At 62.8% G+C, this 115,343-nt stretch carries 66 protein-coding genes (1 of these 66 only partly in view); 47 read left to right on the forward strand and 19 right to left on the reverse strand.

Going from position 1 to position 115,343, the window contains the following annotated elements; translation table 11 throughout:
* Both J3U87_RS07240 and J3U87_RS07245 read right to left on the reverse strand, forming a co-directional pair.
* Positions 1-5,410, reverse strand: partial view of a type I polyketide synthase gene (locus tag J3U87_RS07240; RefSeq protein WP_237382367.1) — the 5' portion only. The gene continues 4,472 nt to the left of window position 1, outside the view; the window shows 5,410 of its 9,882 coding nt (coding positions 1-5,410); its start codon is at positions 5,408-5,410; its stop codon lies off the left edge, out of view.
* 366 nt (positions 5,411-5,776) lie between these two features.
* Complete coding sequence (locus tag J3U87_RS07245) at positions 5,777-6,637, reverse strand: helix-turn-helix transcriptional regulator (protein ID WP_237382368.1); 861 nt, start codon at positions 6,635-6,637, stop codon at positions 5,777-5,779.
* Between the two features lie 201 nt (positions 6,638-6,838).
* Between J3U87_RS07245 and J3U87_RS07250 the strand changes: the two genes are divergently transcribed.
* The gene (locus J3U87_RS07250; RefSeq protein ID WP_237382369.1) at positions 6,839-7,825 is read left to right on the forward strand and encodes an aldo/keto reductase; all 987 of its coding nucleotides are present in this window, start codon (positions 6,839-6,841) and stop codon (positions 7,823-7,825) included.
* Positions 7,826-8,581: 756 nt separating this feature from the next.
* On the opposite strand, the gene ttcA is transcribed toward J3U87_RS07250, so the two are convergent.
* The gene (gene ttcA, locus J3U87_RS07255; RefSeq protein WP_237382370.1) at positions 8,582-9,418 is read right to left on the reverse strand and encodes a tRNA 2-thiocytidine(32) synthetase TtcA; all 837 of its coding nucleotides are present in this window, start codon (positions 9,416-9,418) and stop codon (positions 8,582-8,584) included.
* A 537-nt stretch (positions 9,419-9,955) separates the two neighbouring features.
* Between ttcA and J3U87_RS07260 the strand changes: the two genes are divergently transcribed.
* The 9 genes from J3U87_RS07260 to J3U87_RS07300 all read left to right on the forward strand — a co-directional run bounded on the left by J3U87_RS07260 (position 9,956) and on the right by J3U87_RS07300 (position 41,297).
* Positions 9,956-11,059: a hypothetical protein gene (locus J3U87_RS07260; RefSeq protein ID WP_237382371.1), complete on the forward strand. Its 1,104-nt coding sequence runs from the start codon at positions 9,956-9,958 to the stop codon at positions 11,057-11,059.
* 41 nt (positions 11,060-11,100) lie between these two features.
* Positions 11,101-11,856, forward strand: a complete 756-nt coding sequence (locus tag J3U87_RS07265) for a hypothetical protein (protein ID WP_237382372.1) — start codon at positions 11,101-11,103, stop codon at positions 11,854-11,856.
* A 1,454-nt stretch (positions 11,857-13,310) separates the two neighbouring features.
* On the forward strand, positions 13,311-17,294 hold the full coding sequence (locus tag J3U87_RS07270) for a non-ribosomal peptide synthetase (RefSeq protein WP_237382373.1): 3,984 nt from the start codon (positions 13,311-13,313) through the stop codon (positions 17,292-17,294).
* A gap of 111 nt (positions 17,295-17,405) precedes the next feature.
* Entirely contained in the window at positions 17,406-36,389 is an 18,984-nt protein-coding gene (locus tag J3U87_RS07275; RefSeq protein WP_237382374.1) for a non-ribosomal peptide synthase/polyketide synthase, read from the forward strand.
* Between the two features lie 1,731 nt (positions 36,390-38,120).
* Positions 38,121-38,816, forward strand: coding sequence for a hypothetical protein (locus J3U87_RS07280; RefSeq protein ID WP_237382375.1), 696 nt, complete (start codon positions 38,121-38,123; stop codon positions 38,814-38,816).
* The gene (locus J3U87_RS07285; RefSeq protein ID WP_237382376.1) at positions 38,813-39,094 is read left to right on the forward strand and encodes a hypothetical protein; all 282 of its coding nucleotides are present in this window, start codon (positions 38,813-38,815) and stop codon (positions 39,092-39,094) included. The genes J3U87_RS07280 and J3U87_RS07285 overlap by 4 nt, the downstream gene beginning before the upstream one ends.
* Before the next feature lie 192 nt (positions 39,095-39,286).
* The gene (locus J3U87_RS07290; protein WP_237382377.1) at positions 39,287-40,342 is read left to right on the forward strand and encodes a 6-bladed beta-propeller; all 1,056 of its coding nucleotides are present in this window, start codon (positions 39,287-39,289) and stop codon (positions 40,340-40,342) included.
* Positions 40,343-40,503: 161 nt separating this feature from the next.
* Complete coding sequence (locus tag J3U87_RS07295; protein ID WP_237382378.1) at positions 40,504-40,794, forward strand: type II toxin-antitoxin system TacA family antitoxin; 291 nt, start codon at positions 40,504-40,506, stop codon at positions 40,792-40,794.
* Positions 40,791-41,297, forward strand: coding sequence for a GNAT family N-acetyltransferase (locus J3U87_RS07300; protein ID WP_237382379.1), 507 nt, complete (start codon positions 40,791-40,793; stop codon positions 41,295-41,297). Before J3U87_RS07295 ends, J3U87_RS07300 begins: the two co-directional genes overlap by 4 nt.
* Positions 41,298-41,911: 614 nt before the next feature.
* Here the strand turns inward: J3U87_RS07300 and J3U87_RS07305 are convergent.
* The 3 genes from J3U87_RS07305 to moeB form a co-directional block, all read right to left on the reverse strand.
* Positions 41,912-43,090 (reverse strand): MupA/Atu3671 family FMN-dependent luciferase-like monooxygenase, encoded by a 1,179-nt coding sequence (locus tag J3U87_RS07305; RefSeq protein ID WP_237382380.1) that lies wholly within the window; start codon positions 43,088-43,090, stop codon positions 41,912-41,914.
* 30 nt (positions 43,091-43,120) lie between these two features.
* Positions 43,121-47,662: a type I polyketide synthase gene (locus J3U87_RS07310; RefSeq protein ID WP_237382381.1), complete on the reverse strand. Its 4,542-nt coding sequence runs from the start codon at positions 47,660-47,662 to the stop codon at positions 43,121-43,123.
* A gap of 167 nt (positions 47,663-47,829) precedes the next feature.
* Positions 47,830-49,002, reverse strand: coding sequence for a molybdopterin-synthase adenylyltransferase MoeB (gene moeB, locus J3U87_RS07315; RefSeq protein ID WP_420038289.1), 1,173 nt, complete (start codon positions 49,000-49,002; stop codon positions 47,830-47,832).
* An 83-nt stretch (positions 49,003-49,085) separates the two neighbouring features.
* Between moeB and J3U87_RS07320 the strand changes: the two genes are divergently transcribed.
* Together J3U87_RS07320 and J3U87_RS07325 are read left to right on the forward strand one after the other, a co-directional pair.
* On the forward strand, positions 49,086-49,358 hold the full coding sequence (locus J3U87_RS07320) for a MoaD/ThiS family protein (protein ID WP_237382383.1): 273 nt from the start codon (positions 49,086-49,088) through the stop codon (positions 49,356-49,358).
* A gap of 21 nt (positions 49,359-49,379) precedes the next feature.
* On the forward strand, positions 49,380-50,471 hold the full coding sequence (locus tag J3U87_RS07325; RefSeq protein WP_237382384.1) for a WD40/YVTN/BNR-like repeat-containing protein: 1,092 nt from the start codon (positions 49,380-49,382) through the stop codon (positions 50,469-50,471).
* A 75-nt stretch (positions 50,472-50,546) separates the two neighbouring features.
* On the opposite strand, the gene J3U87_RS07330 is transcribed toward J3U87_RS07325, so the two are convergent.
* From J3U87_RS07330 to J3U87_RS07345, 4 genes are all read right to left on the reverse strand, one after another.
* Positions 50,547-50,954, reverse strand: a complete 408-nt coding sequence (locus J3U87_RS07330) for a hypothetical protein (protein ID WP_237382385.1) — start codon at positions 50,952-50,954, stop codon at positions 50,547-50,549.
* A gap of 341 nt (positions 50,955-51,295) precedes the next feature.
* Positions 51,296-52,648 carry a cbb3-type cytochrome c oxidase subunit I gene (locus J3U87_RS07335; RefSeq protein ID WP_237382386.1) on the reverse strand — a complete coding sequence of 451 codons (1,353 nt, stop codon included), beginning with the start codon at positions 52,646-52,648 and terminating at the stop codon, positions 51,296-51,298.
* Positions 52,618-52,962: a c-type cytochrome gene (locus tag J3U87_RS07340; protein ID WP_237382387.1), complete on the reverse strand. Its 345-nt coding sequence runs from the start codon at positions 52,960-52,962 to the stop codon at positions 52,618-52,620. Before J3U87_RS07340 ends, J3U87_RS07335 begins: the two co-directional genes overlap by 31 nt.
* A 249-nt stretch (positions 52,963-53,211) precedes the next feature.
* Positions 53,212-53,850, reverse strand: a complete 639-nt coding sequence (locus tag J3U87_RS07345; RefSeq protein ID WP_237382388.1) for a J domain-containing protein — start codon at positions 53,848-53,850, stop codon at positions 53,212-53,214.
* A gap of 177 nt (positions 53,851-54,027) precedes the next feature.
* On the opposite strand from J3U87_RS07345, the gene J3U87_RS07350 reads away from it, so the two are divergent.
* The 10 genes from J3U87_RS07350 (at position 54,028) to J3U87_RS07395 (ending at position 67,965) form a co-directional block, all read left to right on the forward strand.
* Positions 54,028-56,067, forward strand: coding sequence for a (Fe-S)-binding protein (locus J3U87_RS07350; protein WP_237382389.1), 2,040 nt, complete (start codon positions 54,028-54,030; stop codon positions 56,065-56,067).
* 918 nt (positions 56,068-56,985) lie between these two features.
* Positions 56,986-57,318, forward strand: coding sequence for a DsrE family protein (locus tag J3U87_RS07355; RefSeq protein ID WP_237382390.1), 333 nt, complete (start codon positions 56,986-56,988; stop codon positions 57,316-57,318).
* A gap of 55 nt (positions 57,319-57,373) precedes the next feature.
* Positions 57,374-57,781, forward strand: coding sequence for a DsrE/DsrF/TusD sulfur relay family protein (locus tag J3U87_RS07360; RefSeq protein WP_237382391.1), 408 nt, complete (start codon positions 57,374-57,376; stop codon positions 57,779-57,781).
* A gap of 15 nt (positions 57,782-57,796) precedes the next feature.
* The gene (locus J3U87_RS07365; protein WP_237382392.1) at positions 57,797-58,177 is read left to right on the forward strand and encodes a DsrE family protein; all 381 of its coding nucleotides are present in this window, start codon (positions 57,797-57,799) and stop codon (positions 58,175-58,177) included.
* Between the two features lie 893 nt (positions 58,178-59,070).
* Complete coding sequence (gene idi, locus J3U87_RS07370) at positions 59,071-59,652, forward strand: isopentenyl-diphosphate Delta-isomerase (RefSeq protein ID WP_237382393.1); 582 nt, start codon at positions 59,071-59,073, stop codon at positions 59,650-59,652.
* A gap of 4 nt (positions 59,653-59,656) precedes the next feature.
* Positions 59,657-60,145, forward strand: a complete 489-nt coding sequence (locus tag J3U87_RS07375; RefSeq protein WP_237382394.1) for a YchJ family protein — start codon at positions 59,657-59,659, stop codon at positions 60,143-60,145.
* A gap of 1,322 nt (positions 60,146-61,467) precedes the next feature.
* Complete coding sequence (locus J3U87_RS07380) at positions 61,468-62,106, forward strand: TetR/AcrR family transcriptional regulator (RefSeq protein WP_237382395.1); 639 nt, start codon at positions 61,468-61,470, stop codon at positions 62,104-62,106.
* Positions 62,107-62,338: 232 nt separating this feature from the next.
* Positions 62,339-63,451: an efflux RND transporter periplasmic adaptor subunit gene (locus J3U87_RS07385; protein ID WP_237382396.1), complete on the forward strand. Its 1,113-nt coding sequence runs from the start codon at positions 62,339-62,341 to the stop codon at positions 63,449-63,451.
* 9 nt (positions 63,452-63,460) lie between these two features.
* A complete protein-coding gene (locus J3U87_RS07390; protein WP_237382397.1) occupies positions 63,461-66,577 on the forward strand; it encodes an efflux RND transporter permease subunit in 3,117 nt (1,038 codons plus the stop codon).
* The gene (locus J3U87_RS07395) at positions 66,574-67,965 is read left to right on the forward strand and encodes an efflux transporter outer membrane subunit (protein WP_237382398.1); all 1,392 of its coding nucleotides are present in this window, start codon (positions 66,574-66,576) and stop codon (positions 67,963-67,965) included. The genes J3U87_RS07390 and J3U87_RS07395 overlap by 4 nt, the downstream gene beginning before the upstream one ends.
* 118 nt (positions 67,966-68,083) lie before the next feature.
* Here the strand turns inward: J3U87_RS07395 and J3U87_RS34970 are convergent, their stop codons facing one another.
* Positions 68,084-68,215, reverse strand: a complete 132-nt coding sequence (locus tag J3U87_RS34970) for an SRPBCC family protein (RefSeq protein WP_272932470.1) — start codon at positions 68,213-68,215, stop codon at positions 68,084-68,086.
* A 296-nt stretch (positions 68,216-68,511) separates the two neighbouring features.
* Here J3U87_RS34970 and J3U87_RS07400 point away from each other — a divergent pair, with 296 nt between their 5' ends.
* Positions 68,512-70,545 carry a S8 family serine peptidase gene (locus J3U87_RS07400; RefSeq protein ID WP_237382399.1) on the forward strand — a complete coding sequence of 678 codons (2,034 nt, stop codon included), beginning with the start codon at positions 68,512-68,514 and terminating at the stop codon, positions 70,543-70,545.
* A gap of 1,173 nt (positions 70,546-71,718) precedes the next feature.
* On the opposite strand, the gene J3U87_RS07405 is transcribed toward J3U87_RS07400, so the two are convergent.
* Complete coding sequence (locus tag J3U87_RS07405) at positions 71,719-72,327, reverse strand: hypothetical protein (protein WP_237382400.1); 609 nt, start codon at positions 72,325-72,327, stop codon at positions 71,719-71,721.
* Complete coding sequence (locus J3U87_RS07410; protein WP_237382401.1) at positions 72,324-73,364, reverse strand: threonine aldolase family protein; 1,041 nt, start codon at positions 73,362-73,364, stop codon at positions 72,324-72,326. Before J3U87_RS07410 ends, J3U87_RS07405 begins: the two co-directional genes overlap by 4 nt.
* A gap of 498 nt (positions 73,365-73,862) precedes the next feature.
* Between J3U87_RS07410 and J3U87_RS07415 the strand changes: the two genes are divergently transcribed.
* Positions 73,863-75,071 (forward strand): 6-bladed beta-propeller, encoded by a 1,209-nt coding sequence (locus tag J3U87_RS07415; RefSeq protein ID WP_237382402.1) that lies wholly within the window; start codon positions 73,863-73,865, stop codon positions 75,069-75,071.
* Positions 75,072-76,364: 1,293 nt separating this feature from the next.
* On the opposite strand, the gene J3U87_RS07420 is transcribed toward J3U87_RS07415, so the two are convergent.
* A complete protein-coding gene (locus J3U87_RS07420) occupies positions 76,365-77,201 on the reverse strand; it encodes a PoNe immunity protein domain-containing protein (protein ID WP_237382403.1) in 837 nt (278 codons plus the stop codon).
* A 572-nt stretch (positions 77,202-77,773) separates the two neighbouring features.
* Here J3U87_RS07420 and J3U87_RS07425 point away from each other — a divergent pair.
* The 8 genes from J3U87_RS07425 to J3U87_RS07455 all read left to right on the forward strand — a co-directional run bounded on the left by J3U87_RS07425 (position 77,774) and on the right by J3U87_RS07455 (position 86,940).
* Entirely contained in the window at positions 77,774-80,125 is a 2,352-nt protein-coding gene (locus J3U87_RS07425) for a type VI secretion system Vgr family protein (protein ID WP_237382404.1), read from the forward strand.
* Positions 80,122-80,607: a PAAR domain-containing protein gene (locus J3U87_RS07430; protein ID WP_272932508.1), complete on the forward strand. Its 486-nt coding sequence runs from the start codon at positions 80,122-80,124 to the stop codon at positions 80,605-80,607. The genes J3U87_RS07425 and J3U87_RS07430 overlap by 4 nt, the downstream gene beginning before the upstream one ends.
* Before the next feature lie 214 nt (positions 80,608-80,821).
* Positions 80,822-81,733 carry a DUF4123 domain-containing protein gene (locus tag J3U87_RS07435; RefSeq protein WP_237382406.1) on the forward strand — a complete coding sequence of 304 codons (912 nt, stop codon included), beginning with the start codon at positions 80,822-80,824 and terminating at the stop codon, positions 81,731-81,733.
* A 427-nt stretch (positions 81,734-82,160) separates the two neighbouring features.
* Positions 82,161-83,090: a hypothetical protein gene (locus J3U87_RS07440; RefSeq protein WP_237382407.1), complete on the forward strand. Its 930-nt coding sequence runs from the start codon at positions 82,161-82,163 to the stop codon at positions 83,088-83,090.
* A gap of 63 nt (positions 83,091-83,153) precedes the next feature.
* Positions 83,154-83,642, forward strand: a complete 489-nt coding sequence (locus J3U87_RS07445) for a hypothetical protein (protein WP_237382408.1) — start codon at positions 83,154-83,156, stop codon at positions 83,640-83,642.
* Between the two features lie 28 nt (positions 83,643-83,670).
* Positions 83,671-84,435, forward strand: a complete 765-nt coding sequence (locus J3U87_RS07450; RefSeq protein ID WP_237382409.1) for a cell division cycle protein 123 family protein — start codon at positions 83,671-83,673, stop codon at positions 84,433-84,435.
* Positions 84,436-84,640: 205 nt separating this feature from the next.
* Positions 84,641-84,769, forward strand: coding sequence for a hypothetical protein (locus J3U87_RS34975; protein ID WP_272932471.1), 129 nt, complete (start codon positions 84,641-84,643; stop codon positions 84,767-84,769).
* Between the two features lie 620 nt (positions 84,770-85,389).
* Positions 85,390-86,940: an SLC13 family permease gene (locus tag J3U87_RS07455; protein ID WP_237382410.1), complete on the forward strand. Its 1,551-nt coding sequence runs from the start codon at positions 85,390-85,392 to the stop codon at positions 86,938-86,940.
* Between the two features lie 291 nt (positions 86,941-87,231).
* Here the strand turns inward: J3U87_RS07455 and J3U87_RS07460 are convergent, their stop codons facing one another.
* Positions 87,232-87,792: a GNAT family N-acetyltransferase gene (locus tag J3U87_RS07460; protein ID WP_237382411.1), complete on the reverse strand. Its 561-nt coding sequence runs from the start codon at positions 87,790-87,792 to the stop codon at positions 87,232-87,234.
* A 602-nt stretch (positions 87,793-88,394) separates the two neighbouring features.
* Here J3U87_RS07460 and J3U87_RS07465 point away from each other — a divergent pair.
* From J3U87_RS07465 to J3U87_RS07485, 5 genes are all read left to right on the forward strand, one after another.
* Positions 88,395-90,449, forward strand: coding sequence for a M1 family metallopeptidase (locus J3U87_RS07465; protein WP_237382412.1), 2,055 nt, complete (start codon positions 88,395-88,397; stop codon positions 90,447-90,449).
* A 27-nt stretch (positions 90,450-90,476) separates the two neighbouring features.
* A complete protein-coding gene (locus J3U87_RS07470) occupies positions 90,477-91,382 on the forward strand; it encodes a hypothetical protein (protein WP_237382413.1) in 906 nt (301 codons plus the stop codon).
* 425 nt (positions 91,383-91,807) lie between these two features.
* Complete coding sequence (locus J3U87_RS07475) at positions 91,808-93,367, forward strand: serine/threonine-protein kinase (protein WP_237382414.1); 1,560 nt, start codon at positions 91,808-91,810, stop codon at positions 93,365-93,367.
* A 9-nt stretch (positions 93,368-93,376) separates the two neighbouring features.
* Positions 93,377-94,147, forward strand: coding sequence for a DUF8082 domain-containing protein (locus tag J3U87_RS07480; protein WP_237382415.1), 771 nt, complete (start codon positions 93,377-93,379; stop codon positions 94,145-94,147).
* Between the two features lie 43 nt (positions 94,148-94,190).
* Positions 94,191-94,970 carry a HAMP domain-containing protein gene (locus J3U87_RS07485; protein WP_237382416.1) on the forward strand — a complete coding sequence of 260 codons (780 nt, stop codon included), beginning with the start codon at positions 94,191-94,193 and terminating at the stop codon, positions 94,968-94,970.
* A 417-nt stretch (positions 94,971-95,387) separates the two neighbouring features.
* On the opposite strand, the gene J3U87_RS07490 is transcribed toward J3U87_RS07485, so the two are convergent.
* Positions 95,388-97,988 (reverse strand): response regulator, encoded by a 2,601-nt coding sequence (locus tag J3U87_RS07490; RefSeq protein ID WP_237382417.1) that lies wholly within the window; start codon positions 97,986-97,988, stop codon positions 95,388-95,390.
* A gap of 1,006 nt (positions 97,989-98,994) precedes the next feature.
* On the opposite strand from J3U87_RS07490, the gene ilvD reads away from it, so the two are divergent.
* The 8 genes from ilvD to J3U87_RS07530 all read left to right on the forward strand — a co-directional run bounded on the left by ilvD (position 98,995) and on the right by J3U87_RS07530 (position 109,178).
* Positions 98,995-100,713 carry a dihydroxy-acid dehydratase gene (ilvD, locus tag J3U87_RS07495; RefSeq protein WP_237382418.1) on the forward strand — a complete coding sequence of 573 codons (1,719 nt, stop codon included), beginning with the start codon at positions 98,995-98,997 and terminating at the stop codon, positions 100,711-100,713.
* Positions 100,714-100,862: 149 nt separating this feature from the next.
* Positions 100,863-101,873 carry a ketol-acid reductoisomerase gene (gene ilvC / locus J3U87_RS07500; protein ID WP_237382419.1) on the forward strand — a complete coding sequence of 337 codons (1,011 nt, stop codon included), beginning with the start codon at positions 100,863-100,865 and terminating at the stop codon, positions 101,871-101,873.
* Positions 101,870-103,522 (forward strand): acetolactate synthase 2 catalytic subunit, encoded by a 1,653-nt coding sequence (gene ilvG / locus J3U87_RS07505; RefSeq protein WP_237382420.1) that lies wholly within the window; start codon positions 101,870-101,872, stop codon positions 103,520-103,522. The genes ilvC and ilvG overlap by 4 nt, the downstream gene beginning before the upstream one ends.
* Positions 103,519-103,809, forward strand: a complete 291-nt coding sequence (gene ilvM, locus J3U87_RS07510; RefSeq protein ID WP_237382421.1) for an acetolactate synthase 2 small subunit — start codon at positions 103,519-103,521, stop codon at positions 103,807-103,809. Before ilvG ends, ilvM begins: the two co-directional genes overlap by 4 nt.
* A 681-nt stretch (positions 103,810-104,490) precedes the next feature.
* Positions 104,491-106,071 (forward strand): threonine ammonia-lyase, biosynthetic, encoded by a 1,581-nt coding sequence (ilvA, locus tag J3U87_RS07515; RefSeq protein ID WP_237382422.1) that lies wholly within the window; start codon positions 104,491-104,493, stop codon positions 106,069-106,071.
* Positions 106,072-107,372: 1,301 nt separating this feature from the next.
* Positions 107,373-107,765, forward strand: a complete 393-nt coding sequence (locus J3U87_RS07520; protein ID WP_237382423.1) for a hypothetical protein — start codon at positions 107,373-107,375, stop codon at positions 107,763-107,765.
* 76 nt (positions 107,766-107,841) lie between these two features.
* Positions 107,842-108,219 carry a hypothetical protein gene (locus tag J3U87_RS07525; protein ID WP_237382424.1) on the forward strand — a complete coding sequence of 126 codons (378 nt, stop codon included), beginning with the start codon at positions 107,842-107,844 and terminating at the stop codon, positions 108,217-108,219.
* A 326-nt stretch (positions 108,220-108,545) separates the two neighbouring features.
* Positions 108,546-109,178, forward strand: coding sequence for a TorF family putative porin (locus tag J3U87_RS07530; RefSeq protein ID WP_237382425.1), 633 nt, complete (start codon positions 108,546-108,548; stop codon positions 109,176-109,178).
* 432 nt (positions 109,179-109,610) lie between these two features.
* On the opposite strand, the gene J3U87_RS07535 is transcribed toward J3U87_RS07530, so the two are convergent.
* Together J3U87_RS07535 and J3U87_RS07540 are read right to left on the reverse strand one after the other, a co-directional pair.
* Entirely contained in the window at positions 109,611-110,318 is a 708-nt protein-coding gene (locus J3U87_RS07535; protein WP_237382426.1) for an NAD(P)H-dependent oxidoreductase, read from the reverse strand.
* A 605-nt stretch (positions 110,319-110,923) separates the two neighbouring features.
* On the reverse strand, positions 110,924-111,382 hold the full coding sequence (locus J3U87_RS07540) for a DedA family protein (protein WP_237382427.1): 459 nt from the start codon (positions 111,380-111,382) through the stop codon (positions 110,924-110,926).
* Positions 111,383-111,578: 196 nt separating this feature from the next.
* Here J3U87_RS07540 and J3U87_RS07545 point away from each other — a divergent pair, with 196 nt between their 5' ends.
* Both J3U87_RS07545 and J3U87_RS07550 read left to right on the forward strand, forming a co-directional pair.
* Complete coding sequence (locus tag J3U87_RS07545; RefSeq protein ID WP_237382428.1) at positions 111,579-111,995, forward strand: ester cyclase; 417 nt, start codon at positions 111,579-111,581, stop codon at positions 111,993-111,995.
* A 320-nt stretch (positions 111,996-112,315) separates the two neighbouring features.
* Complete coding sequence (locus tag J3U87_RS07550) at positions 112,316-113,527, forward strand: EAL and HDOD domain-containing protein (protein WP_237382429.1); 1,212 nt, start codon at positions 112,316-112,318, stop codon at positions 113,525-113,527.
* Between the two features lie 137 nt (positions 113,528-113,664).
* On the opposite strand, the gene J3U87_RS07555 is transcribed toward J3U87_RS07550, so the two are convergent.
* A complete protein-coding gene (locus J3U87_RS07555; RefSeq protein WP_237382430.1) occupies positions 113,665-114,729 on the reverse strand; it encodes a DUF3103 family protein in 1,065 nt (354 codons plus the stop codon).
* Positions 114,730-115,343: the final 614 nt, after the last annotated feature.

Genomic DNA, 115,343 nt, shown 5'->3' on the forward strand with positions numbered 1-115,343 from the left:
CGGTGGCGGTGCGGAACCCGCGTGTCACGCCGTCGATTTCGATGGGATCGCCCATGACGGTGCCGGTCCCGTGCATTTCCACGTAGCCGACGGTGGCCGGATCCACGTCGGCCACGGCCAGCGCCTCGGCCACGGCGGAGGCTTGCCCGTCGGCCGCCGGCGCCATGTACCCCACTTTGGTGCCGCCGTCGTTGTTGGTCGCCGAGCCCTTGACCACGGCATAGACCCGATCGCCGTCGGCCAGCGCGGCGGCCAGCGGTTTCAGCAGCACCATCCCCGCACCACTGCCGAAAACGGTCCCTTCGGCGCGGGCGTCGAAGGCGCGGCAGAGCCCGTCGGGCGAGGTGATCATGCCCTCCTGGTGCAGGTGTCCGGCACATTCCGGACTGGTGACCGACACCCCGCCGGCGAGCGCCATCTCGCATTCGCCGGCGATCAGGCTCTGGCAGGCCATGTGCACCGCGACCAGCGAGGTGGAACAGGCGGTCTGTACGTTCACGCTGGGTCCGCGCAGGTTGAGTTTGTAGCTGATGCGGGTGGTGAGGTAGTCCTTGTCGTTGGCGACCATGAGCTGGAAACCGCCGTAGGAGTCCAGCGTGGCGACGTCCAGGCTGTCGCGCGGGTCGAGTCGATGGCGGTTGGGCCAGACGTTGTTCAGGAGATAGGTGTTCATGCCGGCACCGGCGTAGAGACCGATCTTGCCGCCGTGCACGCGGGGACGGTGGCCGGCGTGTTCCAGGCAGCTCCAAGCACACTGGAGCAGCACGCGCTGTTGGGGATCGAGCAGTTCGGCCTCGCGCCGGCTGAATCCGAACAGGTCGGCATCGAACTCGGCGGCGCCTGCCATGATGGGCGCGGCCCGGACATAGGCCGGATCCTGCCAGGAGACCGGGTCGATGCCCGACTCGGCCAGCCCGCTTTCGCTCAGTTGGGTGACGGAACAGACGCCGTCGTGCAGGTTCCGCCAGAAATCCTCGACGGATTCGGCACCCGGGAAACGGCAGGCCAACCCGATGACCGCGATGTCGGTGCTGCGGGCCTCGCGCCGGCGTTTGCCGGCCTGGACGAGGGCCTCCGCGATGGCCGGCTCGTGGGCGCCGCCGGTTTCGTCACCGAGGAACCGGGCCAGGTCGGCGATGGTCGGGTGTTGGAACATGTCCACGACCGAGAGGTTCCGGCCGAACGCCTCCTGGAGTCGGGTCTGCACCTGGGTCAGCAACAACGAGTGGCCACCCAGTTCGAAGAAGTTGTCGTGGGCGCCGATGCCGGTCAGCCCCAGCACCTGCTCCCAGATGGCGGCGATGCGGGAAGCCACCTCGCCGCGCCCCCGCTCGGAGGCGGTCGCGGCACCGCCGCCGGAGAGCAGCGCGCGATCGATGCGGCCGTGCTCTTCCATGGGCATGGCGATCAGCGGTTCCGGCCGGCAATGGTGCGCGCGGCCGAACAGGTCTCGTTGGCTCAGCCGCGCCACGGCCGACGCGGCTCCCGTCGCTCGCTCGGGATCGAAGGATAGGTAGGCGGTCGGCTGGGGAGCGCCGGGGTCGGCTTCTGCCAGCAGCGGGGCGAGGGCCGCGGCCGAAGGATCCAGGCCCAACAGGAGCCGGTCCTCGTCGCGGCAAAGGGCGCGCAGCAGGCCGGCCATGCCCCAGCGCGGTGCCAGACGCAGCAGGCCGCGGGCCCGAGCGGCACTCTCGTTGCCACCGACGTCGTCGAAGTCCCAAGCGGCCAGGCTCAGCACCTGGCGGCGCGGCCCTTTCCGGGGATCGCGCTCCCTCGCGAAGGCGTCCATGAACCGAGCGGCCGCGGCAAAGGCGGCGGTGTTCGGCGCCCCGAGAAAACCGAGCACGGACCCCAAGCCGACGAAACAGGCGTCGGGTCGGTCGGCGACGAGGTCGTAGACGACCCGGGTGCCGGTGGTTTTGGCGGCCAGCGCGGCCTTGAAGGATTCGGGTTCCTCGTCGCCGACGGACCGCTCGCGAAACACACCGGCCAGGTGGACCACGCCGTCGAGCGCACCGCCCCAATGGGCTTCGCATTCGTCGATCGCACGTCGCAGGCCCGGCCCGTCACATACGTCGACCTGCCGGTAGCAGGCATCGAGATCGGCTCGGCGAAGCCGGTTCAGACGCTGCAATTTGGTGCGAACTTCTTCCTCCCTGGGCGGGTCCGCGCCATCCAGCCGGGTTCGTCCGATCAACAACATGCGCGCATCCATGACCCTCCCGAGCCAGGAGGCGAACAGGGCACCGATCCGTCCCAAGCCACCGGTGATCAGGTAGCGACCCCCGCGTTTGAACGGCAATCGGGCCTGGTCGAGCGCACCGGTCGAGACCGCATCCACGGGCGCGAGACACGGGATCGACAGGACGCCTTGACGCAACGCCCACTCCCGCTCGGGCCCTTCGTCGGCGAACAAGCCGGCGGTAATGCCGGAATCGGGTCGGTCGACGTCCAGCAGGCACAGGTCCAACGGCACCGGTTCGTGGACCAAGGCCGCGGTCAACCCGGCGATCATGGCGCGTTCCGGCACGGGGCGGTCACCGTCGGTGGCCGTCAAGGCCGCGCGGGTGCCCACCATCAGCCGCAGCCGTCGATCGTCATCGAAACGCTCGGCCATCGCCTGGCTCAGCCACAACAGGGCGCCGCCGAGATCGCGGGCCGAAGATCCCGTTCCTTCGGCGACCTCGTCCGCCTGCCACAGGAACATCGTGCCGCGAAGGGCCGCCTCGGCCACCGTACCTTCATTTAATAGATGTATGAAGTCCTCCGGTCGATCGGGTCGCACGCGGTAGTGTCGCTCGTCGATCCGGGCGAAGCCGTCGCCCGGACTCACCAGGATGGATCCGGCCGCGGTCGGCCCACACCAGGCTTCCGCCGTGGCGCGATCCGGGGCGAACATCAAGCGATCGGAAAAATCCACCCGCGGCGGTTCGGCAAAGGGTCGGCGCGGGCGCCACACCCGCGTAAGGGTGTGCTTCGGAACCGCGGTCCCTCCTGGCGGCAATTGCGCCTGGGCCAGGATCTGCTGGTCGAACCCTCCCTCGAGCAGGACCTGCTTCAATTGACTTCGCTGGATCTTGCCGATCCCGGTCTTGGGAATCCGATTTTGGGCCACGGGAATCAGGAAATCGGCCTGAACCCCGACCTTGCGCGCCAGATGACCGCGAATCTTGCGGATCAGGCCGCGAACCGGGCCGTTCGGCGCGAGCTCGCCGCGCTGCGGGTCGCGACAGTAGGGCGTGTTGAAAAAGATCGCCAGGCGATCGGTGCCGGCACCCGGCTCGCGCACGCCGCAGGCGGCGGTGAACGAGACCGCCACGCCGGGCACTTCTTCCACGGCCGCTTCGATCTCGTGGCAGTAGAAATTGGCGCCGTTGATGATGATTTCGTCCTTTTCGCGACCTGTTATGACCAGTCGGCCCTCGTCCAGGTACCCCAGGTCACCGGTGTTGAACCAGCCGTCCTGCATGCAGGCGGCGTTGCGCTCGGGATTGCGATGGTATCCGGCGAACACGCTGGGCCCGCGCAGGTGGACCTGACCGATGGTGCGCTCGGTCGACAGGCGACCGGTGCCGTCGACGACGCGGATCTCGGCCCCCGGGATGGGCCGGCCGAGGGGGACGAAGGTCAGGTCGCGTTCGAGTTCGGCGACGGTGAGCCCCGCCGACCAGGTGATGCCCGAACAGGTTTCCGACATTCCGAATGCCGGTCGCAGGGCATCCTGCGGCAAGCCGTGCGGCTGCAACAGCTCCAGGAAACGGCGTGCGGTGGAAGCCACCACCAGCTCGCCCGCATTCACCAAAAAGCCCATGCTGCTCAGGTCGAGGTCCATGGCCGCCACCGCCTCGGCCTGATCGGCGATCAGCGAGAACGCGAAATTCGGGGCCCAGGTGATCGAGACCCGCAGCTCGGAGATGAGCTCCAACCAGCGCAGCGGCTGTTTGAGGATCAGGTCGGACGGGATGTGGATTTGGCGGCATCCCAGGTGAACGGGCATGATGCTCAAAAATACGGTGGCGCCCACGTGATCGAGCGGCATCCAGTTCAAGGTGACGTCGTCGTGGTCGAAGTCGTTCATCTGGGCGGTGCCGGCCGACATGGCCAGCAAGTTGGCGTGGGTCAACGGCACGCCCTTGGGCACGCCCGTACTGCCGGAAGTGAGCAGCAACAAGGCGGTTCGATCGGGCTCGGCGGGGAAGGGTTCGGTCGGCGGCTCGCCGGCGGCGTCCCCATCGACCCATTCCTCCAGGCGGAAGAGCCGCATCTCGGAGAAGTCGGCGGTGCCCGCTTCCCGTGGGGCGACACGCCGTATCTGGTCCTCGATGGCATCGGCCACCGTCCCCTGGCTGAGTACCGGCGGGCGATCGAGCCAGTTCCAGGCGTGATGCAGACGCGCCAACACCGGATTCGCCTGGGCGTAACTGGGCGCCACGGGAAGAGGTACCGGAACGAAGCCGCCCCAAACGCAGCCCCAGAACGCGGTGATGAAGGCACGTGGGTGATCGAACTGAAACAGGACGTGGGTGCCGGGTTCGAGGCCTCTGGCGGCGAGGCCCGTAGCCACCCGCCTGGCCTTTTGGTGTAAATCGGCGTAGGACAGCTCGCTTCGGCCGTCCTGTTCGGAAATGGCGATCAAGCCCGACTGGGGCGATCGCGCCACGGTGCGCGTCAAGGCCTCGATCAAGGTGTGCGGATCGTCGGGCTGTCGGCGCAGCGGATCGCCGATCGAATGGGCCGGCACACCTTCGCCCGAATCTGCATTCGCATCGCGCACGGGACCGCCGTCCTGTTCACCCGACAGCGACATCAAGGGGGTACGCCAGGCCTCCGGAAGAACCTCGCGCCAACGCAAGACTTCCGGCTCGGCCGGCGGGGCCTGTGGCAGCACGGCGACCCGGGCCACGCCGGGCACCTCGTGAAGGCGGGTCTCCCACTGGCCACAGAGCGTTTCGTCCACGTGGATCAACCCGCGCAACCGTTCCCGATCGGGCAGGCCGTCCTCGCCGTAGGGCAGGGCCCGCACCGGCAGGAACCCGATTCGGGTGCCGTCGCCGAAGTCCACGCCCGACTCCGCCAGCCACAACCGCACGCGCTCCGGGGCCAGGGGCCGCTCGGGCACGTAGCAGATCAGCGCACCGCTCCGACCGCCTTCGGACCCTGTCAACTCCAGCGCCACGGCATCGCGAACGGTCGGATGCCGGCGCAGGCGCGCACAGAGATCGGACGGCGAGCAGGTCGCCGGGGAAGCATTGTCACATGTCGTCTTGTCAGCGTCGGGTACCGGAGAATCAGGGCTGGAGAAGGGCGAGAACGAATGAAGAGATGGAGATCCGAAGGGCGATGCCTGGCTCGTCTGTTGTTGATTTCCTGCAGTGGCGAGTTCGGCGGGGTTGTCTCGGCGTTTCATCATGCCATGTTCCTTGTCCGAGCAAATACTCGATGGAAGCCGATTCAATCCATGAGATGGATCGGGAAACCATGGCCAATCCGCGTTTTAATTTCGCGAAAATCCTCCAAGGTGGAAGATGAATATCCAACCGACCTACTCACGCCAGGGATAGGAAGGGGTGAAGAGATGAAGCGTTGAGCAGCGAGGCGCAAACACAGGGGTCTCGATCGCACTCATGAAACGGCCGTTGTGAAGAAGGGTACAGGAGGGAACGCTAGCACAACCAGAAGGCCCCCAACAAGTAGAAAGGAGTCCACACGAAAGAAAAGTAAAACGCGAAATTTAGTAATTCATCCACATTCAAGAAAAAGAGAAGAAACAGGTGTATCAAACAGAGGTGCTTACATTCTCAACCGCCAAAATATGCGCCAGTTTTTCTTTTGTTCCGGTTCCTTCGATGGGGACAAACATGGCCATACTGCATTGGGAGAAGCGCTGATCGCTTAGGTCGAGCACGCTGTATTCGAACTCGAGGCGGCCCACCTCGGGATGGTCGTAACGCTTGATGCCGTCCTGGTAGGGCTGCAGGTGATGGCTGCCCCACCAGAGCGCGAATTCCGGGCTTTCCGCGATCAACACGTCGATCAGCTCGCGGAACCAGGGACAGTCGATGGCATCGCCGTAGTCCATGCGCAGCACCCCGACGAAGCCCTTGGCGTGACGTTCCCAATCCACCAAGCGGTTGCGGTACTCGGAGGCCACGTAGAGCCGATAGAGCATGTTGCGCTCGTAGCCGCGCGCCTGGGAAAGGTCGCCGTGAATCACGGTGGCGGCGCGGTTCCAGCCGAGAATGTCGGAGCGCCGGCCGCTGATCCAGGCGGGATAGGGATAGGCGTCGAGCAGGCGCTGGAGCTGGGGGCTGAGGTATTGGGTCTTGCCGTTGAAGAGGAAGGGACCGGCCTGGTACCCGCCCAGGTTGAGCAGGTGCGCCAACTCGCCGGGTTCGAGCCGCAGCGCCTGGCCGATGTGGATCAGGGTCTCTTCGGAGGCGCGCACGTGACGAGCCTGCTCCAGGTGGGTGTACCACTCGGTGCTGACCCCGGCCAGCATGGCCACTTCTTCGCGCTTGAGGCCGGGCGCCCGCCGGCGGGCGCCGCGCGGCAGGTTCACATCCTCGGGTTGCAGTGAATCGCGGCGAGCGCGCAGGAACGCCGCGATTTCGCGGCACCGTTCTTCGCTGAACGTCATGGGATTCCTCCTCGGGAGCCGGCTGGGCCCTGTCGTGCGGTACGCGGTCGAGGTGGTGCCGGCAGTGCGCGAACCCGAGCGGCCACGGCCACGAAGGCACCAACCTGGTAGTTCTTATACCAGGATAAGCCCTGCCTTATACACCCTTTCGCGTTTGCCTATCATAGCGCCAATCCGAATTCACCTCATAGGAGTGATCACATGGCATCATCGAAAGAAGCGCAAATCGTCGAGGTCCCCCGGCTGGGTCTCGGTCACAGCGATCTGGAGATTTCCCGCATCGGGCTGGGCTGCATGGGCATGTCCGAATTCTACGGTACCGCCGACGAAACCGAGTCCATCAAGACCCTGCACGGGGCGCTCGACCTGGGCATCAATTTCTTCGACACGGCCGACATGTACGGCCCCCACAAGAACGAGGAACTGCTGGGCAAGGCGTTCGGCGATCGCTGGGATCGCCTGGTGTTGGCCACCAAGTTCGCCATCCTGCGCGACGACCAGGGCGGATTCGCGGGCCTCGACGGCCGTCCCGAGTACGTGCGTTCGGCCTGCGACGCGAGCCTGAAGCGACTCGGCGTCGACACCATCGACCTCTACTACATGCACCGCCGCGATCCGAACGTGCCGATCGAGGACACGGTCGGCGCGATGAAGGGCCTGGTGACGGCCGGCAAGGTCCGCTACCTGGGCCTGTCGGAAGTGACGGCGGAAGAGTTGCGCACGGCCCACGCGATTCACCCGATCAGCGCCCTGCAGAGCGAGTACTCCCTGTGGAGCCGCGAGCCGGAGGCGGAGATCTTCGAGGTGTGCGGTGAGCTGGGCATCACCTTCGTGTCCTACAGCCCGCTGGGTCGCGGATTCCTGACCGGCAAGATTCCCAGCCGGGACAGCCTGTCACCGGGTGATTGGCGCCTCCAGAACCCGCGCTTCACCGACGAGGCGATCGCCAAGAACAGGGTCTTCGTGTCCCTGTTGGAGGAAATCGCCGCGCAGAAGGGCGCCACGGCGGCGCAGGTCGCCCTGAACTGGGTGCTCGGCCAGAACGAGGAGTTGGTCACGATTCCCGGCACGACCAAGGTCTCGCGCCTGAAGGAGAACCTCGCCGCCACGCAGTTCCAGCTCAGCGACGATGAGGAAGCGCGCATTCGCGCGGCCCTGCCGGAGGAAACGGCCGGCGCGCGTTATTGAGGCGAAGGGCCCGGTCGCCACGGCCGGGCCTTTTTGATGCCCTCGCGGAGCCGCAAGGTCGGGATGGGGGTTGTCCACGATCGGATGCCTGGATGCTCTCCGTTCGCGGCCAACCGGATGTTTGGATGCTCCTCGTTCGCGGCCAATCCTGGAGGGATGGCCATGGGCGCGACATACCCATCCTTGGCTGGCCGATGATTCAAAATATACCCAATGCCTGGATGCTCTCCGTTCGCGGCCAATCCTGGAGGGATGGCCAACACCATGCTTGGACCATCATTGATAAAAACGCGTGCCGCAGGCACGCCACCAGCGGGCGTCCTGAAGGGACGACACAATACAGCGAAGGGTTAAGGAGCCGGAGGCGACGCAACCCTGGTTCTCCGGAGTTCCCGCATCGAGCCCTGGAGGGGCGGGTCCACGAAGAATCCCGGCGAACAGACGTGAACACCGCGAGGTCCTTCGTAGTCCCGCCCCGTTGGGGCTGGATTTCGGGAACCCCAGGCAACCAGGGTTGCGTCGTCGTTCCGACTCCTTAACCCTTCGCTGTTCTGTGTCATCCCTCCGGGATGCCTGCTGGTGGCGTGCCTTCGGCCCGCGTTTTAAATCAGTTTTGGTCCAAACATCCGGCTGGCCATCCCTCCAGGATTGGCCACGAACAACGAAAATCCGAGCATCGCCCGGAACGCCGGATCGCCTTCGCTGTTCTGTATGATCCTTTCCGGGACGCTCGAACGCCCTCCGCGTCGCCCCGCCTCAGACCTCCATCGCCTCCAGGAAGGGCAACGGCATCGCTTTCTCTGGATCGGCTTTCAGGTTGGCGAAATCGAACAGGTTCACGTCGGCGAGGTGGCTCGGCTTGATGTTCTGGAGGCTCGCGAAAATGACGTCCAGCCGGCCGGGCTCCTCGGCCTCCCAACCTTGGAGCATGCGCTTGACCACCTTGCGCTTCAGCGTCTCCTGCGAGCCGCACAGGTCGCAGGGAATGATGGGAAACCCGCGGTGCGCCGCCCAGGCCGTCAGGTCCTCTTCCTTGACGTAGGCCAGCGGGCGGATCAGCACGTGGCCGCCGTTGTCGCTGAGCAGTTTGGGCGGCATCGCCTTGATCTTGCCGTTGTAGAACATGTTGAGGAACAGGGTCTCCATCAGGTCGTCGCGATGGTGGCCCAGGGCGATTTTGGTGACGCCCTCCTCGGCCGCCACGCGGTACAGAATCCCGCGACGCAGACGGGAACACAGCGAGCAGGTGGTCTTCCCCTCCGGGATCACGCGCTTGACGATGCTGTAGGTATCCTCCGTCACGATCCGAAACGGCACGCCCAGTTCCGTCAAGTAATTGGGCAGGATGTCCTTGGGAAAGCCCGGCTGGCCCTGATCGAGATTGACGGCGACCAGCTCGAACCGAATCGGCGCCTTGCGCTGCAGTTTCATCAGGATGTCCAGCATGCCGTAGGAATCCTTGCCACCGGAGAGGCACACCATCACGCGATCGCCATCTTCGATCATATTGAAGTCCTGAATGGCTTTGCCGGTCAGGCGCATCAGGCGTTTTTCCAGTTTTTTGGGATCCAGTTCGGGGAGCGGAGCGGTCATGAGGCCTACCTTCGGAAATCGGGAACTCGGCTGGGCGACACCCGGGTCGCGAGCTCGGCCGCAGCGGTCGAGCGCGGCGCGTGGGAGCCCTCGCGGGGCCAACCTGCCAGCAGTATTACCCAAAGTGTGCGATTCGGGTGGATGCAATCGTTCAAGATGCGGTAACGAGACGCGTCGGGTAACGCGCGGATCCGGCCTTCCGGGGCTTACTGGAAGGTAGGTCGCGCATTTTCACGATGCGTTGCAGCACAGCAGATTGCGAGGGCGCCACCAAGAAGCGCCCGATTTGGGTATTATCTTCGCCCTCGCGAGGAAAGGCAATGGCGAGCCGCATTCCGCGCCGCGGCGGTCGCGGGCGGACGCAACCACGCGATTTCGCAAAAATCCCATGGTGCCGAGCCCAAACCGCGCGGACAAGCATTGGGATCACAATGCAAGCTTTTGAAAATCCGCGCCTTTCCTTTTTGGGAGGGAGGATATATGATAACGGCATCTTCCAAATCCCACCCTAAATGAAAGGCGACGAGTGAGGTACGCATGGCCGATGAACAACTCACTGGACTTATCCAACAAGCGCAACAGAGCATTCAAGAGAAGCTGAATCAAGTCAGTCTGGAACTGACCAAGGAACTCGAAAATTTTCACGACGTGCCCGCCGCTTCGGGAGGCGGGCTCGACGGTGCCACCCTACTCGGCTGCGTCAATGAATTTTCGGAAGCCTACACCCAGGTCGATCTCCTGAACGCCTTGGTGGATTCGGCCGGGAAGTTCCTGCCGCGAGTCATCCTGCTGATTCGCAAAGGCACCAACGTCCACGGCTGGGCCGGTCGCGGTTTCGACGGCGATTTCATGGCGAACCGGCTGAAACGGGTCAAGTGGCAGATCGACGTCTATCCCGAACTGATGCGCGTCATTCATCAAGCCAAACCTCTGGTCTCCAACTTCAGCGATTTGAGCGACCTTTCCGAGGAAATCAGCTCGTTCGACGGGTTCACGCCGCTGAAGTCGTGTTTCTTCCCCCTGCGCGTCAAGGACAAGGTCGCCGCGGTCCTGTACGGCGACTCCGGTTCCAGTTCCGCGCTCGACGGTCAGGACATCGTCGAAGTACTCACCTACCTCGGCGGCCTCGAGCTGACGATGGTCACCTCCAAGCTGAAGGTACCTCGTCCCGGCGGTGCCCCCAAGGCCAAAGCGGCACCCGCCCCGCAAGCGGCGCCCAAACCCGCGCCGCCCAAGCCCGCACCGGCACCGGCCGTCGCCGCGCCTCCCAAGCCGGCGCCCCCGCCGAAACCCGTCGCCGCCCCCGCACCGCCCAAGCCGGCACCCGCGCCCGCCCCGCAACCCGTCATGGCGGCTGCGCCCGCCGCACCGGCCGAAGATCCCAACATCAAGAAAGCCAAACGCGTGGCTCGCGTGCTGGTGTCGGATCTCAAGCTCTACAACGAAGAGGCCGTCAGTGCCGCGCAGCGTTCCGGTGATTTGTACAACCGCCTGAGAGACGACATCGATCGCAGCTTCAAGCATTATCAGGAGCGCGTATCCAGCCTGCTGACTCCGGGTTCGCCGAACTTCTTCAAGGAAGAACTGGTGCGTCAGTTGGGCAATGGCGATGCAGGGAAACTGGGTCCCCTACCCTTTTGAGGTGGACGGTCATCGACGTCCGGGTCGGTGACCGCTGATCGATGCCGACAGCTTGGCTCAACGGTTTGCGTTGCTGGGGGCTGTGGCCCGCGATCGTGATGGCGTTGTGCCGCATCGAAGCGGCACTCGCCGCGAACGCGATGCCCGAGGTGCGCCCGACCGCGATGGCCTTCTTCGGAACCCTGACGGTCTACGGCGCCGATCGCTGGTTGGAACGGCGTCGGTTGCCGAATACGGCCGAACGGCACTTCTCCCCGCTCTGGATGAACGGCCTGTTCATCGTCGCCATCTTCGTATTCGGGTTGAGCCAGTTGGGTTACGTCCGCGGCGGCGACTGGCTCTGGCTGCTGGTCCTGGGCATCGGCGGCGCCCTGTACCTGGCCGTCACCGTGCGTTTGTTGCCCAATGCACCCTTCGTCAAGGAGATGCTGGGCGCCTTTTGTTTCACTTACCTGATCTGGGGCAACCAGCCGGCGGCCGAGACGGTACTGGTGGTGGCCTTCTACGCCACGGGCCTCGCCAATTTCTTGCTGGCGGGTTACCAGGACCGGGTCCGCGACGCGACAAACCGAATGAACGGCACGGCGATCCGGTGGCCGCGGGCGACGGTCCCCATCGCGCGGGGCTTGGCCCTGTCCGCGGCGATCGCGGCCCTCTGGTGGACGCGCGGCCTCAGTACCCTGGGCTGGATGGCCCTGGCCCACGCGGCCTGGCCGGTCGACGGCAAGCACTCGATCGACGGCGCCTTCTTTCCCCTGCTGGCCACCCCGCTCCACCTGTTCCTGCGGCTCGGGTGACGGGCGCCGAACGAGCTCGTCGAAGCGATTCGTGCCGGAAGTTCCCGCACCGAGAGAGCGGCGTCGTCGCGGTAGGTTGGGCTGCCAGCCCGACACTTCGAAGTGATTTGGGCGAGAGGTCCCCGCATCGAGAGAGGGGCGTCAGGCCTGTAGGTGGAGCAGCCTGCTCCACCAGTCGAAGCAACCCAAGCAGCTACAACCCGTTACGCCTAAGTGCGAAGCAAGAGGTTTCCCTCGACACGAACCACCGAAGCCGCATCGTCCATACTCCCAGCATCGAGAGAGCGGCGTCATCGCGGTAGGTTGGGCTGCCAGCCCGACACTTCGAAGTGATTTGGGCGAGAAGTCCCCGCATCGAGAAAGCGGCGTCAGGCCTGTGGGTGGAGCAGCCTGCTCCACCAGTCGAAGCAACCCAAGCAGCTACAACCCGTTACGCCTAAGTGCGAAGCAAGAGGTTCCCCTCGACGCGAACCACCGAAGCCGCACTGTCCATAGTCCCAGCATCGCGAAAAAGGCGTCGTCGCGGTAGGTTGGGCACGGCCGGTATGGCCGCCGGGCCGACACTTCGAAGTGATTTGGGCGAGAAGTCCCCGCATCGAGAGAGGGGCGTCAGGCCTGTAGGTGGAGCAGCCTGCTCCACCAGTCGAAGCAACCCAAGCAGCTACAACCCGTTACGCCTAAGTGCGAAGCAAGTCGTTCCCCGCGACGCGAACCACCGAAGCCGCACCGTCCATACTCCCAGCATCGCGAAAGAGGCGTCGTCGCGGCAGATTGGCCACGGCAGATTGGGCACGCCCGGTTGGCCACGGCAGGTTGGCCACGTCCCGAAGGGCTGCCAGCCCGACACTTCGAAGCAGCCCACGCTCCGCAAGATCGATTGGCAAAAGAGCGAAGCAGATAAGGCGGGCCTCTGAATCTCTCGATGATTGATTTCTATCCATGCCAGGTCGCTTCGATTGGTTGAGCAGGCTGCTCAACCTACAGGCTTCACACATCTTACGCACATGCGGGCTCTACGATACAGCTCGCCCACATTGAATCTTTCTCGAAATCGGGCTGGATATACCCGCTGGTCTGTGGCTCTTAAATGAAGCTAAATTCGTAAAACATGAAGGTAAAGCTAAAGAAATGAGATGACGAATATTCGGAAATTTCGCCAAGAAATGTCGGCCCGGCGGGCTTACCGCCCCTGACCAACCAACAGCCATTTCGCCACTCTCGGCTTGCGGGCTCTTCGAGGTTTCGCCCTTCGAGGAGGTTTTGCCGGGCTTGTGGTGGGGCCTCCGCTTTTTGACGATCCGATCATTGCCGACTTCGATCGCGCCGAGTAGTCAGCCCGGCCTGATCCGCGACTCGGTGGTGAAAAAACCGAAGCGGGGTTATAATCCCTACCTACTCCTCCCCTCTCGTGGAAATTTATGAAAAGCTGAAAATGCTTTCACAAGGAACTCCTCGTGAAAACACTGGCAGAACGTGTTGCCGCGCTCACCCCGCAACAACGCCAACTGTTGCTGCGGGCCCGCGAAAAGCGGCTCGAGGCACAGGCCGACGACACCATTCCCCCGCGAACCGGTCCCGGTCCCTGGCCGGCCTGCGCCGATCAGGCCGCACTTTGGTTTTTCCAACAGATCGACGCCCATGCGGTGCCCTACAACATCGGCAACGGCCAGCGCCTGTTCGGCCCCCTGGACCACGCCGTGCTCGAAACCGCCTATCGGCAACTGGTTCGGCGCCAGGAAATGCTGCGCGCCCGCTATCCGATCGTCGACGGCGTGCCCCACGTGGACATCGCCGACGATCCGGACCCCACCATCGAATGGGTCGATGTCCGCCACGTGCCGCCGGAACATCGGGAACGGGCCGCCGAAAAAGAAGCGGCCCGCCTCATCAACCGCCCCTTCGACCTGGAGCAAGGCCCCATCGTTCGCTTCGTCATCATTCGGGTCGCCGAGGAAGGGCATCTCTTCGTGCCGGTCATGCACCACTCGATCACCGATGCGATTTCCTACAACATCTTTTTTCGCGAGCTGATCGCCATCTACTGGGGGCTGAAACGCAACAAGCCCGTCTCCCTCCCGCCGCTCACCCGCCAATACGTCGACTACGGATTGTGGCGGAATCGCTGGCTGGAAAGCGACGTGTTCCGGGAGCAACTGGAATGGTGGCACCGGACCCTGGCAGGGGCCCCCACGGTCGCCGATGTGCCGGGCGACTATCCCCGCCCCGAGGTGTTCAGCTACCGCGGCAACCGCGTCTTCTTCACGCTCGGCAGGGACACGACCCAGGCGCTGCGCGCCCTCAACCGGCGCGCGGGCACGACCTCGCTGATGACCCTGCTGGCGGCATCCTATGCCCTGTTCTACCGGTACGCGGGCTTGGCGGACCTGCTGATCGCGGTGCCCGCCTCCCATCGCGAACACCGCGAAATGACGCACGTCATCGGTTATTTTCTCAACTACGTGCCGTTCCGCGGCAGGGTCACGCCAGGCATGAGCTTCACCCAATTGCTGGCCGAGACGCGAACCACCGTGCTCGGCGGCCTGAAACACAAGCGAGTGCCCTTCTCGTCCATCGTGGAGCGGGTCAAGCCCGACCGTGATCCCAGCCGCATGCCCCTGGCCCAATTGGGGTTCGTGTATGTGAGCGCCGCCGGGCTCAACACGGAAGCCGCCAAACTGCACGACGAGGCGCCGCCGTTTCGCATCGAGGGCTATTACGCCGATCGCGAGATCTCCCCGATGGACCTCCAACTGATTTTCATGGAGGGCACCGACGAAGTCACCTGCTTTCTCGAATACGCCTCGGACATCTACAAACCAGAAACCATGGAATACCTCACCGACACCTTTCGGTATCTTTGCCAGGCATGTTTGTCGGAGCCGGATCGGCCGATCGACGGGTTCCCCCTGATGGGTCCGATCGCCGCGCAGTTGATCCCCAAGAGCTGGAACCCGATGGGCCACCCCACGCGCGAAGTCTCCCGTGCCGACGTGTCGACCAGCGAGACGCTCCACGGCCGTTTCGAAGCGCAATCCGCTCGGTCGGCGGATACGGTGGCCGTCTCTTGCGAGGGGCGCGCTTGGAGCTACGACGAGCTGGATCGCCACGCCTCGGCCATCGCCGGTCGGTTGTTGCATCGGGGCATCACCGCCGAAACCGGCGTCGCGGTGTGTATCGATCCCAGTCCCGAAGGGATCGCCGCGCTGCTGGGCGTGTTGAAGGCCGGCGCGACCTACGTGCCGATCGCCGCCGATTTCCCGCAGCCGCGTCGCCAGGCCGTGCTCGCCGAATCGCGCGCGGCGATGGTGTTGGTCACGGCCGGATCGCGCGACCTGGGGTGGGACGGGCTTCCCATCCTGATCGTCGACGAAATCCCCGAGGACGATACCCCGCAGGCCTTGCCGACCGTGGATCCCCGCCAGGCGGCCTACATCCTTCATACTTCGGGATCGACCGGCAAGCCCAAAGCCGTGATGGGCACCCACTTGAGCCTGCTTCACCGGTTGTCCTGGATCACGGCCCAACTTCCACCGGAGATCGGCGAGCCCCATGTGCTCCACGCCCCGATGACGGTCAACGAGTCGCTGACCGAAATCTTCCAGGCACTACACCACGGCGGAACCCTGATCGTCGCCCCCGAAGAGATCCGCAAGGACCCCGTACAACTGATCTCCCTGCTCGCGGCCCATCGCGTTCGACGCACCCAAATGGTGCCGCCCCTCCTGCGCCTGCTGCTCGCGCGACCGGAACTGGACCGAGAACTGGCCGCGCTTCGACTGCTGATTCTCCAGGGGGAGCCGTTACCCGCGGATCTGGCACATACCTGCCGACGACTGCTGCCGAACTGCACCCCGATCAACAACTACGGCCTGACCGAGGCCACCGGGTCCGCCGGCTTTCCGATCACCGAAACCGCGGCCTGGATCGACACCGTGCCGGTTGGCTTCAGCCAGGGCGGCGTGGCCCTCCACCTGCTGGACGGCCACCTGAACCCACTTCCGCCCGGTGCCGTCGGCGAGCTGTACCTGTCCGGTCCGGCTCTGGCGCGCGGCTATGCCGGTCGTCCCGGTGCCACGGCCGAACGCTTCATTCCCGACCCGAACGGCAACGGCACCCGCCTGTTCCGCACGGGCGACCGCGCCCGGTTCGATCCGGCCCACGGCTTCACCATCCTCGGCCGGGTGGACCGCCAGATCAAGATTCGCGGCAACCGCGTCGAACCGGAGGAGGTCGAAGCAACGCTCCGGCTCCTGCCAGCCGTCGAAGACGCCGCGGTACTCGCCAAACGCGGCGAATTGATCGGTTTCGTGCAATCGGCGGCCGCCATCTCGACCGAATCCTTGCGAGCCCACCTGCTGGGCTACCTTCCCGATTTCATGGTTCCCACGGCATTCGTGTGCCTGACGGCCCTGCCGCAAACCGCCGGCGGCAAGATCGATCGGCGGCAATTGTCCGAAACCGCCGTAGCCACCCAGCCCATCTCCAAGACGCCGGTCGCCCCGCGCGGCGAAACGGAGAAACTGCTGGTCCAAACCTGGGCGCAGGTGCTGGGACATCCGACTGTCGGCATCGACGACGATTTCTTCGAGCTGGGAGGTCACAGTCTGAAAGCGGCCGAAATCGTCGCGCGCCTGCATCGCGATTCGGGTCGCGAGGTGCCGCTCGCGTTGCTCTTCCAAACGCGCACCATCCGCCGCCTGGCCGAGACGTTGGATCGCCTCGGCGATTGGCACCTGCTCCGCACCGGATCCGGCCCGGCCCTGCTCCACCACACCGGCCGCAGCAAAGTCTTCGCGTTTCCGCCGATGCTCGGCTTCGCCATGGTCTACCGCCCGCTGGCCGAACGTCTACCCGACCTGTCCCTGTATGGCTTCGACTTCACAAACGTGCCCGATCCGGCCGAGCGCTACGCGGACCACATCGAGGCGATCCAGCCCACCGGCCCGCTGAAACTCATGGGTTACTCGGCCGGCGGCAACCTGGCCTTCGAAACGGCGGGCGTGCTGGAAGCCCGGGGCCGCACCCTCGAATGCCTGGTGTTGATCGACAGCCTCTACCGCAAGGGGCCGGCGCCCAACGAGCACGACATCCTGGAACGGCGAGCGGCCTTCTTGGTGGATCTGGAGCGCCAACTGCGGTCCGATCCGGTGATGGGGCCCTACGCCGAGGAGCCATATCTCCAGGGATTGATCCGCAAGACACCCGGAGCCTTCTACCTGCATCACCATCGCGGTCGAGACCAGGGCCAGGTGGCGGCACCCATCGACTACATTCGCTCGGGCGAACCCGATCCCGGACGCGACCCCGCCCGCGCCGCCTGGGCCGCGGCGACGACCGGGACCTTCCGCGAGCACCGCGGTGACGGGGCCCACGACGGCATGCTGCAAGGCGAGGCGTTGACGGCCACGTCCGCCCTCCTCGCGGCGATCATGGGGTGAAGCGGGCACCACCGAGCCCCCGCGACGCCCGTACCTCGGCTCCCCGACATGGGAAACGACACCAGACCTTCACCGCGACGCCCACGACCCCACCCGACGAGGTACCCCCAAGTGTCACCTTTCTTCGAACTCTCCGGAAACCAGCGAGATCTGTGGTTGGACCAGCAGTTCTACGGCAGCACCGTTCCCTACCACATCGCGGGGTACATCGCGTTCCGCGGCCCGCTCGACATCGCGAAGTTGCGCCGCGCCTTGGCAATCACCGTCGCCCAGGTGGATGCCTTGCAGTTGGTGTTCGCGTTCGACGGGCAGCATCCCCGCCAACGACCGATCGCGGGGGTCGAACCAGCGCTGGATCTGCACGACTTCAGTGCCCAGGACGACCCCGCCCAGCGGGCCCACGACACAATGATGGAGGACCAGGCACGTCCCTTCGAGCCGGACCACCCACCCGTGCGTTTCTCCCTCTACCGGCTGGAGCCGGAGATACATTATTGGTACTTCGTGTTCCACCACCTGATCGCCGACGGCTGGGGCTGGTACCGGGTCATGGCCCAGTTGATCGCCAACTACAACCGGTGCTGCGCCGGAGAAGCACCGGTGGCGGCACCCCCCGCATTTCTGGCGAGCTTGGCCGTCGAGGCCAAGTACCGGCGCTCCACCCGCTACGAAAGAGACCGAGCATTCTGGCGCAAGACCTTGATGGCGCTGCCCGAGCCGGTGGACCTGCCCGAAGTGCGCGATTTGCAGGCGGCCCGGCACCACCGCGACCTGGACCGGGCGCATTGGGATCGACTGGCCGTCATGGCCCGCGCACAGGGGGCCACGCCCTTCCAGGCCCTGGTCGCCATCTACGGCGTGTATCTCGCGCGGGCCTTCCGGTGCCGCGCCCTGACCCTCGGCTTGCCCGTGCTCAACCGGACCTCCGCGATCGCCAAACGCACCCCGGGCCTCTTCACCAGCGAAAAACCCCTGGCCCTGCGCCTTCCAGCCGGGACCACCTTCGCCGAACTGCTGGGCTGCATCGCCGCCGACCTGCGCCGCAGCTACCGCCACCAGGCCTTCCCCCTGGGCGCGTTGTCGGGCGCGGACGCCCCCAGTCGGAACCTGTTCCAATTCAGTCTCTCCTACCAGCGCCATCGCTACGACGAACACCCGGTCCAGGCCAGTCACGCGGTGCACCAGCTCCCGCCCGTGGCACAGCGCGAACCGCTCACCCTGCACGTGCGGGATTTCGACGAGACCGGCTCGCTCCGCCTGGAATTCGACTACCAGCGGGAGGCCTTTCCGGCGGGGTTCATCGCGGACCTCGGCGAGGGCATGCTGCATCTCCTCGATCGCTTTCTCGAGGACCCCGGCCAGGCGGTCGATGCCCCCGCCCTGCTTCCGCTGGACGAACTCGCCGCTCGCGAACGGGCGTGGAACCGCGACATCCGGCTTGCCGACCCGCTGCACCCGGTCACCCATTTCCGCCAGGTGGCCCGTACCCAACCCGACAAGCCCGTCCTGTGGCAAGAGGGTCGAACCCGGAGCTACCGAGCGCTGGATCGGGACAGCGACGCCATCGCCCGCCGCCTGATCGACCACCTCGCGGCTGGGCCGGAGGTCCCGATCGGGTTGCTGTGCCTGCGTGGCTACCCCCAGATCGCCGGAATCATGGGCATCTTCAAAGCCGGCGCGGTGTTGCTTCCCTTGGACCCCGATCACCCACCCGAACGGCGCCGTCGCTTGCTGGCCGCGGCCGGTTGCCGACTGTTGCTCGTGGACGATGCCCATGGCGAGGAACGATTGCCCGGGGTCCATTCGGTCCCGGTGGATTCGCTGTGGGCGCCACTCGCCGCACTGGTCCAGCCGCCGCCAACAGTAGATCTCGTCCATACCGCCTACCTGCTGTTCACCAGCGGTTCCACGGGCGAACCCAAGTGTTGTCGCATTTCGCTGGCCAACCTGGGGAACTACCTGCGATGGGGCCTGCGACTGGTTCGCGAACACGGTGGCGCCTTCAACGACATCCTCCACGGTTCCCTGACGTTCGATGCCCGCCTCGGTTCGGTGATCCTTTCCTTGATGGGCGGCGGTACCCTGACCGCACCACCGGCGGAGCTCGACAACATCGCCGCGCTGCGTTGGGTCTGCGAACACCCCAACCCGGCGGATGTGCTCGATCTGACCCCGTCGCACCTGGAGGTCCTGGCCGGCCTCGACCTGACCAACCCGCGCATCACCCGCATCTTCAGCACCGGTGAAGCGCTGACCCCGGCGATCCTCGAAGATGCGCTGGCCCGGTTTCCCGGCGTGCGACTCATCAACCAATACGGCCCCACCGAAGCCACCATCGGTTGCTCCGCCGAGGCGTTCGGGTCGGGCGAAACCATCCACCTGGGCCAGCCCGTCGACGGTACCCGCCTCTACGTGTTGGACCCCTTGTTGCGACCCGTGCCCAAGGGCGTCGCGGGTGAACTGGTGATCGGCGGCGCCGGCGTGTGCCGGGGTTACGACCATCGCCCCAAGCGAACCGCGACATCGTTCGTACCGGATCCCTTCGAGGCGGATCCCTTGGGCGCCCGCATGTACCGCAGCGGCGACCTTGTGCGCCGTTTCCCCGACGGAACCCTGGAGTTTCTGGGTCGCATCGACCACCAACTGAAAATCAACGGGCAGCGCATCGAGCCCGAAGAGATCGAAGACGTGCTCCGCCGCCATCCGGATCTGGACACCGCGGCGGTGCTCCCCGTCCAGCGCGGTCGGGAGAAACGCCTGTGTGCGTTTTATGTCTCGGACCGACCCGTGACGGCGGAGCGTCTTCGCGCCCACGTCCGCCGCCTGCTGCCGCCCGTCATGACCCCGGCGCACTATGTGCCCCTGCCCGCCCTGCCGCTCACGACTTCCGGCAAGACCAACCGCATCCAGCTCGCCTCGATGTTGGCGGACCTGGATCTGGATCCCGCAGCCACCTCGAACGAAGCCCCGACGCCGCCGCGCACCGCCCTCGAGTCCCATCTGCTCCGGCTTTGTCGCGGGGTTTTGGGCGTGAACCGGATCGGCATGGACGACAACTTCGTCGACTTGGGCGGCCAAAGCCTGACCGCGGTTCGCCTGGCCGCTCGGGTCCGGATCGAGCTGGGCCGCGACCTCCGGGTTCGCGACATTTTGCTGAGCCCCGATCTGGCGGCCCTCGCCCAGATCCTGGCGCAGAAGGACCGGGCACGGGCGAGACCCGAAGCCCCGGTTGCCCAAGGCCACCGCTTTCCGCTGACCACCGGTCAAAACCACCTGTGGTTTCACCAGAAGCTGCATCCCGATTCGTGCACCTACCACATGCCGGGAACCCTCGACTTGCGCGGCCCCTTGGATCTCGCGGCGCTGAGCCAGGCCATCGAGCGTCTCCAGGACCGGCACGAGGCCCTGCGGATTCGCATCGAGGAACGGGAGGGCCGGGCCTTTCAGCACATCACGGACCGGGTGACACCCGTGACGCTTCACGACCTGACTCGGGCGACCGACCCCGAGGCCGAAGCCCACACGCGGGCCGAGCGCGCCGCCATGGCACCCTTCGATCTCGAGACCGAGGCGCCCTTCCGCGCCGATCTGTTCCACCTCGCCGAAAATCACCATCTGCTGTTGGTAGTCTTCCACCACATCGTCTGCGACGGCCGCTCGATCGAGATCTTCTTCCGCGAACTCTCCCACCTCTACGCGGCGGCCCGTCGCGGCCAGGAGGAGACCCTCGCGCCCGCGCCCCGTTGGCGCGAGCAACCGATCCACGATCCCCACGGCGAGACGGTCGCCCGCATCGATATCGGCATCGACTACTGGCGCAGGCGGCTCGCCGACCTGTCCCGCCCGCCCCTGCCCGCCGATCGCCCTGCTTCGCCGAATCCCGATTTTCGTGGCGACCACGTCCATTTCCGATTGGAAGCCACCACCGTCGAGGCCCTCGGCCTGCTGGCCTACGAAGCGCGCGGCGGCCCCTTCGCCGCCATCGCCACCCTGATGAAGATGCTACTCTTCCGCGCTACTCGACACCGCGAGGTGACCATCGGCACGCCCTACATCGGACGCGATCACGCGTTCGCCGCCGACGCGATCGGCTTTTTCGTGACGACGCTCGTCCTGCGAAGTACCGTTCGGGACGACGTCAGTTTCCGGGAGATGCTGGCCGCCGAAGCCAATGCCATCGCGGAAGCCCTGGAACACCCGCCTCCCCCACTGGAGCGATTGGCCGAGGAACTCGGCGCCCTTCCCGAACCCGGGCGCACGCCGTTCTTCGATGTGCTGGTCGCCTTCGAGCCCAATCCCCAGCACGACCTGCACCTGCCCGATCTCGATTGCCGGCTGCAACCCGTCCTGGCCCCGGTCGCAAAGCTGGACCTGAGTTTCGTGGCGACCCCCGATCCCCAGACGGGCGAGTTGGTATTCACCCTGACCTACCGCGTCGGGCGCTTCGACAGCGACCGAATTGAACGCATGGCGCGCGACGTTCAAAACCTGGCTCGGGCCGCCGTCACCCATCCCGACGCTCCGCTCCGCGAACTGAACCTGTCGGCCCCCGAATCGGGAATCTCCTCGGCCGGGAAGGAGCCCGATGCACGAAACGACGAATGCCGCGACAGCCCGGAGCGCAACCCCGCGCCTGCCCAGGCATTCGCGAACGGTGGCCCCAGTCATGGCGACGGCCGAACCGTGGTCGATCTCTTGGAGGCGACGGCGGTCGCGCATCCCGATGCGGTGGCGGTGATCGATGGCGAGGCCCATCTCGACTACCGGAGCTTGGACCGGCTGGCCAACGGACTCGCCCAAGCCCTGGTCGAGCGACTCGGCGTGCTCCCCGAAGACCGCATCGGCCTGATGTGCGAACGAAACCAAGCGCAGGCCATCGGTTCGCTGGGCATTCTCAAGGCAGGCGCCGCCTACGTGCCGCTCGATCCCGACTACCCCACCGAACGGCTCTCGTTCATGGCACGCGATGCCGGCCTGCGCGCGATCGTCGCCGGCGCCAACCTTTTCGACCGAGCGAGCGACCTGGTGGACCGCCCGATCATCCGACTCGAATCGATCTCGGCATGCGCGACCCTCCCGGTCATCCCACGCGATCCGAACATGGCCGCCTTCCTGATCTACACGTCCGGCACCACCGGTCGGCCCAAGGCCGCCATCCAAACCCACCGCGGCTTCGCCAACGTCCTGTTGGCACGCGTGCACCATCTTCGGCTCGACCGCCACAGCGTCTACCCCCAATTTTTTTCGATCTCGTTCGATGCCGCCCAGCTCACCCTGTTCTCGCCGCTTCTGGCCGGCGGCGCCAGTCTCTGCGTCCCCGCGGCCGACCGCGAGGATCCGCATCGCTTCGCCGCACTTCTCCAACGCCACGGCGCCACCCACCTGTTCGTGCCGCCCGCGTACCTCACGCTGCTGAAGGCGCACGACATCCCCAGCCTCGAGGTATTGGGCAGCGGCGGGGAAGCGCCGAATCCCGCCTTGGTCGCCCATTTCGCGCGGCGTTACAAGTTCCACAACGATTACGGCCCCTGCGAATGCTCGGTCATGGTGACCACCCACTCCGTGCGACCCAATGAGGACCTCACCCAAGGCGTGCCGCTGGGCCGCCCCCTGAGTGGCACCCGAATCTACTCGCTCGACCATCGGCTTCGCGCGGTACCGGTCGGCGTCGAAGGTGAAATCTGTATCGGCGGGGTGCCACCGGGACGGGGTTACCACCAACGTCCCGCACAGACCGCCGCCTCCTGGCTGCCCGACCCCTTCGCCGACGAGCCGGGGGCCCGCATGTACCGCAGCGGGGACTTCGGACGTTGGGACCGCGAGGGCCTGCTGCACTTCGTCGGACGTCGCGACGCCCAAGTGAAGATCCGGGGGAACCGGGTCGAGGTGGGCGAGGTGCGGCGCCGGCTGGGCGAGCAGCCAGGGGTCGAAGCCGCGGTCGTCGTCGCCCGTGCCACTCCCTCGGGAAACAAGGAACTGATCGCCTACTACACCACGCCCGACGGTGCCGAGATCCCGCGTCTCAAGGTCTCACTCGCCGCAATCCTGCCGGATTACATGGTACCCGCCTACCTGGTGCCGCTCGCCGCCATGCCGCTGACCGCCAACGGGAAGATCGACACGGCAGCCCTACCCGCTCCGGTTAGATCCACCCGTGCGGCACATCAGCCCCCGCGAGATCGGTTGGAATCGGTCTTGGCGGAGATCTGGGCGACCGTGTTGCACCACGAACCCATCGGCCGGGAAAGTGATTTCTTCGAACTCGGCGGCCAGAGTCTCTCGGCCATGCGCGTGGCCGCCCTGGCCCGGGAAAAGCTGGGATGTCATCTCGAAATGCGCGACATCTTCGAACGCCCCGTGCTGGCGGACCTCGTCGATCGCCTGCGCCGGCGTACACCGATCGAAACCCAGGCGGCGATTCCGGCGATCGCCTCGGCGGCGGACTACCCGCTGTCTCACGCCCAGCAGCGTCTCTGGGTGTTGGACCGCATGGCAGACGCAGCCATAACCTACAATATGCCAGGCGCTTTTACTCTCGAAGGCCAGCTCGATGCGGATGCCCTGGAGGCCGGACTGCAAACCCTGTTCGCCCGCCACGAAGCGCTTCGAACGGTGATCGCGGTGCGCGACGGCCAACCACGCCAGCGACTGCTCCCACCCGACCGGTTCTCCATGACCCGCCTCGACCTGAGCCACCGCGAGGACGCCGAGGCCCAGGCCATGGCGTTGGCGCGCCGCGATGCCACGACCGCTTTCGACCTGGCCGCCGGCCCGCTGATGCGCGCCGCCCTGGTGAAACTCGCCGACCAGCGGCACCTGCTCTTCGTGTGCCTCCACCACATCGTGTGCGACGGTTGGTCGCTGCGCATCATGACGCGCGAACTGTTTCGCTTCTACCGTGAACCCCGCGACGGTGCACCGCTCGCCATCCACTACAAGGACTACGCCGCCTGGCAGAACGACCGCCTGGAGAAAGGGTTCCTCGACGAGAGCCGCCGGTTCTGGCTCGCGCGGTTCGACTCCCCGCCCGCGGCCCTGGACCTCCCCACCGATCAACCCCGCAGCGCCACCCCCCGATTCGATGGCGCACGGGTTCCGCTGAAGTTCGATCCAGCCCTGACCCGACAACTGCGAACATACGCCCGTGACCACCAGGCCAGCTCGTTCATTCTGCTCCAGGCACTGGTCAAGGTACTGCTCTTCCGCCACACCGGTCAAACCGATCTCGTCATCGGCGTCCCGGTCGCGGGCCGCGATCACGCCGACCTGGACGGCCAGGTGGGCTTTTACGTCAACATGTTGGCCCTGCGGGATCGGCTCGAACCCGGATCCGATTTTTCGCATCTGCTGATCTCCGCGCGCGACAACGCCGCCGAAGCCTATGCCCACCAGGCCTATCCCTTCGATTTGCTGGTGGCGGAGCTTCCCGGAGAACGCGATCCCGGGCGCGCGCCGCTTTTCGACGTGGTCGTATCGTTCGAAGATCCCCGCGAGACGGCCCTGGAACTTCCCGGCCTGCGCGTGCTGCAGCGGGAAACGGAGGTGCCGGCCGGCAAGTTCGACCTGACGTTCGCCTTCGAGGATGCCGGCACGCACTTCACGGGGGCCATCGAATACAACTGTCGGCTGTTCGACGCGGGACGCATTCGGTCGTTTGCCGCCCAATTGACGGCCTTGGCCGAAGCGGTGGTCGCGGGCAACGACGCGAGCCTGGCCCTGCTGCCGGTCCATGCGCCCGGCGAATTGGCCCGCCTGCGCGCAGCCGCGCAGGGTGAACGTCTGGCGTTGCCTCCCGAGGCCCACGTGGTGCGCTACATCGAACGCCAGGTGACGGCGACGCCGAACCGAACCGCGGTCGTGGCCCACGACGGCAATCTCAGCTACGCCGATTTGAAGGCCCGAGCCAACCGCCTGACCCACGCGCTTCAGTCCCGAGGCGTCGGCCCGGAACGACGCGTGGGTGTCATGGTCGCACGCGGCCGTGACCTGCCCGTCGCGCTCCTGGCCGTGTTGCAGAGCGGGGCCGCCTACGTGCCGTTGGACCCCACGGCAACGGAGCCCCACCTGCGCAGGCTATGGCGGGAAGCGGACTGCCACGTCCTGTTGCACGAACCCGATCAAACCGAAAAAGCGCGACGCATCGCCGGGCCGGCCGCCCTGTGCCTGTCCCAGGCGCAGGCATTCCCCGACTACCCTCCCCACGTGGCATGGCACCCCCAACAGGCCGCCTACGTGATCTTCACGTCCGGTTCCACCGGTCGGCCGAAAGGGGTCGTGGTGGCCCACGCCGCCCTGGTCAACCTGCTGGAAAACTACCGCCACCGCTTCTTCGGCAGCCTTTCCCAGCACCCGGTGCTGCGCGTGTCCAGCTTCAGCGCCACCATCTTCGATGCCTCGGTCCCCATGATCTTCGCCCCACTCGCCTTCGGCCACGAGGTGCATATCGCTCGCGAGGAAGAACTTGCCGATGCGCGACTGGCCTCGGCCTTTCTGAAACGCAATCGCGTGCATATGGTCGACGGCACGCCCGGTATGCTGGCCGCGATCCTCGAATACGGCGGATGGAATCCCGAACTGGCGCTCGTGATCAGTGGCGGCGAGGCGCTGCCGGCCTCATTGGCGCGCCGCTTCGCCGAAGGTCCTCGATTGGCCAATGCCTACGGACCTACCGAGTCCTGTGTGGACGCGGTCGGGTGCCGGATCGCCCCGTCGGACGCGAACCGGGACGGACCCTTGCCGATCGGCGAACCCTACGCCAATCTGGAAGCGTTCCTGATGGACCGATTCGGCCGATTGGTACCCGAAGGCGCGGCCGGTGAACTCTGGCTCGGCGGTGCCGGCCTGGCTCGCGGCTACCTGAACCAACCCGCCGCCACGGCCGAATCGTTCGTGCCGCACCCCTTCCGAGCCGGTGCCCGCCTCTACCGGACCGGTGATCTGGCCTGCTGTCGGACGGATGGACGCCTGGTCTTTCTCGGCCGACGCGATGCCCAGGTCAAGCTGCGCGGGTTCCGCATCGAGTTGGGCGAGGTCGAAGAAGCGTTGCGCCGGCTGCCGGGCGTCGCCGTGGCCGCGGCCAAGCTTCACGAGGACGGCGCCGGCGACTGCTGTTTGGCGGCCTACCTGGTGCCGACCGGCGATGGCGCGGATCTGGACCTGGACCATCCGGCCGAAGTGCAGGTGTTGCGCGACCTCCTTGCGGCGCGTCTCCCGCGATACATGCTTCCCTCGGTGTTCGTCTCCTTGCCGGCATTGCCGTTGACCGCCACCGGCAAGCTGAACCGCGAGGCCCTCCCCACGCCCGAGCGCACCGCGATCGACATCGTGCCGCCCCGCAACGACTTGGAGCGAAGCCTGGTTGCGATTTGGCGGGACGTCCTGGAATGCGAAGTCATCGGCATCCACGACGACTTCTTCCGCTTGGGTGGCCACAGCCTGAAAGCCATCCGCCTCTCGGCTCGGGTCCACGCCGACCTGGGCCTGGAACTGGGCCTGAACGAGATCCTCGGGACCCCGACCATCGCCCAGCAGGCCCGGTTGCTTCAAACGCGCAACGTCGCGGCCGTCGCGGAAGTGGCCCGGCTTCCACAGGCCGAACACTACCCGGTCTCGCATGCCCAACGCCGCATGTGGATTCTCGATCGTCTGGACCCCGTGGCCTACAACATGCCGGGCGCCTTTTCGCTCGAGGGCCCGCTCGACAGGTCCGCACTGGAACGAGCCTTCGTAACCGTGATCGCGCGCCACGAGAGCTTGCGCACCACCTTTTGCGAAGTCGACGGCGAACCGCGCCAACGCATTCAGCCGACCTTGAAGATGCCCCTCCCGTTGATCGATTTGTCCCAAGATGCGGACCCACGCGCCCGTGCCGCCGACATCACGCGACAGGAGGCCCATCGCCCCTTCGATTTGACGACCGGCCCGCTGATCCGCCTGTCCCTGCTGCGTTTGGCGCCGCAACATCACCTGTTGCTCGCCAACATGCACCACATCGTGTGCGACGAGTGGAGCATGGGCGTCCTGGTTCGCGAACTGGGTGCGGCCTATCGCGCCCACAAGGAGGGGTCCGAACCGAGGTTACCGACGCTGACCCGTCAGTACCGCGACTTCACCGCCCACGCGCTGTCATCGCTGGATACATCGGCCCAGAACAAGCATCGCGACTATTGGCTGAAGCGACTCGCCGGCGACTTGCCCGTTCTCGAACTGCCCGCCGATCGCCCACGGCCGCCACGCCAAGCCTTCGTCGGCAGCCACCACCGCCTGTTGTGGGAACCGGAGCTTGCCGACGCCTTGGCGACCTTGGCCAGGAGACGAGGCAACACCCTGTACATGGTGTTGGCCGCCCTCGCCGCGATCATGCTGAAACGCCACACGGGGCAGGACCACGTTCTCGTCGGGATGCCGGTTTCCGGACGTGACCGGTTGGATCTGGAGAACCAGGTGGGCCTGTACCTGAACACACTGGTGCTGCGCAGCCACGTCCAGGGAGAAACCCGACTCGAAGCGTTGCTGGACCAGGTGGCACGCGACATCGAGGCGGCCTTTTCCCATCGCGACTACCCCTTCGATCGGTTGGTCGACGAGCTGGGTGCGGCCCGCGACCTGAGCCGATCGCCGGTGTTTCAGGCCATGATCGTGATGCAAGAACGCGAAGCCGAGCGATTCGGGTTCGAAGGGCTGAGGACGACTCCGTTCCCCCTGGCGTTCGACATTGCCAAATGCGACCTGACCTTCTTTTTCCAACAGTGCGAGGATGGCCTACTGGTGACGCTGGAGTACGCCGAACACCTGGGTCACGCGAGGATGCGGCGCTTTGCCGAACAGTTCCGCCACTTGGCCCAGGCGGCACCCCGCGCCCTCGACCTTCCCGTGGATCGCCTGCCGCTCCTGCCCCCGCCCCAACGGCGCGCGCTCTTGGCGGCCTGCGATCGGCGCCGGGAACGGGAGGACCCGTGCGACGTTCTCGGCGTGTTCGCCGATCAGGTGTCGCGCAATGCATCGGAAACCGCGGTGGTGTTCGGGGATCGGCAGCTTTCCTATGGCCGCCTGGACGCGCTGAGCCGAGACCTGGCGGCCCTGCTGCGTCAACACGGTATCGGTCCCGAGGACGTGGTCGGCGTCGCCTTGCCTCGCGGCGAATGGGTACCCGTCGCACTTTTGGCGATATTGCGCGCCGGTGGGGTCTACCTGCCGCTGGATCCCACCTACCCGCGTGAACGACTTGCCCACACGGTGCGGCACTCGCGCTGCAAGCTGCTGCTGGCACTGGAACGGCCGGCCAGGTCTCCCGTCGACCTGGCCGTACTCTCGCCCATCGATCCACCGCCATCGGACGACGCCGCGACCCCGGCCCTCGCTCCCGACCGGTTGGCCTACCTGATCTACACTTCCGGCTCCACCGGCGTGCCCAAGGGTGTGGCCTGCACCCATCGCTGTTTGAACCATCTGGTGGCTTGGCAGCGACGGGAACTTGGTTCTGGATTGCGGGTCGCGGCCTACGCGCCGCTCGGCTTCGACGTGTCCATCCAGGAAATGCTCTTCACGCTTTGCGGTGGCGGCTGCCTGTACGTGGTCTCGGAAGACCGGCGACGCGATCTGGCCGGGCTGACTTCCCTTCTGCTGAAACATCACATCCAGATGATCACCATGCCCTTCAGCGCGCTCGACCTGCTTTTCGGCGACGAAGATTTGGATGTGACCTTCCCCGCTCTGCGCTTCCTCTGCACATCCGGCGAGGCCCTGCGCCGAACCGCCGGCCTCACCGGCTTCCTGAGCCGCCATCCCGAAGTGGTGCTGCACAATCAATACGGCCCATCCGAAACCCATGTGGTCACCGCGTGCGACATCACGGTCGAGGATCCCGAAGCGGCTCCGATCGGCCGACCGATCGACGGCAGCGCGGCCTACCTGTTGGATGCGCATTTGCAGCCGGTGCCGGCGGGCGTGGTAGGCGAAATCTATCTGGCCGGCGCCAATCTGGCGCGCGGCTACCACGGCGATCCCGGCCAGACGGCCGCGCGGTTCCTGCCCGACCCCTTCGGCGGCCCGGGCGACCGCATCTACCGCAGTGGCGATTTGGGCCGTCTGGAAGAGGACGGTCGGATCTCCTTCCTCGGACGCAACGATCGGCAGGTCAAGATCCGCGGTTACCGCGTGGAGCCGGACGAGGTGAGCCAAATCCTGCGCAGCCTGCCCGGCGTGCGCGAGGCGGCCACGGTGGGCCTTCGCATCGGCGACACCACGGAACTGGCGTCGTACGTGGTGGGACCGCAACCGAAGGCCGCGGAAGCGATCCGCCAGGCCCTGAGCGACCGCCTGCCGGCATTCATGATGCCCGCTTTTCTCGAGTTCCTTCCCAGCCTGCCCCGCCTACCCAGTGGCAAACTGGATCCGGGCGCACTGCCCCGCCCGGTTCGATCCCCCTCCAGGCCACGTTCCGAGCGCCCCGGCAGACTGCCGCGCGACCCGCTGGAACGCCAACTGGCCGCGCACTGGTCCCGCATCCTGGGCCGCGACGAGATGTCCATCGATGACGACTTTTTCGCACTCGGCGGGCACAGCCTCAAGGCGATGCAACTGGTGGCGGCCCTGCGCAAGGACCTCCGGCAGGAGGTCGCCCTGGTGGACCTGTTCGAGGCCCCGACCGTGGCGGCCTTCGCCCAGCGGCTGCGCCAGGGCCGACCGGCACGTTACCTGCCCTACACGGCCGTTCCCGATCGGGAACACTACCCGCTCTCGCCGGCGCAACGCCGCATTTGGTTGCTGGCCCGCTTGGATCCCGGCTGCACGGCCTATCACGTGCCCGTCCTGTTGCGGTTGAAAGGCTACCTGGACGAAGGCGCCTTGGCGGCGGCCCTGACCGAGGTCGTGGCGCGTCATCACATCCTGCGTACCCGATTCCTCGCCGACGGCGACGAACCCGTTCAACGCATCGATCCGCCCACGCCGCCGCCGATCCGAAAACACGACCTGCGCCACGCACCGGCACAGGCGCTGTCCCTGCAAGCCCAGCACGCCGAAGAACCGTTCGATTTGGCGCGCGCGCATCCCTTCCGCATCGACCTCGTCCGCGAGGATGCGAATCGCTGGTCGCTCCTGCTCTGCTTCCACCACATCGCCACCGACGGATGGTCGATGACACCCCTGCTCGAAGAGTTGACTGCCTGTTACAGCGCCCACCGTGCCGGTCGTCGACCGGATTTGCCACCGTTGCCCGTGCAGTATCGCGATTACGCGGTTCGTCAGGATCAGCTCCTCCGAAGTGGGGAATTGGAAGCCCAAGTGCGCTATTGGCGAGCCCAACTCGCCGATGCCGATCCACCGAGGCTCCCCTGCGATCATGCCCGACCCGAGGTGTTCAGCTACCGCGGCGCCAGCCACCTCTTCGATCTGGACGAAGCCGATTCGGCCGCCGTCCAGCGTTTGGCCCAAGCCGAGGGCGTGACGCCCTACGTGGTGCTCCTGGGCGCCTTTCATTTGTCGCTGGCGCGCTATTGCGGTGGGCGAGCGCCCCATATCGGAACCCCCGTCGCCAACCGCGATCGCGAAGAGCTCGCCGGCTTGATCGGCTTTTTCGTCAACACCCTGGTGATACGCGCCGAGTTCGATCCCGCCGAACCGGTACGCCTCTTCCTGCACCGGCTGCGGTGCGTCGTTCTGGAGGCCTTCGACCATCGCGACGTGCCGTTCGAGGCGCTGGTCGAGATGCTTCAGCCAGAGCGCGATCGCAGCCGTCAACCCCTGTTCGACGTGATGTTCGCCTTCCAGGGACCCGTTGTTTCCGAAGGGCGATGGCCGGACCTGGCGTGGGAATCCGCGTCGCTGCCCCACGAAACGGCGAAGTTCGACCTCACCCTGACCCTGGTCGAAACGGACGGGCGCCTTCACGGCTGCCTGGAATACTGCAGCGACCTGTTTACCGCCGAAACCATGGCACGCCTGGCGCACCACTACGTGACGATGTTGCGGGCCATGACGGCCGACCCGCTGATCACACCGGCGCGGATGCCGATGATCACCGAGGACGAGCGACAGCGGCTGGTCGCCCTCGCCGGAACACCGGAGCCCCTGCCGTCGCCTTGTGCCGGCATCCACCAGATGTTCGAACGCCAGGCCGCGCGCCATCCCGACCGGATCGCGCTGTCCCTGGACGGTGCGCGGATGACGTACGGCCAGTTGGAGGCCCGCGCCAACCGGCTCGCCCATCACCTGCGGCGCCTCCGAGTGGGCCCCGAAACCCTGGTGGCCCTGATGTTGGAGCCATCGTTCGAAACACTTGTCGGGATCTTGGCGGTGCTCAAGGCCGGCGGCGCCTATCTTCCGCTGGATCCACGGCAACCGCGTCCCCGGTTGCAGGCCATGATGGGCGACGCGCGGCCGGTCCTGCTCCTACACCACGGGCTCGAACGCAGCGACCTCCCAGAAGGCGACTGGCCGACGCTGGACTTGGCTGACGAGATCATTTGGGCTCCTTTGCCGGATTCGCCACCGAGCCCGGCGCTTTCTCCCGATCACCTGGCCTATGTCATCTACACCTCCGGTTCCAGCGGGGCGCCCAAAGGCGTCATGGTCGCGCATCGTCAGGTACTGCAGCTCTTCGCCGCGGCCGAACGTCGCTTCGACTTCGACGAACGCGATGTGTGGACGCTGTTCCACGCCTACAGCTTCGACTTCTCGGTGTGGGAAATCTGGGGCGCCCTGGCCTACGGCGGTCGCCTGGTGATCGTGCCCTATTGGCTGGGTCGCACGCCGGCCCGATTCCTGGAATTGCTGCGCACGGAGCGTGTGACGGTGCTCAGTCAAACGCCCTCGGCCTTCGGTCAGTTGCTGGCCGCCGAAGCACGGGCGCCCTTGCCGGATGCGGACGTGCCGCGCTACGTGGTGTTCGGTGGCGAGGCGCTGGAGGTCTCCACGGTTCACGCCTGGATGGCCCGTCATCCCGAGGGCCGGACCCGCTTCGTCAACATGTACGGCATCACGGAAACCTGTGTCCACGTGACGTTTCGCGAACTCGATGCCGGAAGCGAGCGGGGCGACGTGGGTCGAGCCCTGCCGCATCTGGCGGCCTACGTGTGCGATGCGGCGTTGCGCCTGCAGCCGCCGGGTCTGCCAGGAGAGCTGATGATCGCCGGTGAAGGCGTGGCGCGCGGCTACCTGAACCGGCCAGGACTGACGGCCGAGCGTTTCCAGCCCAATCCCTTCGCGACGCGGCCGGGCCAACGGCTCTACCGCTCGGGTGACCTGGCCGTGCTTCGACCGAACGGCGCCCTGATCCACCGCGGCCGCGCCGATCAGCAGGTCAAGATCCGCGGGTACCGCATCGAACCCGGTGAGATCCGCGCCGCCTTGGCCGCACATCCTTTGCTGGCCGACGCGGCGGTCGTGGCCCGTGGTAGCGGGGCCGGTCCGATCCTGGTCGCCTATGTCCAGGCCCACGATGCCTCGGCCGAACTGGTTCCCGATCCCCGCGAGTGGCTGACCTCGCGGTTGCCCACCTACATGGTGCCGAGTCATTTCGTGCGCCTGAAGCAACTGCCGTTGACGCCCAACGGCAAACTCGACCGGCGGCGCCTACCAGAGCCCGAGACTCGGGCCGAGGCTCCCTTCGCCCCGCCGCGCAACGAGACGGAACGGCGGGTGGCTCGCATGTGGGAAGCCGTGCTCGACACCAGGCCGGTGGGCATCCACGACGACTTTTTCGAACGGGGCGGTCACAGCCTGGCGGCCGCCCGCGTCACCAACCGGATCCACGCCGAGCTGGGCGTGGAGATCGCCCTGCGCGACTTCTTCGCCACGCCGACGGTGGCGTTCCTGACCGATCGCATCGCGAGCCTGTGCCGCTCGACGCCGGAGACGAACGAGATGCTTGGCGTGCCGCTCCCGTCCCCGGTGGCGGAAACGCACGTGGAGGTGCCGGTTTCGCACGCGCAGCGCCGCATGTGGTTCCTCTCGCAAATCGAAGGACAGTCGATTGCCTACAACATGCCGCATGCGTTGGCGATCGACGGCGCCCTGAACGAAGCCGCGATGGTCTCGGCCCTCGAGGCGCTGGTCGCCCGTCACCAGGGTTTGCGTTGCGTACTGCGTTACGAGGAAGGCCGGCTCCACCAACGAGTGCTTCCGGAATCTCGGTTCACCCTATCGAAGCCCGAGTTGGCACCATGCGAAGAGACCGGCGATTGGTTCGACGAAGTGCGCGCCTGGTGTGAACGCGATGCCCATCGGCCGTTCTCCCTGGCGAGCGAACCCCCCTTTCGGGCCGCGCTCTTCAGCGAATCGGAACGTCACCACGTCCTGTACCTCAATCTTCACCACGCCGCCGGTGACGGCTGGAGCATCGGCCTGATCGTGCGGGAACTGGCGGCCTTCTACCGCTTCCATGACGCCGGCATTCGCCACGGACTGGACGACACGCCCATGCAGATCACCACCTTTTCGGTGTGGCAGGCCGCCTTGCTGGAGAGCGCGCGGATTCAGGCCCAGCGATCGTTCTGGTTGGCGCGCCTGACACCGCCGCCGTCGCGACTGGAGTTGCCGCTGGATCACCCGCGTCCAGCCGTACGCAGCTATCGCGGCGACCGCCGCCAAACCGTCTTTCCGCCCGAGACGGCCACCCGTCTCGAACGCTTGGCTCACGGGCACGGCGCGAGCCTCTTCATCCTCCTGCTGGCCGCGATCAAGGCCCTGCTCTACCGTTACAGCGGACAATCCGACTTCGTGATCGGCACTCCGGTGGCGGCACGACCCCATCCCCGGCTCGAAGGCCTGGTCGGCTGCCTGGTGAATACCCTGCCGCTCCGCGACGCCTTTCACGGGCAGATGTCCTTCGCGGCGCTGCTGCAACAGACGGCCGCGGCCACGCTGGACATGCTCGACCACCAGCTCTATCCGTTCGAGCGCCTGGTGGACGATCTGGCCCTGGTTCGCGACACCAGTCGCCCCGTGCTGTTCGACGTGATGCTGGTGATGCAGAATGCCGAGTTGGACCTACCGGACCTGGGCGGCCCCACCGTCACCGGCTTCCCCTTCGCGTTCCGCACGGCGAAGTTCGATATGTTGTTCAATTTCTGGCAGGCGGACGAAGGGCTTCACCTGGAGCTGGAGTTCAATGGGGATCTGTTCGAGGCGCATCGCATCGAACGGATGTTCGGACATCTGGAGACCCTGTTGGACGCCGTCATCCACCAACCGGACCAGAAACTGGACCTGCTGCCGATCATGCCGGCGGTGGAGCGGTCCCGATTGCTGCGTCTTGGTCGCCAAGATCCGCCCGTGGATCCGCGGCCCACGTTGTTGCAGGCTTTCGCGCGACGGGTGGCGGCGCATCCCGAGCGGACGGCTCTCGATGTCGGCGGGATGCGGTGGACCTACGCCCAAGTGGATGGTTGGAGCGCCGCGTTAGCCGCGGCATTGAGGGCGGAGGGTGTCGGGGTCGGCGATCGCGTGATCACCTGCCTGCCCCGCGAGGCGCCGGTCGCGGTGTGCCTGCTGGCCGTCCTGCGCCTGGGGGCGACCCATGCCTACCTGGATCCGCACGATCCGGCCCTTCGCAAACGGCAATTCCTGGCCGAAACACAACCGAGCGCGGTGTTGGCGCGGCCTGCCGATCGCGACGTCTTCGGGGACCTGCCGTGTCTCGCGGTTTCGGACGAGCCGCCACCGGATCCGGTGTCCTTCCTGGACGTGGTTCCGGCACCGCACCTGCCGGCCTATCTGATCTACACTTCCGGCAGCACCGGCAAGCCGAAAGCGGTGGTGGGCACTCACGCCTGCCTGGAGAACCTGATGGCTTGGCAATTGTCGGTCATGGGGCCGAACCTGCGCGGCCTGGGTTTCGCGGCACTGGGCTTCGACGTGGCGGTTCAGGAAATGCTGTTCACGCTGTATTCGGGCGGCACCCTCTACGCGCTGTCGACCCTGGAGCGCCTGGACATGGCCGGCATCGCCGACTGTATCGAACGCCATCAAATCCAGTTGATGACCATGCCCTACACGCCGCTGTCGCTGTTTTTCCGCGAGAACCGGAACGTTCCGGACTGTCTGCGCCACATCGTGACTTCCGGGGAACGGCTGCGGTTGGACACCCGCCTGCGCGACACCCTGCAGGCGAATCCGAACCTGGTCCTGCACAACCAGTACGGACCCTCGGAAACCCACGTGGTGACGGCCCAGTCGATGCGGGGCTCCGACCCGTCCCTGCCGGATCTGCCCGCCATCGGGACGCCGATCGCCGACACGCGGTGCCTGGTGCTGGATGGCCACGGCCAACCGGTGCCGACGGGCGTGGCCGGCGAACTCTACCTGGGCGGCGCCAACCTGGCGAACGGGTACCTGGGGCGGGCGGCGCTGACAGCCCAGGCCTTCGTGCCCGCACCGCCCGAAGCGGGGCTCGAAGCCGGGGCACGGCTTTACCGCACGGGTGACCGCTGCGTCTGGGACGAAGCGGGACTGCTGCACTTTCAGGGGCGCTTCGACGATCAGGTCAAGGTGCGGGGGTTCCGGGTGGAGCCCGGCGAAGTGGCGGCCGTGTTGGCCGACCACGCCGCGGTCCAGGAGGCGGCGGTGGTCGCCCACGCCGGCGATGGCCGGACCCGACTCGCGGCCTACGTCATCACGTCGCAAGCCACCGAGGCCGACGCACTCGGTCTTTGGCTGCGGGAGCGACTCCCGGAGCACATGGTGCCGGAGGCGTTCCTGTTCCTCGACGCCTTTCCGCTCAACGCCAACGGTAAGCTGGATCGGGCCGCGTTACCCATGCCGGCGCGGCCCCAGGCGCCGAAGACAACGACCCAACCCGCGACGGGGGCAGAACGCACGGTGGCCGACATCTGGAAGGCGGTCCTGGAGCTGGATTCGGTCGGGGTGCACGACGCGTTCTTCGACATCGGCGGGAACAGTTTCAGCCTAATCGAGATTCACGGCCGCCTGAAGGCCGAATTCGGCGAGCCACTACCCATCGTCAAGCTGTTCGAGCACACGACGATCGCGGCGCTGGCGGCCTACCTGTCCGGTCGCGACAAGGCCAAGTCGGCTCGGGTGGCGGCTCGGGCCGAGGCGCGCAAGGCGGCCCGCGGTGGGCGGCGCAGGCGATAGGTGGAGGGTTGATCTTCAGGCGAGCATGGCTTGGGTGAGGAATTTTTTTCTACCACCGAGGGCGCAGAGTCCGCGGTAGGTGGAGGTTGCGTCTTCGGGCGAGCATGGCTTGGTTGAGGGTTTTTTCACCACCGAAGGCACGGAGTTCGCGGAGTCCCCGCATCCCTAAGAGGGTCGTAACGCCTGTAGGTGAGGTGGCCGCCCTGGCCTGCTTGCTCCAACAATCGAAGCAACTCAAGCAGCGACAATCAATTGCGCCAAAGAGCGAAGCCGGTTTTCTCCCCTATAGAACACCAGCAAGGTCGCAAAATCCAAACTCCCCGCATCTCCAGAGGGGCGTCGGGCCTGTAGGTTGGCCCGCTGGGCCGACGCGCCGAAGTAACCCAAGCAACAGCAATCAATTGCGCCAAAGAGCGAAGCCGATCATTCCCCTCACGCCCCCAATCGGAAGCCGTAAAATCCAAGGTCCCCGCATCTCCAGAGCGGTGTCGGGCCTGTAGGTGGAGCAGCTTGCTCCACCAATCGAAGCCCATCATCTAGGAGTTTCCGCATCCCCGAGAGGGGCGTCGTGCACGGCCATACCGGCCGTACCTGTCCAGGGCGCTGGGCCGACATTTTGACGAATTTTCCAACCAATGCACCCATTCAGGATTCCTATCCTGTTTTCGCATTTTGGAGCGTTTGTTACCCAAGTGAATGCTGAGATCGCGGAGTTCCCGCATCCCTAAGAGGATCGTAACGCCTGTAGGTGAGGGGGCCGCCCAGGCCTGCTTGCTCCACCAATCGAAGCCCATCATCTAGGATTTTCCGCATCTCCGAGAGGGCGTCGCCGCAGGAGGTTGAGCACGGCCGGTATGGCCGCCGGCCCGACTTTTCTGGCGAACTCCCCAAACATTCACCCACTTATTTTTCCAACCTCACCTTCGAATTTAAAAGGCTTCGTTTCCGACAAAGAACCCTGGACCCTCCTTCTGAAAAATAACGCAGGAACCCATGAACATCGGAAACCAGGAAAGAAGAGGCCTTTGGTGGCACGCCAGGACCATGCTTTTCCTGGTTTCGGTTCTTCCGGGTTTCTTGATGAAGATTCGACGACGGCAAGACCCGTCTCAGGTTGAATGCATCACCCTGTTTCAAGTGAGTCACCGCTGATCGGGATGAAAGACCACCCCTTTGGCGCCTGTCCAACTCCGGGGCGGACACGCCCGATCCCAGCACAATCCCTTGAGTATCAGACCATTACCAAGCGAAACAGATTTTACCCGCCCAAGACACATGACAAAACACTCTGTTTTTTCGAGAAAATGTATATAATCCAATTCGCGCGATCAAACTCATCACGAATCAATCGATCGCGTTTTCTCGGATCTTTGTTTTCTCAGGCTCGTCCACGATCCGGTTTCGATTCGTTCGGTACTGAATCGTGGGACCAGATGGGTGCGGCGCGGCCCCAACCGATCGCACCGGTGACACCCACCATGGCATGAGGCCACAAAGCGAACGAACCAACCCAGAAGCGTGGCAGATCCGACGATCTGTGCACCGCATTCCGCTCGAAACCAAATTAGCGAGATTCAAGTTGCAAAATCGGATATTTCAGCTCGTCATTCGCAGAGAAACCGGAGCCAAATCGTGCCCGTGTTGATCTGTTTTTATCTATATGTTCAATTCCATATCAAATCGCCTTTGTTCGCCCCGGTAGGTTCAAAAGAATTCAATGCGCAAACGGGCATGGGTGAGCCCCTTTCGGGCCCAAATCCCACGACCGAAATCGCGAGTCTACTCACCCGCCACCGCGCGGCCATTGGCGGCGATCGTTGGTCCGAAATTCAGGCGATTCGGATACTGTACCTTCACGGCGAAGGCGATCGCGAGCGACTGGCCACGTTTATCTATCGGAGACCTCATCACCTCTATATGGAGGAGCTGGGGGCAGGCGGCTCTCGGGTCTGGCGGTTTGACGGGACCGACGCGAGTTATGAACACGGCGAGGCGAGCACGCCCTTTCCCAAACTCATGCCCACGGAACAAAACGCGGTATACGAAGCCGAAGCCGACTTGGAGGGCCCCTTCCTCCGCACGCGACAAAAGGGGATTCGGATCGAGTGGGTTGGTCGCGAGCAGGTGGAGGCCTCGCTGTGCGATCGCCTGGAAGCCACGTACCCCAACGGATACCGCGCGACCTACTGGATCGATGTGCGGTCCGCACTGATCGTCTCGAAGGTGAGAACGATCGGAGCGCGAGAGACGCGGTATTACTACGACGCCTATCGCGACTTCGATGGGGTCTTGTTTCCGAGTGCATACCGGAAAGTCACGGCCACTTCGGTCCGCGAATATCACCTGGTCGATTTGGAAATCAATCCCACGCTCGACGCGACCTTTTTTGACCTTCCCAAAAAGCCAAGAGGAGTTACGTTTCGATGAAATGTTTGATAGCCGTCCTGCTCATCCTGATGTCCACATCCAACGCGCTGGCGTTCGAATGGAACCACGGACGCAAACAAAGCTTTCGCCCCTGTCACCTGACATTGCACGGAATTCGGTGCTACGGCACAAAATACTATTGCGAACCCACCTATTACCCCGATTTCTGTGTCACGACCGGATGCACCGACCTCACCGAGTGCGTGGTGATCGGTGGCTCGATCGAGTGCAACGGCGACAGCGATCCTGGCTGTGAACTGAATGACGATTGGCCTTGAGCGCCGACAGGATCGCCCATGAATCGCGTTCACACCACAAGGATCGGCGTCGTCTTTTGCCTGTCCATGGCCCTCTTGGGTTGCTCCGTTTTTCCCGAAGATGGAGTCCCTTCCCCATCGAAGCCGACCATTGCCCTGGAGCCGGTGAAGGGAGACCTTCGTCCGGCATCTCGAGCACCCGACCGAGCACCCATGCAGGATCCCCAGGTGGTCGCCTACGCCGAACGGGTTCGCTACGTGGCCGAGCTGTTCCCGCCCGAACGGCTCGTGTTCCTCGACCGGCGTCCCGAGGCGTCGATCGGCGACCCCTTGGACATCCTGTACCAGGGACGTCGCTGGTTCATTCTGGACGGCGCCACCGCCGCCGTCCAGGTGTTCGAGGACGACGGCACCTTCGTGGGGATGCTGGGCGCCAAGGGCGAGGGTCCGGGCGAGTATGTCGAGGCGCTTTCGCTTTCACGGGCCTACGACGGCCAGGTTGCGGTGATGGATGCCGCCCGCGCCTCGATCCTGGTCTATTCGGTCGATGGCCGGTTCGTTCGCGAATTGGATATCCGGCAGCATCGACTGGGGTTCGTCTCGGGCACGGCCTTCCGCTGGCGCGATCCACACAGGATTCACGCGGTGGGTATCTCCGCCAGCACCGGACCCTACCAGGCCGTCATCGTCGACCACGCCGACGCGCGTCCGACCGTCCTCGCCCTGCTCCAACCGCGATCCAAGGCGTCGATGCGCCTCGGTGGCAGTTGGGATTACCGAGCCATGGCCCTGGTGGGCGATACCCTGTGGGCAGGTGAACCCTACACCGCGCACATCGACCTCTACGACGGGTCGGGGAACCTCGTCAAACAGGTCAACCGGCGTCGCAGGGGCGGATTGAACGAGGCATGGTGGCACGATTTCAAGCGGGGCGACACCCAGCGATTTCGCGAGCTGTTGACAGCCAGGCTCCCGGTGCGCATTCACCCGCTGGATCCCTTCGTGATGGTGGACATGAATGCCAAAGTCGACCTGTTCACCTATGCCGGTGAGGAAATCGTCCTCGACCTCGACCTGGCCACGATGCCGACGGTCCACGACGGTTGGGGCACGCGCATCGTGAGCGTGCTCCCCGAAAACGAGAAGAAACACCATTTCAATGCCTACGATTACGCGCTGTTGAAAGAGGGTGGCTGGACCGAGGACAACGCGGATCGATGGAACCTGATCCTCCGCGTCGGCCGCCTGGCCGCACCGCCGCGGCTGTGATCAGCGGGAAGGGGTCCCGCTGAAGTGCTCGATGTCGCTCCGGACCCCTCATTGACAAAACCGATTGCACCCATGCTCCCAGATCTCTTGTGTCGTCCCACCGTTGACGAAGGCACCATTTTGACGTACGTTTTTCGATATACTTTCGATGGAGGACCTGCATGACGAACTCAACAGCAGAAACCAAGCAGGAACGTATTAACCTACGCCTGAGATCGGACGCAAAGCTGCTGTTGGAGCGCGCCGCCGATTTCGAGGGCAAGACAGTCAGCAATTTTATCCTCACCAGTGCATTGGCGTGCGCGGAGAAAACAATTCAAAAACACGAAGTCATGCGCCTGAATTCTCGAGATTCCGAAGCGTTCTTCAACGCATTGACCAAGCCAGCCTGCTTCAATCAAAAATTGACAGATGCGCTCGAGGAACATGGCCGGCGCGTCACCAGCAAATGACTGATCTGATCATAGAACCGCTCGATCGAAGGCACGACAGAGCAGGCTTTCAATGCGGGGTTCCCTCACTGGATAACTACATCCAAAAACAGGCTGGCCAGGATGTCAAACGCCGTGTCAGCCGGGTGTTCATAGCGACGGAGGTGGGAAACGCCACAACCATCATGGGTTTCTACACGCTTTCTTCTCTGTCGATTGAACTCGATCAGTTGCCGGAAAACTTAGCCCGAAAACTACCCCGACATCCTGTGCCGGTAGCACTGCTCGGTAGGCTGGCTGTCAACCAAGTAGCCCAGAGGCAAGGTGTGGGCACAATGTTGCTGGTGGACGCCATTAAACGAATCCTGTCTGTAAGCGATGACATCGCCATTTACGCAATGGTCGTGGACGCCATAGACGAGCGAGCGCAACGCTTCTATGAATCCTTCGGGTTTTCGTCGCTTTGTTCGGATAGCCGTCGGTTGTTCCTTCCGCTCAAATCCTGGCAATCAAGTGGCAATTGACAGTGGCCGTGATCCGATTTCTTAGAGTCTGGCTAGTTTCCTAGTTTCGATTCTTCCAAGTTTCATGATGCAGGTTCGACGACGGCAAGACCCATCTCAGGTTGAATGCACCAAATTGTTTCAGAGAGTCGCGGACCAGCGGGCAAACCCGCTCGATTTCGGGAAAGAAACAACGCAATGCGAGCCGATTCGGAGAGCCCGTATGCGCGTAAGAGACGCAAAGCCTGCAGGCTGAGCAGGGATAATAATTGCCATCGAGAGATCTGGAAGCCCGACTTATCTGCTTCGCTCTTTTTATCACTCTATCTTGCGAAGCCTGGGCCGCTTCGAAATGTCGGCCGGGGCCGGCTTACCGCCCCTGCCACCGGCCGTGGCCAACTTGCTGCCGTTCCGACCCTCGAAGCCTGCGGGAACTCCTCACAGGGGTCATTTCGAAATGTTCATCGGGCCGATGAACCTACCTGGCAGGACGGCACTCTGGGTATGCGGGCACTGCCGGGATGGATAGCTTCGAAAAGTACATCCGGCGGGCTTACCGCCCCTGCTGTCCTTACCTGGCACGACGAATCTCTCGGCATTCGGGTACTCCAAACGGATTCGTTTTAAATGAGCATTCACGGGTTTTCGGACATGCTGGGAGCCAGGTCGTGCGCCGAGCCGCTCGCACCAGGGGCGAAGGCTTGGCGCAAATCGTTCAACCTCGCCAAACCGGCCATGACTGTGTCGCGGTCCAGGCCGAAATCCAGCAGGCAGGCCACTTCGTCGACCCCGAGCGCCTGCATTCGCCGAATCGTGGCCGCGCACCCTTCCACCGTGCCCATCAGGGAGCGATCGCGGAAGTAGCGCTCGAAGGCAAAACCCAACAGGGTGTCCTCGTCGCGGCTGTCACCGGCCGGATCGCCCATGGCTCGGAACTGATCGAGATATTGCGACAGGTACCGTTTCATGGGGTCGCGCACCAGATTTTTGACGGCTTCGCGGTCGTCGCCGATGTAAGTGTGCAGCATGAGCGATACGACGCCTTTGCGCGGATCGTGCCCGTGTTTCGCGCGGGTCTGGCGGTAGCGCCGAACCAGTTCGCCCAATTGATCGGCCTCCATGGCGATCAGGGCCGTCAGGATATTGGCCCCGATGGCACCGGCCCGCTCCCAGGTGGCCGGTGAGGTGGCGGTCACCCAAATCGGCAACGTGTCCTGCACCGGTCGCGGCAGCGTGGCCGCCGGCGTGGGCGCGCCGTCCACACCGGGCAGGGTGACCCGCTCGCCCGACCACAGGCGCCGAACCACCTCGATGTGGCGAAACAGGGTTTCGCGGCGATCGCGGAAGGCCGCGGGATCGATGACGTAGTCGTGGGTGTGCCAGCCCGTCGCGAAGGAAATCGCGGCCCGGCCGCCCGAGAGGTTGTCGATGACCGACCAGTCCTCCGCGACCCGAATCGGATGGTGTAGCGGCAACACCAGGCTGCCCGCACGCAGTTGCATGCGCTTGGTGACCATGGCCAGCGCTGCCGCCAGCACGGTGGGGTTGGGGTAGAGCCCGCCGAAATCGCCGAAATGGCGCTCCGGTGTCCAAATCGCCTTGAAGCCATGGCCATCGCCGAAGCGGGCGGCCTCCAGCAGCAATCCGTAGGGGTCGCCACCGGTGTCGCGTCCGTTGGCCGAGAAAAAGAACAGCGTGAAATCCATCACCACGTCGGCTTCATCCGCCTTCGCCTTTTTGGCGTCCGCCAGCTTGGCCGCCAGCTTGCGCCGCTGCTCGGGCGTCAATTGCGCCAAGCGCTCCTGCAGATCCATGTGGCTCTCCTTTCCCCGCGAACCCAAAACTTAGGAATCTTCGTTCTCCACTTCCGCCAACATGGCCTCGAGTTCCTCCGGCGAAAGACCTTCGATGTGATCCAAAAGGTCTTCCATCCCTGCCGCATCCTCGACCTCCAACTCGTCGCCCGACAGCACCCGCCCGAGGGCGGCGATGGTGGGATTGGCGAACAGGTTCTCCAAGCTGATGTTCACCGAAAACACCTTGCCCATGTTGGCCAACAGATCCACCGCCAGAAGCGAATGGCCGCCCAGCTCGAAGAAATCGTCCTGTGCGCCCACCGGTCGTACGGCGAAGGCCGCTTCCCACAACTCCACCAGCAGGCGCTCCACATCGTTGCGGGCCGCGACGTACTCGGTCGTCAACGCGGGCCGCTCGGTGACCGCCGTCGCCGTTGCCTGATCCTTGAAGTACCTCGCCGTGAACCGCTTTCGCTGCGCGAGAACCGCGCCGTAGTCGCGCGTCGACACGACCGCGTGCGGCCAATCGGAGGCCAACAGCCGCGCCAGGATCTCCAGGCAATCCGAGGGTTCCAGACCGAAACGCGCCTGCTTGTCGCGCAGTTGTCGGCCGATCCAGCCGGCGCCGTCCCGCTCCCCTTCGAGCTGCGCGGACAAACCCCACTCGACGACCAGGCTACGGCGGGCCACGCTGTGCGGGAGACCCTCCGCAAACGCGTGCTGGAAGGCGTAACCCGCCAGTTGCTCCGACTGACCGATGCCGCCACCCTCGTCCCGGTTGGCGGTGAACGTCACCCAGAGATCCAGGTCTGAAAAGGCCTCGGCCAGGACGTAGGTCTCACGCATCTTGTCGGCGAGGATCGGGGCCGGGTCCGCCGCGGACTTTCGCTGGAACAGACTCGCCGGAGAGGGTCGATCCAAATGGAACACACCGTCCAGAGCGCCGTGCTCGCGCACGACCGCATCGACGACGGCCGCCATCGCCCGTGCGTCGTCGGGCGCGGCCGTTTTCACGAAAAACCGGCGATCCAGCGTCCGCAAGTTCTCGATGACGGAACGGGTCCAATCGTCCGGGCCCTGCTCGCGAACCCAATCATCCCAATCGGACGGTTCCGGCAAGAAGGCGCGATCGACCAGGACCACGGTCGCACGCTGTTCCTGCAACCACCGGCACAGGGCATAACCCAATGTTTGAAACGCATTCACGACGAGGTAGACACCGCCGTCGAGGACGCGTTCGGGGAGCGCCGGCGCCTGGACTCGCACCACATCGCGCCGCCATACCAAGCCGTGGGCCAGCACCCACGTTTCGTCGTCCCAAGCGCCCGCGAACCGACCCAAAATCACCTCTGCGGCCTCTTCGGGCGTCGCGTCACCCACATCGGTGCAACAGCAGGAAAGACAATCGTACTCGAGCGGCAGGATCTCGATCGCACCGAGCAGCGAGGCACGCCAGGATCCGGCCGAGCCCCACTCGCGACCGACGCGCCACATCCCCCTGGTCGCCACAGCCAGCCGAACTTGCGACAAACCTTTCTCTTCCAAGACTTTGGCAAGGCGCACCAAACTCGAAAAGCCCAGCTCCAGACCGTCGTCGACGTTCCTCGCCGACACCGGACCATCGAAGCCGAGCGACCAACCGTGAATCACGTGGTCGGGCCGACGCCCATCGCGGTCCAGATGCTGGAGCAGAGCCTCGTAGTCCCCGCTTCGGGCCGGATGCAACTCGAAAACGCCATCTCCGGTATCGCGGAACGCGGGTCCGCGACGCACGAGAAGGGCGGTCTGTCCCATAGCTCTCAGGCGCTCGGTCAGGATGTCCGCCAACGGCGCCTCGTCAAGGAAGAGCAGCCAGGTTCCGTCAGGTCCAGCGGCTGGCTCGGAGCCCGAATCCACCGGCAGGGTCACCTGCTTCCAAGCCTCTCGGTAAAACCATTCGGACAGGGGCCTGCGGGTTTCCAACAGGGCTCGGGTGGGCGCATCGTCTTGGCCGGCCACCCAAAAAGAGCGGCGCGCGAAGGGGTACCCGGGAAGCGATACCTTGCGGCGCCGTTCGCCATCGAACCAGGCATACCAATCGATGTCGACCCCGTGGGCCCAAAGCGCACCCAAGGCTTCGCGGAAGGAACGGCCGGTGGGCATGTCGGGCACCAGGGAAGCCAGGGCCGGTGGTGAACCCTGCCCCATTCGGGAGACCAGGCGCGTCAGGGTGTGGCCGGGCCCGATCTCCAGAAAAATGGCGCCCTCGAGGGTCGCCGCCGTGTTCAGACCGTCGTGAAAGCGAACGGGACGGGACATGTGCTCGGCCCAGTACGTGGGATCGGTCGCCTGCTCGCCGGTCAGCCAGGTGCCACTCAGGCCGGAAACCATGGGGATCTCCGGAGGCTTCGCCCGAACGGCGCGCGCCGTTCGCGTGAGCGGTGCCAGGGCCGGTTCCATCATGGAGGAATGAAAGGCGTGGCTGGCGGGCAGAAGGATCGGCTCGACGCCGGCGTCCCTGGCACGCGTCATGACGGCTTCCACCGCGGGAGCCAGACCCGAGAGCACACAGAGCCGCGGCGCATTGACGGCGGCCAGCGACAGGTCCGGGGTCAACCAGTCGGCCACCTCGGACTCCGAGATCGGGAGGGTGACCATCGAACCGGAGGGCAGGCGTTCGGTTTCGGCGCCGCGACAGGCGATCAACGCGGCGGCCTCGGAAAGCGTCAGGACACCCGCAATGACGGAGGCGGCAATTTCACCCACGCTGTGGCCCATTACGGCCGCGGGCTGGACACCCAAGCCGACCCAGGTCGAAGCCAGGGCGTAACCCAAAGTGAACAAGGCCGGTTGGAACAGGCTGGGGGCCTGAAGGCCGGGATCGGCACCGAACATCCGCGCCGCCAGATCCAAGCCCAAATGGGGGGCCAGGGCACGGCTCGCTTCGTCGGCGGCCTGGCGGAACACGGGTTCCTCGCGGTAGAGTTCCGCGCCCCAGTCGCCGACGGAGACACCTTGACCGGAGAAGCAAAACACGACCGCCGGCGTTTGGGCCGAGCGGAGGGATCGCTTCGGCAGCGTGCCCGCCCGCAAGCGCTCGGCGGCCTCTTCGCGACTCGACGCGACCACCCAGGAGCGGGTGTCGAAACCACGCCGGGCGCCGTTCAGCGAAAAGGCCACGTCGGCGAGATCCGGAGCGTCCGGTGCCTCCAAGGATCCCGCCAAGCTTGCGGCGTGTCGTACCAGCGGGTCCGCGTCGCAGGCCGAAAGGACCAGGAGTTGGGCAGCACGCGCCGAAGGTCGGGCGGTGTCGGGCGAATCCGGAGCGGGACCCAACACCAGGTGGCAGTTGGTGCCGCCGATGCCGAAGGAACTGACCCCGGCAAGTGGTTTGTCCGCCGGCCATTCGCGGGTTTCGGTATTGACGTAGAAGGGGCCGCGTCCCAGTTCGAGTTTCGGATTGGGACGGTGGAAGTGCAAGCTGGGCACCAGGGTGTCGTGGTGCCGGCAGAGCACGGTCTTGATCAAACCGGCGATGCCCGCGGCGGCCCCGGCGTGACCGATGTTGGTCTTGACCGCACCCAGGGCGCAACTCCGCGAAGGCAGGCCGCCGAACGCCTGGCGCAGCGCCTCGATTTCGATGGGATCACCCAGGTTGGTCGCCGTGCCGTGGGCCTCCACATAGCCCACCTGACCGGGATCCGCATCGGCCACCGCCAGGGCTTCCTCGATCACGTCTCGTTGGCCCGCGACACTGGGCGCCGTGAAGCCGACCTTGTCGGCACCGTCGTTGTTGATGGCGGTCGCGGCGATGACGGCGAGGATACGATCACCGGCGGCCTGGGCGTCTTCCAACCTTTTCAGGACGACCAACCCCACGCCACTACCGGGAACGGTGCCGTTCGCCGCTTCGTCGAAGGTCCGGCAGAACCCGTCCGGCGAGTAGATTCCGTCTTCCTGGTACAGGTACCCGATGGGCTCCAGGTAGGGCACGGAGGCGCCACCGGCCAGGGCCGTATCGCATTCCCGCGACAGCAGGCTCTGACAGGCCATGTGCACGGCCACGAGCGAGGTGCTGCAGGCGGTTTGGACGGGCACGCTCGGCCCTCTCAAGTTCAGGAGATAGGACAGGCGCGGTGCCGAATAATCCTTGTCGTTGCCGATCTCGAGCTGCAGGGCACCGGCGGAAGCGCGAATCGCGGGGTCGTCCCAAAGGCGCTGGACGTAGGAACCGCTTCCCACGCCGGTGAACACGCCCATGCCGTGGCCCGCGACGGCGGGGTCGAGACCGGCGTCGTCCAGGGCGTGTTGGGCGGTTTCCAACAGCAGGCGTTGTTGGGGATCCATCAAGAGGGCATCGCGGGCGCTGAGGCCGAAGGCCTCGGCATCGAAAGCGTCGATATCGTGCAGAAGGCCCCGCGCGGGCACCACCTGGGCCTGCGTGTCTTCGGGAAACCCCGCGGCCGCGACATCTTCGAAAAAGGTGATGCCGTGGGCGCCCTCCTTCAGATTTCGCCAAAACGCGTGTACATCGTTGGCACCGGGAAAGCGGCACGCCATACCGACGACGGCAATCCCGCCATTGAATTCCAATTCGTGATCGTGGCTCATGACCTTGGCTCCGAGAGCGTTGATATGTCTGGGGATGCCCTCAGTATAGCGGCAAGTTCTCGGAGGAGTGAAGCGAGATCGGGGTTGCGATCTCGCTTTGGGTCGGCGCAGGAAAAACCAACGCGGGATAACCTTTCAAAGACACCGAATCGATCGCGATGACGTGGTCAATAGGCCGGCTGTTCGTCGTCGTAGGCCGCCAACCAGGCCAGAATGCCGCCGTCCAAACTGCGCGCACGGGTGAAGCCCATCTCCTTCAGGGCCACCACCGACTCGGCGCTGCGCACACCCGAGCGGCAATGCACCACCAGCAGGCGGTCCCGCGGCCAGTCACCCACGGCTTCCGCCAACTTCCGCTGGGGGATCAGGCGACTGCCGGCGATGCGGCAGATGTCGGCCTCGCCGGGCGAACGCACATCCACCAGGACGTGATCGACGCCCTGGTCGCGCAGTTCCTTCAGCGCCGTCACCGACAGGTGTTCGTCGGGAGCCAGGGCTTCGGCCGCCGCATCCCCGCCGCAAAAGACCTGGTAATCGATCGGCTCGGTGATCGTGGGCGACGCGCCGCAGGCGGGACAGTCGCGCCACTTGCCGATCTTCAATTCCTCGAACCCCATGCCCAACGCGTCGAACATCAGCAGCCGACCCACGAGGGTCCGGCCCACGCCCAGGATCAGCTTGATGGTCTCGGTCGCCTGAATCAGGCCGATCTGACCGGGCAAGACGCCCAGCACGCCGCCCTCGGCGCAGTTGGGCATGTGACCCGGTGGTGGCGGTTCGGGAAACAAACAGCGGTAGCAGGGACCGTGGGGCGCGTAGAACACCGACGCCTGGCCTTCGAAGCGAAAGACACTGCCGTGGACGTTGGGCTTGTTCAGCAATACGCAGCAGTCGTTGACCAGATATCGCGTGGCGAAATTGTCCGAGCCGTCCACCACCACGTCGTATTGCTCGATCAGGTCGAGCGCGTTTTCGCCGGTCACGTTGACCGGGTGCACGGTGACCGTGACGCCGGGATCCAGGCCCTCGATACGCTCCCGGGCCGAATCCACCTTGGGGCGACCCACATCGGCATGGCCGTGAATGATCTGGCGCTGGAGATTGCTGGCCTCCACCCGATCGAAATCCGCCAGGCCCAGGGTACCCACGCCCGCCGCGGCCAGGTACAGGGCGACGGGCGAACCCAGGCCACCGGCCCCGATGATCAGCACCCGCGCCGAGCGCAACTTGCGCTGGCCCTCGCCGCCCACCTCGGGCAGCAACAAATGGCGGCTGTACCGACTTTTTTCATCCTTGCTCAAGGTTCTTTCGGCGGCGCGCCGCGCCAATTCCCGACTCAAGACATCCACGCATGCCCCCTTTCCTTCGGTATTCAGGTTCCACATGACAAATCGGATTTCGCTGGGTTAGACTCATACACATCATGGCTCACGTACAATTCACACGCAATTTAAAGCGTTTCTTCCCCGACCTGGAACCGGTAGAAATCCAGAGCGACACGGTTTCGGATCTGGTTCGGGAGCTAGATGTTCGTCACCCCCACCTGGCTTCGTACATCGTGGACGATCGCGGTGCGTTGCGCAGGCACGTCAACATCTTCGTGAACGAGCGGATGATCCAGGACCGGGAAACCCTTAGCGATGCGTTGTCCACCGATGCGAAGGTGTTCATCGTTCAGGCGCTGTCGGGGGGCTGAACGCAGCAAAAGGGGTTTTTCATGGTTGGGCAGAAGCACCTGTTGTTGGGCACCCGCAAGGGTTTGTTCCAGTTCGTCGCCCAGGACCACGATTGGCGCATGGTCCGTCATTCCTTCGAGGGCATTCCCGCGCTCTACGCCTGTTACGACGCCCGCAACGACACGATCTGGGTCTCGCTCGATCACGGGCATTGGGGTCAGAAACTCCATCGCTCGACCGACGGCGGCCAAACCTGGCAGGAGATCCCCGCGCCAAAGTATCCCGAAACGGCGATGTTGAAGGACGACAAGCCCGCCGCACTCGAACTGATCTGGTACATCCAACCGGGCGGCGCCGATCAGCCCCAACGCCTGTACCTGGGTACCAATCCCGGCGGGCTGTTCGTCAGCGACGACGGCGGCGACACCTTCCAGTTCGCGGACAGCCTGTGGAACCACCCCAGCCGTCCCGAGAACTGGTTCGGCGGCGGCAAGGACAACGCCGGGATCTGCAGCATTCTCGTCCACCCCGACGATCCCCGGCACCTGACGCTGACCGTGTCGGTCGGCGGGGTCTACGTCAGCCGGGACGGCGGGGCGACCTGGGAGGGCCGCAACAAGGGGATCGTTTCCGAGTTTCTGCCCAATCCCGAATCCGAATACGGCCACGACCCCCACTACATCACCCATTGCCCGGCGAGACCCGAGGTGCTGTGGCAGCAGAATCACTGCGGCATCTACCGCTCGGAAAACGGCGGCGAGTCGTGGGAGGAGATCTCGCAAAGCGACGGCCCGGCGCGGTTCGGCTGGGCCATCTGCGCCCACGAAACCGATCCGCTCACGGCCTGGGTGGTGCCGGCCCACAGCGACATGTCGCGCGTGACCATCGACCAGAGCCTGTGCGTGTCGCGCACCGAAGACGGCGGCAAGACGTGGACGGCCTTTCGCGAAGGGCTGCCGCAGGAGCTGTGCTACGACATCGTCTACCGCCATGCCTTTCACAACATGGGCGACAGCCTGATGTTCGGGTCGACCACGGGCAACCTGTTCTTTTCCACGGATGCGGGCGCGTCCTGGCGCACTTTGGCGAATTACCTGCCGCCGGTGTACTCGGTGCGGATGTACGCGAATTGAACGCCGGCATCTGAGCGGACCTGGGTGGCCGGACCGACGGCACGGTCCGGCCAAATGAGTTGGGCGCCGAGATCGTCAGCTCGACGGCAATTCGATGATCTTGATGTCGCCCTGGGTCCATTCACCGGAACCCGAAGGCGTGAGGTAGGCGATGTACCGGGGGCCGCTCGCGGGAAGGTCGTTGTTCATGATCGCCACTTCGCCCGAATGTTCGTTGTAGTTGCTGTCCACCATGAACATGATGAAAAACGAGTAGACGTTGTCGTTATCCGTGTTGGGAAAGGTGAAGCTGACGCTAAACCCGCCCGCGACGTTGTTGGAACCGCTGTCCACCTCCTCGTATTGGTCCTGGGACAGCGCTTCCGGGTTTAGCGTCTGATCGATGGGATTGAACGTGGCCAAGTTGTTGGGACCACTGGACACCAGGCTTATGTCCAGATTGGTGAGATTCTGAATTTGAACCTTGAAACCGGTTACCGACATGAGATCCTCCACTGTTCGCTTTGGTCAGGACGGGCGACGACACGACGCGATTCGGTCGCGGGCCGCCCGCCTTTGCCTGCTAACCGCGAGGCGGTGGAAAAAAGGCCGGAAGTTTTTCGGAAAACACGCGGTCCCTCCCGAAACCGAACCCAACAAGTACCGCGCACTCCAGCGGGTCGGAGGTACGTATCGGGCCCGTTCTTCCCTAGATGAGAACCCACTCGGGCGAGAATAGAATCACATCTTCGGAACGAGGCCTGGACGCAGTGGGCGCCCGATGGCGACCCCCGCTTCCCCGCCTGTCGTTCGGTCGATCGGGCTCGGGTCAAAGGCCTCGGATGTCAGACCGGCTCGGTTTGGGGAATGGGATGACGGGCATGAGTCCAGACCAGCTTGGCCAACACCAGGAACATGCCCGCAGCGATGCCCAGTCCCGCGACGAGTGCGGCTCCGAAGACCGGTTTCAACTGGAATAGAATCATCGTGTGCTGCACTTCACTCTGTTCGTGGACGGCGTTGTAGACGCCGGCACCGACGAGGCTCAGAAAAAATGCCAGCAAGGAGACCTGGGTGAGCCAAAAGCCCTTGGACACCTGCCAACCCAAATGTTCCTGGCCGGCCCCGCCGTGCAGCACGTAACTCACCGCACCGATGAGGATCATGGTGTTGATGCCGATGGTGGAACCCATGGCATGGGCCACCGTGATATGGGTCCCGTGGGTCATCCAGTTGATCGCCGGGATGGAGATGAGAAGGGCCAGCGCCAAATTGAGGTAGCCCCACCACTCCGCCGCCACGAAAAAGCGGTAACTGGTGTTGTGCCGGTGCTTCCTGGCCGCATCCAACCGTTTCGACCAGTCGGCGATGATTTTGACGAAGAACGCCAATTCGGTCAGGCTGATGACGTAGGCGACGTGGTCGATCCACACGGATCCCGGTACCGGGTAGGTGTGGTGCCCCCAATTGAACATCATGTTGGTCAAGCTCAGGAAGTAGAAGAAAAACGCCTTTTTGGAGAAACCCGAGGCCTGCTCGCCTTCGATCTGCTTCATGATGTAGAACTGGGTCCCATAGATCAGCATGTTCCAACTGCCGACCATCGAACCGTAGGACTTCCACTGGACGGTGGCCTCCCGAATGGGGTTGCCGCTGAAATGGGGGATCATCCACAACAACGATTCGCCGTAGGTGAAGAAAAAGCCCAGGATCCCCGTCATCCACATCCACACATACACCGGATAGGGGCCCTTGCCACGTCGGACGGTACCGAAAAAGTTGATTGCGAACAGGAGCCAGGATACGAGAATGGCGATAGCAAAAATGGGCGGAAACGCCCAGTATTCCCGCCCGCCGAACGAGCCCGAAGCCAATGCCACTACGATGGCCAGTCCGAAAAAGACAAACCAGGCCAGGTGGAATCCCGCCAATCTCTTGGAAAAGAGCGGTCGCCCGGTGGCGCTCGGCAGCACCGCGTAGACCAGGCCGATGACGGTACCGAAGATCCAGGCAACCGCCAGGCTGACGTGCAGCGGTCTGCTGTGCTGGAACGTGAAGCGCGAACCGGGAGAGGCGAAAGCGAAATGAAACATCGCCAGGCATCCCAGCGCCAGGGTCGCAATCAGGATACCGACACCCAAGTAGACAAATCCGAGGGCTGGCCACGTCACTCGCGTGGTTTGACGACTCCGTACCATGTGAAGGTAACCTCCTCCCGAGCAGGCGGGGCACATGCGTCGAGCGCCTTCATATAGGCGACCAACCCATCTATTTCGTCGTCCGACAATGCCAGCTTCGGCATGTTGCCCACACCGAATTCGAGAACGGCCTTCAGGTAAGCTTCACCCTTGCGCGAATAGGCCCGGGTCAAATCCGGTCCCATATAACCGCCCAACCCGAAGCGCTGGTGGCAGGCCGAACAATTGTGCTTCTGCCAGGCGAGCTTGCCCTCCATCTGGGTTTCCGACAGCGCCTGTCCCGGCCGTTCCGTTCCCCGAGTGTAGACGAACAAGGAATAGGCTCCAAAGAGCGAGAAAAGTATGAAAAGAACCCTGGATTTCATAGGGTTACCATCCAGTGCACGCAAAAAAAGAAGACATTGCCAAACAATCGAGTCATTCTAGATCATATCCGCAGGAAAAGGGTGAGAACTCGTCGGTTTCGGCGTCGTTATTCGTGAACACAGGATGACAAACCACTTCGTCGACGACCGATCGTTCGACAGCTCCAAGGAAAACCATGTCGTGGCGGCGCGCTTTTTTCAATGCCCTCGCCGGCGCTCACGCCGCTCGATTTCGGCCTTGATCTCCTCGAAAGCCCGAATCAGGGCCTGGGTCATCGCCGGGTCGCCGCCCACATCGGGGTGGTGTATTTTCAGCAGGAACCGGTAACGGGCGCGGATCTCGTTCCAGTTCATCAGGGGATGTACGCCCAAGACGTCGTTGGTCAGCCCCAAGCCCTTGCTCTTGATGACCTTGACCCGCTTCGACTGCCCATACCGGACCTTGGCGTCGAAGGTCGAAAGCCAATCCAACTGCATCGCCTCGTCCATGCTGCCCACCATCAGCAGGGTCTCGAAATCGGCGAAGCCGCGGTCCCATCGCTCCAATTCCAGCGGTCCCAGGCGTTCCCGCAAAAAACCGAACTTGCGACGAAAACCCTCGCCCAGGAAAGACACCATGTAGGCCCAACTGCGGGCGCGCTTCTCGCCGATGTCGCTGCAGGTATCGGGATTGAAGTATTGCCATTGAAGCTTCAGGGTCAGACGTGCCGCCAATCCGGCCGGTAGGGCCCACTCGCTGGGGAAACCCTGAAACCCATGAGCCAGGCCGGTCGCGAAGGCCTGCCAATCGTTTGGCTTCACGCGATCGGCAATCAATTCGTAGCAGGGATCGGTCATCGACACCGCCGCATTCGCAAGTCTCCCATCGCCCCAAACACGATGCCCCACAAGGGACCATCGCGCCCTCCCCGCTTATGCCGTGATGCGGCATTCGCCTTGACACCCATCATAGGCCTACTTATGATTGGTCTGGATTGGAACGAGATTCTTTTATTTTCTTCGGAGCGAGGCAATATGCAGCCTATTGCAATTAGTTTTCTGTTGCTTGTGAGTTTGACGGGTTTCGCATATCTATCCTATCTCAAACTCTCGATCGTGCGAAGCCTGCAACCGTCCGTCCGCTGGGACAACGTCGGCGAGCGCATCAAAAACCTCGTGACCATGGGCTTTCTGCAGAAGCGCATGCTTTCGGGCGACCTGAAGCCGGGTCTCATGCATTTCGTTATATTCTATGGCTTCACCACGTTGCTCTTTCGCAAGATTCAACTGTTCATCATCGGGTTCGATGAGTTTTTCGTGTATCCCGGAACACTCGGTGGCATCTATGCCGCATTCAAGGATTTCATCGAACTGGCCGTGGTCATCGCACTGTTCTACGCCTTCTACCGGCGCTTCGTCAATCGACCCAAACGGCTCGAACCCAACAAGGAAGCCATCCTGATCCTGTCGTTGATCGCGACCATCATGATCACCGATTTTCTCTACGACGGCTTCAAGTTCGCCCTGTACGCCGGCACCAACGAAGGCATCGCCCACGAGGCCTCCTTCGCCTTCATCGGCGGGGCCTTGGGCAAAGCCTTTTCGGGATTCCCCACACACATCCTGGAAATCGGCTACCACGGCTTCTACTGGATCCAAATGGTCGTCGTCCTGAGCTTCCTGGTGCTGCTGCCCATGGGCGAGCACTTCCACATCGTCACCGCCCTGCCCGCGCTGTTCGTCAGCGCCCGCGGCCCCTTGAACAAGGTACCCTCGGCCGACTTGAGCGCCTTTTTCGACGAAGACGAGGATGACGACGACGATGAGGACGAAGACGACGAGGACGAGTTCAAGGTGGGCATCCAGACCGCCAAGGACTTGCTGTGGAAAGACGGCCTGGACGTCTTCACCTGCACCGAGTGCGGCCGTTGCAAAGACGCCTGCCCCACCTTCCTCACCGACAAGCCGCTTTCCCTGAAATGGGTCAACGACAGCATCAAGCACCACCTGTTGGATCACCGCGACACGTTGCTGAAGCCGGAGGCGGACATCGAGGAAGACGAGCTGCCGCCGCTGATCGGCGACATCATTTCCGAGGACACCCTGTGGGCCTGCACCACCTGCGGCTACTGTGAAGCCGCATGCCCCATCGAACTGGAGCACCTGGGCAAGTTCTACCGCATGCGCCAGTACAAGGTCATGATCGACGGCGAAGTGCCCGACGAATTGCAGAACGCCTTCGACAACTACGAACGCGCCAGCAACCCCTGGGGCCTCAATTCGGATACCCGCGGCGATTGGGCCGAGGAACTGGACGTGCCCGTCGTGGAAAACGCGGAGCAGGTGAAGGAACTGGATTACCTGTTCTACGTGGGTTCGGCCCAATCTTTCGACTCGCGCAACCAGAAGGTGGCCAAGAGCTTCGTGCAGATCCTCAAGGCGGCCGGGGTGAAGTTCGCCATCCTCGGCGCGGAAGAGGGCTCGACCGGTGAATGTGTGCGACGGGCCGGTAACGAGATGCTGTTCCAGATGCTGGCCATGCAGCTCGTGGAAACCCTCAACGAATACGAGGTCACCAAAATCGTGACTTGCGATCCCCACGCCTACAACTCGCTGAAGAACGAATACCCGGAATTCGACGGCAAATACGAAGTGATCCACCACACCCAACTGATCGACGACCTGCTGAAGCAGGGCAAGATCAAGGTCAACGCCGACTTCGAGCGCGTCATCTACCACGAGCCCTGCTACCTGGGCCGTCACAACGACGAGTACGAAGCGCCGCGCGCCATCATCCAGCGCGTCACCAAGGACACCCCGCTGGAATTCGACTTCAACCGCGAGCAGTCGATGTGTTGCGGTGCCGGCGGCGGTCGGATGTGGATGGAGGAAACCATCGGCTCGCGCATCAACGTGACGCGGGTCGACCAGGCCCTGACCAAGAGCCCCAAGGTGATCGCCACCGCCTGCCCCTACTGCACCATCATGCTGACGGACGGGGTGGCCCACCACGGCAAGGAAGAAGAGATCCACACCAAGGATATCGCCGAACTGGTGGCCGAATCGCTGGTGTAACGCGCACGTTTCGCGGTGCACCGCCCATCGGGGCCATGAGCGATCGTGGCCCCGTTCGGCCGGCACGGGTAGGGATCGGCACTCGGTTGCCGGTCTCCCGATTCCTAGACAGGCTGATTTGGGGTTTGCGGGCGCGACCGCCGTCGCATTCGCGAAAAGACAATGCCACATGCAAGGCAACAAACGGGGGAGCCAGGGTGCTCCCCTTTTTGCGTTGGCGATCCCGATTCCGAATAAGGGCCCCGCGGCCTTGCGGGACAATGCCTCCGCCCTGGTCGAGCACGAGCGTTCGGGTGTGAATCCGCCCGTTTTTCGAAGATCCCAGGCCATGATTCTTTGTAAAAAAACGGCATGAAGCCTTCGATTTCATTGTTCCCCAACCAACACAGTTTAGATTCAGCCCTAAGACAATCACACTGATGGGAACGTCCCGCGAAACGGGATCCACCAGGTCGTTCGGAACCCGGCCGAGGCGTTGGTCGCGACGCGGGTGATCCGACGACCGATCCCCGATCGCCCTCGCATGAGCCGGCCTCGACCGGTTCGCGCGAGACCGGACATCCCCCCAACTCGCGCCCCTGAACGAACAACGGTTTCCGAAGAGACGTTCTCTGAACCGGCCTGATCTCCCGTGCAGTGCGGTCTCGGCGGTCGGGTGCCCGGTTTGGGCGAATCACGCGAAACCAAGAGCATTGCCGAGACCCGACGCCAGAGACCCGGCCCATCCAGCCAGGCCGCTCGGGACGCTGCAGCGATTCCGGTCCTGGATGGGCCCGCACCCGATCACCTCCATCCCCCACCTTCGCCCGGCCCGCTCGCGGCCTCGGGACCGCAACGGCGGGCACGTGTTTGCCTCGTGGCAAACCGCAAACTCCGGCGCCCCGCGCCGGCAAAGCTTCCAGCAAGGATGTGCACCCTATGACAGCCTACCTGTACATCGAATCGCGAGATCCCTTCGACAGTGCCGACAGCCGGTACTTCCCCGACCTCGTCAAGGGCACGCGGGAACGCGGCCACAAGACCACGCTCTTCCTCGTCCAAAACGGCGTGCTGCCCGCGCGCAAGGGTTCCCAATTCAGCGACCGGTTCCGCGAGCTGGCGGAAGCCGGGATCACCATCTACGCCGACGACTTCTCGCTGGCCGAACGCGCCATCGGTGCGGCCGATACCGACAGCCACGTCCAGTCCGCCGGCATGGACCGCCTGCTCGATCTGCTGCTCGAACCGGACACCAAAGCCGTCTGGCACTGAACGGGGTCCCGCCCCGAAACCGCCCACGGAACGCTGAGAGAAGGAGTACCGACTCATGAGCAAGACCCTCACCCTGGCCCTGATGGACGCGCCCTACGAGAAGGCCGCCTCCACCACCGCGTTGCGCCTGATCCACGAGGCGCTCTCCCGCGGTCACAACGTCAACGTGTTCGCCTACGAAGGCGCCGTCAACCTGACCATGGCCGATCAGAAGCCCCACGCCAATCCGGTCAAGGGCACTTCGCTGGAGGAGGAAGATCACCCCACCACCAAAGAGTGGATCGGCTCCCTGTTCGAGCTCGCCGAAAACAAGGGCGCCACGCTGAAGTGGATCAACTGCGGCCTCTGCGTCGACGAACGGGGCGCCGGGAACTGGATTCCCGGCCCGGTGCGCGGCGGCCCACCACATTTCGTCGCGTTCGCCAAATCCAGCGACGCGACGCTGGTCATTCCCACCAAGTAAGCTGAGGAGCCTTTCATGAAAGTATTGAACATCGTGGAGACCGCCTATCGCGCGACGGTCGAAGAGCAGGACGACACGATTCTGTGGCTGTCCCACAACCTGAAAAAGGCGGGCGCGGAGGTTTCCGTACTGCTGCGCGCCAACGCCGTCAACTACGCCGTCGAAGGTCAAAACGCGTCCGGGCTGAGCTTCGGCGCCAAAAAGCAAACCAATCCGGTGGACATCGTGCGCGACATCAAGGACATGGTGGCCGCCGGGATTCCGGTCCTGCTGGTGGCCGAAGACGCTTCCCAACGCGGCCTACCCGACGACCGCCTGATCCACGGCGTCGAAAAAATCCCGGCGGGTGATCTGCCGCAACTGTTCGATCGCTTCGATCACGTGTGGCACTGGTAGTTCCAGCCACGAAATCGCCCGAGGTGCCGGCTCGCCTGGGCCGGCATCGTTTGGGGGAGGGTTGGGCACGACCGTGCTTGGTTTGAACTGCATTGGTTTTATTTCCACCACGGAGGTCGCGGAGATCGCGGAGGCGGAGGGGACGCGTCCCTGCATCGCTGCCGCCTGCATTTGAGGAGGTGTCGTTCCGGCGGAGGACGGAACCACCCAGTTGGGCAGGCCGCAAAAGAAACACCATAGCCCTGCTTTTCTTGGTTTGGATTTTTCCTGGCTGTCTGATTTGGATTGGACGACGGCAAGACCCATCTCGAGTTGAATGCATCGCGTCGTCTCGAGGGAGAACCCGAAAAGCACAGTGATTTCAAAAACGCAAATATATAAATATTAACATTTTACAACTAACCAGGTTTTACTCTGGTTTCCCTGGGGAAGGAACCCACAGCCACTGCCGATCGAGAGGTGAAGCTGGCGTTTAACTCAGGTCCAGTTAGGGGCCATCCAGAAACGGAAAGATCGTGACTGCCAATATGATTTGGCTGGATGGACACCAGTGAGACATCACTCGGAAAGGAGGGGACGGCCTGCCGCTCACGCATCGCGACAAAACGCTGCAGTCCAACCGGTTGTGCGGAGTTCGGCCTCCGATTGCACCATCGAGAACCGCTCGATTCAGGTCTATTTGATCCATACAAAACCCTCTTTCACCTCTAAGGGCCCACCGAGGCGTTTCTTTCCTAATTTGGAAAAATTGTGTCTTCAAACCTCCGCGTGCTCATCTCCGTGAACGCTGGGAACTCTGTGGTAAAAAAAAACTTAGCGACAAAACCCCGCCACCTACGAGATTTTATCTCCGATCGCGCAGCATGAGGTAAAATCCTGCGGAGGAGTGGCGCATGCAGGGAACCCGGGACGAGGGAATCGAAGACGAGCTTTATTTGGTGGATGCACGGGACCAGGTGCTGGGATCGGCGTCCAAGTCGCGCTGCCACGATGGCGAAGGCCTGCTGCACCGCGCTTTTTCGGTGTTCATCTTCGATTCCGGAAATCGGTTGCTGCTGCAACGGCGCGCCGCGAGCAAACGCCTGTGGCCCCATTTCTGGTCCAACAGTTGTTGCAGCCATCCCCGCCACGGTGAGTCGTTGGAAGACGCCACCCTGCGACGGCTCCAAGAAGAGTTGGGCATGCAGGCCCGGCTCGAACCACTCTACGCCTTCCAGTACCACGCCCGTTTCGGCACCGCGGGCAGCGAGCACGAATTGTGTCACGTGTTCTTCGGCAAGACCGATGCGCCGCCCGTTCCGTGGGAAGCTGAGATCGCGGCGATTCGATGGGTCGATGCCGAATCCCTGACGACCGAAATGGCGGCCGAACCGGAGCGATTCACGCCCTGGTTCCAACAGGAGTGGCAACGCATCCGCACCGAATTCTGGCAGCGCATCTTGGACGGCACACCCGACTCATCGACACCGAGGTGACACCATGGACCTTTGCCCCTGCGGCTCCCAAAAAACGTTTGCCACCTGCTGCGGCCCCCAACTCGCGGGCAACGAGACCGCCAAGACCGCCGAAGCCCTGATGCGGGCGCGATACACCGGCTACACCCGCGCCGATGCCGAGTTCATCGTGGCCACCACCCATCCCGACAAACGCGCCGAAGTGGATCCCGAGAGCGTCCGCGAGTGGGGCGAGCTGGCCGAGTGGCTCTCGCTGCAGATCCAGAAGGTGGAGGCCGGGACCGAAACGGACACCGAGGGTTTCGTGACCTTCGTGGCCCGCTTCCGCGAAAACGGCGAGGAGCACGAGCACCACGAGCGCTCCCTGTTCCGCAAGGAAGGCGACACCTGGTACTTCGTCGAGGGCCACAAGCCGGCCGTGGTACGCAAGGTAGTCAAGACCAGGCGTAACGACCCCTGCCCCTGCGGCAGTGGCCAGAAATACAAGAAATGCTGCGGCAAAGCCGGCAGCTGACCGCATGGCTCGCTCGGGTGCCACACCATACCTGGTTTCACGTCGCTCGCCACCCATGCTGATGGAATGGGTTGTATTTGATGAGCGATGGTTCGGGGTAACCCAATATAGAGGTGATCGACGCTCGTGGCCAATCTTGGAGGGATGGGTCACAATCGAATTTTGGGCGAAGGTTCGTGATAAACCGAATGTTTGGATGCTTCCCGTATGCGGCCAATCCTGGTGGGATGGCCGCGGGCGCAGCAACCGTATGCTTGGACCACCACTCGATTAAAACGCGGACCTCTGACCCGCCACCAGCAGGGACCCTGAAAGGGTCATACAGAACAGCGAAGGCGGTCCGGTGTTCCGTATGGACATTGTCCACGATCGACCGGATGCTTGGACGTGCACCGTTCGGGGCCAATCCTGGAGGGATGGCCAGCCGGATGTTGGGTTCATCATTTGTTTAGAACGCGCACCTCTGGTGCGCCACCAGCAGGGACCCTGAAGGGGTCACACAGTACAGCGAAGGGTTAAGGAGTCGGAACGACGACGCAACCCTGGTTGCCTGGGGTTCCCGATATCGAGCCCTGGAGGGGCGGGGCTACGAAGGGCTCCGCGATGGTGACGGACACTCCGCGATGGGCTCCGCGACGGTGACGGGCACTCCGCGATGGGCTTTGTAGTCCCGCCCCGTTGGGGCTGGGGTCCGGGGACCTCGAACAACCAGGGTTGCGTCGCCTCCAGCTCCTTAACCCTTCGCTGTATTGTGTCGTCCCTTCAGGACGCCCGCTGGTGGCGTGCCTGCGGCACGCGTTTTTATCAATGATGGTCCAAGCATGGTGTTGGCCATCCCTCCAGGATTGGCCGCGAACGAGGAGCATCCAAACATCCGGTTGGCCACGAACGGAGAGCATCCAGGCATTGGGTAAATTTCGAATCATCGGCCAGCCAAGGATGGGGATGTCGCGCCCCTGGCCATCCCTCCAGGATTGGCCGCGAACGGGGTGTATCCAGGCATTCGGCCGCTGCGCCCGGAGCCATCCCTCCAGGATGGGTCGCGAACAACGACCAGCCAGGCATTCGGTTTGCCTCGGACATTGGCACCGCCGTGATCGACACGCGTTCGAACCCGACGCACTTCTGGACGGATGCCCATCCGGTGTACGTTCAAGCCGGAACGCATGCCACGCTCGCGGGAACCCCGGCCCGCGCCAAACCCGCGAGCATGCACCGCATGTTTTTTTCCGGTTGACACGACAAGGGTGTTGTGGGATCGTTTTTAAACAATTGTTTAATACGGTTGTTTAAAACGACTGTCGATTCTCCAGGAGCCGATCATGAGCCCGCCCAAAACGACCAAGCTCGTCGAAGAGACCCGCCAGGCTCTCTTCGACGCCGCCCGCGAAACCTTCGCCAAGGATGGCTTCCAAGGCGCTCGCGTGGACCGGATCGCCGAACGCGCCGGCGTCAACAAAGCCCTCATCAACTACCATTTCGGCGGCAAGAAACGGCTGTTTCACGCCATCATCGAAGACCTCACCCGCACCCTCGCCCAAAGCCTTCGCGATGCCATCGACCCCGACGCCCCGCCCGAACGACAACTCCGCTGTTTCATCCGACACATGGCCGCCAACGTCAAAGATCATCCTGAATTCCCGCGGCTCCTTTTACTCGAAACCGTCGAGGAAGATCCCATTCCCGACGGCCCTCCGCAACACCTGGCCCAGGTCCTCGAAATCATGGCGGGCATCATCGAAAAGGGCCAGCGACTTGGCGTTTTCAAGCCGATGAATCCTTTTTTCGCCCACATGCACCTGGTGTCGAGCTTCGCCCTCTACCAATTGACCGGCCCCCTGAGAGACCGGGTGGCCGAGCTGACGGCCCTACCCGAGCACAGCCTGTCCATGGACCACTTCATTGCCTTCGTGGAAGAACAAATCATGGCTGGATTCATGGTGACCCCACCCAAGGAGTAACCGCCCCGACCCGCCCGGATCGGGGAACGGCCCCATCGTCCCACCGCTCCCCTTCCCCGTGACCGGGCAGGCCCCACCAAATCTACCGAACCTCCACCGGCCCCCTCGCGCCGAGCGTGGCACCGCTTTGTCCGGATCGAAGCGGCGGCCGGAACGGACTCGGTGTGTCTCGAGATGCGACGGCACCATTTCGGCCGCCGCCGAACCTTTGAACGACGAAAGGAAGGACGACATGAGCCTTTACAAGCTATTGACTTCGTTAGCACTTAGCTGCCTGCTCCTCAACTGCTCGAAGCCCGAGGAGTTCACCTTCGACGAACTCCCCCGACCCGTGATCACCCAGGTGGTGCGTGCAGGAGAACCCCTGGACCAGCGCATCCTGACCGGCACGATCCAAGCCACCGAGGCCGTGCCCCTGGCTTTCGAAGTCACCGGCAAGATCGATCGCGTCACCGTGAACCTGGGCGACGCATTCGCGCAAGGCGATCTGCTGGCCCAACTGGAACAAACCAACTTCGACCTCACCGTCAAGCAACGCAAGGGCATGCTGTTGGAGGCCAAGGCCAGGTTGACGCGGGCCGAAAGCGACTTTCACCGAAAATCGGACCTGGTGAAGGAACAGGCAGTGTCCCGCGCGGCCTTCGAGGCCGCCGAAGCCGAATTCGAAGCGGCGCGGCAGGCGGTCGAAGTCGCGGCAGCCAGCCTGGCGCTCGCGCAGCAACACTTCGAGGATACGTTGCTGCTGGCGCCCTACGACGGCGTGGTCACCGGCCGCCTGATCGAGCCCAGCCAACAGGTGAGCGCCGGAGCACCGGCCCTGGCCATTCAAAATGTGGCAGGGCTCGAGGTCTCGGTGGCGGTCCCGGAGAACCTGTTGCACCGCATCCAGCTCGGTTCGCGCCACAAGGTCCGGTTCCCGGTGCAGAAGAAACGGGGCATCCTGGCCGTGATCACCGAGATCGGGGAACGCGCCCAGGCCAAGACGACCTTTCCGGTCACCCTGCTGCTCGACAGCCAGCCCGAGTTCCTGAAGCCCGGCATGACGGCGGAAGTCATCCTGGAACTGCCTCCCGAAAAGCCGGGCGCACCGGCCGGTACCTTTCCCATTCCCCTGACGGCACTGCGGGCGGACGCCCAGCAGGGTCAGCAGGTCTTTCTGTTCGAGCCCCAACCCGGTCGGGTCAGCCTGCGCTCGGTCCGCGTGGCCGCGCTGAACGGCACCCAAGCCTACATCTCCCAGGGCCTCCACGACGGCGATGTGGTGGTCGTCAAGGGCGTCCACTTCCTCCACGACGGCATGCGCGCCCGCCTGGTCGGGTCCAGCCCGGCCTGGTACCCCAACTAGGAGGCACCCATGAGTCTCAGTTCGATCGCCTTTCGCTACAAACGGCTGATGTTCACCATGGTCGTGGCATTGATGGTCTACGGCGTGGTCAGTTATTTCAAGCTGCCCGCGCGCGAAGATCCCAAAATCACGATTCGCGAGGCCCTGGTCCAGACCAGCCATCCCGGCATGCCGGCGGACCGCGTCGAAGCGCTGATCACGACCACCTTGGAGGAGGCCATCATCGAGATGCCCGAAATCAAGGAAGTTCGTTCCATCTCGCAACCGGGCCTCTCGATCATCCACGTGGAAGTGGAAGACATCTACTTCGACCTGGGCCAGATCTGGGACGACCTGCGCCAGAAGATCGAACCGGTCGTCGTGGATCTGCCGGAAGGCACCGCGACCCCCCTGATCAACGACAGCTTCGGCGACGTGGCGGTCGTCACGGCGGCGCTGCACGGCGAGGACTACCACATGGGCGAACTGTTCGACCTGGCCCAACACATTCGGACCCAGGTGTACGCCGTGGAGGGTACGGAAAAGGTCGAGCTGCTGGGCGTTCAGGAGGAGCGGATCTTCCTGGATTACTCGGACGCCGTCTTGGCGCGTTTCGACCTGACCCCGAGCCAACTGGCCGGCATCCTGCGCGCCCAGAACATCATTCAGCCAGGGGGCGAACTGGACACCGGCGAGCGCGCTTTTCTGATCGAGCCCACCGGCAACTTCTCCTCGGTGGCGGAGATCGGAGAAACCCTGATCCCGATCCCCGGCCAGGAGACGCTGGTACCGCTGCGCGATTTGGTCGCCGTGCGCCACGGCTTCGTGGATCCGCCGCGCCAAAAGGCCTATTTCAACGGCGAGCCGGCGATCATCCTGGCGATCACCATGCACGACACCACCAACGTGCTCTCGTTTTCACCGGAACTCAGCGCCAAGATCGACGCCATCAACCAAACGCTGCCCGCCGGAGCCCAACTGGACATCGTGACCTACCAGGCGGAGCAGGTCGCCAACGCCGTCTACGGGGTGACCAGCAACGTGCTGCAAACCCTGGCCATCGTGCTGATCGTGGTGATTCTGTTCCTGGGGATCCGGACCGGCCTGATCGTGGGCGCCATCGTGCCGACCGTCATGTTGATCACCCTCTCGATGATGTCGTTCACCGGCATCTTCCTGGAACGCATGAGCTTGGCGACCCTGATCATCTCGCTCGGGCTCCTGGTGGACAACGGCATCGTCATCGCCGAGGATTTTCTGCGCGGTCTCGAGGAGGGCGAAACGCGCAAACACGCCCTGATTCGTTCGGGACGCGAACTCGCCATCCCGCTTTTGACATCTTCCCTCACGACGATTCTGATGTTCATGCCGTTGATGCTGGCCGATCACGTGGCCGGCGAATTCACGCGCAACGTCTCCCTGATCATCCTCTACACCCTCTCCATCTCGTGGCTGGTGGCCCTCACCCTGACGCCGACGCTGTGCTACTTCTTCATCAAGGTCCCGAAAAAGCGTGACGACGTGAACGGGGAAGCACCGCGAGTACGCGATCTGACCCACCGGCTGTTCGACTCGATGAACCGGGGCTATCGCAAGGCGTTACAGTGGACCCTGCGACACCGGCCGCTCTTTCTGGTGGCCATGTTCGCGGTCCTGATCGCGGCCATCGGGCTCATGTCGGTCGTTCGAAAAGAGTTCTTCCCGAATTCGGATCGCACGCAGGTGTTGATCTACGCCGATTTCCCGCCCGATTCGACCGCACGGACCACCGACAAACGCATGCGCGAGGTCTCCGAATTCATCGACGACGATCTCACCTTTCCCCACGTGAAAAGCCTGGCCACGTACGTGGGATTCGGCGGGCCGCGCTTCGTGCTGTCGCTGACCCCGATCGATCCCTCTCCCTACAAGGGATTCATGGTGTTGAACATCGACGCCTTCGAGAATATCGACGCCACCATGGACACGTTGCGACACGAGCTGTGGCAACGCTTCCCCGATGTCAACTTCCGCGTCAACCGCATGTTCCTGGGCCCCACCGACAGCTCGGTCATCGAAATTCAGGTCAAGGGTCCGGACGCCGATTTCCTCTACGCCACGGCCAAGAGGATGGAGGGCATCCTGCGCGATGTCGACGACACGATCAGCGTGCGCAACGATTGGGAAGGCCGCGTCAGCCGCCTGCGCATCGAGGTCGACCAGCACCGGGCCAGGCGCGCCGGCGTGACCTCGCAAGACATCGCCAACGGGCTGCAGGCCTATTTCTCGGGCCGACCCATCTCCACCTTTCGCGAAGGCGACGACCAGTACCCCATCGTGCTCCAGGCCAGGTCCACCGAGCGTTACGACCTGAACCGCGTGCAATCCCTGCAGATCTATCCGACGAGCGGAGGTGCGGGCGTGCCGTTGATGGCGGTGGCCGAGGTGGAAACCGTCAACGACTTCGCGCGCTACGCCCACGAGAACCTGGTTCGCACGATCACGGTCTCGGCCAACAATCCTCTGATGTCGGCCGAGGTCCTGAAACCGGTGGTGGACGAACGGATCAGGGCCCTGGCCGCGGAAATGCCACCCAATCACGCCATCGAATACGACGGCGTCATCGAGATGTCGGCGGACGGTCAGGCCGCGCTGCGCAAGTACCTGCCGCTGTGCGTCGGTCTGATCTTCTGGGTGTTGATGGCGCAGTTCAATTCGTTCCGGCGCACGGGCATCATCTTCATCACGCTGCCGCTGCTGATCATCGGCGCGGCACTGGGCCTCTTCGTGATGTCGGCCCCGCTGGGGTTCATGGTCACGTTGGGCATTTATTCGCTGGCGGGCATCCTGGCCAACAACGCCATCGTCCTGATCGACCGCATCGATCTCGAACGCGCCCAAGGCATCCAAAGCGAATGGATGACGGTGGTCGACGCCTCGGTTCGGCGCCTGCGACCGATCCTGATGTCATCCGGAACGACGATTCTGGGCCTGCTGCCCCTGATCCTGTCGAAGGACGTGCTGTTCTACGGCATGGCGGTCGCCATCGCGGGCGGCCTGCTGGTAGGCACGGTGCTGACCCTGGGCCTGGTGCCGGTGTTGTACACCTACTTCTTCGGCATCGAAGCGGATGTCGCCCAAGAGGAACTGACGGAGGTAGCGGCATGAAAAAGCTGATTTTTTTGAGCTTCCTGTGCCTGGCAGGCTGCACGGTGGGGCCGGACTACCGGGCCCCGGAACGGGACCCGAAGCCCGAATGGGACAACCACTTCGCGGAGATCGTCAGCCAGGAGGCCCCCGTGGACGCGTGGTGGTCGCAGTTCGGCGATCCGCTGCTGGTCACCCTGCTCGAGGATGCGGCCAACCACAACCCGAACGTCAAGATGGCGGAGGCACGCATTCGCGAGGCCCGTGCCCAATCGAGGATCGCGTATGCGCGGGCCTTGCCGAGCGTCGACGCCAGCGCCGGTTACGAACGGTCGCGGCTCAGTGAGAACAGCCAATTCGGGCGCTTTCCCGGTATCGAACTCACCCAGGACAACTACCAGGTCGGTTTCGACGCCCGTTGGGAACTGGACCTCTGGGGCAAGGAGCGCCGGCGCAGGGAGGCCGCCGAGGCCGCGGTCACGTCGACCCTCTTCTCGGCAAAGGATGTCATGATCCGGATCTACGCGGAGGTGGCGCGCGCCTACACGGTCATGCGCGGCACCGATCACCGCATCCGTCTGCTGGAAGAGAACATCGCGCTGCAGGGCCGTACGCTGGAAACGATTCGCAAATTGGTGGACGGCGGCCAGGAAGATCGGTCTGCCGTCATTCGCGCCGAGGCCCTGCTGCGCCAGGTTCGGGCCCAATTGCCGGCACTGCGCGCCAACCGCCGGGCTGCGGCCTATTCGATCGCCGTGCTCACCGGCCGCGAGCCGGGTGCCCTGCTGGAGCAATTGCAACCGCGGCAGGACCTCTACCAGATTCCCGATATGGTGCGCGCGGGTCTGCGCTCCGACCTCCTGAAACGCCGTCCGGACATCCGCATGGCCGAACGGCGCCTGGCCGCCAGCACGGCCGAGATCGGCGTAGCCGTCGCCGATCTCTACCCGTCGGTCGGCTTGACGACCTTCGCCGGCATGGCCGGCACCCAATCCGGCAGCCTGCTCGACGCCGCCTCGGGGAACTGGGCGGTGTCGCCTTCGATTCGCCTGCCGCTGTTCGATCGCGGTCGGCTGCGGGCACTGGTCGAGGTCGAACGCGCCCAGGCCGAGAGCGCCTTGTATGCCTACGAACAAACCGTGCTCGGGGCCTTCCTGGAAGTGGAGACCGGGCTGACGCGTTACGGCGCGGCGCTGGCGACCCGGATCGAGCTGCGCGAGGCGGCCGAGGTGACGACCGAAGCGCTCAGGCTGACCCGGTTGCGGTTCGAAGCCGGTGAGGACGACTTGCTGGACCTGCTGGATGCCCAGCGCCAACTGGTCGAGACCCAAGACCGGCTGGCCTCGGCCGAGCAGGAGGTGAGAACCGAACTCGTCGCCGTGTACAAGGCTTTGGGCGGCGACTGGTAGGGCGCCGAGAGCCAAATGGGTGGTTTCCAGCCCGATCGGCGATGGCTGCGGATCTTACCCGGTCCCTGTAAGCTGCTCGATCCAAGAAACCACCCCTCTCAGGCCCGTGCCATGCTCCTCAATCGGATCCGATTTCCGCGGCGAGGCATTCCAGTACGATGGCCCAACCCTCGCGATAGCCGCCCGCCACTTGGTGACCGTCCAGTGCGGCCACCTGGATCGTCACGACCACCCGGGTTCCCGAATCCACGGGCAAGCCACCTTCCAGGCAATTTGGAACCACGAGCCAACGCCACGCACAGGCCCTTTGAATCAAAGGCATTGCATTTTTTTACAAAAAACCCTGTCCGGTTTTACAAACGGCTTTCTTAGCAGGAATAGGGACCGATGATGGTCTCCCGGACATCTCGGAGCCACCGGCGCATCAGCAATCGATGGTGTATCCAATGAGCCGTGGTTCCCGCGAGATCGTCCGTGACACGGACCTGGAAGGGGTCCGAATCGGGACACGTTTGTCCCGTTCATTCATTTTCTAGGAGAGACCTTATGTTTCTAACGCGGAACCCATGGCGTTCCTTGCTTTGCCTTCTAATCTGCTCTACCACGATGGCCGGCTCGGCCAAAATCGAAAAGGAGGTCTACGACGCCTTTTCCAATGACTTCGCAGCCATGCAAACCTACGGCGATACCGAAGAAAAAGGTGTGCGCGTCATCGTCCATCTCGACTCCGGCGGTGGGCTGACCAGCGACATGCAGGAACGCGATGACGACATCGCCCTGGACCTGCTCGCCGACGAGGTGTATCACGCCCAGGGATCGTTTTTGGAGAACCTGCAAAGCGTGGGGCTGCTGGAGCGCACCAGCACGGAAGGGCGTCCCCTCTTTCAGGTGGAGCTCTTGCTGACCTATCAACATGCGTTTGCGGCGACGGTCGCCAATGCCGAGGTTTTGGAAGAAATCGCGGCGTTCGAGCAGGTCGACAAAATCCAAATCGACCGTCTCAACAAGCTGAATACCGTTCAGGGCCGCAACCTCACCGGTTCGACTTGGGCGGCCAACTCCGGATTCCGGGGCAACGGCATCGGCGTCGCGGTCTTGGACACCAATTTCGACTTGCTGCATCCCGAGTTGGGCGGCAGGATCCAATTGCCGAACGGCGTCGTGGCCGCGGGTCGCAATTTTTCCGACAACTCGCCGGTTCACTCCCGCGTGCTCGATCGCTGTTTCCACGGGACCGGCACGGCCTCGATCGTGCGTCGCTATGCACCCGACGCCGATCTCTACGCCTTGGTCGTGTTCCCCAACGCCTACGACTCGGTCATCGCCGACGCGATCGACTGGTGTGTCGCCAATCGCAACGGCGTCAACGGCGGAAGCCGCATTCGCATCATCAGCATGTCGCTGGGCGGCGGTCGCTTCACCGGCACCTGCAACAACACCGTCGTCCACACCGCGGCCGGACTGGCGCTGCGCAACGGCATCGTGGTCCTGGCCTCGACCGGCAACGACGGCTGGACCGGCTCCATGGGTTCGCCGGCATGTTCCACCAACGTGATTTCGATCGGGTCGACCTGGGACGCGAACAACCCGAACTACGCCCCGTTCCCACCGGCGAACTGCAACGACACGAACCGGCGCGTCGACGAACGAGCCTGCTACTCCAACACCTCGCGGGTTCTGGATCTGTACGCGCCCTCGGAAGAGGTCATCTGCGCCCGTTGCGGCGGCGGCACCGCCCCGCTCGGCGGTACCTCCTCGGCCTGCCCGGCCGCCGCCGGCATGATCGCCCAGCTCTTCTCCGCCGATCAGAGTCTGTTCGGCAATCGCGCCGGCATCATCGAACGCTTCCAACGCACGGGTGTCCCGGTCATCGGCGATCGGGGCGAATTCCGCATGGACCTCCGAATGGCCATCGGCGATTGCGTGGATCCACCCGCCAACATGGTTGCCTGGTGGCCCCTGGACGAAAGGTCCGGAACCACGGCGAGGGATATCGCCGGAAACAACCATGGCACCAATCGCGGGTGTGCCTTCGGGTCGGGCCGGGTCGATGGGGCCTACTATTTCGACGGTAGCAGCGACCACATCAGCGTGCCGAGCCGGCCGGCCATCAACTTGGGCACGGGCGATTTCACCATCACGGCTTGGATTTGGACCGGCCAATCCGACGCCACCATCCTGACCAAGCGCAACGCGGCCGACAATCGTGGCTACCTGTTCATGGTCTACAAGAACCGCCTGCTGTTCCAAATGGCTGACAGCAGCGGTTTCTCCAACTTTTTCAGCAGCCGTGGCCCGGTGGTCAGCGACAACAAATGGCACCACGTCGCCGTTGTCGTCCGGCGAAACCTAACCAGATCGAGTGCTGTCTTTGTCGACGGCAACCACGTGTTCACCTTCAATCCCACCAGTCGGAGGGGGAGCCTGGACACCTCGGATCCCCTCAGACTGGGTCAAGGAGACGGCATTGCGGACGACCTCAGAGGCTACCTCGACGAAGTGACGATATACAAAAGCGTGCTTTCCGGGCACCAAATCCGCAATGAGTTTCTGGCCGGTGCGGAGGGTAAATGTAAATAGTGAAGCGCCGTGATCGGCGAGTCCGAGGGATCCGTGGCGACGCGGGTTCCCGGACCCGATCGGGCGATTCCTTTGTTCAACGAAACCACCCCTTGTGGCACTTGCTCGGAGTCCCCGAATGCCGAGAGATTCGTCGTGCCCGGTAGGTTCAGCCGCCGGCTGAACATTTCGAAGTGGTCCATGCAGGGAGTTCCCGCATGCTTTGAGAGTCGGCACCGAAGTAGGTTACCGGCCGACACCTCGAAGTGGTCAAGGCTTCGAAAGTTCGGGTCGCAACAGAGCGAAGCAGATAAGTCGGGCCTCCAGATCTCTCGATGGCGCAGAATATTTCTGCTCAACCTACAGGTTTTACGCCTCTTACGCGCGTGCGGGCTCCCCAAACCGGCTCGCTTCGCCTCGTTTCTTTCTCGAAATCGAGCTGGGTATGCCCGCTGGTACGCGGCTCTTTTGTAACAAACTGTATAAAGTTCGAAGATAAAGCTATAAACCTAAACAGGCGGATGTTCAGGGAGTTCGTCAATAAATGTCGGCCCAGCGCCCTGGGCGGGCACGGCCGGTATGGCACGGCCGGTATGGCACGGCCGGTATGGCACGGCACCTACCGCGACGACGCCGCTCTCGCGATGCGGGAACTATGGACAGTTCGACTTCGGTGGTGCGCCTCGAGGGAAACCTCTCGCTTCGCTCTTTGGCGTAATGACTTGTAGCTGCTTGGGTTGCTTCGATTGGTGGAGCAGGCTGCTCCACCTACAGGCACGACGCCGCTCTCGCGATGCGGGAACTATGGACGGTGCGACTTCGGTGGTGCGCCTCGAGCAAAACCTCTCGCTTCGCTCTTTGGCTTAATGACTTGTCGCTGCTTGGGTTGCTTCGATTGGTGGAGCAGGCTGCTCCACCTACAGGCACGACGCCGCTCTCGCGATGCGGGAACTATGGACGGTGCGACTTCGGTGGTGCGCCTCGAGGGAAACCCCTCGCTTCGCTCTTTGGCGTAATGAATTGTAGCTGCTTGGGTTGCTTCGATTGGTGGAGCAGGCTGCTCCACCTACAGGCACGACGCTCCTCTTGTAAATGCGGGAACTCCCAAGCGATTCACTTCGATTAGTTACACACTTGAAACCCAGTGGTCCGGCAATCCGGCCCTCGGCCTGAGCGGAGACTCAGGTCATGGTTTCACTCGGCCAGCAGCTTTTGGATCAGGGGCACGCCCTTGCGTACGTCCGGTGGCCGCAAATACAGCGGTGCCAATGGGTAGTCCGCCTCGGCGAGGTCGGCCGCCAGTCGCTCCGGAATCAGGGTCACCGGCTCGATGCCCAACACTCGGCTGTCCAGGCCTTCGATCGCGCCCGGCGACAGCCAGGCCCAACCCTCCGGCAGATCGGCCACGGCACTGGAAGCGCCCTCCCCCGCCGCCTTTCCGTCCTCGTAACAGGCGTAGAACACGAAACGTCCACCCGCCGGCACCACCAGGCCCTGGCGGCCGGATCCCAGCAGCGGCTCCAACAATTCGAATTTGGTGAAGCCGAACACGCGCGGCCCACCGGCGAACCGCAGCCCTTCGGCGGTCGCCAACCCGGCACGAATCCCGGTAAACGAACCCGGTCCGCGGATGAAACCCAATTTTTCCAGGGGTTCCCCGGTCTCCTCGGCCAGTTCCGCCAAGGCCGACAACACCACGTCGGCCGCCTTGCGATCGGGAAAACGACGGTCACCCGTTCGACCGTCGCGCGTGCGCCAGGCCAGGTGGGGCTGCCGATCCGAGAGGTCCCATGCCGCGATCATCGAGTGCGCCCCCATTCCTTGATGGCGTCCGCCAATCGCTCACAGGCTTCGTCCGTCAGGTTCAGGTGGAACACGGCGCGAACCGTCGACGGCGAAATCGCCAGGGTCTTGAGACCGCGTTCGGTCAGGTGGGCAACCAGATCGCCGGCCTCCGGGCGCTCGGTATGGATGATCAGGATGTTGGTTTGGGGTGCGACCGCCTCGAGCCACGGCAGGTTCTTGATGGTGCCGAACACCTCCTGGCACCGGGTGTGATCGCGTGCCAGCAACACGAGGTGGTGATCGAGGGCGTACAGGGCCGCGGCCGCCAACTGACCCACCTGGCGCATGCCGCCGCCCAACAGTTTGCGCAACGGCAGGGCCCGCTCGATCACGGCCTTCGAGCCCGCCAGCACGCTGCCGATGGGCGCGCCCAGCCCCTTGCTCACGCTCAACATGACCGACTCCACGTGTCGCGTCCAGGTCGACAACGACCGTCCCTGGGCGACGGCGGCGTGCCACAGGCGCGCGCCGTCCATGTGCAGCGGTACCCCTTTTTCCTGGGTGAACCGGTGCAGGTCCACCAGCTCCTCGACCGGATAGATCAACCCGCCGCCGATGTTGTGGGTGTTCTCCACGACGACGATGCCCGGCTGGGTCATGTAGTAGATCTCGGGGGCCCACACCTTCTGCAATTGTTCCAAATCCAAAAAGCCGTGGGTGTCGGGCACATCCACCTGGCTGAGCCCCGCCAGACTCGCGAAGCTGCCCAGCTCGAAGAGTTTGACGTGCCCGCGAGCCCCGCAATAGAGTTGCCGCCCCGGTTCCGTTTGGGCCATCAGCGCGACCAGGTTGGCCATGGATCCGGTGGGAAAGAAAAGCGACGCCTCCATGCCGGTCTCCGCCGCGATGCGGTCCTGCAAGGCGAGGACGGTGGGGTCCTCGCCGTAGACGTCGTCGCCCATTTCGGCCTCCATCATGGCGGCCTTCATATCGGGCGTCGGCAAGGTCACGGTGTCGGATCGAAAGTCGAATGCTACATCTTCGTAGGTGGCCATCTGTTCACTCTCGCTTGGGTAGGGTCAGGCGGTCCGCTGGCCCGATGGGATGGTCCCCGGGGCGATCGGCGCCATGAAAGGTCGGGGCGACGTGGACGCGTCCAGCGATCCGCGCGGGATGCACGCGTGCGCCGCGTACGCACCGGGGTATGGGTGCTGTAGATGTAACACAGTTGAGGCCTTGGGGCAAAGTGGGAGCCCGACCACGCACCGCGAGGACCAAGAGACGGACCCACGGAAATTTTCCCAAACGCGTGACCCGATTTGGGGTACCGGTCGCGCGTGTTCGGGTAACGACGAGATCGAACATCCGAGTATCTCGGCGCCCATGAAGCGCGCCATGGACCGAGGTTACGGCAAAGCATGACGTCAGAGGGATTGGCGTCCAGGGTGCCGTTGGATTCCTCTTTGGGCATATTACGGGGATTCGCAACGGCACCCTACCTCGACGCACGGCCTCCGGAGGGCAGTCGATACCAAGAGTGGGAGCGAAAGGACATGAATGCAATTTTTTGGGTGCTGTTGGCCACCCTGGCGGCCACGCCCGACAAGGTCACCAACGGAAAGCGCGCCGTGGGCAAGCCCTGGACCCTGACCTTCGAGGCCGAACTGCGTATTTCGTCGAACGATGTGGACGACGATCACGTATGGGCCGGTTCGAACCAGGTGGTTCAGGTCGATCGCAAGGGGCACATGTTCCTGATGGACCAGCGCGACAGCCGCCTGCTGGAGTGGGATGCCTCGGGCGCCTTCGTCCGGGCGATCGGCGGTCGCGGCGAAGGTCCCGGCGAATTCCAGAACATGGTCAATTTCCAGATTTTCGACGACGGGCGCGCATTGGTCTTCGAAAATTTCGGCGCGGTGACGCGCATCTCGCTGTACGATTCCAGCTTCGCCTTCGTGGAACGCAAGTCCCTGAATCTGCCCTTCTTTCCCCGCTTCGGCACCTTTAACCAGGATCGAAGCCTGATGGCCGCCACGACGACGCGGGTGGACCCCCAGCGCCAGGTGGAGATCACCGAATACCTGATCGTCGCCTGCGATCTCGGCGAGGAGGCCTTTACCAAAAAGGAATCGCTGTTGTACTGGGAGACCATGTCGCTGGACAGCACCCGCATCAACGATCCCAACCACTGGGCCGAGTTCCTGGGGCAGCGGTTCCGGGTCCTGAGCAAGGGTCAAAACGCCTTTGCGGTCTTCGAGGGCAAGGACGTGATGTACAGTGCGCAGGCCGACGCCTACGAGGTCACGCGCTGGCAGGCCAAAGGGAACGAACTGGTCAAGAACCGGACGATCCGCCGCGACTACGACCCCATTCCGCTCACCCAGGCGGAAGTCGATGCGCTGATCCTGCCGGTACGCGAAGCGATCCTGACCCAATTGCCCACCAATCTCCAGGAGTTGATCTCGGTGAACCTGATTCGGCGCGCGGCCAAACTGGCCGAGTTTCCCGGGGTCAAGTTCCCGATCGCGGGCTTGAGCCTGATGGAAGACGGCACCTTGATCGTGATTCACGAGGTCAATCCGCAAACGCGATTGAACCGCGGTGACCTGTTCGATCGCGAGGGACGCTACCGGGGCAGCTTCACGATCGGCGACGACGCGCTGACCACGATGGTGTTTCGAGGTCGCCACGCCTACGCCGTGGAGACCCACGAGGACGGCAGCAACAGCCTGGTTCGCTTTCGCTTCGACCTAAAGAAATAACCGTCACATCGCGACTATCCCCGAAGGTCCCGCATTTCAGAAGAGGCGTCGTGCCCGGTAGGTTCATCGGCTCGATGAACCTTTTCGGAGCCATCCATCCCTGCAGTTCCCGCATTTCGCGAGAGGCGTCGTGCCTGGTAGGTTCATCGGCCCGATGAACCTTTTCGGAGCCATCCATCCCGGCAGTCCCCGCATTCCCAGGGCGCCGTCCTGCCCGGTAGGTTCATCGGCCCGATGAACCTTTTCGGAGCCATCCATCCCGGCAGTCCCCGCATTCCCAGGGGGTCATTCTGCCAGGTGGGTTGGTCAGGGGCGGCAAGCCCGCTGGGCCGACATTTCGGAATAACGCAAGCAACATCAGCAAAATACGCAAAAGAACGAAGCCCACTTCATCGAAATAATCCTACTTCGGGGTTTTCCACTTCAGAAGAGACGTCGTGCCAGGTTCAGGGGCAGTAAGCCTACTGGGACAACGCATCAAGGACAGATGGTTGGCAGTGCTGACCTTCTGGATTAAAGGGAACTCCTTGGTTGATTCGCTTCGAAATGTCGGGCCGGCGGCCCAACCTACCGCCGTGACAACTCTCAATACATTCGGGCACTCCTCGCAGGAATCACTTCGATCCGTGCATCCGGCGGATGCACCTACCGGCCACCACGCCTCTCTCGAGGTACGGGGACTCTCAGCATGGATCACTTCGATCCGTGCATCCGGCGGATGCACCTACCGGCCACCACGCCTCTCTCGAGGTACGGGGACTCCTTGTCGGATTCGCTTCGAAATGTCGGGCCGGCGGCCCAACCTACCGCCGCGACAACTCTCAATACATGCGGGCACTCCTCGCATGGATCACTTCGATCCGTGCATCCGGCGGATGCACCTACCGGCCACCACGCCTCTCTCGAGGTACGGGGACTCCTTGTCGGATTCGCTTCGAAATGTCGGGCCAGCGGCCCAACCTACCGCCGCGACAACTCTCAATACATGCGGGCACTCCTCGCATGGATCACTTCGATCCGTGCATCCGGCGGATGCACCTACCGGCCACCACGCCTCTCTCGAGGTACGGGGACTCCTTGTCGGATTCGCTTCGAAATGTCGGGCCGGCGGCCCAACCTACCGCCGCGACAACTCTCAATACATGCGGGTACTCCCCGCATGGATCACTTCGATCCGTGCATCCGGCGGATGCACCTACCGGGCACCACGCCTCTCTCCGCATGCGGGAACTCCCTGGTTGGTTCACTTCGGTTTGGGAACACGAGCGATCCAGCCACGCTACCAACCCTTCGCTAGATCGCTAAGGAATCCGGTAGGCTGTCCGTCTTGGGCTCGGGAATCTCCACCGGCGGCACTTCCACCTTTTCCGGTTTGCCCGGTGCGACCTTCTCGCGCGCCACCATGTCTTCCGGGTACAGCATGTTCGCCGCGAAGGCCTCGTCGGAGATACCCATTTCGCGCACGACCGCGGCCAGCGTGAACGACCAGAACCCGAAGAAGGCGCCGTCGTCGGTCATGTGACTCTCACTCCAGGGCAACGACGCGGTATCGTGGCGGTAGACCTGGAGAAACTGGAGCAAGTGCAGCAGGCGGTCCTCGTCGTGGTCGGCCTCGATCGCCTTGCGCAGCCATTGGAAGGGATCTGGATGGAGGCAGGTCCCGCTGGGCTCCCGCTCGGCATCCCAACAGGAAATCAGGAAATCGATCAAATAGTCCTCTTGATCCTGGGCGCGCCCGGCCTCGACGATGACCACCACGGCCTCGAACCAATTGCGCGGCGCATCGAACAGCAGGCACAGCGCCAACACTTCCAGAGCGTAGTGGTATTGCTCCAAATCCATCAAGTCCAACGGTTTGAAATTCTTTTCCCGACGGTATTCACACAGGGTCTGCAGGGTTTCGGCGAAGTGCTGCCGCACCACCTCCAGATCGTCGCCGCGCGAGTAGTGGGACACGGTGCGCTGGAACTGCCGCACGAAGATCTCGTACAGGTACAGCGCCTGGTTGCCACCCTGCTCGCGCGCATCCGCCAGGGCCCGCGCGTATTCCACCAATGCCTTTTTCCGGCGGGCCACGTCGCGATCGAAATATTCCTCGGACCCAAAAAATGCTCGTTTGACCTTCTCCATGGAATCACCCCCGTTTTTTCGACGATCGAGACAAGAGGCCCTCGACAGGCATCCCCTGGCAGGGACAGCCCGACTCCCCCGCCAACGCCGCGTGTCGGCGCGCTTTCGATGTTTTGGCTCGATTGAAGTAACGTACGTTGAACAATCGATTCATCTTCTCCCCTCCCTCACACGTTTGTGGTCGTTTCGTCACGTCCGGGCCCAAATTCATCGAGTTTCGGAATCGAGCCCGGTCGTTTTCCCCAAGGCCTGTCTTCTCCGGAGGCCCTCCGACGATAATTACCGTCGGAGGGCCTCCGATCGCACCAACCGAAATTTCCTCAACGAGAAAATCTGTTGCAACCTCATTCACAACCGATGTAGGGTGAAATCATACCCGATCGGCGTTTCGCCCAGCGTTTCAAAACTATTTTGTCCATTTTTTATTTGTATGTGTAGAATCCGTCGACCTTCGATCGTTCTATCAGACAACAGGTCCCCAATAGCAGCGTGAAATCCCTCCTTATCACTATTTTTCAAGGGATTTCCATATCGTTTCCACGAGACACCAATGGATATAAGAGAGGTTCCGAATGAGCGAGTTCCATCGCCACAACGTCGACGACGTCATGTGGAAAGGGCCCGGTTCCAACGTCAAGGTGATGACCTACAGCCTGGATGAACGCCTGCACGCGCCAGGCCTGTTGACGGTGGAAATCGAAGCGCGCAACCCCGTACCACCCACGAGCTTGATCAACCAGATGGCCGGGATCACGATCAAGGCCGGCACCAAACAGGAAGGCGAACGGCCGCTGAACGGCATCGTCACCCAAGTCCGTCAGATGCGCAGCGGGTTCCACGGCCAAGACGCCTCCATGGAAAAGCGTTACCAATACCGGGTGGAAATTCGTCCCAAAATTTACCTGCTGGGCAAGACCAAACGCTCGCGCATTTTTCAGAACATGACGGCCCAGGACATCATTTCCCAGGTTTGCGGCGCGCTGGGTGTGTCGTTCCAGTGGCGCACCAACGACGCCTTCCCCGAGCGCGAGTACTGCCTGCAGTACGACGAGAGCGACCTCAACTTCGTGATGCGGCTGCTGGAAGACGAGGGCGCGTATTTCTTCTACGACCATTTCAGCGCCAACATCGTGTTCGCCGACCATCCCGGCGCGCACCAGCCCTGCCGACCCGAGAGCGTGGCCCGCTACGACGAGGACGGCGAGCTGAAAGAAAAGGATGCCGAGGCACTGTTCACCGCCGACTACGTGATCAACCTGGTGGGCGGTAAGGTGAGCTGTCACGACTACAACTACGAGGCCTCGCAGATCCAGCTCATGTCGGGCCAGACGGCTGCATCCTCCGCGGTCCATCCCGGCCTGGAAATCTACGACCACAACACGCTGCACGCCGATGCCGGCAAGGGCGACCGCATGGCCAACATCATTTCCCAGGCCCAGCAATCGGATGTTTCGGGACTCTCGGGTCGCGGCAATTGCCGCTCGTTCGCGGTCGGCTGCACCTTCGACCTGGAGAACCACTACGACGAGAGCCTCAACGGCAAGTGGATGATCTCCAACCTGCACATCGAAGGGGAACAGGGCACCTACCGCTGCACCTACGGCGCGGCGCCCTCCAGCCAAGCCTTCCGGCCCAAGGCCGACACACCGCGCCCCAGGGTTCACGGTCTCCAGACGGCCACCATCACCGGACCCGGCGGGAGCGAAGTCTACCTGGATCAGATGGGTCGCTGCAAACTGCAGTTCCACTGGGATCGCGAAGGCCCCAAGAACGAACGCTCCTCGATGTGGGTGCGGGTCAGCAACAACTACGCGGGTCGCGACTACGGGATCCAGTTCATCCCACGGGTGGGCCACGAGGTCCTGGTGGAATTCCTCAAGGGCAACCCCGACCACCCGATCGTCGTGGGCCGGGTCTACAACGACAGCCAGGCGGCACCGCTGGGCCCGGCCGAGAAGTACCAGAACGCGATCAAGACCATCAAGGACCACCACATCATCTTCGACGACACCGACGGCAAGGAACTGTTCGACGTCCGCTCCCAGAAAGACATGACGGTCCTGGTTGTCAACGATCAGCAGCGCATGGTGGGCCACGACCAGGCGATCACGGTCGGCAACAACCAAAACCTGGCCGTGGGCGTGGACCGGGTGATGAAGGTCGGCAACAACCAAGGCCTCACGGTAGCCAACAACGAGGCCCACACGGTCGGCAACAACCAGGGAACCGTGATCGGGAAGGACCGCGCCATGGCGGTCGGCAGCAACCACACCGAGCAGATCGGGATCGACCAGGTCACGGTCGTGGGCAACGTGCAGAACACCGCGGTCGGCAACACCCAGGTCACCCAGGTGGGGGTCGACCAGAGTACCCAGATCGGCCACGACCAGGTCTCGGCCATCGGCAACGACCGGCAGCAGATCGTGGGCAACGATCACCGCACCCTGGTGGGCAACGACAAGAACGTCACCGTGGGCAGCAATTCGAGCGAGGTCGTCGGCGCCAACAAGAACGAGCTGATCGGCGAGAACAAGAGCGTCAACATCGGTCAGAACCTGTCGCACAACATCGGCAAGGTGAAGATGGAGAACGTGGCCAAGGCCTCGGTCGAAAACGTGATGGCCGCCAAATCGGTGACCGTCGGCGGGGCCTACGCGGTCCAGGTGGGCGGCATGCTCAACACCGCCGTGGGCCTGTCGCACACCGAGGAAGTGATGCTGATGCGCAAGATCATGGTGGGCATGAAGCTGGACATCAAGTGCGGCGGTGCCAAGATCTCGCTGAACCGGGCCGGTCAGGTGAACATCGAGGGCACCCAGATCAACGTCAAGGCCAAGGGCCCGCTGAACCTGGAAGGCGGCACGATCAGCATCAAATCCAAGGGCAACGTGACGGTCGAAGGCGCCATGATCAGCCTCAACTGAGGCGAGGCGCGACAGATCGACCCCTCCACGACCCAGGACCCGCGCCACGGCGAACCGCAGGCGGCGCATCCACGAAAGGAGATACCATGGGAAAACCCGCGGCTCGATTTACCGATACGACCGTCTGCCCGATGCCGATGCACGGTGCGGGCGCCATCTACATGGGCGCCAAAACGGTGGTCATCAACAAACAGGCGGCGGCGCGCGTCGGCGATTTGGCGATGTGTCCCGGAACGGCGGCCCAAGCGCAGACGATGAGCAACGCCAAGTCCAGCGGCTCGCCGATGGCCGGTTCCGGCTGCGACAACAACAAGTGCAGCGAGGGCCCCGGCGGCAGCGGCGGTGGTGGCGGCGCGGATTCGGTGGTCATGGGCAGTGCCACGGTCACGATCGAAGGTGCGCCGGCGGCCCGCCTGGGCGACACCATGTCCCACGGCGGGAAAATCATGAGCGGCTCCACCAATGTCACGATCGGCGGCTGATCGATCGGCCGGGCCGACCCGCCTGCCCCGGCTCCGCGACGTGCTCCTGGCACCGCTGCTGGTGACGGCTTGCGGCATGGTACAGTGGGCAGCGGCAACACCCGGTCCGATCGCACCGCCCGCAACGGCGCGGACTCACCTCGCCCAAACCTCGAAACCCGCATCGGTTGCCCTGCGGAACAACGCCGAAACACAACCCAACCAAGGGGAACACATGCTGAAACATCCATCCGGACTCGTCGAAGAACCGGCCGAATGGCTCGAACTCCAATCGGCCGCCGAAACCGGCCGGCTCTACGCCGTAATCGACGCCTGCAACATGCCGCCCGTCCTGGCCCGCGCCGAAACCACCCCCAGTCGCTGCCTCCACGGCAAGCCGGGTGACAAAGGGCTGTGGGCCTCCGCCCCCTGGCTGTTCCAGGCCGATGCGGATCTGCTCGATTGGGTCAAGAACGACCTGTACCACCAACCTTGGGGTTTCTTCCTGGTCAGCGGCGCCGGCTTCGATGCGGTGTTCGCCCATCTCAAGACGTTCGAGTTCGTCGCCAACCTGGACAAGAAAAAGTTCCTGTTTCGCTATTACGACCCGCGCGTGCTGGTTCCGTTCCTGCTCAGCTCCACCGCGACCGAGATTCGCCACTTCTTCGGCCCCATCGAACAGGTCACCAGCGGTATGGCGCAGGCCAGCCTCGTTCACTTCCGCTACGATCCCGAGATCGAGGGCGAGACCTATCCCCACCACACCTTTCGCCTCACCGAGGCCCACAGCAGCGCCTTCTTCACCTACGACGAAGAGAAATTCCTCGCGGAAGTCATCGAGTTCGTACTCGACGAATTCCCACGCGTCCACAAAGTAGAATCCGACACCCTCGAGATCTGGGTGGAGAACGGCATCAAACGCGCCCGCCGCAACGGCTTCAGCCGCGCCAACGACCTGATGACCTTCGTGGCCTTGATGTTCGAATTCGCACCCGACTTCGACAAGCATCCCCAGGTTCGCGCCATCTTGGACGACCCCGACCTTCCCACCACCCAAAAACTGGACGTCATGCTGGATCGCATCCCCGACGGTCTGTGGAACCAGATCGGCCTGAAAAGCGACCACATGGCCTGGTTCGAGGAATGATCCATCGCCCCGGGGCGACCGGTTGATGCCGGGTGCCTTCGGGTTCGCCCCAAAAACGCTTCGACCCGCGGGAACCGATCCCGCCCCGCCGGAATCGTTGCCGTGCCACCTCGTTACGCGGGGCACGGTTCCCAACCGCCTATCCCTATGGTTTGGTGCCCATTCAGAGACGCGCGATCGCCCTCGGTCGTGAATTTCGGCTGACTGGGCACGCGATCTGCCCTCGGATTTCGGGTACCGGCAACGTGCTCGGCCGGTTCCCGAGGCCTGACGGCCGAGCCCAGGCCGCACGGGGAACGCGACCTTTCGAGCCGCTCGTCCCCGACCCGCACGTTCTCATCGAGGCTCCCCACCGAAGACGAAATCTCGTGACACATGGGGGCTACAACCGTCGTTTCCGAAAGAAGCATGATTAGGAAGTAAGCATATGGGCCTCACGCGCAATACCGCGGGCGACCTCGTCCTCAACCCCAGTGTCGGCACGCGCATGGAAGATTTGCTCTCGCGCCTGAATACCGACATGATGCTGGCCGTCGGCCAGGGCCTCACCGACATCGCCGGGATCTTCGACCCCACGCCCTTCTCCGATATCGCCGGCGGCTTGTTCAGTCTCGTGCGCGGCGATTTCGTCGGCGCCGGGCTCTCGGTCGTCTCGATCGTTCCCTACGTGGGGGATGCGATCGGCAAGACCGGCAAGTTCGCCAAGTTGTTCCGCGCCATCGAGAAGATGCAGGATCGCCTCAAGAGCATGAAGGCGCTCTTCAAACACGTGGAGAAGGGCCTGGACCCGGCCACCGCCAAACGCATCAAAAAGGCGATCGCCGAGCTGGACGCGCTCAACCAGAAATGGGAAAGCGCGGTGGAAGGCGCCAGGGATCGCCTGGAAGGCCTGTTCAAAAGCAAAAAAGGCAAGAATTTGCGCGACCGGGCCAACGCCCGCATTCGCGATAGGAACGTCGAGGGTTGTGCCCGCAAGCACCAGCGAGACACGGTGCCGGACGACGAAAAGAAAACGGGTGCGCACAAGAATACCAAGGGGCCCGACAACCGACCCGACGACACCTACGCCGAATCCAACCACTCGCCGGCCAACTCCGCCAACAAGAAGGTGCCCACCGACGAGGGCGGCGCCTTCCAAATGGACTCCCACGATCATTCGCGCGCGGCCACCACGGGGAGTTCCCGCGAGGCCAAGCTCTACCGCGACGTCCAGGAAGACATGATCAACCAGGGCAAACTACAGGATGCGGTCGACATGGACCGCACCGACAGTCAGTTGAAGTTCGGCGACAAGTACGACCCCCAATTCGACCAACTGGACGATTTCTGGGACGACGCCAAACTGGCTGAATTCTGACGCGCTCGGGGTGCGATGCCGGCGGCGAAGGCGCGCTCCATTCTCTTTTCCCAGGAGTTTCCCATGAAATTGACGATCGTTCCCTTTCGCGGCGTCGGGCCCATCCAATTCGGCATGTCCCGCGAGGAAGTGCGCAAGACGATGCCAGAGCGGGCCGAACCCTTCCGCAAGAACATGTTCAGCCTGACGGACACGGACGACTTCAAGGACCACCGCATCCACGTGTTTTACAGCGCGCAGGACGACACGGCCGAAGCGATCGAGATCTGGCAACCGGCCAAGCCGCTGCTGGGTGGGGAAACCCTGCTGGACAAACCCTACGCGCAATTGTTGAAAGAATTGCAGGAAACGGATCCGGACCTGGAAATCGAGAATCCCGGCGAGGTGACCTCGCACCGCCTGGGTATCTGCGTTTGGGCGCCCACCGCCGACAGCGAGCCCTGGCGCCCGGCGCGCTCGGTGCTGGCGTTCGCCAAAACCTACTGGGACGGTTTCGCCGAGCAGCGCGCCGACGCCGTGAACACACTGCTGAAACGCCTGGGCGAGCAATGATCGAGGCGGCACGCGGGAGGTACCACCCATGAGACCCTGGTCCGCCGAAACCTTCGCCGAACAGATCAGCCCGACCTTCATCGAGAATTGGCCCGCCGCCCTGCACGACCTTTCGATTCGAACCCTGGATTTGGAAGTGCCCGAGGCCGAGCTGCACGCGGCCGTCTCCTACACCCGGTATCGATCCTGGTTCCACAACCTGCGCCCCTTCCAAAACCTGGACGGCCTGCGCGACCGCTTGGAGCGAGGCCTGGCCACCTTCCCCGACGGCGCCTTTTTGCGCCTGGGATCGCGCAGCCCCAAGGACGCCCACTACGCGTACGAGGTCGGGATGCGGGTGCGCAGTGCGGCCGACGGCCTGGCCCTGCTGACCACCCATTCGCGACGCATCGCCTTCGATATCCGCTGCGCCCTGGACTACTCGTATCTGCCGCGACTGTTCCTGCGCGAGTGGCTGACCCTGCCGGCCTGGACCGAGTTCCGCTGTTTCGTGGAAGAGGGTCGACTGGTGGGCATCTCGCAATACGATCACCGCTACCTGGGTTCGGCTCCGGAGATTCACCGCCACGCGCCCGCCATCGAGGATTCGATTCGGCGCTTTTTCGAGCAGATTCGGCCGCTGCTGCACCTGCCGTCGGTCATCGTGGACGTGTTCCTGGATCCGGTGGCGGCGGCCGAAGGCCGTTTCGAGACCCGGCTGCTGGAGCTGAACCCGTTCATCGTGCAAACCAGTCCCGCCATGTTCTCGTGGACCCGCGAAGGGGATTTCGACGGAAGCTTCCGATACCTGTAGGACGGCGCCCATCCAGAAACGGTGTGTCGCGTGCATCCGCGGTGTTGACTGGATGCCGAGAGATTCGTCGTGCCCGGTAGGGGCATCAGGGGCGGTAAGCCCGCCCGATGAACATTTCGAAGCAATCCATACTCAGAGTTCCCGCCTGCTTCGAGGGTCGGCGCGGCAGTAGGTTGGCCGGCCCGGCCGACACTTCGAGGATCCGGTGGCGGCGGCCGAAGGCCGTTTCGAGACCCGGCTGCTGGAGCTGAACCCGTTCATCGTGCAAACCAGTCCCGCCATGTTCTCGTGGACCCGCGAAGGGGATTTCGACGGAAGCTTCCGGTACCTGTAGGACGGCGCCCATCCAGAAACAGTGTGTCGCGTGCATCCGCGGTGTTGACTGGATGCCGAGAGATTCGTCGTGCCCGGTCTGTTCATCGGCCCGATGAACATTTCGAAGCAATCCATACTCAGAGTTCCCGCATGCTTTGAGAGTCGGCGCGGCAGTAGTTTGGCCGGCCCGGCCGACACTTCGAAGCGCCAATGCTTCGCAAGATCGAGCGGGAAAAGAGCGAAGCAGATAAGCCGGGTCTCTAGATCTCTCGATGATCGATTTCTATCCATGTCAGGTCACCTCCACGCATGCGAAAAAGCGCACAGGACCCGAGCACCGCTGCGGAACATTGCTCATTCATGTTTGTCTCGATTTTCCAGGACGAAGCCACTTTCGTGGAAAACCGGTTTATCAACAACGAGTTACACTGCCCAAACGGCCCTGGTACCCGCTTTGCTTTTTTGGTGCGCATCGGAAAATTCCGTCTGTTGACGCCGCAAAGCGACAAGACGTAAGCTGTTCAACATCTCCCCGCGTCACACAGCGGCTCTCCACGGGTTCTTGCTCCCGAAACGCTCGGGTCCCGGCGAGCCGGCGTCCGATTCGCTCCCAATTCTCCGCCATCACCGAGGTACGTCATGCAAAACCGTCCCGCGGATTCGGCCTCTACCACCCAAAAGCCCGAAAAAAAACGTCTGGACCGCACCACCATCCAATGGATCGGGTTCTTTGCCGGCCCGCTGTTGGCCGTGGTGGTCTACTTTCTTCTGCCCGCCGGATACCTCGACAGCGACGGCCAAACCGTCGCCATCGGCCACGCCACCCGCGCCACGGCCGCCACCGGCGCCTGGATGGCCGTCTGGTGGCTCTCGGAGGCCATCCCCATTTCGGCCACGGCGCTGCTCCCGCTGGTCCTGTTCCCGCTGACCAACGCGGTGCCCGTCAAAAAGGTCGCGCAATCCTACGGCCACGAACTGATTTTCCTCTTCATGGGCGGGTTTTTTCTGTCGAAAGCGATGGAACGCTGGGGCCTGCACCGCCGCATCGCCCTCATCACCCTGCGTTACTTCGGCAGGGGCAAGCGCCTGATGATCGCGGGCTTCATGCTGGTGACGGCGGTACTGAGCATGTGGGTGTCCAACACGGCCACGGCCATCATGATGCTGCCCATCGCGCTCAGCGTGATTGCCCTGGTGGACGAGCGCGCCGAACCGAACGCCTCCGGCAAAAGCGGGAGTTTCGCCCAAGCCCTGATGCTGGGCATCGCCTACTCGGCCTCGATCGGCGGCCTGGCCACCCTGATCGGCTCGCCACCCAACTTGTTTCTGGCCTCCTACGTGCGCGACCGCTTCGCCATGGAACTTAGCTTCTCGAAATGGTTCATGATCGGGTTTCCCCTGAGCGCGATCTTCCTGCCGTTGACCTGGTGGCTGCTGACCCGCGTGTTCTACAAAGTCAGCCCCGAAGCACCCGCGGGCGGGCACAACCTGATTCGCGACGAATACGACAAGCTGGGTCCCATCAACCGCGGTTCGCTGATCACGATGGTCGTCTTCTTCGCGACGGCCTTCATGTGGTTGACGCGGCCCATGCTCACGCAAATGACGGTTGCGGGGATCCAACCGCTGGCCGGCCTGACCGATGCCACCATCGCCATCATGGCCGGCATGCTGTTGTTCTGCCTGCCCGTGCACATCAAGGAACGCATCTTCGTGCTGGATTGGGAAACCGCGGTCAAGCTCCCCTGGGGCATCCTGATCCTGTTCGGGGGCGGGCTGGCCCTGGCCGCCGCCATCCAAGCCAACGGGTTGGGCGCCTACATGGGTTCGTTGGTCGCCGGCTGGAAGGACCTGCCGATCCTGATGTTGATCGTCGGCGTCTCGACCCTGGTCATCTTCCTGACCGAACTCACCAGCAACACCGCCACCTCGGCGACGCTGATCCCCATCCTGGCGGCGATCGCGATCGGCATGGGCATGGATCCGATCATGCTCATGTTCCCGGCCGCTCTGGCCGCCAGCCTGGCCTTCATGATGCCCGTCGCCACACCGCCCAACGCCATCGTGTTCGGCTCGGGCAAACTGACCATCCCCGAAATGGCTCGCGTCGGTCTCTGGCTCAACCTGATCGGGATCACCCTGGTCACGCTGGCCTCGTTCTTCTGGGTTCCGGTGGTCATGGGCAACTGAAGACGGGGTTCGAAGGGGTCCATCGGGCGCGTCGCATCGGCGAGCCCTCCTTCCGGCGCTCCGTTCGGTGGCCTCGCGAGCCGGCCTTCGAACGACCGCACCCACCGCCGTGGGCGAGGGTCGTCACGCAACATGCCGCGCTTCGAAGTTCGTCCCCAGACCGCGGCCACGGATCCCGATCGCGGATTCCCGTTCGAATCGCGATCGGGGGCCAGGCATCGGCGGCAACCGCACGAATCGGGAGCCCGAACCGTTCGCTGGCGGCCTCCCGAACCCGATCACCCGAGCCGGTCATCCCAGTTCCGGTCGATACGGGGGCACGTCGTCCAGTATGAGCTGCATGATCACCACGTCGTGCCAACGACCGTTCGCGAAGCCGACCTCCTTTTGCACACCGACCACCTCGAAACCCAATTTTCGGTTGTATCCGATGCTCGCCTGGTTATCGGCGAAGACCTTCGCCACAATGTGGTGATACCCGAAGTGCCGGCACCGTTCGAAAAGCGCCTTCTTCAGGGTGCTCCCATATCCCTTGCGGCGATGCGCGAAGTGCAAGTAGACCGAAGTCTCGCAGGCCACGCGATAACCAAGGCGATCGCTGTAGCGCTTGACGAGGCCCCATCCCAGGACTTCGCCGCCCCGTTCAAGGATCAGGACGACTTCCCGCTCGTGTAAACCGCGAATCACGGCACGCATGTCCTCCTCGGATTTTTCCGCACTGTCCATGGTCGAGCCGCCGGCCCGCACCGCCTGATTGTAGATCGCCGCGATGGCCGCGGCATCGTTCGCGTCACCGTCGCGCAAAACCAGGTCATCGGTCTGGGAGACGCACAAAAGTTCCGTTCGGGTCATGAATCAATCCTCCTAACGATTGGGTCCGTTTACTGGGGACAAGGACCGACAACCCTCGACGAGGACTGGCGAAGCTGCCGTCAGGTCGCCCGATCGAGGAATGTCCTGGGATTCAGTGATCGCAGCCGGAGGGGAACCTCTCGCGCATGCGGCCCTGGCCGGCCGGTGCGGGAAGTAGGCGGAAAAGGCGGTGTTTTTCCGAATCGCATCGCCCTAGAATAACAGCCTGCGCCTCGAACGAGTAAGCCCTCGCGAGTCGATTGGATACATTTTGGGTGGGTTGGATTTTGCCGATTCGACGGGGGTATCGCCCGAGTAACCGAAACCGCCGCTGAATCTCACGCGAGAATTCTGGTAGAATCTAGCGGTCTCCAACCGGCTTTTGTTCCTCTCGTTTCGGCATTTGTCGCCGCCGGCAGCCAATCTTTGGTTTCGGAAGGGCTCGATCTCCTCGCGTTTCGATCGAGCCGTCAGGATCTCGCGTTGGACGACACCCCTCCCCTGCCCGAATTCCGATATCGGACGATCCGGCCCGGAGGCCGTCGACGCGTATATACATGACGCCGCGACCCGGCCTCTCACGCCCGTAGTGTGGAGCATTCATGGCATTCCTCATCGATCCCCCTCGTTCATCGAGCCTGCGACCCGCGCGACGCAAACGCGCGATCGCCATCGCCCTCGCGCTGATCTGCGCGATTCTGCCGCTCTCCGGCCAGGACCCGGACGCATCGCCGCTGAGCCCGCGCATCGCCAATTACCGCATCGACGTCGCGCTCGACGCCGAAAACCACAGCCTGAAAGGCCGCCAATTCCTGCTGTGGCACAACCAAACCGAGTTTCCCACCAGCGAACTCCAGTTCCATCTGTACATGAATGCCTTTCGCAACAACCTGTCGACCTACATGAAGGAATCGGGCATGCGCAGCCTGGGCGAGGATCCGGGCGCCTGGGGACACATCGACGTGACGGAGATCCGCGTCCAACCGGTGCCGCCACGCGTGACGCTCGAAGAGCGCGACGGTCTGGTGGAAGAGGTCCGTCCGGTGATTTCCCACTTCGATCAACCGCCGACCGCGGCCGACATGCCGGATGTGACGGACCGCATGAGTTTCATCTGGCCCGACGACGGCAACGTGCACGATCGCACGGTGATGCGCATTCCCCTGGCCGAACCGCTGGCACCGGGCGAATACGTCTGGGTCTACTGTACCTTCGACCTGCAATTGCCCGATCCCGCCCACGATCGCACCGGCGCGTTGGACGATTACTTCCTGGTGGCACAGTGGTTTCCCAAGATCGGCGTGTTCGAGAACGGCGCGTGGAACTGCCATCAGTTCCACGCGAACAGCGAGTTCTACGCCGATTTCGGCGTGTACGAGGTCGACATGACGGTTCCGGCTCACTTCGTTCTGGGCGCCAGCGGAGTGGAAGTCGAGGTCCGCCACAACAACGACGGCACCCGAACCCACGCCTACCGCGCCGAGGACGTTCACGATTTCGCGTGGACCACCAGTCCCGATTTCGAGGTGCATCACGACAAGCTGGGCGACATCTCGCTGCGGTTGTTGATCCAAAAGGAACACGCCTACCAGGCCCAGCGCCATCTGGACGTGGTCAGGAAGGGCTTGGCCCGCATTCAGGAACTACTGGGTCCCTACCCTTATGCCCAACTGACCGTGGTCGACCCCAAGCCCGGCGCCGGCGCCACCGGCGGCATGGAATACCCGACCCTGATCACGGCCGGCACCTCCTACGGCACGCCCAGCCGCATTCGGTTGATGGAAGCCACCATCGTTCACGAGCTGGCCCATCAGTATTTCTACGGCCTGCTGGCGTCCAACGAATTCACGGAAGTCTGGTTGGACGAAGGCTTTACGACCTACCTGGAATGCCGCGTCATGAAGGACGTGTACGGTTCCAAGGGCAGCACCATCGACTTGTGGGACCTGCGTGTCAACGAGTTGGACGTACGCCGACGCGGCTTCATCCTTCAGCCGGGCGGCGATCCCATGCTGCTACCGGTCTGGACATACAATTCGGTGCGAAGCTATGTGATCAACGCCTACAACAAACCGGCCTTGGCCCTGACGACGCTCGAACACTACCTGGGCACGGAAGTCATGGACGACCTGCTGCGCACCTACGTGGAGCGCTTCAAGTTTCGCCATCCCAAATCCGAGGATTTCGTGGCCTTGGCCGGCGAGGTCTCGGGCCAGGATCTGGGCTGGTTCTTCGACCAGTTGCTGCACACCAATCGGGTTTTGGATTACACCGTGATCCGGGTTCGCTCGCGACCGGCGCCCAAACCCGCCGGCCGCGACAGCGAGGCGGTGACCCTCGAAACCGGCAAGTACACCAACGAGGTGACCGTGCAGCGATTGGGCGATTTCGTCTTTCCCGTCAAGGTCCAGTTCATGTACGAGGACGGGGCCACCGAGATCGAACACTGGGCCGGCGACGAACCCTGGAAGAAATTCACCTTCGATTCGGAACAGCGGCTCACCGCGGCCAGGGTCGACCCCGACAACCAGATCCCGATGGACGCCAACCTCGTCAACAACAGCCGGCGCCGCCTGCCCGATCCCGAGCCGGCGGAGCGAGAAGCCACGCGCTGGCTGATGCGCTTCCAACTCCTGCTGGAACTGTTCGCCTGGTAACACCACCCTTTCACTGACAGGTACTTCATGCGAAAACCACATTTCATCGATTGCCTTCGACGCGCGTTGCCCGCCGTCCCGCGCTATCCGCGCACCCTGCTCACCCTGCTCTTCGCCAACCTGGTGGCCGCCCTGGTATGCCTGGCGCCGTTCTGGATGGCCTTCGAGTCCTACAGCAAGCGTCGCGTCGTGGGTGACGGCGGCCTGCTGGATCCCCATTTCCTGGTGGATTTTCTGTTCTACCGCCAAGGCTCCTGGGACCTGGCGAAGGGCATGCTGCCGATCTCGATCGGGCTGTACGCGTTGTTTTCGGTATTCCTCTCGGGGGGCGTCTTTTCGGTGCTGTTTCAGGGCCGCGGCGATCACGCCGCCCTGTTCTGGCGCGATGCCGGCCGTTTCTTCCCGAAATTCGTGATGCTGCTGGTCTGGTCGATTCCGCTGTTCGCGCTCGCGCCCCTCCTCCACGGCGGCGTGTTGCTGGCGCTGGAGGCGATCTACGGACCGGAGCTACCGGCCGCCGTGGAGTTCTACGGGGGCTGGGCCGCCCTGGCGCTGCCTGCGCTGGGCTGGCTGCTCTACCTGAGAGTCTTCGACTACGCGCGCATCTACATGGTCACCACCGGCCAGGCGCCCGCCAGTCTGGCCCTGTACGAGGGCGTGGTGTTCGTGGGCCGGCGTTTCTTTTCGGTCGTGGGCCTGGCGCTCTCGGTGGCGGTGGTCCTGGCCCTGTGGTTCTGGCTCTACGCCGAGGCACGCGGGTTCCTGCCCGAGTCCGGCTGGTTGCTGATCCTGCTCCAGCAGATCTGGATGTTGGGTCGCCAGGCCGCGCGACTGTGGCTGTACGACGCCGAGCTGCGGCTGTTCCGAAAACTGCGCACCCGCGCACCCTTGAAAGCGGTAGGCCTGCCGCCGCGAAGACGGCTGCCCGTCTGATGTGCTAGGATTGGCGCCAATCAGGTTCCTACCGAGTACCCATCCAAAATTCAATCGATTGCCACTCCCAAGGTGGATTGAGTGGGTGGGCACGGTATCGGAGATCAGGCGTCAGGCTTTGGCAAGATGCTCATTCGAAGGTAATTGGCTGAAACCCAATACCTGATCGTCGATAGCAGCTTTCATTGGAAACCTGACCGATCCAGGGTAGCCCTTTCAAGAACACCCTGTTTCTGGATGGACCTGAACCAATCTCCCCCGGCACCCGTCGGGTGCTTTTCTTCGGCGGTACGCCACGAACCGGCGTTGACCGAGGCTTCCCTTTTCGTCCGATCACCGAAGTTTTTTCATTCGCTCGCATAAATCCGTAGGACCGGTTGTTATTCAACCGGCACACCTCCGAGCTGGCTGTTTTCGAGGACAACATGCTTCTCATCGTGGAGAAAAATCCCAAGTTCATCGCGCTTCTCAAAGAGCACCTGAAACTGGACGGGCTCAGACCGGTGTTCGTCGATTCCTGCGACGACGCGATCTACTTGCTGCAAACCGCCGAGGTCGAGTTTCTCTTGGCCAACCTTTCGGTCGAAAAGGAGCTGAACCCGCTCCTGGCCCTCGAGAAGGCGGCTCAGGCCGCCGACATTCCGCGCCTCTTCCTGGAAAGCAACAAAACGCGCAGCCTGGCCTTCCACTTCAAGGTCGCCAGTGACACGGCCCCCATGCTCAAGCTGCCGGCCACCATCTCGCAACTCACCAAGCGCATGCTGCGCATCAAACACGGCGACGATCCGCTGATCGGGTGCAAGATCGGACCGAAGGGTCAGGAAGTCGAACTGATCCGCTGCCTCGGCGCCGGCGCCATGGGCACGGTCTACGAAGGGATGCAGGCGTCGTTACAGCGCCGCGTCGCCGTGAAATTCCTGAGTCGCGACTACCAAAAAAGCGATCCCGATGCCGCCCAGCGCTTTCAAAACGAAGCACGGGCCGTGGCGCAACTGCGCAGCAATCACATCGTCCAGATCTACTTCACCGGGGAATACCAGGAGCACGCCTATTCGGTGATGGAGTTTTTGGACGGGCCCTCGCTGGAGCAGTACCTCCGCAAGAAGAGTCCCCTGCGCGTGGGCGAGGGCTTGAGGCTGGCGCTTCAGGTGCTCCAGGGCCTCTCGGAAGCCCACCGCCATCGCCAGATCCACCGCGATGTGAAACCGGCCAACGTGATGCTCAACGCCAAGGGTGAGGCGGTCCTGCTGGATTTCGGCCTGGTACGCGGGGTGCGCGCCCAGGAGTTGACTCAGGCCGGCGCCCTGCTCGGCACGCCTCGCTACATGGCCCCGGAGCAGATCAACGGGCAACGCGGCGACCACCGCGCCGATATTTATTCGCTTGGCATCATGCTGTATGAAATGTTGTTGGGCGAACCGCCGTTCAAGGGGAAGGACCTGGTGAGCGTGCTCGTGAAGCACGTCAACCAACCCCTGCCGCGACCGGACGAATTGGGCCGCAAGCTGGACGGGACCCTGTTCTCGCTGGTCGAGCGCCTGTGCGCCAAGGATCCCGGGGAACGGTTCCAATCGGCGGATGCCGCCACCGATGCGATACGCGGTTACCTGGCCACCTACCAGGAGCACCTCAACCTGATTTCGTTTTCCGATCCACGCGAGGTCCGAAAACAATTGAACCCCTACTCGGCCTCCGCCATCGGCGGCGAAGGACAACTCACCACCCGAATCGGCGACGTACCGCCGGATCGGCAACATTCACTCGCGGTGTTCCAGGATTTGATTCGCCACCTGGGCGAAGGCGAACCTTCCTTGGGCGAGTTCGAATCGGCCACCCTGACCCTGCCCGGCAGCGACTGGACCCTGTTTCCCTACCGCGACGGCCTGGCCGGCTTGACCTCCGAAGCCGAAGGGGCGGACGAGAAACTGCGCCAGTACCATCCCGAGGTCCTGCGCAGCCTGCTCGACAGTCATCAACGTTCATGAGGCGCATCCATGGTTGATTTCGAACGATTCGAAACGATTCCCGGCTTCCGCTGGGGCCTCCACTTTCGACAGAACGGCGGCCTGCGTTGCAGCGAGAGTCGCCAATGCGGATCCAACAAGGCCAGTTGGGTGGAAAACCTCGACCGCATCCTGCAAACCTCTCCCCTTCCCCTCGAATCGGCCGACTTCAGCTTTCAGAACGGCCGGGTCTTCATGCGCGTCACCCAGCAGGGCGTGATCTTGCTCTTTTGCGACGTCAGCGTGAGGCGGTCCATCATTTCCATGGCCTTGGAGGAGTTGCTCGCGGAGGCGGATCTCTCCACCATCGTCACCGACAGCGACGGCGGTTTTCTGACCGAGACCACCAATGGGCGAAACGAGCCGCCGGCGGGTCGATCGCGGCACCGGGCCACCATCCAACCAGGTGCCACCTCCACGTCTTCCACGGCAGCAGGCGTGCGCAGCGGCGTCCAAGATCAGATCAGTCGCAAACCCCAGGGGCAGTCCTACGGCGGCACCTCGATTCACAGTCTCAGCCTGGATCCCACCCCGGTCCCCAAGGAAACCCTGGGAAGCCTGCTTTCCATGTACACCCGGTTTCTCGGCCCCCTCGCCCCGCGCCTGGCCCGGCGCACCGCCCAAAAAGCCGCCATCGATCTGGATGGACTTCAGGTCCGCCACTGGTCCCGCCTCCTGAACGCGCTCGCCGAGCAGATCGAAGACCCCGGCAAGCGCGACGCTTTCCTCGAAGAGGCGGTTCTCTTGCGCAAACAGTTCTGAAGATCTCGGTTTCCACACGCCTTCGATCATGAAAGGAGCCTCGATGAGCCTCACGATCAAGTTTTCTCTCTTCACTTCTTTCCTATGCCTCAGTGTGATTCTCGGAATCACCTACCTGTCCTACCGCATTTCCTACCGGGAACTGGAACAGTCGTTGGGAGAAAAGTTGGAGTCCATCGTGCGAACCGGGGCCGCGTCGATCGACGGCGATCTGCACGACCGGGTTCGGGGGCCCGAAGACGTCGAGGGCGAGGCCTTCACGACCCTACGCCAACAATTGCGCGACATCAAACGCGCAAACGAGTTGGAAACGGAAGTCTATACGTTCCGCCAAGAAGGGGAATCGCTGAAATTCGTGGTGATGACCAACGAAAAGCCGTTCGTGGGCGACACCTACGGCATCCGTCCCGAGATGCGGGTCACCCTCACCAAGGGCCAGCCCAACCACACCCTGCTGTACGAGGACTCCCACGGCCAATGGATCTCGGCCTACGCGCCGATCCTCGACAGCCAGGGCAACATTTCGGGCCTGCTGGAGGCCGACTACGAGGTCCACACCTTCTTCAGTCTGCTACGCGAGAAGTTCATTTACCTGATGATCAAGGCCCTGGCCTTCGCACTGGCCGCGGTGGCGGTCAGTTACCTGCTGGCGCTTTCAGTCACCCGCAAGTTGGTCTACCTCACCGACATCACCGAAAAGATCTCGCTCGGCAAGATGGACAAGCCGATCCAGATCGAGGGCCGCGACGAGGTGGCGCGGCTGGGCGAATCGCTGGAGCGCATGCGTGAGAGCCTGGTCATCGCCGCCAAGCTGATCGACTGAGCAAGGGTCGAAATCGATCATCGAGAGATCTAAAAGCCCGACTTATCTGCTTCGCTCTTGTTCCACTCAATCTTGCGAAGCGTTGATCGCTTCGAAGTGTCGGCCCAGCGGGCCAACTTACCGGGCATGGCATCGCTCTGAGTATGCGGGCACTGCCGAAACGAATTGCTTCGAACGGTTCATCGGGCCGATGAACCTACCGGGCATGACATCACTCTGAGTATGCGGGCACTGCCGAAACGAATTGCTTCGAACGGTTCATCGGGCCGATGAACCTACCGGGCATGACATCGCTCTGAGTATGCGGGCACTGCCGAAACGAATTGCTTCGAACGGTTCATCGGGCCGATGAACCCTACCGGGCATGACATCGCTCTGGGTATGCGGGCACTGCCGGGACGGATTGCTTCGAACGACTCAGGTGGCGTGCAGTTGCTGCTGGGCGTCGTGGCGCACCGTTCGGAACTGGTAGGGCTGGAAAAGCATCTGGAACTGGGCGCCGCGGTGTTTGCCCTCGCTGTCGGCGCTCATGGAACCGCCCATCGCTTCCATCGCCTTGGCGCAGTAATGTAGGCCGTAGCCGTGCCCGTACTTCTTGGTCGTGAAGCCGTGTTGGAAGATGTCGTCCATGTTTTCGATGCCGATGCCGGTATCGCTGATGCGGCAGAAGGGCTGGCCCTCCTCGTTCAGGCCCGTCTCGATGGTCAGGACTCGGGTCTCCGCCTGCTCCATGGCCTCGATCGCGTTCTTGATCAGGTTGACGAGGATGTGGACCAGGACCGCCTGGTGGGCCATGACCGGGGTGTCGCAGCGGAACTGTGATTTCAGTTCGACACCGTAGCCTTCCAGCATTTCCTTTTGGACCGCGATACTTTCCTCGACCGCCAGGTCGAGCTGAACCGGCAACAGGTTCTGATCTTCCTTGGCGTAGTACTGCTGGGTTTCGATGATGTCCTTCATCAAGGTAATTTTCTTCTCGGCGTTCTCCAGCTCGTCCAGCATGTCGTTGTTCTCTTTCTGGAGCAGGCTGCCCAGGTGCTGGTAGTAATCGACGAGCTGTTCGCCCTTGCCGGCCTGCTCGAACAGGTTGGCCAGGTTGACCTTGTTCTCTTCCAGGATGCGGTTGGCCTTGTGGAAGCCGTTGAGGCGCGAGTTGTTGATCACCTTGGAGATGTTCTTCATCGACACGTTCATGCTGTTGAGGATGTTGCCGATGTTGTGCAGCACGGAAGTGGCGAATTTGGCCTTGCCGGCGGCGCGGGCGTTTTCGCGCGCCTCGTCCTGGGCGGACCGCAACTGGCGGGTGGTCTGAAGCAGTTCGAGATGGGTGTGGACACGGGCGATCAACTCGGCACGGGACAGGGGCTTGGTGAGGTAATCGTTGGCGCCGGCCACCAAACCCGACACCAGGTCGCCGACCTGGTTCTTGGCGGTCAACAGCAACACCGGCAGTTCGTGGGGCCCGTAGAGCGAACGAATCTTGCGGCAGACCTGGATCCCCGAGACCTGCGGCATCATCACGTCGAGCAGGACCAGGTCGAAGCGGCGCCCTTCCTCGATGAGCTTGATGGCGTCTGCCCCCCGTTGTACGCGGGTGACCTGGAAATCTTTGAGGTGCTGTTCGAGGACGCGCAGGTTGACGGCGTCGTCGTCCACGGCCAGCAGGTGGAACGACTGCGGTTCCAGTTCCACCAGCCGTTGGCTGACCCGATCCAGATCCTCGTTGGGCGGCAGCGCCTCGAAGTCGGCGCTTTCGGTCATGGTGATCGGCTTGGCGATGGTGAACGTGAAGCCTTCGAGCGGTTCGGCATCGCGCTGGGAGAGCGGCAGGGTGAACCAGAAGGTGGTGCCCTCCCCTTCCTTGGAGCGAACGCCGATCTTGCCGCCATGCAGTTCGACCAGCTTGCGGGTGATGCTGAGCCCGAGACCGGTTCCGCCGTAATGGCGTTCTTCGGAACCGTCGGCCTGGTAGAAGGGTTCGAAGATGGTGTCCAGTTGCGTGTCGGCGATACCGCTGCCGGTATCGTTGACCGACAGGCGCATCCAATCGTCCTCCACGTAGGCGGCTACGGTGATGCTGCCCCGTTCGGTGAACTTGATGGCGTTGCCGACCAGGTTGATGAGGATCTGTTGCAGCCGGTACTCGTCGACGTGAATCGCGGGCACGCCCTTGGGCAGTTCGTTCACCAGGCGGACGTCCTTGCCGCCGAGCAGGGTTTCGGTCAGGCGGAAGGTCAGTTCGACCATCTCGTAGGGACTGATCGATTTGGGCACCAGCGAGAGGTCGTCGTTCTTGAGCTTCGAGAAATCCAACAAATCGTTGATCAAATTGGTCAGGCGCTGGCCGCTGTACAGCATCAGGCGCAGGTTCTGACGGGCTTCGACACTCAAGTTCTCGTCTTCGTTGTGCAGCAGGGTCTCGGTCAGGCCGATGATGGCGTTCAAGGGGGTGCGCAATTCGTGGGAGGTGTTGGCCAGGAACTCGTCCTTGAGCCGGTCGACCTTGCGCAGCTCGGCCACGAGCCGTTCCTGGGCCTGGGCCTCTTCGCGGCGGTGGCGATCCAGGTCGCGCAGTTCCTTCACGTGATTCAGGGTCTTGCGGATGGTGGCCATCACGTCGGAGTACTGAATCGGTTTGCTGATGAAATCGAAGGCGCCTTCGTTCATCGCCTTGCGAATGTTGATCATGTCGCCGTAGGCGGTCACCATGACCGTGGCCAGCAAAGGGTAGTTGGCGCGCAGTTGTTTCAGTAAGGTCAACCCATCCATGTCCGGCATGCGGATGTCGCTGAGCACCATGTCGAATTCGGGATCTTCGGCCAGCTTCTCCAGGGCCGCACGCCCGTTGTAGACGAATACGAACGAAAATTCCTTCCGACGAAGCTCCTTGCGAAACATCTGTCGGAAGAGTACTTCCAAATCGGGTTCGTCATCCGCGACCAATATGCGCGCAGGTCTGGTTTCTAGATCGAGCTTTTGTGGCACGGAACCACCCTGATCGTAAATATCAGCACTCATACCGGACTACCCGACCCCTCACCAACCTCTGTCGAGAGAGTAACTACCCATGGATAGGAAAAGACGTGTAAATGTACGCCTTTGCAAGCATTTTAATGAAGTCTACCAGATCTGGACAGGCAATGGAGTAGGAAAATGGCACAAAAGGGATTTTGGCGCACACCCTACGGGTTCCCTTGGCTCCATGAAAAAAAGCAGATATACGGATTTTTGTATCGAATACCGTAGAACCCAGACCAATATTTATCGAACGAATTCACGCGAACCCAGGGTCATGGGCTTTCGTCGCGAACCATGGGTTCCGATCGATGCGCGATGCTGCCATACGAAGATAACTCAGGGCCGACACGTTCTTTGCCGCGGCGTTCCAAGGTAAAAAATGACACACCGCGTCACGGCCGAATCCCTGGTTCCACGGAGGTTCTCCACGACCAATCTCACCCCCGCGAAAAAAAGCAAAAAAAAGAGTTGACAGCTATCGAGAGCCTGCCTCATGATACCGGCCAAGAAGATTACCCGAAGACCAAGTCACCGTCTTGGAGAAACTCAATGACCCTACATCACATCGTCGTCATTATCGTGGTCGTCATTATTAGCCTAAGCTCCTAGGCGCGGTCTTCTTCTACACCGATTCGGAACAAGCCCGCGCCACACAGAAGCGCGGGCTTTTTTAGTTTTAGCCCAACCATTTCGGAGTCGAGTCCCATGTTCACCGGCAACACCATCGACAACCTGGTATCCCTCGAAGGCACGAACGTTGTCGCCCCTGTCGTCGGTGTGTCCGTAATGATCGATGTCCTACTAGTCGTCCTAGTCGTCGTCATTATCGTGATTAGCAGCTTGGGGCCGCCCGGTTGAGCATCTTGCACAAACCGATCATCAAAAAGGCCCCGCACCCAAAAGGTTCGGGGCCTTTTTCGTTTGATTCCAACCCTTTCCCTTTCCCCCTAGAAGTTCCCCCATTCGTTCTCCCACCCATTCCCCAATGCCAGAGGAGGTTCATCCCATGACATCCCCCAATCCCCCCGACAGTAACGCCGAGGACGGCCCCGGGTCACCATCCCCCTTTCGTGACCGGACGCTGCCCAGCGATACCGTCAAGAAAGGCGTGGCTCGGGCACCGGCCCGAGCCATGCTGAAAGCCACCGGCCTGACCGACGAGGACCTGGCCAAACCCCTGGTGGCGATCGCCAATACCTGGACCGAGGTCACCCCCTGCAACGTCCACCTGCGCGAGCTGGCGGAACACGTGAAGGAAGGCGTTCGCGCCGCCGGCGGCACCCCGATCGAGTTCAACACGATCACGGTTTCCGACGGCATCACGATGGGCACGGAAGGCATGAAAGCGTCGCTGGTGAGTCGCGAAGTGGTGGCCGACAGCATCGAGCTGGTCACCCGCGGTCACTATTTCGATGCCGTCGTGGCCATCGCCGGCTGCGACAAGACCTTGCCCGGCACGGTCATGGCCCTGGCACGGCTCGACCTGCCCTCCCTGCTGCTGTACGGCGGTTCGATTCACCCCGGCCGCTGGCAGGGCAAGGACGTGACGGTCCAGGACGTGTTCGAGGGTGTCGGTGCCTGCCTGTCCGGCCGCATCACCGAAGACGAGCTGCGCGACCTGGAAAACCGGGCCTGTCCCGGTGCGGGCGCCTGCGGCGGTCAGTTCACCGCCAACACCATGGCCACGGCCCTCACGGTGCTGGGCATTTCCCCCATGGAGATCAGCGAAGTTCCCGCCACCGACAGCCGCAAACCGGCCGCGGCCCGCAAAGCCGGCGAACTGGTGATGCGCTGCCTGGCCGAAGATCTGCGTCCCTCCGACCTGATCACCCGTGAATCGCTGGCGAACGCGGTCACCTCGGTCTCGGCCACCGGCGGCTCGACCAACGCGGTACTGCACTTCCTGGCCATCGCCCGCGAGGCCGGCGTCCCCTTCACCCTGGACGACTTCGACCGCATCTCGGCCGAAACGCCGGTGATCGTCGATCTCAAACCCGGCGGTCGCTACACCGCGCCGGATTTGGAAAAAGCGGGCGGCACCCGTCTGGTTCTGAAGCGGTTGCGCGATGGTGGCCTGTTGATGGACGCGCCGACCGTCTCCGGCCTGTCGCTGTTCGAAGAAGCGGACCTGGCCCAGGAAACCGAGGAGCAACCGGTGGTGCGCACGCTGGCCGAACCGATCAAACCGCGCGGCGGATTCGCGATCCTCAAGGGCAATCTCGCCCCCGAGGGCTGCGTCATCAAGCTCTGCGGCCACGATCGCGTGCGCCACGAAGGCACCGCCCGGGTGTTCGAACTCGAGGAAGACGCCTTCAAGGCCATCTCGGCCGGCCGCATTCAGGCCGGTGACGTGGTGGTCATTCGCCACGTGGGTCCACGCGGCGGACCGGGCATGCCCGAAATGTTGGCGGTCACGGCGGCCCTCATCGGTGCCGGCCTCGGCGACACGGTCGCCCTGATCACCGACGGGCGCTTCAGCGGCGCCACGCACGGATTCATGATCGGCCACATCGCTCCCGAGGCGGCCGTGGGCGGTCCCATCGCCCTCCTTCGCGACGGCGATCCCATCGTCATCGATCTCTCCCAGCGCAGCTTGGACGTCCAAGCTGACCTGGAAACCCGGCGCGCGTCCTGGCAACCCCCCGCGCCAAATCAATCACGGGGTGTATTCGCCAAATACGCCCACAGCGTCCGCTCGGCATCCGAGGGGGCAATCACCGTGTGAGGCGCACGTCCGGCTGCGGCCCTTCCTCCGGCCGTGGACGGGAAACGCCTCTCGACTTCCCCAAGTGTCGGTCCTCTTTCGCGGGTGTCCTACAACCCGCACCCCATCTGACTTCCCATTACCCGATGAAGGATCAAGGAGCAAAGAACATGACCAAGATGTACCGTGAACAAGATGCCAAACCGCAGGTTCTGGAAGGAAAGAAACTAGCCGTCCTCGGTTACGGCAGCCAGGGCCGCGCCCACGCGCTCAACCTGCGCGAAAGCGGTTACCAAGTCGCGCTGGGCCTGCGACCCGGCGGCAAGTCCTGGCAGCGCGCCGAGGGGGACGGGTGGGAACCCGTTTCGCCAGGTGAAGCGGTCGTCGGCGCCGACCTTGTGGCGATCCTGGTACCCGACATGGCCCAGGCCAAACTCTACGAAGACTTCGTGGCTCCCAACCTGAAGCCCGGCGCCGCCCTGCTCTTCGCCCACGGATTCAACGTCCATTTCGGCCACATCGCGCCCCCCAAGGACACGGACGTCATCATGGTCGCCCCCAAGAGTCCCGGTGACCTGGTCCGCCGCCAGTACCAGGAAGGCCGCGGCGTCCCCTGCCTGGTCGCGGTTCACCAGAACCCCACCGGCGAGGCCTTCGACCGCGCGCTGGCCTATGCCCACGGCTTGGGCGGCACCCGTGCCGGTGTCCTGGAAACCAACTTCGCCGAGGAGACCGAGACCGACCTGTTCGGCGAACAGGCGGTGCTCTGCGGCGGCGTCACCGAACTGATCCGCTACGGCTACGAGACCCTGGTGGAAGCCGGCTACCAACCGGAAGCGGCCTACTTCGAATGCCTCCACGAACTGAAGCTGATCGTCGACCTGATCTACGAGGGCGGCTTCACCAAAATGCACGAGTTCGTCAGCGAAACCGCCAAATACGGCGATCTGACCCGCGGTCCGCGCGTCGTCGATCCCTCGGTCAAGGAGAACATGAAGGAAATCCTGACCGAAATCCAATCGGGCACCTTTGCCAAGGAATGGGCGGAAGAGAACAAGGCCGGTCTTCCCAAATACCGCGAGTTGTTGCAGAGCGATTTGGAGCACCCGATCGAAGAGGTCGGCCAACGCCTGCGCAACGCCATGTCCTGGATCCGCCCCCGTTTGGAGGAGGCTAAATGAATGGCGCTCAATTCGTGGTCAAAGCCTTGGAACGCGAAAACGTAGAGTTCGTGTTCGGCTATCCGGGCGGGGCGATCATGCCCGTCTACGATGCGCTGGTGGAGGCCAAGTTCAAACACGTGTTGGTGCGACACGAGCAAGGGGCGGCCCTGGCGGCCGATGGCTATGCGCGAGCGACCGGCAAGGTCGGCGTCTGCATGGCCACTTCCGGACCCGGCGCCACCAATCTGGTGACCGGCATCGCCAACGCCTTCATGGATTCGGTGCCGATCGTGGCCATCACCGGCCAGGTGCCCACCTTCTACATGGGCACCGACGCGTTTCAGGAAACCGACATGCTGGGCGTGACGATGCCGATCGTCAAGCACAGCTTCCTGCCCAAGACCGCCGAGGAACTGGTCTGGATGATTCCCGAGGCCTTTCGCCTGGCCCAATCCGGGCGACCCGGCCCGGTGCTGATCGACCTGCCCAAGGATCTCCAGATGGCCCAAATCGACGCGCCGCTCGTGGAGGCGCGCGAGCAACCGTCCGTCCCCGCCCCCGACGCCAGCGCGCTGCAAGCGGCCCTCGAACTGCTCGAGGAAAGCGAGCGGCCCCTGATCTACGCGGGCGGCGGCATCGGCATGGCCGAAGCGGTCGAGCCGTTCCGGCGCTTCGTGGAGACCACGCGAATTCCGGTGGTCACGACCCTCAAGGGGATCGGCGCCCTGCCAGGCGATCACGAACTCAACCTGGGCATGCTCGGCATGCACGGCCTGAAGGCCGCCAACATGTCGGTCCAGGAAGCGGACCTGCTGATCGTGGTGGGTGCGCGCCTGGACGACCGGGCGACCGGCAAGCTGGACTCGTTCGCCCCCCACGCCAAGCTGATCCACCTGGACATCGACCCGGCCGAGCTTGGCAAGCTGCGTCGTCCCGCGGTGTCGCTGCGCGGTGATCTGGCCGCCGGTCTGGCATCGTTGACGGTCCCCGTGGCGATCCGCTCCTGGCGCAAGACCTGCCTCGACCGCAAGGCCGCCCACGCCTGGGACTACAACGCACCCGGCGAGGGCATCTACGCGCCGCGCATGCTGCGCCGGCTCTCCGATACCTGTTCCGACAAGACCATCGTCAGTTGCGACGTGGGCCAGCACCAGATGTGGGTGGCCCAACACATCGAATTCCTCAACCCCTATCAGCATCTCACGAGCGGCGGCCTCGGCACCATGGGGTACGGCCTTCCCGGCGCCATCGGTGCCTGGCTGGGTCGTCCCGATCACGAAGTCATCGTGGTCAGTGGCGACGGCTCCATCATGATGAACATTCAAGAACTTGCCACGCTCAATCGCTACGGGATTCCGGTGAAGATCATCCTCTTCGACAACAGCCACCTGGGACTGGTTCGCCAGTGGCAGGAACTGTTCTTCGAGGAGCGCTTCAGCGAAGTGGAACTGGCCGACAATCCCGAATTCGTCCAAGTCGCCGCCTCCTTCGGAGTGCGCGGCATGAAAATCGAGCATCGCGATCAGGAACAAGAAGGACTCGAGGCCCTCTACAACGCCAAGGGTCCCTTCCTGCTCCACGTCGTCATCGATCCCAATACCAATGTATGGCCGCTGGTGCCCCCTGGAAAATCGAATGCCGAAATGATGGAAGGAGCGAAGTCATGAGGTTCTTTTTGCAGTTGAGTTTGCGCAACATGGAAGGTGGTTTGGAACGTGTCTTGGGCGTGGTTCGGTTTCGCGGATTTCGCGTGGTTGAAATGTCCGCCTACAGCAACCCGAATGGCGAGGATCTGGCCGTGACCCTCAAGGTCGAGAGCCAACGCGACGGCGAGAACCTCAAAAAACAATTGGACAAGTTGTTCGACGTGCGTCAGGTCGAGATGTTCACCACCACCCCGGTACCCACACCCGTTCACTCGGGTTACGGCATGCCGGTCGCGGCGGTGGGCTGAGGCCCGAGTCCCGCGATCGGTTCACGACCGACGGGTCACGGATTCGATGACATGACGGTTCATCGAAAATGGGACCATTCACCCTTCCCACCATGGGGAAGGGTGGATCCCCATCGAGCCTCGGTGTCCCCGAAACCCGGGCCCGATCATCGATCGCGCGAGCTCGATTCAGGTCGCCCCATCGGGCCGACATCGAAGGCATGCATCGAAGCGGTGTGAACGGTCCATATATATAATGTATGGATCCTCACATTTGCCTACCCGAAACGCGCGGTCCGCATGAAGGCCACTATTGCGGCCACGAACCGCTCGGCATCGCGCGAATCGGGTCCGACGAGTTTCCTTGATCCCAAAGGGCAGAGGGCGTTTTCGGCAGGGAACGGGGGTTCCCCGTCGGAGTCGCGCCCTCGTGCCTTTGCGGGAAGGGCGATTGCCACGGCCGCACGTCGCGGGTTCGGCTCCGCTGGAAGACCACGAGGCGGGGCGATGGGCACCGCCCGTCCAATCGAGTCTCACCGTTCACGACGACGAGTTGCCATTCATCCCCACGACGGCGCATCCCAGGTCCCTGCGCCACGCTCCGCGAAAACCCGATGCCCGACACCGCCAGGTCTCGGGCGGCACACCGATTCGCACGAATCGCCACCTCACGACGGACGACCACCAGCTTAAGGAGCCGACATGGGCGAGCCCGATTACCTACGCAGGATACTGGCTTCCAGGGTTTACGATGTGGCGCGGGTGACCCCGGTTCACGAGGTCCAAAATCTTTCCCGCCGCATGAACAACAGGATTCTGGTCAAACGGGAAGATTTGCAGCCCGTTTTTTCTTTCAAATTACGCGGCGCCTACAACAAAATCGCACTGCTCGACGAACAGGCCCGCGCGCGGGGCGTCATCGCGGCGTCCGCCGGCAACCACGCCCAGGGTGTGGCCTTGGCCGCGCAGAAGCTGGGCATCCGCGCCACGATCGTCATGCCGCGAACGACCCCCGCCATCAAGGTCACCGCCGTGCGGCGGTTCGGTGCCGAGGTCGCACTCCACGGCGACACCTTCGACGAGGCCGCAGCCCAGGCCCGCGACTTGGAGCGGCGCCACGGCTGGACCTTCATCCACCCCTACGACGACCCCGATGTCATCGCCGGTCAAGGCACCGTCGCCATGGAACTCCTGCAACAGGAGCCCAGCAGCCTGGAGGCGGTCTTCGTTCCCTGTGGCGGCGGCGGCCTGTTGGCCGGCATTGCGGCCTGCATCAAGCAGGTGCGCCCCGAGATCAAGGTCTTCGGCGTCGAAGCCGAGGAATCGGCCTGCCTCTACCACGCCCTCGAGGCCGGCGAACGGGTGGTCCTGCCCCACGTGGGCATTTTTGCCGACGGCGTCGCCGTCGCCCAGATCGGCGAGGAGACGTTCCGCATCGCCCGCACCTACGTCGACGGCGTCATTCGCGTGTCCACCGATGCCATCTGCGCCGCGATCAAGGACATCTACGACGACCTGCGCTGCATCGCCGAACCGGCCGGCGCCCTCGCCCTCGCCGGTCTCAAGCAGTACGCCGGCGAAAACCACCTGCGCCAGTCCAACCTGCTGGCGATTCTCAGCGGCGCCAACGTCAACTTCCACCGATTGCGCCACATCTCCGAACGCAGCGAATACGGAGAGCAGACCGAAGGTGTGTTCGCCGTGACCATCCCGGAGCGGCCGGGCAGCTTTCTGGCCTTTTGCGAGGCCCTCAATCACCGCAACATCACCGAATTCAACTACCGATTCGGCGACGCCGACGAGGCCCACATCTACGTGGGCGTGCAGTTGAACGAAGGCCCCTCGGAACGCCAACTCATCACCGAGGGCCTGAACCGCAGCGGCTACCGTTTGATCGACCTCAGCGACAACGAGGTGGCCAAATTGCATTTGCGCCACATGGTCGGCGGCCACGGCAAAGGCGCCGATCACGAGGTGTTGTTCCGCTTCCAGTTCCCGGAGCGACCCGGGGCACTGCTGCGCTTCTTAAACCAGCTCGGCGGCCGCTGGAACATCAGCCTGTTCCACTATCGCAATCACGGATCGGCCTACGGTCGCGTGCTGGCCGGTTTTCAGGTGCCGCCCAACGAGCGCACGGCCTTTCACCGGTTCCTCGACGACTTGGGCTATCCCTATTGGGAGGAGAGCGACAACCCCGCCTACCACCTGTTCCTCGCGCCGCAGGAGAAGAAAAGCGACAGCGAGGGCGCGACCTGTTCGAGCGCAGTGGCTTCGGGGGTGTGAGTTCCGGAGGATTTTTTTCACCACGGAGTCGCCGCCCAGGCCGGGGGCCCGGGTTTCAGGTGGGTAACTAATCGAAGCGAATCGTTTGGGAGTTCCCGCATTTGTGAGAGGGGCGTCGTTGCAGTAAGTTGGCCCGCCGGGCCGACATTTTTCGACGAACTCCCTGCACATTCGCCTTTTTAGGTTTTTATCTTTATCTTCGAGCTTTACAGAGTTTGTTACATAAGAGCCACGCACCAGCGGGCTAACCCGCTCGATTTCGAGAATGAAACAAGGCGAAGTGAGCTAGCATGGTGGTCCCGGCTGCCTGAGAGGGTTGTCATGCCAGGTAGGTGCGACCGCTGGTCGCACATTCCAAAGCTCCTGCTTCTATTGGTGCTTCGCTCTTTGGCGTCTCGCATCTGCGGAGTGTGGATCGCTTCGAAGTGTCGGCCGGGCCGGCCAACCTACTGCCGCGCCGATCCTCAAAGCATGCGGGAACTCTGATCATGGATCGCTTCGACAAGTTCATCCGGCGGGCTTACCGCCCCTGATGCCCCTACCTGGCACGACGAATCTCTCGGCATTCGGGGACACCAAGCAAGTTTGTTTCAAGAGAGTCCGCAGAGTTCGCGGAGATGGGCTGAGCCCCTGGCCCTTTGCCAGAAACCAGGTGTGCTGTTTCTTTCTCGAAATCGAGCTGGGTATGCCCGCTGGTTCGCGGCGCTTAGGTAACGAACTCTGTTAAGCTCGAAGGTAACGCTAAAAAGCGAAACAGGTGGATTTCCGGGGAGTTCGTCAATAAATGTCGGCCCAGCTCCCTGGGGGCGACTCTGTAGGTTTGAACTCTAACGGACCGCCTCACGGCGAATATCGAAAATAGCGCCGAACATCTTAATCGACACAAAATGTTTATTCGATATATCAGGATAATTCCGCAACAAGTGAAACATCTCGAATCATTTTTTTGGCACATTAATTTATCGGCATCGTTTGGCGGATGTACACCCGAGTAAATAGTAGAGGGAAACTCAAGAAAGTGGCGTTTTTTACTTGCCTTTGGACGGTTATGGGTCCGACAGATATGGTTCTCACCGTTCCGGTGTTTGCCGAACCGTTACCCAAATCGGGCTGTATCGACTCGAATCGCGCGAACCGGGATGAACAGGGGCTTCGCGAAGCCCCTCTTTAAACGCAACCCAACCGCGTTGACAAGCGGTTGTTTACAGGTTCGTTACACTTCATCGACCAGCCTGTTTGGCACGGTGGATGCTCTAGGGTAAAACGTCCCCGAACAACGTTGGCATTCAATGAGGTGTACCATGTATAACTTGAATAAAATCAGTGTATTGAAATTTGCATTCGCTCTTACGTCAATCGCGTTTTTCGCGTTCCCCGCCATGGCTGGCACCCTGGACGAGTACCCCGAGGTACGCGACACTCTGAACAACGACAACTTGGTCCTGAACAACTACTGGGGTTGTCTCAACGAAGGTTACAACTTGGGTGATATCGCCGTCGATCCCATGTACTACATCGTGGCGCCCGAGGGAGACCACGTGGCCTTCAACGTGACCATCACGCTCAGCAAGCACGTGGGTGGTGAATACTCGCTGCAAACCAACTACGTCCATATCAAGTGCACGGTCATGAACGACGGCAACGGCAACTTGAGCATCAACAGAATCGAGGTCGTGCGCAGCACGGTCTACTAACCGGTCCTTCTGTCCTCGCCACTTTATGTGAACGGTTTCTCACCGACATGTTTCTCTCCAAGCGAGGAGGTTCGCCATGATCACGAACGCCGTAAAAATTTTCGCCATCACCTTGCTGAGCCTGACTTCTTTGACCGCTTTCGCGGGAACCCTGGACGATTACCCCGAGGTTCGCGACTGCATGAACGACGACAACCTGCTGTTGACCAACTACTGGGGGTGTTTGAACGAGGGCTACGAGCTGGCCGAAATCGAAGTTCACCCGGTTTATTACTTCCTGCCGCCGGAAGGTGAGCACCTGGCCTACACGGTGGTCATCCCCATGTTCCGGCAGGAAGCCGGGCAAGAAGATCAGGGAACTGCAAACGTGCACATCACCTGCGATGTGCACGACGACGGGGAAGGCAACTTGCACATCGTCAAGCTCACCGTCACCCGCAGTATGGCCGAGTAGCTTCCGAAACGACGGAACCACTTGAACATAGAGAACCAGGACGTCGACAGACGACCACCAGGCGCCGCCTGAACCAGGGGTGAACATCTCACACCGAGATGGCCCACATACCGGCAACACGCCACAGGCGCCGAGCGAGCCCGAGATTCGATCTCGGGCTTTCGCTTTTTCGGGGTTCGGATCCCAGGGCCCCAATCGCATCGAAGTGCAATTGACATGGTGCGGCACATTTAGGTTCTTTATCGGGCTTCGATCTGCTATGGTAGCCCCAACATCAGGTTATCTCCGATCAGGGCATCCCATATCCACCACGTAAGGAGCATGAGATGTACCTGATCATGACACGTTCCCTCATATGCGCCGCAATCCTTTGCGGGACACCGCTGTTTTCGTTCGGCGAGTTCAGCGCAAACCTCGGGCTCACCGCGGACTACGTCTGGCGCGGTGAATCCCAAACCGATGAAGAGCCGGCCCTCCAGGGAGGCTTGGATTACGCCCTCGACCTCGGGTTTTATGTAGGTACCTGGGCTTCGAACGTGAAGTTCGGCGAAGATCGCGATGTAGAGGTCGACCTCTACGGAGGCTATGGTTACGAAGGGAAGAACGGATTCACCTTCGACGTGGGATACATTCGCTACGCGTTTCTCGATGGACCCGATGCGGAAGAAGTCTATTCGGGCATCGGCTATCGCTGGGCGACGGTGACCTACTACTACGATTACGACAACGAAAACAGTTATCTCGACGGCGAGCTGGCGTACGAGCTACCCCGCGATTTCGGAATCGCGTTTCACTACGGGTTGTTCGAATTCGACGCGGCCGAGGATCGAGAAGACTACAAGCTCGCCCTGAGCCGCTCGATGTGGTCCTTGGACTTCGAGTTGGCCTGGCACGACACGGATTGGGAAGGCCCGATCCACGACGGTCGTGTCACGATGTTGATCAGCAAGACTTGGTAACCCCAATGTGTCGTCCCCCAACGGCCCGCGTGTGTCCCTCCACACCACGGGCCACCTGAACCGACCTGGGCCGTGCACGTCCCCCCGACAGGCACGGCCCTTTTTGTGTCCAAGTACCCGGCAGCGCCCGCATCGAGCGTCGTCGGCCCCGTTCCCCTCACAAATAGACAGGCTTTCCGAACCCAGTCGCTTCGAAGAGTTCGGCGGGCCGCTGAACCTACCTGGCACGGCTACTCTCTCAGCATGCCGGAACATCTCGATTACGTTGCTTCGACTGAGCGCCCCTCAACGCCAGAAACGGCTCCGCGTACCGACTTTTCGGATCCCTCGAAGCACATTGGCAGGAAGGAACCGCAAGCCGAGCGACATCGACGCAACTCTTTGCCACCTGCGGGCATTGCCTACCAAGTTTCTTCGACGGACGGCGAAGGTTCAAGCGGGTACCGGATCTCCGATCAGGGACTCGGCAACACGGGCCCGCCCCTTGCCCTCGTTCGAAAAAAGCGGGGAAATGTGGTCCAGGCAGGCAATGCGCTCCCGGTACTCTCGCAAGTAGGTATCGCGCTGCCACTCTTCCAAATCGGACAGGCCCCAGGCGATGAACGGCGGCAGCACGTTGAAGCCGGCACGATGCAGCACGTCCTCCTGAACCGGTCGCAGAAACACTTCCAACTCGCGCTCACGGCCGGCGGGTGTCAGCGCATCGGTCGGCGTGGTCAGGGCCAACATGGCTTTTTTCGTAGGGCGATCGCTCTGAACCCGGTTGCGGTACCAGGTGGCCACCCGACAGCGCCATTGGCGCAAGGTCGCCGGCATCAGAAACCACCAGAGCGGGAACTGAAAGACCACGATGTCCGCCCAATCGAAGGGATCCATGCTGCCGAGCAGGGAATGGATCGCCGAAGGCTTCAGCGGTGGATTCTCCGAAAAAATGGGCGCGGTGTACAGGCGCGGATCCAAATCGGTGGACAACAAACCCGGGAAAAAACCACGGCGCGGCGGTCCGGCCATGGCCTCGTCGTGGAACCCGATCACGTTCACTTCATGACCCTGAGCCATCAGGGTTTCGACCGCGGTGTCTTTCATGCGCTCGTGAAATAGCTTGGATTCATGAGGCACACAAACCATCAGTACATTCACGGAACTCTCCTGGCCTTGCCGAACACGGCAGCTTGATATGAAACAGGTCTCTCTCCTGTCCTCGAAACAATCGGCTGAAACTCACGGGCGCAATGCGGGAAAGAAGAAAGGGCACGCCGGTGAAGCCGTCAGGACATCACGGGAGGACAGCGACGCGGAACAGCACTGGAGAAAGGAGGTACCACCTCGACGACCGTCCGACGAGGTCTTTTGCAGGAGCAAGACTGCCACACAGGTCCCGGCCAGGCAGTAAGGAAAATCACACCGAGATGCTACAGCGTGAAAATTAATCTCAACCAGAAAATTAACGCAAACAAACTATGTTGCCCAAACCCAAATCTCCCGATCGTCCCCAGCACCTTTCCCGCAGCTTACCTCATAAAATAACCAATTATCATCGAGCACGTTACAACGACTACGAAACCGAAAGGCGAAGCGCCGCGAAGGCCCTTTCTCGAACCGGGAGGGGAAGAGGCACGGGTCCGTTTCGACGCAACATTCGTATTTTTGGAGAAAAGTCACACTTTGCATAAAAAGGGGAAAGCGCCCGAACGAGGTGGGAAATCGCGCCATCCCTCCGACGCTTCCCATCGGAACGACGACGCTTACGGCATGGGAAAACGCGCGAGCAGGGCCTCGACAATCAGGAGGAACACTCGGCACATCACGGGAATCGAGACCGCCCACAGCAGGGTGGCCGGAGCCAATGCCGTCAGAAACCGCCGCCGCGACACCCCCGAGTGGCCCAGGGCGAAACATCCCAACATGCGCATACCGATCTGGAAACGCAGCACGAACACGGCGATTCGCGGATACCGCCCGAGGAAATCGCTGGTTTTTTGGGCCCAATGACGGATCCGCGCATAGCGTGCCAATACCGATTGGCCATTGCGGACACCCAGTTCAAAAAATAGCCAATCGCCGAGAAAGGCGCCGATCCAGGCCGGCCCGATCAGCCAGGACCAGTGGATTTCCTCGCTCGCGAAGTACATCACTCCCAAGATCGAGAACTCGCCTTCCAGAAAGGTACCGAACAAAACCAAAACCAACCATACCCACGACATCGACCGGGCACCTCTTTTCTCGTATTCCGATGCGTCGTCGCGCGCCGGTGACCGCGACCGAGGGATCGATGGCGCCAGTGGTGACACAGGTTCCAAAGCGCTTCGGCCGCCTTTCAAAAGACGTTGATTTCAGGTAGCATAGCCGAAACTCGACGATCTTTCCCAAAAGACGTGCAATCTTCGAGGCAGGCTGACCATGATCCCGAACCGCATGGAAAAAGTGACCGTTTTGCTCGATCAAGTGTGGTCCCAAGGCATATTGACACCCGTCGATACGCTTTTGGCCCCCAACTACACCATCAAACACGACCCCGGCGATCCCTGGGCCGGCCACATTTTGGACCACGCCCAATACAAGGAGCGCGTTGTCCAATCGCGCGCCCCCTTCCCCGACCAGCGTTTCGACATCCGCGAAATGGTGGAAGCCGACGACCACGTAGTCGTCGCCTGGCACTGGCACGGTACCCACCGCGGCCAAATCCACGGGTTTGCGCCCACGGGTAACGTGCTGACCACCACCGGCATGACCCTCTACTATTTCGAAGGCGACCGCATCAGCGCCCACTGGCAGGAAGTGGATCGCCTCGGCCTGTACCAACAACTCGCCGTTTGATTCGAATCCGACCGGGAACGAAGAAGCGAGTCGATCCGAAGGCGCACACGTCGGATTGCAAGGAAACCACCTGCCGAAAGTCCGGTTCCGGGTTAAAATAGGACCTCGCATACGAGAAACCAATGTTTTCGAATCGAGTTCTTCATGGTCTGTACCTCTATTCTCGGAAGGGCATCTTGGATGGTGATCGCGACATGTCACACCGATGCCAATCCAAATCGGTCGGCACACAACCGATAGAGGTCATGAGTCGTGGTGTTTGAACCTGCGTCATTTTCCACATCACACCGCGTCCAGGCCAGCACGCCACAGGGGATTGCATGGAATCATTTATCGCGAGACAACCGATTTTCGATCGCAACCAAAACGTCTTCGGTTACGAACTCCTTTTTCGCAGCAGCCTGGCGAACTATTTCGATGGCAGCAATCAGGACAAGGCCGCCTCGAGCGTCATCGCCGACAGCACCATCGTCTTTGGGTTCGACACGCTCACCAGCGGGAAACGCGCCTTCATCAACCTGACCAAGGACACCCTGATCAACTACGCCGGGCTCCTTCCCAAGGACCACACGGTCCTGGAGATCCTCGAAACGGTCGAACCGGACCAGGAAGTGATCGAGGCGGTCAAACAACTCAAGAAAAACGGCTACATGTTCGCTTTGGACGATTTCATCTACAACCCCATCTGGGAGCCCCTGATCGAAGTCGCCGACATCATCAAGATCGACTTCCTGGCCTCGGGTCCCGAGGAGCGCCAGGCCCTGGTTCAACGCCTCAAACCCATGGAAAAGCGCCTCTTGGCCGAGAAAGTGGAAACCCAGGAAGAGTTTCAGCAGGCCCTGGCCATGGGCTTCGACCTGTTTCAGGGCTTTTTCTTCGCAAAGCCGGTCATCCTCACCAAACGCGGCATGTCCGGTTCCAAGGTGAGCAACCTCCAAATTCTCCGAGCCATCAACAAACCCGGTTTGAACTACCGCGAAATCGAAGACATCATCAAGACCGACCTCACGCTTTCCTACAAGCTGATGAGCTACATCAACTCGGCCTTCTTCGGCCTGCAGACCGAGATCCGCTCCATCAAACACGCATTGGTCCTGATGGGCGAGCGGGAGATCCGCAAGTGGGCCACGTTGCTCGCCTTGAGTACCATGACCGAGGACAAACCGGCCGAATTACTGAAGAACGGCGCCACGCGAGCCCGCATGTGCGAACTGCTGGCCAAGAAATGCGGCCAGGGCGACAAGAGCGCCGACTACTTCCTCATGGGCCTGTTCTCCATCATCGACGCCATCATGGATAAGAACCTGGCGGAAATCCTGAAAGACATCCCCATCGCCCGCGACATCAAAAACGCCTTGATGCGCGTGGCCCGCAATCCCTTTCGCATGGTCCTCGAAATCGTGCTCGCCTACGAGAAGGGTGAATTCGCCGGTATCCAGCGCTACGCGGCGCGGGTCAACCTGCGCGAGACCGAGATCCCCAAGGCCTACATGGAAGCGGTGGAGTGGGCCCAGCAACTGCACTCCATGTGAGCCGGGAGCGCAGACCGGATCGCCAGGGCTTCGCATGCTGCGGGTATAAAAAAAGCCGGCCAAGGTGGCCGGCAATGAGGGTTTGTGACTGATCTAAGTCAAGGAAAATCAAAGGGCAATCGATAGGACGACGGACACTAGTTGGACTGCAGGATGTAGGGCGAAAGGGTCATGCGGGCGTTGCCGCTGGCACCGTAGTAGTCGGTGTAGCGCTGGCCCTTTTCGATGGTGTAGTAGACATCCAGGTAGTCGTCGTCGTTGGAGAACCAGTGAGAGGGCATGGCGCGAATGATTTCACCGGCCAGGTTCACCAAACCGGAGTAGGGTGCGCTCTCGGGGAAGACGCGCATGACTTCGGCGACCGCGTTGATCAACTGAACCACCAGATCCTGGTAGTTGGTGTTGTCATCGTGCTCCATCAGGACGATGTTGGCCGCGGCATAGCGGTACTGGTCCCAGAAAATGAGAATTTGGTTGGGGTAGTAGTTCTTGCCGTCCTTGTCCAGGTAGGGCATGTCGACGGCTTGGATGTTGGCTCTCAGGTCGTCGGGGTGCACGCCGTTGACCAGCGCGTACACTTCGGCGTTGCCGGAAATCCAAGGCTCTTGGTCGTCGTTCAGGTGAACCTTGTCCAGTTTGTGGGTGTCGACCCCGGCCTTGCTCTGCACGGTGGCGGGCACTTCGGCCTGCAGACCGGCGGCACGGAAGGCGTCGTTCATGTAGGCGAGGCCGGCTCTCAGGTCTTCGCGGGAATCGATGCCCACCACCAGCACGGGCTGGGCGGGTGCGTTGACGACGTCGAGAAGATGGAGGTTGCCGGCGGTGTCGAAGGCTTCGATGGCGGTCCACTCGGCATCGTCACCGGCAGGTTGGTAGGCCACGAGATACTCGCTGCTGGCCTGGAGATGGCTGGTGGCCGGGGCGACGAGGCGCAGGGACAGCAGTTCTTGGGTGTAGGATTCGATGCCTTTGGCCTGGCGGATCTGGAGATCGAGGGAGGCCAATTCAGAAGCCAGGTCGGCGGCGCCCTTGGCCTGGAAAATTTGGGCGTAATCGTTGATCAAGGTCACCAGGGGAGCCTGATCCCGCTTGGCATCGATGCGGCTTTCCATGAACTTGCGGAACTGGGTGTCTTTCAGTTGAACGGCGACACGCTGAGCCAGGTCGCGTTTGTGAACGTGAAGTTCGGAAAGATCGAGCACGGGGACACGTTGATCGGAAACAGGAATACGATTGGCAGCAAATGCAGGCACGAGTAAACAGGAAGCCAAAAAGACGTAAAGAAGGCGTCGAAACATCATATTCTCCTCTGTGATGGTGTTAACGGATAGAGCCAAGTGCGGGGTGCTCGGCTAAATAGCGTTTTTTAATGTATTTACGCAAATATTGAACGAGGCTTCATTCTTATTGATCGCAACGTGAGAGTCAACAACTTTTGCCGGACCAGTAAAACTTCAGTAAACAATGTCACACTTTTTCCTTTCCAATCACTTTATTGCAAATCGCGCACAATTCCGATTGGCGCGAAATCCTAGAATTGGAATCTTGCGCAAAACGACGAGAAAGTACCGAGAGCCAACTCTCGCCCGGGCTTTCGCTACATTATTAATATGCGGTGAGAGGTTTCGTGTTCGGCATGCGCGATTGCGGTCCCGGTCTGGGGGATTGCACTCTCGGCATGCGGGAACTCCTCGGTCCCTCGCTTCGAACGGTCGGGCCGGCGGCCCAACTTACTGCCATCTCGGCTCTCTCGGCATGCGGGCACTCCTCGGTCCCTCGCTTCGAAAGGTCGGGCCGGCGGCCCAACTTACTGCCA

Origin of the sequence: Sulfidibacter corallicola, from assembly GCF_017498545.1 — a bacterium.
Classification (GTDB): Bacteria; Acidobacteriota; Holophagae; order Acanthopleuribacterales; family Acanthopleuribacteraceae; genus Sulfidibacter; species Sulfidibacter corallicola.

Coding starts and splice junctions, on each gene's coding strand:
- J3U87_RS07245 (WP_237382368.1), bottom strand. CDS start 6,637: ATGACGTTCAGCGAAGAACGGTGCCGCGAAATCGCGGCGTTCCTGCGC.
- J3U87_RS07250 (WP_237382369.1), top strand. CDS start 6,839: ATGGCATCATCGAAAGAAGCGCAAATCGTCGAGGTCCCCCGGCTGGGT.
- ttcA (WP_237382370.1), bottom strand. CDS start 9,418: ATGACCGCTCCGCTCCCCGAACTGGATCCCAAAAAACTGGAAAAACGC.
- J3U87_RS07260 (WP_237382371.1), top strand. CDS start 9,956: ATGGCCGATGAACAACTCACTGGACTTATCCAACAAGCGCAACAGAGC.
- J3U87_RS07265 (WP_237382372.1), top strand. CDS start 11,101: ATGCCGACAGCTTGGCTCAACGGTTTGCGTTGCTGGGGGCTGTGGCCC.
- J3U87_RS07280 (WP_237382375.1), top strand. CDS start 38,121: ATGGGTGAGCCCCTTTCGGGCCCAAATCCCACGACCGAAATCGCGAGT.
- J3U87_RS07285 (WP_237382376.1), top strand. CDS start 38,813: ATGAAATGTTTGATAGCCGTCCTGCTCATCCTGATGTCCACATCCAAC.
- J3U87_RS07290 (WP_237382377.1), top strand. CDS start 39,287: ATGCAGGATCCCCAGGTGGTCGCCTACGCCGAACGGGTTCGCTACGTG.
- J3U87_RS07295 (WP_237382378.1), top strand. CDS start 40,504: ATGACGAACTCAACAGCAGAAACCAAGCAGGAACGTATTAACCTACGC.
- J3U87_RS07300 (WP_237382379.1), top strand. CDS start 40,791: ATGACTGATCTGATCATAGAACCGCTCGATCGAAGGCACGACAGAGCA.
- J3U87_RS07305 (WP_237382380.1), bottom strand. CDS start 43,090: ATGGATCTGCAGGAGCGCTTGGCGCAATTGACGCCCGAGCAGCGGCGC.
- J3U87_RS07310 (WP_237382381.1), bottom strand. CDS start 47,662: ATGAGCCACGATCACGAATTGGAATTCAATGGCGGGATTGCCGTCGTC.
- J3U87_RS07320 (WP_237382383.1), top strand. CDS start 49,086: ATGGCTCACGTACAATTCACACGCAATTTAAAGCGTTTCTTCCCCGAC.
- J3U87_RS07325 (WP_237382384.1), top strand. CDS start 49,380: ATGGTTGGGCAGAAGCACCTGTTGTTGGGCACCCGCAAGGGTTTGTTC.
- J3U87_RS07330 (WP_237382385.1), bottom strand. CDS start 50,954: ATGTCGGTAACCGGTTTCAAGGTTCAAATTCAGAATCTCACCAATCTG.
- J3U87_RS07335 (WP_237382386.1), bottom strand. CDS start 52,648: ATGGTACGGAGTCGTCAAACCACGCGAGTGACGTGGCCAGCCCTCGGA.
- J3U87_RS07345 (WP_237382388.1), bottom strand. CDS start 53,850: ATGACCGATCCCTGCTACGAATTGATTGCCGATCGCGTGAAGCCAAAC.
- J3U87_RS07350 (WP_237382389.1), top strand. CDS start 54,028: ATGCAGCCTATTGCAATTAGTTTTCTGTTGCTTGTGAGTTTGACGGGT.
- J3U87_RS07355 (WP_237382390.1), top strand. CDS start 56,986: ATGACAGCCTACCTGTACATCGAATCGCGAGATCCCTTCGACAGTGCC.
- J3U87_RS07360 (WP_237382391.1), top strand. CDS start 57,374: ATGAGCAAGACCCTCACCCTGGCCCTGATGGACGCGCCCTACGAGAAG.
- J3U87_RS07365 (WP_237382392.1), top strand. CDS start 57,797: ATGAAAGTATTGAACATCGTGGAGACCGCCTATCGCGCGACGGTCGAA.
- idi (WP_237382393.1), top strand. CDS start 59,071: ATGCAGGGAACCCGGGACGAGGGAATCGAAGACGAGCTTTATTTGGTG.
- J3U87_RS07375 (WP_237382394.1), top strand. CDS start 59,657: ATGGACCTTTGCCCCTGCGGCTCCCAAAAAACGTTTGCCACCTGCTGC.
- J3U87_RS07380 (WP_237382395.1), top strand. CDS start 61,468: ATGAGCCCGCCCAAAACGACCAAGCTCGTCGAAGAGACCCGCCAGGCT.
- J3U87_RS07385 (WP_237382396.1), top strand. CDS start 62,339: ATGAGCCTTTACAAGCTATTGACTTCGTTAGCACTTAGCTGCCTGCTC.
- J3U87_RS07390 (WP_237382397.1), top strand. CDS start 63,461: ATGAGTCTCAGTTCGATCGCCTTTCGCTACAAACGGCTGATGTTCACC.
- J3U87_RS07395 (WP_237382398.1), top strand. CDS start 66,574: ATGAAAAAGCTGATTTTTTTGAGCTTCCTGTGCCTGGCAGGCTGCACG.
- J3U87_RS07400 (WP_237382399.1), top strand. CDS start 68,512: ATGTTTCTAACGCGGAACCCATGGCGTTCCTTGCTTTGCCTTCTAATC.
- J3U87_RS07405 (WP_237382400.1), bottom strand. CDS start 72,327: ATGATCGCGGCATGGGACCTCTCGGATCGGCAGCCCCACCTGGCCTGG.
- J3U87_RS07410 (WP_237382401.1), bottom strand. CDS start 73,364: ATGGCCACCTACGAAGATGTAGCATTCGACTTTCGATCCGACACCGTG.
- J3U87_RS07415 (WP_237382402.1), top strand. CDS start 73,863: ATGAATGCAATTTTTTGGGTGCTGTTGGCCACCCTGGCGGCCACGCCC.
- J3U87_RS07420 (WP_237382403.1), bottom strand. CDS start 77,201: ATGGAGAAGGTCAAACGAGCATTTTTTGGGTCCGAGGAATATTTCGAT.
- J3U87_RS07425 (WP_237382404.1), top strand. CDS start 77,774: ATGAGCGAGTTCCATCGCCACAACGTCGACGACGTCATGTGGAAAGGG.
- J3U87_RS07435 (WP_237382406.1), top strand. CDS start 80,822: ATGCTGAAACATCCATCCGGACTCGTCGAAGAACCGGCCGAATGGCTC.
- J3U87_RS07440 (WP_237382407.1), top strand. CDS start 82,161: ATGGGCCTCACGCGCAATACCGCGGGCGACCTCGTCCTCAACCCCAGT.
- J3U87_RS07445 (WP_237382408.1), top strand. CDS start 83,154: ATGAAATTGACGATCGTTCCCTTTCGCGGCGTCGGGCCCATCCAATTC.
- J3U87_RS07450 (WP_237382409.1), top strand. CDS start 83,671: ATGAGACCCTGGTCCGCCGAAACCTTCGCCGAACAGATCAGCCCGACC.
- J3U87_RS07455 (WP_237382410.1), top strand. CDS start 85,390: ATGCAAAACCGTCCCGCGGATTCGGCCTCTACCACCCAAAAGCCCGAA.
- J3U87_RS07460 (WP_237382411.1), bottom strand. CDS start 87,792: ATGACCCGAACGGAACTTTTGTGCGTCTCCCAGACCGATGACCTGGTT.
- J3U87_RS07465 (WP_237382412.1), top strand. CDS start 88,395: ATGGCATTCCTCATCGATCCCCCTCGTTCATCGAGCCTGCGACCCGCG.
- J3U87_RS07470 (WP_237382413.1), top strand. CDS start 90,477: ATGCGAAAACCACATTTCATCGATTGCCTTCGACGCGCGTTGCCCGCC.
- J3U87_RS07475 (WP_237382414.1), top strand. CDS start 91,808: ATGCTTCTCATCGTGGAGAAAAATCCCAAGTTCATCGCGCTTCTCAAA.
- J3U87_RS07480 (WP_237382415.1), top strand. CDS start 93,377: ATGGTTGATTTCGAACGATTCGAAACGATTCCCGGCTTCCGCTGGGGC.
- J3U87_RS07485 (WP_237382416.1), top strand. CDS start 94,191: ATGAGCCTCACGATCAAGTTTTCTCTCTTCACTTCTTTCCTATGCCTC.
- J3U87_RS07490 (WP_237382417.1), bottom strand. CDS start 97,988: ATGAGTGCTGATATTTACGATCAGGGTGGTTCCGTGCCACAAAAGCTC.
- ilvD (WP_237382418.1), top strand. CDS start 98,995: ATGACATCCCCCAATCCCCCCGACAGTAACGCCGAGGACGGCCCCGGG.
- ilvC (WP_237382419.1), top strand. CDS start 100,863: ATGACCAAGATGTACCGTGAACAAGATGCCAAACCGCAGGTTCTGGAA.
- ilvG (WP_237382420.1), top strand. CDS start 101,870: ATGAATGGCGCTCAATTCGTGGTCAAAGCCTTGGAACGCGAAAACGTA.
- ilvM (WP_237382421.1), top strand. CDS start 103,519: ATGAGGTTCTTTTTGCAGTTGAGTTTGCGCAACATGGAAGGTGGTTTG.
- ilvA (WP_237382422.1), top strand. CDS start 104,491: ATGGGCGAGCCCGATTACCTACGCAGGATACTGGCTTCCAGGGTTTAC.
- J3U87_RS07520 (WP_237382423.1), top strand. CDS start 107,373: ATGTATAACTTGAATAAAATCAGTGTATTGAAATTTGCATTCGCTCTT.
- J3U87_RS07525 (WP_237382424.1), top strand. CDS start 107,842: ATGATCACGAACGCCGTAAAAATTTTCGCCATCACCTTGCTGAGCCTG.
- J3U87_RS07530 (WP_237382425.1), top strand. CDS start 108,546: ATGTACCTGATCATGACACGTTCCCTCATATGCGCCGCAATCCTTTGC.
- J3U87_RS07540 (WP_237382427.1), bottom strand. CDS start 111,382: ATGTCGTGGGTATGGTTGGTTTTGGTTTTGTTCGGTACCTTTCTGGAA.
- J3U87_RS07545 (WP_237382428.1), top strand. CDS start 111,579: ATGATCCCGAACCGCATGGAAAAAGTGACCGTTTTGCTCGATCAAGTG.
- J3U87_RS07550 (WP_237382429.1), top strand. CDS start 112,316: ATGGAATCATTTATCGCGAGACAACCGATTTTCGATCGCAACCAAAAC.